We start from the raw sequence: 112642 nt of genomic DNA, 5'->3' as shown, positions 1-112642 counted from the left end.
CGGGCCGTGACCGGAGGCCTGCCCGTCGAACTGATCGGCGACGGCGTGGCGATCACGGCGGCCGAGCACTGGCAGGGCGCCGCCCGCGGCCACGACAACGCGCTGTGCATGGTCGTCTCGACCGGTGTCGGCGGCGGCCTGGTCCTCAACGGCCGGCTGCACCCCGGACCCACGGGCAACGCCGGCCACATCGGGCACATCAGCGTAGAACTCGACGGTGAGCCCTGTGCCTGCGGCTCCCGCGGCTGTGTGGAGCGCATCGCCAGCGGTCCCAACATCGCTCGCCGCGCCCTGGCGAACGGCTGGCAGCCGGGCCCCGACGGCGATATCTCCGCCGCCGCGGTCGCCGAGGCGGCAAGGGCCGGCGACCCGGTCGCCCTTGCCTCCTTCGAGCGTGCCGCCCAGGCGCTCGCGGCGGGCATCGCCGCCACGGCGACCCTCGTGGAGATCGACGTCGCCGTGATCGGCGGCGGCGTGGGGAAGGCGGGCGACGTCCTGTTCGCGCCCCTGCGCGCGGCCCTGAAGACCTACGCGACGCTGTCGTTTGTCCAGCGTCTGGAGATCGTCCCGGCGCAGATGGGCACGGACGCGGGCCTCGTCGGCGCGGCAGCGGCGGCGCTGACGCGCAGGGCGGACCACACGGCCGAGGCGAGCGTCTGAGGCAGGTGGCCGAGGGCCGGCTGATCGCCGGGTCCGGGCGGGAACCGGTGAAGTGACGCCGACGAGAGACCTCCTGGCGGCAACCGCCCGTTGAGAACCGGCCGTGCCAGGAGGTGCCGTCGTCCCGGGCCGCGTCAGGCAGGGAGGGCGCCCAGCTGGCGCAGTTGCGTGAGGACGTCGACGACGCCCCGGATCTCGGCGATCTGCCCGCCGGCGAACCGGCAGATGAAGATCTCGCTGTAGGTGACGGTTCTTCCGGTGGGCGCCAGCCCCTGGTACTCGCCCCGGTGGGTCCCGGTCACCGTGTTCCTGGAGGCGACCTTGTCGCCTTCCGCGACCGTCTCCTCGACGGAGACGTGGATGTCGGGGAACGCGCGCAGAAGCACCTCCCACACGCGTTTGAGGGCTTCGGGGCCCGTCGCGCCCATCGGTACCGGCGCGTGGAAGAGCACGTCCGGTGCGACGAGCTCGTCGATGGCCTTCGAGATGACGTCCGGGTCGCCGCTGTTCACGGCGGAGTGGAGGCGGTCGAGGGTAGCTGTGTTGCTGGTTGCCCCGGTTGCCGGCATGCGGTCGCTCCTCTGGTCCGTGGATGGTGCCTCGGCAGTAGGACGGCGCGGCCACCGGGAATGTGACACGGCGCGCGAACCCCGTGACCCCCACCCCGGTTCGGCAGTTGAGCCGGGCATGAAGAAGCGCAGCATGCTCGCCATCGCCTCCCTCGCCACCGGGTTCGTCGTCGCGGCGATCACCCCTTCCCACGGCCTCGGGGCCGACGCCCTCGGTGATCTGAACGTGGACGACACGCTCAGCGCCCTCGACCACACCGTCGCGAGCGACAGCATGGCCGTGGACGAGAACGCGCTGGGAGGCGACAGCGCCAACGGCTGACGAGCCGGAAGTGATCCAAGTGGCGCCGGTGGTCCGTGTGACGGGGCACCGGCGCCGCCGTGTGTGCGCCCTCATCCGAATCTGGTTTCCGTGGCAGGGTGGAGCGGGCAAACCTCAGGGGTCCAACAGAAGAGGGGGAAATGTGATCGTCGTCTGGGTCAACGGCGCGTTCGGTGCGGGAAAGACCACCACCGCACGGGAACTGAACGAACTGATCCCGAACAGCACGCTCTTCGACCCCGAGGTCATCGGCGGGGCACTCGCGCATCTGCTGCCTCCCAAGCGACTCGCGGAGGTCGGCGACTTCCAGGACCTGCCGATCTGGCGGCGGCTCGTCGTGGACACCGCGGCAGCCATGCTCGCCGAGCTCGGCGGCACCCTCGTGGTCCCCATGACGCTCCTCCGCCAGGAGTACCGCGACGAGATCTTCGGTGGCCTCGCCGCCCGCCGGATCACGGTCCGGCATGTGCTCCTCGCCCCGGCGGAAACGATCCTGCGCGAGCGAATAGCCACCCGGGAGATCCCACCGGACCTCCCGGACGGAGAGATACGCGTACGGCAATGGTCGTACGACCAGATCGAGTCGTACCGGACGGCGCTCGCCTCCTGGCTCACCGCCGACGCCCATCCGGTCGACACCAGCGCCCTCACCCCGTACGAGACGGCCGTACGGATCGCGGAGGCCGTCAGCACCGGGACCGCGCCCACGTGCGACATCGTCCAGACCCCGGAACCCACCGGCGAAACGGTGGCCGCCGGGGTCCTGCTGTTCGACGACGAGGACCGGGTCCTGCTCGTCGACCCCACCTACAAGGCGGGCTGGGAGTTCCCCGGCGGCGTCGTCGAGCGGGGCGAGGCGCCCGCGCGCGCGGGCATCCGCGAGGTCGCCGAGGAGACGGGCATCCACCTCACCGACGTACCCCGGCTCCTCGTCATCGACTGGGAGCCGCCCGAGCCGCCCGGCTACGGCGGACTGCGCCTCCTCTTCGACGGCGGACGGCTCGACAGCGCCCGGGCCGGGCGGGTGCTGCTGCCCGGCCCCGAACTGCGTGACTGGCGCTTCGTCACCGAGGAGGAGGCCGCCGACCTGCTCCCGCCCGTCCGCTACGAGCGCCTGCGCGGGGCCCTGCGGGCGCGCGAACGGGGCGCCGCCCTCTATCTGGAGGCGGGGGTGGCGGTGGGAGAGGCCGAGGCGGAGTAGGGGGCGGGCTGCCGGGGAGGCTCAGGACGCGGCGTAGTTCCGGAGGAACAGGGCCTCTGTCACCGACAGGCGTTCCAGCTCCTCCGGGGACACGCTCTCGTTCACCGCGTGGATCTGGGCCTCCGGCTCGCTCAGACCGATCAGCAGGATCTCGGCGCGCGGGTAGAGCGACGCGAGCGTGTTGCAGAGGGGGATCGAGCCGCCCTGGCCCGCGTACTGCATCTCCTGGCCCGGGTACGCGACCGCCATGGCCTCGGCCATCGCCGTGTACGCCGGGCTGGAGGTGTCGGCGCGGAACGGCTGGCCCTGTCCGGTCTGCTCCATGGACACTCGCGCGCCCCACGGCGTGTGCGCGGTCAGATGCGCCTGCAGGAGCTTGGTCGCCGCCGCCGCGTCCACACCCGGCGGCACCCGCAGGCTGACCAGCGCGCGGGCGCTCGCCTGCACGGACGGGGTGGCGCCGACCACCGGCGGGCAGTCGATGCCGAGGACCGTGACCGCAGGGCGCGCCCAGATCCGGTCGGCGACCGGGCCGGAGCCGATCAGCTCCACGCCGTCCAGCACCTTGGCGTCCGCGCGGAACTGCTTCTCGTCGTACTGGAGCCCGTCCCACGACGCGTCGTCCGTGAGTCCGTCGACTGTCGTCGAACCGTCCTCGGCACGCAGCGAGTCGAGGACGCGGATCAGCGCGCCCAGCGCGTCGGGCGCGGCCCCGCCGAACTGGCCCGAGTGGAGGTTGCCCTCGAGGGTGTCGATCCTGATCCGCAGCATGGTCATGCCGCGCAGAGTCGAGGTGACCGTCGGCAGCCCGACCCGGAAGTTGCCCGCGTCGCCGATGACGATGGTGTCGGCGGCGAGCAACTCCGGGTGTTCCTCGGCGTACCGCTCCAGACCGCCCGTGCCCATCTCCTCCGAACCCTCGGCGATCACCTTGACGTTGACCGGGACGCCGCCGTTCGCCTTGAGGGCACGCAGGGCGAGCAGGTGCATGATGAGGCCGCCCTTGCAGTCGGCGGCACCGCGTCCGTACCAGCGGCCGTCGCGCTCGGTCAGCTCGAAGGGCGGGGTCACCCAGCCGGCCTCGTCGAGCGGCGGCTGCACGTCGTAGTGGGCGTAGAGCAGGACGGTCTTCGCGCCCTCGGGGCCGGGCAGGAAGCCGTACACCGACTGCGTGCCGTCCGGGGTGTCGAGCAGGGCCACGTCCTGGAACCCGTCGGCGCGCAGCGCGTCGGCGACCCAGTTCGCGGCGGCCTCGCTCTCGCTCCTCGGGAACTGTTCGAAGTCCGCCACCGACTTGAACGCCACCAGTTCGGTGAGCTCCGCCCGTGCCCTCGGCATGAGGGAGGCGACGGTCTCGGCGACCGGATTCGAGGACATGGGCACGCTCCTTGTGGGTGCGACGTTGTACCAGAGAAGTCCTGTGATCCTCCCACAGCGGACTGTGGCGACTCCCGCCGTAGGATGCGGAGGAACAGGTGCGGCAGGCGGATGACCAGGAGCGACAGACCATCGTGAGCAGCGAGAACTCTTCGGCGGACGACGTGGCACAGGTGTGGGACGTCGTTGTGGTGGGCGCGGGACCGGCGGGGGCCTCGGCCGCGTACGCGGCGGCGGTCGCGGGCCGCAGTGTGCTGTTGCTGGAGAAAGCGGAACTGCCGCGTTACAAGACGTGCGGCGGCGGGATCATCGGCCCCTCGCGCGATTCCTTGCCGCCAGGCTTCGAACTGCCCTTCAGGGACCGGGTGCACGCGGTCACCTTCTCGAACAACGGCCGCTTCACCCGCACGCGTCGCTCCAAGCAGATGCTGTTCGGGTTGATCAACCGGCCCGAGTTCGACCAGCAGCTCGTCGAGCACGCCCAGAAGGCGGGCGCCGAGCTGCGTACAGGCGTCGCGGTGTCGCGGGTAGAGCAGCACGGCTCCGCGGTGCCGGACCGGCGGACGGTCGCACTCGTCCTGCAGGGCGGCGAGACGGTGCTGGCCCGCGCGGTCGTCGGCGCGGACGGCAGCGCCAGCCGCATAGGAGCACACGTCGGGGTGAAGCTCGACCAGGTGGATCTCGGCCTGGAGGCGGAGATCCCGGTGCCGCAGACCGTCGCCGAGGACTGGCAGGGGCGGGTACTCATCGACTGGGGTCCGATGCCCGGCAGTTACGGCTGGGTGTTCCCCAAGGGCGACACGCTGACGGTGGGTGTGATCTCCGCGCGCGGTGAGGGCGCGGCCACCAAGCGGTATCTGGAGGACTTCATCGCCCGGCTGGGGCTGGCCGGCTTCGAACCGAGCATCTCCTCCGGCCACCTGACGCGCTGCCGTGCCGACGACTCGCCGCTGTCCCGCGGCCGGGTGCTGGTCTGCGGGGACGCGGCGGGCCTGCTCGAGCCGTGGACCCGAGAGGGCATCTCGTTCGCGCTGCGCTCGGGACGGCTCGCGGGGGAGTGGGCGGTACGCATCGCGGAGGCCAACGACGCCGTGGACACGCGCCGCCAGGCACTGAACTACGCGTTCGCGATCAAGGCGGGACTCGGTGTCGAGATGGCCGTCGGCCGGAGCATGCTCAAGGCGTTCGAGCGGCGCCCCGGTCTCTTCCACGCCGCCCTGACCGGTTTCCGCCCCGCGTGGAACGCCTTCCGGGACATCACCCGGGGCACCACCTCGCTGGGCGAGCTGGTGCGCACCCACCCCATGGCCGGGCGCGCCCTGACCGTGCTCGACAAGCCCTGAGACCTCGCCCGGCCTCGTCCGGGTGTCGAGGGGCGTTCACGAGGTGACGGTGATCCGGAAGACGGGGTGCTTGGGAGCGGCGGCGAGCAGCTCCTCGTCGGTGGAGTTGGCGTCGACGTCGCCGAAGAAGCGCCCCACTTCCCAGCCCCACTTCTTGAGGTAGGTGCGCAGCACGACCGGCTTCTCGGCGTCCGGCAGCTCGACCGCGGTGAACTCCTGGACGCGGCGGCCGACCTTGAGCCGTCCGCCGCCGGCGGCGCGCATGTTCCGCACCCACTCGGAGTGGCCGCGCGCCGAGACGAGGTAGGGGCCGCCCTCGTACGGCAGCGGGTTGACGGGCACCCGGCGCCACTCTCCGCTCTTGCGGCCGAGCACGGAGAGTTCGGCGGTGCCCATGACGCTCAAGCCGTGGCGGGTGAGCCAGCCGATGAATCCGTTCATGGCCCGGTCGAACGCCTTGGGCTTCATGTAGTGGGCTGACGACGACGGCATGGTGTCCTCCTGGGTTTGCGGTCAGGGCGTGTGCGAATCCTGGTTGCGAGAGCACTGCTCTCGCTTGAGAGCAGTCTGCCGGAGATCGGTGATCCAAAGCAAGAGCACTGCTCTCTTTTTGGTTCGGCGCTCTTGTTTGTGTGCACTGCTCCGAAAACGTGGAACACTCGCACCCATGAGCACCGCAAAAGGAGCCCGCGCCCGTGCCCGGATCGAGGTCACCTCGGCGATCAAGGACGAGGCGCGCAGACAGCTCGCGGCCGAAGGGGCCGCCAAACTCTCGCTGCGGGCCGTCGCCCGTGAACTCGGCATGGTCTCCTCCGCGCTCTACCGCTACTTCCCGAGCCGTGACGACCTGCTGACCGCCCTCATCATCGACGCCTACGACTCCCTGGGCGAGGCCGCCGAGACCGCCCACGCCGCCGTCGCGGACACCGGCCCGCTGCGGCGCTGGGTCGCGGTGTGCGAAGCGGTGCGCGGCTGGGCGCTGGACAGTCCCCACGAGTACGCGCTGATCTACGGCTCCCCGGTCCCCGGGTACAAGGCGCCCCCCACCACCGTGCCGGCCGCCTCGCGGGTCGGACTGCTGCTGATGGACATCGTGCGTGACGCCCACCGGGGCCGAGGGGTGGCGCTCACCCCGATCCCCGCCGAACTGCGCCCCGAGGGCGAGCGGTTGGCCGCCGACATCGCCCCCGACCTGCCACCGGAGGTGGCGCTGGCGCTCGCCGCGGCCTGGGCGCAGGTGTACGGGCTGGTCGGGTTCGAGCTGTTCGGTCAGTTCAACCGGGTGGTGGAGGACCGGGAGAGGTTCTACCGGTACGCCGTCAGCCGTATCGGCCACGGGGTGGGGCTGGTGTTCCCCGAGAAGGAGAAGGAGAAGTAGCAAAGGGAAGCCGAGGGAGCGGACGGAGCAGGGGGGTGGTGGGGCGGGCGCCGCGGACAGGGCGCCCCCGGACCCGTACTCCCCGGGGAGTACGGGTGATCACCTCGTCCGGCGGACGCCGTGGCGGGGCGGTGCCGTCTAGCGTGGCGGGCATGGACGAGCAGCGCGTACGCGGACGCGGGGGAGGTTCGCCCCGGCGGTGGGGGTCCCGGGACGGGGAAGGCCCGGCGGTCGCGGACCGGGGTGTCGGCCGGTGGCCCTGGCGTTCCGTCCTCCTGCTGACCGCCTTCGTGCTCGTCGGCTCGAAGCTCGCAGCCGGCCGACAGGAAGGGGACCGCGCCCACCTGGACCTCTTCGCCGTTCTCCTGCTCGTTGCCGGTTCGGCGCTGCTGCTGTGGCGGCAGCGGTATCCGGTGCTCGTCGTCTTCGGCACCGCCGCTGCCGCCATGGTGTACCTCGGCGCCGGATATCCCTACGGGCCGGTCTTCCTGACCGTGGTACTGGGCTGCTTCAGCGCGGTGGTCGCCGGGCACCGCGGGGCCGCGTGGGCGGCTGTCGGGATGCTCTGGGCCGGGCACGTGCTGATCGCGCACTGGCTGTACCGGTGGCTGCCGCCCTCCGGCGACAAGGCCGCTCCCTGGAGTCAGGAGCTCGTGGTCGCCGCCTGGGTGGTGGCCGTCGTGGCGGTCGCCGAGCTGGTCAGGGTGCGACGGGAGCAGTGGGACCGGGAACGCGCCGAGCGCGCCCAGGCCGTCCGGCGGCGCGCCGACGAGGAGCGGTTGCGGATCGCGCGCGAACTGCACGACGTACTCGCGCACAGTATTTCGGTCATCAACGTGCAGGCCGGGGTCGGTCTCGCGCTGCTCGACTCCGACCCCGAGCAGGCCCGCACCGCGCTCACCACCATCAAGGCGGCGAGCAAAGAGGCGCTCGGCGAGGTGCGTCAGGTGCTCGACACGCTGCGTACGCCGGGGGACGCGCCGCGCGCTCCGGCGCCCGGGTTGGAGCGGCTGTCCGAGCTGGTGGAGCAGGCGGCGGCGGCCGGACTGACCGTAGAGGTGCGGGGCGCGGCCCCGAAGCTGCCGCCGGGTGCCGATCTCGCCGCCTTCCGGATCGTCCAGGAGGCCCTCACCAACGTCGTACGGCACTCCGGTTCACGGCACGCGCGCGTGCGGGTCGAGGCGGACGAAGCGGACGGCGTCCTGCGGCTGCGCGTCGACGACGACGGGCCCGCGACCGGCGCCGACGCGGGTGGCAGCGGGAACGGGCTGGCCGGGATGCGGGAGCGGGCCGCCGCCCTCGGTGGCACGATCGAGGCGGGGCCGCGAGCGGACGGCGGTTTCCGGGTGCTGGCAGTGCTGCCGCTCAGGGTGAAGGAGGACCGGTGATCCGTGTACTGCTCGCCGACGACCAGTCGTTGGTGCGCGCGGGGTTCAGGGCACTGCTCGACGCACAGCCCGACATCGAGGTGGCCGGGGAGGCCGCCGACGGAGAGGAAGCGCTGCGTGCCGTACGCGAACTGCGCCCCGATGTCGTCCTGATGGACATCCGCATGCCGGTGCTGGACGGGCTCGCCGCGACCCGACGGATCACCGGCGACACCGCGCTGAACGACGTCAGGGTGGTCATGCTGACCACCTTCGAACTCGACGAGTACGTCTTCGAGGCGATCCGCAGCGGTGCCTCCGGCTTTCTGGTGAAGGACACCGAGCCGGACGAACTCCTGCGCGCCGTACGGGCGGTGGTCGCCGGTGACGCGCTGCTCTCGCCGGGAGTCACGCGACGGCTGATCGGCGAGTTCGCCGCCCGCTCGAAGGAACCGGCCACAGTCGACGCCCTCACCGGGCTCACCGAACGGGAACGGGAGGTGATGGCCCTGGTCGGAATGGGCCTGTCCAACGCGGAGATCGCCCGCCGCCTGGTCGTCAGTCCGCTCACCGCGAAGACCCACGTGAGCCGCACGATGGTGAAGCTGGGCGCCCGCGACCGGGCCCAACTGGTGGTGCTGGCCTACGAGTCGGGGTTGGTGCGGCCGGGCTGGCTCGGCTGAGACCCATCGGTGGTGTCGCCTGCGCGACCGAAACGGTTCAGTACGCTCACCACGCGCACCATGAACAGGACGGCGCCCAGCGTCGCGCCCGCCGCGACGAGCGTGCGCTGCGCGGTGTCGGACAGGTCGAAGACCCACGCCGGACCGGTCACCACCGCGAAGACGACGGCCGCCAGGAAGACGGCGCTGCACAGGGCGTATCCGATCTCCACGGTGACCGCGTCCCGCCGCGCCTGGGAGTTTCTCGCGCGGCCCTGCCCCATGTGGTCCCCGTAGTTGTCCATCCGGCGAGTCAAACAGGCGGTGCCCGGCCGGGCAAGCCACCCCGGCCGGGCTCGGACGCCGGACAGACCCGGTCAGTCGCGGGCCGCCACGGGTTCGGGTGCCGTCTCCTCCTGCTGCTGAACGGACTTCGCGACGACGACGGACCGGCCCGGACGCCGGGTGCGCAGTCCGGGGAGCGTGGCGAGCAGGCCGACGAGCGCGATGCCCGTCACCACGATCAGTCCGGGCCGGTAGGCGTCGAGGACGGCCTGCGGCGAGGGGTTCGCGGGGGTGCCCGCGGTGACCACCGCCGTCACGACGGCCAGGAAGATCGCGCCGCCCACCTGGACCGAGGTGTTCAACAGGCCGGAGACCATGCCCTGTTCATGGTCGTCGACGCCGTTCGTGGCCTGGATGTTGAGCGAGGGGAAGACCAGGGCGAAGGCGCCGCCGATCAGTACCATCGACGGCAGGATCAGGGTGGCGTAGTCCGGGTCGAGGCTGACCCGGAGGAACAGGGCGTACCCGGTGATCATCAGCACGAAGCCCGCCACGATCAGCCGCTGGGTGCCGAACCGGTCGACGATCGCGCCCATCTTCGTCGCCGACAGCGCGACGATCGCACCGGCCGGGAGGAAGGCGAGCGCCGTGTGCAGCGCCGACCAGCCGAGCAGTGACTGCATGTAGATGGTCACCAGGAACTGGAATCCGACGTACGAGCCGAACAGCGTCAACGCGCCGAGCTGGGCGCGAATCTGGGGGCCGGAGCGCAGCACACCCAGCCGGATGAGCGGTCCGGCGGAGCGCCGCTCGACGCGGACGAAGACGGTGAGCAGCACGGCCACGGCGAGGAAGGACAGCAGGGTCCGGGCGGATGCCCAGCCGACCTGCGGGGCCTGCACGACGGTGAAGACCAGCAGCAGCATCGAGGCGGTGCCGAGAATCGCGCCGGGGACGTCGTAGCCGTTGTGGTCCTTCTCGCGTTCGCTGCGCGGCAGCAGCTTCAGGCCGGCGACCAGGGCGAGCACGGCGACCGGGGCCGGCAGCAGCATGGTCAGGCGCCAACTCGCCTCGGTGAGCAGGCCGGAGAGGACCAGGCCCATCGAGAAGCCGGTGGCCGCGCAGGTGGTGTAGATGGACAGGGCCCGGTTGCGCAGCGGGCCCTCCGCGAAGGTCGTGGTGATGATGGACAGGCCGGCCGGAGCGGTGAAGGCGGCGCTGAGTCCCTTGACGAAGCGGCTGGCGATCAGCAGGGGGCCGGAGTCGACGAGTCCGCCGAGCAGCGAGGCGAGGGCGAAGACGCCGAGTGCCACGAGGAACACCTGACGGCGGCCGAGCAGGTCGGCGGTCCTCCCGCCGAGGAGCAGGAGGCCGCCGTATCCCAGGATGTAGCCGCTGACGATCCATTGCAGCGTCGAGGTGGAGAGGTCGAGTTCGGAGCCGATGGACGGCAGTGCGACACCGACCATCGACACGTCCAGCGCGTCCAGGAACATCGCGGCGCAGAGCACCAGAAGGGTGCCCCACAGACGGGGAGTCCAGCGGCCGTCGGTCGCCGGGGTGGTGAGCGGAGAGGTCATGCCGAAGACAGTACATGCGCATGCATTGAATGCAAGTGCAGTTAATGTGGATGCAACAAACTGGTCGGTGGTACGGAACGCGGGCCGGCGTCAGACGGCGGACTTCTCCTGCCACAGGGCGGCGAGCGCGGGATCGCCGGTCACGCCGGTGAAGGGCTGTCGGTTCCACAGCGCCAGGTAGAGAGCGGCGGCCGGGCCGCTCACCTCGCAGTCGGCCTCCTGATCCGTCGACACCGCCTGGGGGGCGGCTCGTTCGGCCGCCGGCGGCTCCGACGACAGGCGTACGGTCCACACCGCGTCGGCCCGGTCGGTCGCCCGGACCCGGAGCACACGGGGCTCGTCCGTGCGGACCTGGCTCTTGGCGCGGGCGTGGAAACCGAGCAGCAGTTCGTCGATGCCGTCCACGGCGAACTCCGGGGCGAGCGGCGTGCGCGTGGCACCGACCGCGGACTCGGCGTCCACCCGGTGGACAGCGGTCTCATGGGCCTGCCGACGGGCCCAGAAGGCGAGGGGTGAGGGGGCGGTCATGAAGCTCCAGCACTCGACGTCGGGCGGCGCCGAGGCGAGGGTGTCGACGAGGGTGCGGTGGCCCTCCCGGAACCAGGTGAGCAGCGCGCCGCCGTCGAGGTCGGGCGGGCCGCCGGGGCGCTGGGGGGACATGATCCGCTCTGCGACGTACCAGGCGGCCCAGCGGTGTACCACGCCCGTGTGCAGCACCAGGTCGCGTACCTGCCAGCCCGGGCAGGTCGGCACCTTGGCGTCGGTACCTGCCCGCTCGGCGGCGTCGGCCATCAACTGGCCCTGCGCGTCCAGGATTTCCACGAAGCGCACGATTTCCATCAGGCGTTCTCCAGTTGGGAGTCGAGGGGCTTTGGCGGCGTCCGAGGGACTGTTTCTCGTCCCGGGAAGGGTTGGGTGGTCGCCACGAACCGGTCCGCGTCGTCGAGCCACGGGAAGTGGCCGGCGCCGGGCTGGACGACGAGTTCGGCGTGCGGGAACAGTCCCGCGAGCTCGGCCATCGCGGGCGGCGGGGAGTTCAGGTCGACCTCCCCGGCCAGGACGAGGACCGGTGAGGCGAGAGAAGCGAGCGCCGCCCGGGTGGCTGCCGGGTCGAAGGCGCCCTCGGCGGCGAAGACGGCCGCGGCCTCGTCGTGGCGCTGTTCGTCCTCGGCCGCCCGGTGGGCGCGCGCGGTCTCGTCCCAACGGCCGTACCAGAAGGGGGCGATGGCCTGGAAGGTGTCGGCATCGGGCCGGCCGGCGACGAGGGACTCCAGGGCCGCGAACGCCTCCGGGAACCACGGCTCGTCCCGGCGCAGCCGTGCCGTCCGGATCCGGACGTCTCCGGTGACGGTGACGCCGAGGGCCAGGACGCTCGGGGTGATCAGCGCGAGGCTGGCGACGCGCTCGGGGTACCGGGCCGCGTACAGCACGGCCAGGTTCGTGCCGGCGGAGTGGCCGAGCAGGTCGAGCCGGTCGAGGCCGAGGTGTTCGCGCAGGGCCTCGACGTCCTCGACAAGACGGTCGCAGCGGTAGGACGCGGGGTCCTCCGGTACCGCGGACCGGCCGGTGCCCCGGGGGTCGAGCATGATCAGGCGCCGGTGCGCGGACAGGCCGCCGAGGTCTCCGAGGTAGTCGGAGTCCCGCATCGGGCCGCCGGGAAGACAGACCAGTGGCGGCCCCTCCCCGAGTTCGCGACAGGCCAGCTTGGTTCCGTCGTACGCGGAGAAGACAGACATGGCCACGACTCTCGCAGCGCCGTTCCGGCCGGGCAACCGGATTTCGCGTGGTCCTGGACTGCCCGCGGCCGACCCGTGGACGGCGTCCGGGGGCGGTGGCGGGGGAGACGGCGAGGAACGGACGGCCGGGCTGCCGACGGCGAAGGACGGGCTGCGGGCGGGTTGCGGACGGCGAAGGGCGTGCTGCGGTCCGGCTGCGGACGGGGCGTTGCTTGCGAACGTGTTCGACACTACGGTCCCTCTTGATCATCCGATCATCGGCCCGCCGCTTCGAGGGGCTGTCAGACGTGGGCCGTGGGCCAGGGAGAGTGGGCGTTCATGCCGGAGCCGACCCCGCGGATCATCCGCAATCCCGTACTGGCCGGCTCGCACCCCGATCCGTCCATCGTCCGGGTGGGGGCGGACTTCTACGTGGCGACCTCGACGTTCGAGTGGTATCCGGGCGTACGTCTGCACCACTCCAGGGACCTGGTCCGCTGGCGCTCCCTGGGCGGGGCTCTCGACAGCACGCGGCTCCTGGAGCTGACCGGACGGCCGGACTCCGGCGGCGTGTGGGCGCCGAGCCTGAGCCACGTGGACGGCCTCTTCCACCTCGTCTACAGCAACGTGTCGACCTACGCGGGCGGCTTCACCGACAGCCCCAACTACCTGACGACCGCCCCGTCGATCGACGGGCCGTGGTCCGACCCGGTGTTGCTGCACGCGCGTGGCTTCGACGCGTCGCTGTTCCATGACGGCGACCGGAGTTGGCTGGTGAACCTGGTTCACGACTGGCGCCCGGGCCACGGCGGTTCGGCGGGCCTGGAAGCGACCGAGTTCGACCGTGCCACACGCCGTACGACCGGCGAGCCGGTCAGGATCGTGCTGCCGCCGCAGGCCGGCTGGATCGAGGGCCCCAACCTCTACCGTCGCGGCGCCTGGTACTACCTGCTGACCGCCGACGGCGGCACCGGCTACGGCCACCAGGTCACCGTGGCCCGCTCGGCCACCCTGACCGGCCCCTATGAGCGCGACCCCTTCGGCCCGCTGATCACTGCTCGCGACCACCCCGACCTGCCGCTGCAGAAAGCCGGGCACGGAAGCCTGGTGCACACGCCCGGCGACGAGTGGTACATGGCGTATCTCGTCGCCCGGCCCCACGGCCGACACGGACCGTGCGTGCTGGGGCGCGAAACCGCGCTCACCCCCGTCACCTGGACTGCCGACGGCTGGCCACGTACCCCGACCGGCCTGCCCGCCGTAGAGGTAACCGCCCCGGACCTGCAACTCGCCGATGCCGAGGAGGAGCCCGCCGGCCCCGGCCACACGCGCCCCAGGGAGTATGACGGCTTCGACCGGCCGGCCCTCGGCCCCGCCTGGTCCACCCTGCGCCGCCCCGCCGCCCCCGACTGGCTCTCGCTCACCGAGCGCCTCTCCCACCTGCGGCTGCGCGGCGGACGCTCACCGCAGAGCCTCACCGGTGCGAGTCTGGTCGCCCGCCGGGTGACCGCCGCACGCTGTGCCTTCGAGGCGACGGTGGAGTACCGGCCTTACGGGGTGCAGCAGTTGGCGGGCATCACCGCGTACTACAACTCCCGCGCCTGGTACTACCTCCACCTCACCGCCGACGACCGGGGCGAGACGGTGCTGCGCGTGGCGAGCTGCGACCGGGGCGTGGTGAGCGTCGACGAAGCGGGCGAGGTACGCCTCGGCGACACCGCCCGGCTTCGGCTCGGCCTCGACCTCGACGGCGCCACGCTCCGCTTCCGCTACGACACCGGCCCCGGCTGGTGCCCCCTCGGCCCGTCCCTCGACGCCACCGTGCTGTCGGACGAGCATGCCGAGGACATCGTGGACGGACAGATCCGGTCCCTGGGATTCACCGGCGCGTTCGTCGGCCTGTGGGCGTGGGACCTGGCAGGCGGGGGCCTGCACGCCGACTTCGACGAGACCACGTACCGCGTCTCCGGCTGATCGGCACCCCTTCGGCTTCGGCGTGACGAACTGGTACGACCGCAAGGGGCTGCACCGCATCCCTGCCGAGGCGAGGCTCGACGAGTCCGGCGTGCCGGAGTAGCGCACGCGCTCGCCAGTCCCCAAGCCGCTTCGCGAAGTGTCGCCAAGTGGTTCGGGGGTGTGCGGAGACGTGCGAGAGGTCACATCATCGGTGCGCCGCAAATACGAAACGAAAAACTTCCGTTTTGTTTAAGCTTGCCGCTATGAACCTGGACACGCGTACCGACGCCGGCGGTCGGTCTGACATCGCCTTGGTTGCAGACCGCGCGGCGGAGGCCGTCACCCGCCTTCGTGCCACCTTCAACACCGGCCGTACCAGGCCCGTGGCCTGGCGGAAGCAGCAGCTGCGGGCGCTGCGCACCCTGCTGACCGAGCATCAGGACGTCTTCGAGGAGGCGCTGCACACGGACCTCGGCAAGAGCCCGACCGAGTCGCACATGATGGAGATCGGCTTCCTTGTCAGGGAGATCGACCACACCCTGCGTCATCTCGACCGGTGGCTGCGTCCGTCCAGGGTCTCCGTGCCGCTGTCACTCATGCCGGGCCGCGCCTGGACGGTGCGTGAGCCGCTGGGCACGGTGCTGGTCATCGCTCCCTGGAACTACCCGCTGAACCTGGCTCTGGCACCCGTCATCGGTGCCCTGGCTGCCGGGAACTGCGTGGTCCTCAAGCCGAGTGAGGTGGCTCCGGCGACGTCGGCCGTGCTCGCCCACTGGCTGCCCCGGGTCCTGGACCCGCGGGCCGTGGCCGTCGTCGAGGGAGGCGTGCCGGAGACGACCGCGCTGCTGGAGCAGCGGTTCGACCACATCTTCTACACCGGCAACGGCACGGTCGGACGTATCGTCATGGCGGCGGCGGCCCGTCATCTCACCCCGGTCGCTCTGGAGTTGGGCGGCAAGAGCCCGGCCGTCGTCGAACCGGGCGCCGACCTCGCGACGGCCGCCCGCCGTATCGCCTGGGGCAAGTTCATGAACGCGGGCCAGACCTGCGTCGCTCCCGACTACGTCCTCGCGATAGGCGAGGCGGGTACCGGGATCGAGGCGCACCTGCGCGATGCGATCCGTGAGATGTACGGCACCGATCCGGCCCGCAGCCACGACTACGGCAACATCATCAACGAGCGCCACTTCGACCGGCTGACCGGCCTGCTGGGCGACGGCCGGACCGTCGTCGGCGGCGACCACGACCGTGACGCCCGCTACATCGCCCCCACCGTCCTGGCCGATGTCGACCCCGGCTCGGCCGTGATGCGCGACGAGATCTTCGGTCCCATCCTGCCCATCGTCCGAGTCCCCGACCTGGACGCCGCCATCGCCTTCATCACCGGGCGGGACAAGCCGCTGGCCCTGTACGCCTTCACCGCGTCCAAGCGTTCCAAGCGGCGGCTGATCGCGGAAACTTCCTCCGGGGGCCTGGCCTTCGGCGTTCCGACCGCCCAACTGGCCGTGCCAGGGCTGCCGTTCGGAGGCGTCGGCGAGAGCGGCATGGGCCGCTACCACGGCTTGTACTCCCTGGACACCTTCAGCCACACCAAGTCCGTCCTCGACAAGCCGCTGAAGCCCGACACCCTGCGCGTGTCCTACCCGCCCTTCACCCGCCGCAAGGACCGCATACTGCGACGGCTCACCTGAGCGGGGCGAGCGGCCGAGGGAAACGGGCGTAGGAGAGGAACCTGCGTACCGGACCAGCCGCCCGGACGCCTACAGGCCGAAGGCGCCGCCCTCGATGAGGATGGGCAGGCCGAGTGTGATCAGCACCAGTGGGAGCAGAACGTGTCCCCACCGGCTGAGTGCCTTGGCGATGGCGGGCCGGGTGGCGAAGAACCGGCCCGCGACACACCAGACCGCGACCAGGATCAGGAAGACGGCGACGTACACGCTCATTCCGCCGGTCCCGGCGGTGGCGAACACGGGAACGTAGACGCCGACGTTGTCGCCCCCGTTGGCCAGGGTGACCGCGGCGACTTCCAGCATCCCCGGGCCGGTACCGGAGGTCCTCTCGCCTTCCTCGTCGCTGTCGCTGTGCCGCCATGTCTGCCAGGCCGCCTTCGCGCCGAGCGCGAGCGGCAGCAGTCCGAGGTAGGGGATGGCGGACTCGGGCAGGAAGGTCGCGCCGAACGCGGCTGCCACGGCGACGGCGAGGATGGCCACGAACCCGAGGTACTGGCCCAGCACGATCCGGCGGGCCGAGCCGCGGTCCTCCGACCCCTGGGCGAAGAACAGGGACAGGATCAGGATGTCGTCGACGTTGGTGACCGCGAACAGGCCGACCGCCTGACTGACGATGCCCAGGTTCACGGCACGACGCCCCCTCGCTCGGATGCCCCGAGACGGTACACGGAGCCGTTCCGCACCACAGCGGGAGGGGAGTTCGCCCGCCCGTGTTGACCCGGCCCTTCGCTCAACCCTGGCTGTTGTGTCCGAGGGCGCGCAGCAGGAAGGGCAGGAAGCGCTCGGCGGTCTCCAGGGCGGTTGCCGCGTCGATCTGGTCCGGCAGCAGGGGAGTGAGGAAGAACCTGCTCATCATGGGGCCGATGACCAGGTCGCCGAGCAGGTCGGCGCCGACCTCCGACGCCGGGATCTCGCCTCGTTCCACGGCACGCCGGGTGATCTCCTCCATGCGCCGGCGGACGGGCAGTACGAACGCGTCGACGAGGGCCTCGGCGAGCGGGGCGTTGTACGCGGCCTCGCCGACCAGGGTCCGCAGTACGCCACCCTCTCCGCCGGTCAGCGATGCCGCCTTGTCCCGGAGCAGGGCGCGCAGGTCGCCTTCGAGCGTGCCGGTGTCCGGTTGCTCGGTGAGTTGCCTGGCGTAGGCAGCGGCGGCGTCGACGACCAGGACCTCCTTCGACGGCCAGCGCCGGTAGAGGGTGGCGGTCGACACCTTGGCGCGGGCCGCGACGGCGGCGGTGGTGAGCGTGCCGTAACCGCTCTCGCTCAGCACGGCCAGAGTCGCATCCAGCAACGCACGGTCCCGCGAGGCATCGCGGGGCCGCCCTCGACGGGCCGCGGTCGGGGAGGGCGCGGGCCGGTCGTGGGAGTCCTGGGAGGTTTCAGGAGGCGTGGGAGGAGTCACTCCCACATCGTATCGTTCCTACGAAACGAAATGCTTTCGTTTCATATTGGTCTGACGGTGGCGCCCCGTGTCATATCGCGACCCTCCGGGCAGGGTCGAGCTCAGGGCGAGACGCCCGCAGCGGCGCCGGGAACGGCCGCGCCGTGGGTGCCCGAGAAGATGACGCCGGGGTCAGACGGGGCGTGGTTGAGGACCCACAGGCCGATCAGTGTGGCGAGGGTGAAGACGACGGTGACCAGCACGGTGAGGACGAGCCGGCGGCGTCTCTCCCGTCGCAACCAGTCGCCGCGTGCCGTGCGGTAGGCGTCGGGGGAGGGGGCGGCGCTCACCGCACCGGCCAGTGTCTCCAGGGCGGCGCGCAACTCCTGTTCCGTGCGGTCCTGTTCCGCGTATTCCTTGTCGGCCCGGTCCGGGCTGGTGTCGTTCATCGCCGTGTCTCCATCGCCTGGGTCAGAGCGGCGATGCCGCGTGCGGTGTGCGTCTTGACCGATCCGCCGGAGATGCCCATCGCCGCGGCGATCTCGCTCTCCTTGAGGCCCAGCCAGTGGCGCAGGACGAGCGCCTCGCGCTGCCGGGCGGGCAACTGCTGCAGGGCGACGACCAGTACGCGCTGGTCGTCGTGGAGCAGAGCGGTGCTCTCGGCGGAAGCGACGGCGTCGTCCGGCAGGGGCGGGTTCTCCACATGTCTGCGGGCGACCTGGAGGTGGCGTATACGCATCCGGGTCAGATTGCACACGGTGGAGCGCAGATACGCCTCCGCCGCCCCGGTCTCCCGCAGCCGCCGCCACTTCCGGTAGAGCTGGTAGTAGGCCTCGGCCACCACGTTCTCCGGGTCGTCGGCGCCGAGCAGGACGGCCAGTCGCAGCATCGAGGCGTAGTGCAGCTCGAACAGGCCGGCGAGCGCGGCCTCCCGTTCGGCCTCCGCCGGATCGCCCGCCACAGGGGCGAGCACCTCGCCCGGGACGGTGGGTCGCGGAAGGGGCGGCGCGGTGACGGCCGGTTCGGCCAGGGCCGCGACCGCCGGTGGCATCACCGGCAGATGCGTGTGCTGTCTGCGTCTCACGGGTTGTTCACTCCCGTCTCGGGGCGTCGCCTGACGGTCAGGCGGGACGGCAGGTCGGTCGTGTCGGCGCCGCGCGGGACGCCGAGACGTGTCAGGACCGCGGTGCCGAGCACGGCGACGGCCAGGTTGAGCACCAGGGCGGCGAGCCCCGCGTAGATCTGCAGGGGCTGGTCGGCGGGACCGAAGGGCACGATGGACGAGAAGCCCTCGCGCACCACCATGACCGTCCCGGCCACCATGCCGGTGGCCCACCCGGCGAGCAGCGCACGCGGATGCAGCCGGGCCGTGAACAGTCCGACGGCGACGGCCGGGAAGACCTGCAGGATCCAGACCCCGCCGAGCAGTTGGAGGTTGACGGCGTCCTGGTCGCGCAGCCCGAACACGAACGCGACCGCGCCCACCTTCGCGGTCAGCGACACGGCCTTGGCGATGCGTACCTGCCGCTTGGGCGTGGCCGTCGGATGCACGTACTCGACGTACACGTTGCGTACGAAGCTGGTGGCGGCGGCGATCGACATCACGGCGGCCGGGACCAGCGCGCCCACGGTGATCGCGCCGAACACCAGGCCTGCCAGCGGCCCCGGCATCAACCGGTCGACCAGCATCGGCACGGCCGCCTCGGCCCCGCCCTCCGGTGCCCGTACCCCCGCCGCCAGGGCCGCGATGCCGAGGAAACCGAAGAGCGCCAGCAGCCCCGTCCACGCGGGCAGCGCCACGGCGACCTTGCGGACGGTCCGGGTGCCGTCGGCCGCGAAACCGGCGGTGAGTACGTGCGGGTACATCAGCAGCGCCAGTGCCGAGCCCAGGGCGAGCGTGGCGTACGCCGGCTGCTGGGCGGGGGAGAGGAGCAGCGGTGAGTGGGCGGCGTCCGTTCCGCCGAGGCGGCGCGCCGCCCCGTCGAAGACCGGCCCCGGCCCGCCGAACCGGTCGAGGACCAGCCAGCAGACGACGCCCAGCGAGACGAACACGGCCACCGCCTTGAGCGCCGAGATGACGGCCGGCGCGCGCAGCCCGTGCCGGTACGTCGCCACCGCGAGCCCCGCGAACAGCGCCACCATCACCAGGTCCCCGGCAGCGCCCCGAGGATAGAGGCCCCCGGCGGTCAGCACGGCACGTATGCCCAGGAGTTGAAGCGCCAGATAGGGCATCGTCGCGAGGATCCCGGTCAGTGCGACCACCAGCGCCAGCGGCGGCGAACCGTACCGCCCGCGCACGAAGTCGGCGGCGGTGATGTAGCCGTGCCGCCGGGCCACCGCCCACAGCCGGGTCAGAAGAACGAAGGCGAGCGGGCAGACGATGACCGTGTACGGCACCGCGAAGAACGCGGGCGCCCCGTTGCCGTACGCCAGTCCGGGCACGGCGGTGAAGGTGTACGCGGTGAAGATCGTGCCGCCCAGCAGCAGCCAGGTCCACACCGGGCCGAGGCTTCGGTCGGCCAGTGCCCAGCCCTCCAGCGAGGGCAGCCGGTCGCTGGGGCGCAGACGGCGCGCGGTCACGGCGAGCAGCGACGCCCCGCCGATCACGGCGAGGAACGTCGTGGTCATGGCGCTGTCCGCCATGGGTCACCGTCCTTGGTGTGCCTGAAACCCCTCGCCGGAGAGTTGCGCGGCCGGCCGGTTCGGAGGACAGGGAACCGACGGGAAATCTTCTGGAATTTCGGTGTCAACCGTTTCCGGCGGGTGGGCAACTCTTGCACAGACCCTCAGCGAGCGGGAGAGGAGCGCAGGTCATGGCACGGACCGGACATCCACACCCACACCCACGGCCACCGCGACGGCTACGGCACCTCGCCGTCGCCGTGCTGCTCCTCGCGCCCGCGGCAGGGCTGCTGTGGGTCCCCTGGTACGCCGGTGCGAACCCGGATCTCGCCGGGACACCGTTCTTCTACTGGTACCAGCTCGTCTGGGTACCGGGCAGCGGGCTCTGCCTGCTCGCCGCCTACGCGCTGACCAGGGAAGAAGACCGCGACCCCTGACCCGGTCGGCCACCACCGACGTCACTCCTGACGTCATCACCGCCGAGCCGCACGCACCCGATGCGCGCTCGGCATCACCCACCACCGTCAAGGTGAGGAGCCGCCATGCCCGCATCAGCCATGCCCGAATCCGCTCTCCCGGCGCCGGAAGGCCCGCCGTCCACCCCCTCGGATCACTCCGGCCCCTCCGGATCCTCCCGGATGACACCGCGCTCGATCCTGCTCTGGGCCGCCGTCGCCCTGGTCGGCGCCGTCGGCTGGGGCGTCCTCGCGCTGGCCCGGGGGGAGGAGATCTCCGCGGTCTGGTTGGTGATGGCCGCCCTCGGCTCGTACGCCATCGCCTACCGCTTCTACTCCCGCTTCGTCGTCCGCCGCGTCCTGAAACCGGACGACAGCCGGGCCACCCCCGCCGAACGCCTCGACGACGGCGTCGACTTCCAGCCGACCGACCGCCGGGTGCTCCTCGGCCACCACTTCGCCGCGATCGCCGGTGCCGGGCCGCTGGTGGGGCCGGTACTCGCGGCCCAGATGGGATACCTGCCCGGCACCCTGTGGATCGTCGCCGGAGTGATCTTCGCCGGGGCGGTGCAGGACATGGTGGTGCTGTTCCTGTCCATGCGGCGGGACGGGAAGTCGCTCGGGCAGATGGCCCGGGACGAGATCGGCAGGGCGGGCGGCGCGGCAGCCCTGATCGCGGTCTTCGCCATCATGATCATCCTGCTGGGTGTGCTGGCCCTCGTCGTGGTCAACGCCCTCGCCCACTCCCCGTGGGGCACCTTCTCGGTCGCGATGACCATCCCCATCGCCCTGTTCATGGGCTTCTGGATGCACGTCATCCGGCCCGGCCGGGTCGTCGAGACCAGTCTCATCGGGGTCGCCCTGCTGCTGCTCGCGATCGTCGGCGGCAGCTGGGTCCAGAACTCCTCGCTCGCCGACACCTTCACCCTCAGCCCGACCACGCTGGTCTTCTGCCTGGTGGGATACGGCTTCGTCGCCTCCGTCCTGCCCGTGTGGATGCTCCTCGCGCCGCGCGACTACCTCTCCACCTTCATGAAGATCGGCACCATCGCGCTGCTCGCGGTCGGCGTCGTCGCCGCCGCGCCGGTCATGCGGGCGGACGCGGTGAGCGACTTCGCCTCCTCGGGCACGGGACCGGTCTTCGCCGGATCGCTCTTCCCGTTCCTCTTCATCACCATCGCCTGCGGCGCGCTGTCGGGCTTCCACGCACTGGTCGCCTCCGGAACCACTCCGAAGCTGATCCAGAAGGAGTCCCAGGTCCGGCTGATCGGCTACGGCGCCATGCTGATGGAGTCGTTCGTCGCGATCATGGCGCTGATCGCCGCGGCCACTCTCGAACCCGGCCTCTACTACGCGATGAACGCCCCGGCCGGCCTGCTCGGCACCACCGCCGAGTCCGCGTCCCACGCGGTGGCGGGCCTCGGCTTCACCATCACCCCCGACCAGCTGACGCAGGCGGCGAAGGCCGTCGAGGAGCAGACGCTGATCGCCCGCTCCGGCGGGGCGCCGACCCTCGCGGTCGGCATGTCGGAGATCTTCTCCGGGATCTTCGGCGGGGCGGCCCTGAAGGCCTTCTGGTACCACTTCGCGATCATGTTCGAGGCGCTGTTCATCCTGACGACGGTCGACGCCGGTACCCGGGTCGGACGCTTCATGCTCCAGGACATGCTCGGCAACGTCTGGAAGCCCATCGGCCGGGTCAACTGGAAGCCCGGCATCTGGCTGTGCAGCGGACTCGTCGTGGCCGCCTGGGGCTACTTCCTCTACACCGGCGCCACCGACCCGCTCGGCGGAATCAACCAGCTCTTCCCGCTGTTCGGCATCGCCAACCAGCTGCTGGCCGCCGTCGCCCTCACCGTCTGCACGACGGTACTGATCAAGTCCGGCCGGCTGCGCTGGGCCTGGGTCACCGGCGTCCCGCTGGCCTGGGTGGTCGCGATCACCTTCACCGCGGGCTGGCAGAAGATCTTCTCCGACGACCCCCGGGTCGGCTTCTTCGCCCAGCGCGCCAAGTACGCCGACGGCATCGACGCCGGTCAGGTCCTGGCGCCCGCCAAGACCCTCGACGACATGCACACCGTGGTCACCAACTCCACGGTCGACGGCGTCCTGATCGCCCTGTTCCTGCTGCTGGTCGCGGTGGTCATCGCCAACGCGGCCGTGGTGTGCGTACGAGCGGTACGCTCGCCCGCCCCGCTCCCGACGACCGAGACGCCGTACGTCGCATCCGGCATCGACCTGCGGAAGGACACCGCCGCCGAGCCGCTGGTGGGGGCCCGCTCATGATGGCCCGGCGCCGGGCCCGGGACGCGTTCCGGCACCTGCGCTGGTATCTGCGCGAGCTGACCGGAGAGGCCGAGTACGACCGCTACTGCGAGCGTCACCTCGGCCGCCACCCCCAGGCCCCCGTGCCGACCCGGCGCGAGTACGAGGTACTGCGCACCCTGCACCGGGAGACCCACCCCCAGAGCCGCTGCTGCTGAACCCGCCACCTGCCCCCGGCTCGTCGAAGCCGGGGGCAGGCAGGGCTCAGTCGCGGGTCGGCGGTGTGTAGAAGTCGCCGACGGACGTCCAGACGCCGTTCTTCACCTCGACCCGCTGCACACTGCGCGTGCCGAGGTGGTCGCTCGCACTGAACTTCATCACCGGCGACACCCCCGGGTCCACGGCGGAGGCCTTCTCGTACGCCGCGCTGATGGCCTGGGACGTGACGGACCCCTTGATGGTCCCGGCGATCTCGGCGAACACCTTCGCGTTGCTCCAGCCCCACAGCGCGAGGAATCCGGCGTCCTGACCGGGCTCGTACTTGGCCATGGCCGTGCGGAACTCCTTCACCGCGGGGTCCGGGTCCGAGGGCGCCTTGACCAGCTGGACCGCCTTGACACCTTCGGCGGCGTCCTTGGCCAGGGAGATCGTCGACTCGGCAGCCACCGGCGCGTAGGCGTAGGTGGGCAGGGAGAGCCCCTGGAGCTTGGCCTCCTTCATGAAGGCCGCCGCTTCGGGGGAGGTGAGGATCAGGATCACCGCCTGGGTCTTCGCGGCCTTGACCTTGCTGATCACCGGTGTGTAGTCGGTGGTCTGGTACTTGACCGCCAGCCGGTCGACCTCGACCGACGGGTTCACCTTCTTCGCGACGGGCTCGACCTGCTCGGCCACGTTCACGAACGCGGCGGGATCACTGTGCACGACGAGGATCTTCTTCGCCCCGTCCTGCACCGCCCACGCGGCGACCGCGGCGGCCTGGTCCTCGTAGAGGGTCTGCGTTCCGAACAGGCCCGGGCGCGGCGGCTTGTACCAGGACTCGCTGCCGCCGACCTCGTTGAGGACCGGGACCTTGGACTGGGTGAGCACGAACGGGAAGGCGGCCTCGGCCTGGGAGGTGCCGTTCGCGTTGACGATGGCCACGACCTTGTCCTGGCCGACGAGTTCGCGCGCGATCTGTACGGTCTGCTGCGGGTCGGCCGCGTTGTCCTTGACGGTCCACCGGATCTTGCGTCCGTTGACACCGCCCTGCGTGTTGATCATCTTGAAGTACGCGTCGGCGCCCGCCTTCTCGGGCACCCCGTACGAGGCGGTGGCACCGGTGAGGGGGAGCCACGCCCCGATGTGGATCTCCGACGAGTTGCCTCCGCCGGCTCCCACGGAGTCCTGGTCGGCGCATGCGTTGGCCGTCAGCGCCACCACGGCCAGGACGGCTGTGGTTCCTGCGGCGCGACGGAATCTTCTCATTGTCCGGAACACGTTCCACCTCGTTCACAACGGGATTTCACACAACTGGGGAGGTCCGGGCGTCGTCCGCCGCGGTCGGGGCGGCCGTTTCCAGGCCGCCGCTGAAGTACGCCGCTTCCGCCGAGGCCGCGAACCCGGGGTCGCCCGGCCGCCCGTGGGCCGCGACGACGCCCTCGTGCAGCACGGCCACCTCGTGGCAGACGGACATGGCACGGCTGAGGAGCTGTTCGAGCAGTACGACGGTCAGGCCGTCGTGGGCCAGCCGCACCAGCCGGTCGTAGACCTCGTCGACCAGCGCCGGGGCGAGCCCGAGCGCCGGTTCGTCGACGATCAGGACGTCCGGCCGGACGATGAGCGCCCGGGCGATGGCGAGCATCTGCTGCTCGCCGCCGGACAGTCCGGCGGCGGAGACGTGCATCCGGTCGCGCAGCCGCGGCGGCAGCCACTCGACCGTCTCCTCCATCCGCTCGCGCAGGGGTGCGCCGGTGATCCCCGCCGCGTACGCCGCCACTTCGAGGTTCTCTCGCAGGGACAGCGTCTTGAACAGGGCCCGCCCCTCGGGCGCCAGGCTGGTACGGACGGCGTCGCCCGTCTCCCGCTCGCCGTGGGCGGGCTTCAGGGAGCCGTGCAGGATGCCGGCCAGGGTGCTCTTGCCCGCGCCGTTGGCGCCCGCGATCCCGAGCACGACGCCCTTGCGCACGTCGAGGTCGACGCTCCGCAGCGCGGCCACCCCGCCGTAGGAGTGACCGACGCCCCGCAGACGGAGCATGCTCGACTCGCCTACCTGATCGGGTAGTTCAACCCGGCTGCCGACCGTACCCAGATACGACGAGCGCACCTTCGGATCCTGGAGGACGGTGTCCGGGGTGCCTCCGCCGATCGTGCGTCCGAAGTCGAACGCGATCACCCGGTGAGCGACGGAGAAGAGGTCGTCGAGGACGTGGTCGATGATCACCACGGCGGTGCCCGAGGCGTGCAGCCGCCTGATGTGCCCGGCCAGCAGCGCCCGTTCACCCGCGTCGAGGCCGCCGAACGGCTCGTCCAGCACCAGCAGCCGAGGTTCCTCGGCCATCGCGCGGGCGAGGTCCAGCCGCTTCTGGAGGCCGAACGGCAGCTCTGTGGGGCGGCGTTCCGCCACCTCCGCGAGACCCACGGAGTCCAGCAGCCGCATGACGTCGGCCCGGTCCCGGGCCGTGACCCGGCGGCGGGTGCACAACACGTTCTCGGCGACGGTGAGTTCGGAGAAGACCTCCGCGTGCTGGAACGTACGGCCGATGCCCAGCCGGCGCCGCGCGGTCGCCCGCGCCGTCAGCAACGGCCGCCCGGCGAACTCGGCGGTCCCACTCACCCGGCCGTTGCCGGTCAGCCCCGACAGGGCGTTCAACAGGGTTGTCTTCCCTGCCCCGTTGGGGCCGATCACGGCCAGGATCTCGTCCTGCCGCAGCGAAAGGGAGGCGTCCTCCAGAGCTTTGAGCCCGCCGTACGCGACGGACAGGTGCTCCAGCCGGAGAAGGACGGTGCCGTCGGCCGTGGGCCGGAGCGGTACGAGGTCCGCCGACGGCTCGGGGGCCGACGGGCGCCCGACCGCCGGCCGCCACGGAACGCGCCGCAGGAGACCGCGCGCGGGCCTGGCGAGGAACGGCACGACTCCACCGGGCAGGAAGAGAAGCACCGCGATCAGTACGGCGCCCTGCACCACCGGCTGGGGCAGACCGACCGCCGACGAGAGGGAGGGATTCCAGGTCAGATAGATGCCGCCGGCCACCGCGCCGACGACCGTGCCCACCCCGCCGAGCACACACGCCGCGATCAGCGAGATGCCGAAGGTCAGCGAGAACGGGTCCGGGCTGACGAACCCGGTGAGCAGACCGAGAAGCACGCCCGCGAAGCTCGTGCACGCACCGCTCACCGCGAACGACAGCGCCGACTGCGCCTCGGGCGCGATGCCGATCGTACGGGCGGCCAGGGGGTGCGACTTGGCGGCGACCAGCCGCATCCGCAGGCCCGAGGCGGCGGTCGGCACGGCCAGCCCGAGTACCACGGCGGCGGCCCCCACCGCGAGGTACTGAGCGTCGGTGCCCCCGCCCAGGACGGTGCCCAGGCCGAGCGCGCTGCGCAGTCGCAGTACCGGAACTCCCTGGTCGCCGCCGGTCACACTGCTCCAGCGGTTGATGAGTTCCAGGGTCACCGTGGTGAAGGCGAGGGTCAGCAGGGCGATGTAGAGCACCGAGAACCTGGCACCCGCGTACCCGATGAAGGCGCCCAGGACGGCACCGGTGGCGACGGCACCGAGGACCACCGCCTCCAGGGGCCAGTCGTGGCCGCTGCCGTACGCGGCGAAGTAGGCGCCGATGGCGAAGAACGCGGGGTGGCCCACCGACCAGATGCCGGACCAGCCGGCCAGCAGACCGACCGACAGCACGACGACGGTGTACACGGCCGCAAGCCCCACCGAGTACATCTGGTAGGCCGGGATGGCGCCGGACGCCATGAACGCCATGAGCACCGCCCCGGCGGCCGGTCCCAGGGCGGCTTTCGCCAGGAGGGAACGGTTGAAGACCATGGATGCGACCCCTCAGACCCGTTGGAACGTGCGGGTGCCGAACATGCCCTGCGGGCGGATCAGCAGGACCAGCACGGTGAACGTGAACACGAACGTGTCCCGGAAACTGGCGGAGACGTAGTTCGCCGCCAGGTTGTCCAGGACGCCGATGGTCAGCCCGCCGATGACAGCGCCGTACATGCTGGTCAGGCCGCCCAGGAAGATCCCGGCGAAGGCCCGGAACAGCGGGGCGACGAGGGCGGTGGGCACCAGCCCGGAGCGGGGCGCGTAGAGACAGGCGGCGAGCGCGGCGAGACCCAGGCCGAGCGCCCAGGAGAGCCGGGCGATGCGCTGTGCGCCGAGGCCGACGACCCGGGCCGTCTCCGCCGACTCGGCGACCGCCCGCATGGCTGAGCCGAGTGTGGTGCGGGCGAACAGATATCCCACCAGCGCCATGGCGACGGCGGCGACGGCGATGGTCACCAGGCTCTGGACGGGTACCGCGGCACCGGACCAGCGCACCGTCCCGTCGACCAGGCTGGGGAAGGACTTGGGCTGGTCGCCCCAGATCGAACCGGCGAGGCTCTCCACGACGAGGGACACACCCATCGTCACGACGAGCGCGGAGAACAGCTGGCCCTGCCCCAGCGGCCTGATCACCGTCTCCCGTACCAGGAGACCGGCCGCCACGGTGATCGCGACGGCGGCGAGGATGCCGACGACCGTCGCCACGCCCCGGTCGTGGAGCGAGACGGCCACGTACAGGCCCAGGGTCGCGAGGGACGCCATCGCGAAGTTCACGACGTCCGTGGCCCGGTAGATGATGACCAGCCCCAGACCCATGAGGCCGTACACGGCTCCACTGGCCACACCGCTGACCAGGACGAGCAGGAACTGACTCACAGCCACTCCCTTGGAGGAACTTGGGAACTTGCGGAACTCGGGGAATCGGGGACCTTGCGACTCGGGTGGCGCGCGTTTCGCGCCACATGCGAGGAAGCGTGCTCACCCTGCGGACCATGGAGCGGATCCATAAGTCAAAGTGAACTCAATTCAGTACGCTAGGCACTCCTGCGCCGGACGGGCAAGACTCGTGCACGACATTTTGTGCGTGTGGCATACCGGTATTCAGGGCCGGGCGGGCGCGGGCGCCTCGTTGAGCGCGGTGTGCGCCGCCGCGAGGCCGAACACCAGGGCGGGGGCGAGGCCGCCGGCGTACGCGTGCCGGTACAGTCCGCCCGCGTCCGCCCCGGCCGCCAGCAGGCCTGGGATCGGGTGATGCCCGCCCGCGTCGGCCGACAGCGCATGCGCTCCGGTGTCGATCAGCAGGCCCCCGAAGGCGAAGGTGATCGCCGGGGCGGCTTCGACGACGTAGAACGGCGGTTCGTCGAGCGGCCGGCCGTCGAGCAGCCGCCCCGGGGCCGGTGCGCTGTCGCCGCTGGTGGTGGCGTTGAACTCCTTGATCCGGTCACGGATCACGGCGCCCGGGTAGCCCCACTCCTCGGGCATCGACGCGAAGTCGTCCAGGCTCTCGGCCACCGCGCTGCGGGCCCCGGCGCGATGGCAGAGCTGGAACTTGTCGACGCCGGGGATGCCCTCCACGTACGAGGCGCTGATCCATTCGCGGTGCACCCGCGCGTCGGCGACCAGCAGGCCACGGGCTCCCGGCCGGTCCAGCAGCGCCATGGTGGTCAGATGGTCGCCGACCGTCTCGTCGACGAAGCGTTCGCCCGTGGTGTCGAACAGCAGGGCGTGCTCGCTGTAGTAGAGCGCCAGGTCGACGAAGCGCGCGGGGTCGGCCAGGGGGACGCCGGCCGGCATCAGATGTCCGTAGAACCCCGCGTCCTTCTTGCCGAACGCCGCGCCGGCCGCCCGGCCGAGCGCGAGACCGTCGCCCACGCTGTGCGGGTTGGCCCGCAGCCCGATGTCCGCGGCCCGGGGGTGGAGGTGCTCGGCGCGCAGGGCCGGGTCGCCCTGGAAGCCGCCGGTGGCGAGCAGGGTCCAGGTGGCCTCGATCCGGCGTACGGATCCGTCCGGCAGAAGGCACTCCGCGCCCCTGACCGCGCCGTTCTCCGTCAGGAGCGCGTGTGTCCGGGTGGCGGTCAGTACCTCGTGGCCCCCGTCGCGGATCAACCGCTCACAGGTGTCGAGGTAGTGGTTGGTGTCGACCTGATGGCCGCGCCCGAACCCGAGCACGGGTACCGGCGGCCGACACTCCACACCCAGCGACCGTATCCACGCGATGCCGTCGGCGAACCCGTCGATCAGGGCCTCGGCCAGCTCCGGGTCGCCGTCGGGATTGACCCGGTGCAACTCCTCGACGGTGGGGGCCGTCCACACGAAGCCCGCGAAGCGGGCGGATCCGCCGGTGCGTTCCGCCTTCTCCACCAGGACCACCGAGCCGCCCTCGGCGGCCACCCGGGCGGCCGCCGAGAGGCCGGCCATCCCGCCGCCCAGCACCAGAAGATCCACTGTTTCCGCGTCCATAGCGGGCCCCACCGCCTTCATGTCATCTCCATGTTCCATGTCACCGATCGGGGACAAGACGTTAATTGAACTCACTTCTGGAGTCGAGAGGTCGGCCGGGAGTGTGGTGGGACTGTACGAGTTCCGGCCGGGCCGGTGGGGTCGGCCGGGTACGGCGAATGACGTCAGTCGGGTACGAGAACCGCGCGTCCACGCACCTCGCTGGAACGCAGCGCCTCGATCGCCTCCAGCGCGCGCGACAGTGCGAACCGCTCGACCTCCACCTTCAGGGCGCCCTCGCGTGCCAGGGCGACGACCTGTTCCAGTTCGGGCAGGGTTCCCCAGAAGGGCAGGGAGATCCGCGTCCCGGGAGGGAGCGCGCCGGGCTTGCGGACGGTGACCTCCCCGCCGCCGCTGCCCACCACCGCCAGCTCTCCGCCCGCCCGCAGCACGCCGGTCGCGAGGTCCAGGCTGGAGCGGCTGCCGACGAAGTCGAGCACGGCGACCGCCCCGACCCCGCCCGTGCGGCTTCGCAGGGCCGCCGCGCTGTCGGGGCGCAGGAGCGTGCCGAAGTGCGCGCCGCACTCCTCGGCCAGGGCGAGCGCCTCCGCCCGTACGTCCACGGCCAGCACCTGCGCCGTCGTCGTGGCGCGCAGGATCTGGACGGCCAGATGACCCAGCCCGCCGACACCGAGCACGACCACGCTCGTGCCGTCATCGATCGCACGCCGGACCGTGGCCACGGCGTGGAACGCGGTGAGCCCGGCGTCCGACAGCGGGGCGGCCTGTACGGCGGCCAGCCCGCCGACCGGAACCAGCAGCCGTCCGGACGGCACGAGCAGCCAGTCGGCCATCCCGCCGTCGCGTCCCAGCCCCGCCCCGGTGCCGACGCGGTCCGTGTCCAGTGCCGCGCGCCGGTCGCAGTAGTTCTCCGCCCCGAAGGCGCAGCGTGCGCAGTTCCCGCAGCCCCAGGGCCCGTATACGACGACCCGCTCGCCGACCGCCGGGCCCGTCGCGAGAGGGCCTCGTTCCGTCACCCGGCCGGCGACCTCGTGGCCAAGGGTGAACGGGGTTCGGTAGGGGAGATCGCCCGGCCGCGCGTCGATGACATGGAGGTCCGAACGGCACAGGCCGGCCGCCTCCACCTCGATCAGGACCTCCGCGCCCGTGGGGACGGGCCGTGCCACCTCGCTGATGACCGGCGGGCCGCCCCACCGGGTCAGCCTGACCGCTCTTGTCCCGCCTGTTGACATACCTGGGACGCTAGCAAAAATGAAGTCAGTTCAGGAAGCAGGGAGAGGAAAGTGGAGGGAGGCGTGATCGCGCATGGGTGCTGAACAGGCGGAACGGCCGGGGCGGTCGGGCGGTGAGCGCGTGGGACGGTTCGACGGAAGGACCGCGCTCGTCACCGGCGCCGGATCCGGCATCGGCGCCGCGGTCGTGCGGGGGCTCGCCGCACAGGGCGCCGAGGTCTTCGCCGCGGACATCGACGGCCTCGCGGCCGAGGCTGTGGCGAAGGAACTGCCGCGAACGCACCCGCTGACCGTCGACGTGGCCGAGTCCGCAGCGGTGGACCTGGCCTTCGACGAGGTCGTACGACGGCACGGACGGCTCGACGTCGTGGTGCACGCGGCCGGAATCGACGACCCCACGGCCAAGGAGTGGATCGCCGAAGCAGTGGTCGGCAACCGGCCCCCGGAGGTGACCGGGCGGCTCGACGACGACGCCTGGCGGCGCGTCATGCGCGTCAACCTGGACGGCACCTTCCACGTCCTGCGCGCCGCCCTGCGGGTCATGGCGCCTCGCCGGTCCGGAGCCGTCGTCACCGTCGGCTCCTCCTCGGCCTTCGACACCCTGGCCGGCTATCCGCACTACGCGGCCTCGAAGGCCGGCGCACACGCGCTGAGCCAGTCCGTCGCGAAGGAGGCGATCGCGTTCGGCGTCCGCGTCAACACCGTGGCCCCGGGGCCGACCGACACCGGCATGGCCGCCAGGACCCCCGCCGCACTGCGCCACGGCTTCGCCGATCCGCGCGTACGCCCCTACGCCACACCGGACGAGATCGCCGACATCGCCCTGTTCCTCGCGGGCGACGAGGCCACGAACCTCGTCGGCGCGGTCCTCCTCGCCAACGGCGGACGCTTCACGGTCTGACTGTGCGGCGGGCCGACCGTGTGTGGGTCTGACGGTTCGGCGATCTGGTGGTTCGGCGGTCCATGAAACGCTTTACGGCTGAAGGAGACTCGGATGTTCCGGCTCGACCCCGATCCGGCGCTGCTGCTGGAGAGTGACGAACGACGTCAACTGCGCGACATCCTGCGCCAGTTGCTGGCCGACACCTGCGGGCCCGAAGAGGTGCGCGCCCAGACGCGGAGCCCGCGCGGACACGACCAGGTGCTGTGGGAACGGCTAGCCGTCGAGGTCGGCGTGCACGGGCTCGCCGTGCCCGAGGAGTACGGCGGCGCCGGTTACACCTTCGCCGAACTCGCCGTCGCCCTGGACGAGACGGGGCGGGTGCTGTGCCCCGCGCCGCTGCTGTCCACCGTCGTCCTCGCCGGGCACGCCCTGCTGGACAGCGGCGACCGGCAGGCCTGCGCGCGCTGGCTGCCGGGCATCGCCTCCGGCGCGCTCACGGCCACGGTCGCCGGACTACCGCACCGGGCCGACGTGATCGCCGAGTGTGGCCCCGGCGGATGGGTGCTGCGGGGGGAGGCCGATTTCGTGCTCGACGGCGAGGGTGCCGACCTGCTGCTGGTCGCGGCCCGGGCGCCGGGCGGGGAGCGGCTGTTCGCCTGCGAACCGGACACCGCGACCGTCGACCGGGTCGCCCGCCGCGTCCTCGATCCCACTCGACGCCAGGCGCTGATCCGTTTCCGGGGAGCGCCCTGTGAACCGGTCGGCGAGGCCGGGCAGGCGCCGGGGACCGTCGGCGCCGTCCTCGACTCCGGGCGGGTGGCGCTGGCCGCCGAGCACGTCGGTGGCAGTGCGCACGCCCTCGACGCCGTCCTCGCGTACATATCCAGCCGAACCCAGTTCGGCCGCGTGATCGGCTCGTTCCAGGCGGTCAAACACCGGCTGGCGGACCTGCTCGTCGAGGTCGAGGGCGCGCGGTCGGCTTCGGCGTACGCGAGCGCCTGCCTCGCCGGGCGGACGGAGGAGGCGCCGGTGGCGGCGAGCGTGGCAGCGGTGGCCTGCACGGGAGCGTACCGTCTGGCGGCCGCCGAATACGTGCAGCTCAACGGAGGTATCGGCTTCACCTGGGAGCATCCGGCCCACCTGTACGTACGCCGGGCGCGGGCCGACGAGGCCCTGTTCGGCACCGCCGACGACCACAGGCTGCGGCTGGCCGGGCTGCTCGACCTCGTCGGCCGTTCCGGCTGATCGTCGGTCCCGGTCCATTGACAGGGCCGACCACCGCACGCAGAATCGTACTGAATTCAGTTCAGGTTGGAGGAGCTCATGGCAGTCGAAGACGAGATCCAGTTCGAGCGGGACGGGCACGTGGCACGGGTCTGGCTGAACCGGCCGCACAAGAAGAACTGTGTGACGGTGCCGATCCTCGAACGGCTCGACGAGATCATCACCGAGGTCGACGCGGACCCGGAACTGCGCGTGCTGATCCTGCGAGGGCGCGGCAACACCTTCTGTTCCGGGTTCGACCTGGACAGCCTCCAGGCCGACTTCGTCGGCCGGTCCAACGCCATCGACGTCGCCGTACTGTCGGCGAAGGTCTGCGACCGGCTCTACTCGATGAGGACGCCGTCGATCGCCGTCCTCGAAGGCCATGTCACCGCGGGTGGCTTCGAGTTGATGATCTCCTGCGACTTCGCGATCGCCGCGGACGACGCACTGATCGGCGACTTCCACATCCGCCGGGCGCTGTTCGGCGGCGCGGGCCCCATCTACCGCGTGCCGCGGATGATCGGCGTCCGCAAGACCAAGGAGCTCATGCTCACCGGCAAGCTGCTCACCGGTGTCGAGGCCGCACAGTTCGACCTCATCAATTCCTCGGCGCCGGCGGACAAGCTGGACGCGACGGTCGAGGAGTTCGCCGACCAGCTCATCGACAAGAGCCCGTTCACCATGTGGATCACCAAGATGACCATCGACCGGAGCCTCGACGCCGACATCCAGTCCCTGATGGTCATGGAGCACCTCGCGGTCGGTGTGATGCTCAACTCCGAGGACGCGGCGGAGGGCGTCTCGGCCTTCCTGGAGAAGCGGGAGCCGCAGTGGAAGGGCCGCTGAGCGGGGCGGTGCGCGCGAGCACCCTCGGCCGGCTGCACGGCTCACGGTGTGCCGGATGCGCGGTGGCCGTGTACCCGGCCGACCCGGCGTGCCCGCGCTGCGGGGGTCCGGCCGACCCGGTCGTCCTCTCGGACACGGGCACGCTGTGGACCTGGACCGTACAGCGGTACGCGCCCAAGTCGCCGCCGTACGCCGCACCGGACGCCGGGTTCGAGCCGTTCGCGGTCGGATACGTCGAACTCGCCGAGGGGGTAAGGGTGTTGGCGGTCCTCGACGTATCGCCGGACGATGTCACCATCGGCATGGCGGTGCGGGTCGGGGCAGCGGACGGCGTCCCCAGGGCTGTTGCCGCGGGAGCCGTCCCATGAGTGCCGACGACGTCATGATCTGCGGCGCGGGGATCACCTCCTTCGCCCGTACGGAGGCCACCGGCAGGCAACTCGCCGTGCGGGCCGTACGGGCGGCCCTCGCCGATGCCGGGCTCCCGTGGCCGCGTGTCCAAGCTGCCTACGGCGGCAGCGACGCGGCCGGGAACGCCGACACCCTCGTGGCCGAACTCGGCCTGACAGGCGTGCCGTTCGTCAACGTACGCAACGGCTGCGCGACCGGCGGCAGTGCGCTCGTCTCGGCCGTCAACGCCATTCGCGCCGGCGCGGCGGACGTCGCCCTCGCCGTCGGCTTCGACAAGCACCCACGCGGTGCCTTCGACCCCCGGCCGGCCGACTGGGGGCTCGACGAGGCCTACGGCCGTGACGGACTCATGGTCACCACCCAGTTCTTCGCCATGAAGATCCAGCGTTACATGCACGACCACGCGATCAGCGCACGCACGCTCGCGCTGGTCGCCGAGAAGGCGTACGCGAACGGGGTGCGCAACCCCCACGCCTGGCGCCGTGAACCGCTCGACGCGGCCGAGATCCTGGCGTCGGGAATGGTCAACGACCCGCTGACCCGCTACATGTTCTGCTCGCCGGGCCAGGGCGCGGTCGCCCTGGTCCTGTGCAGCCGGGCGGTCGCCCGCGAACTGGACGCAACCCCGGTCGCGTTGCGGGCGGCCGTCGTGCGGACCCGCAGGTTCGGTTCGTTCGAGGTGTTCAGCCCCTGGGCGCCGGCCGGTACACCGAGCAGCGTCACCACGGATGCCGCCCGACTGGCTTTCGAGCAGGCCGGGTTGGGGCCCGGTGACATCGACGTGTGTCAGCTCCAGGACACCGAGAGCGGTGCCGAGGTGATGCATCTGGCGGAGTGCGGCTTCTGCGAGCACGGCGAGCAGGAGCGGCTCATCGCCTCCGGCGCGACCGCGATCGACGGAACGCTGCCGGTCAACACCGACGGCGGCTGCATCGCCAACGGCGAGCCCATCGGTGCCTCCGGACTGCGTCAAGTCCACGAGATCGTCCAGCAGTTGCGGGGGAGAGGGGGCGAACGGCAGGTGCCCGGCGGCCCGTCGAGCGGCTTCACCCAGGTGTACGGCGCACCGGGCGTCAGCGCCTGCACCGTACTGACCCGTTGACCCGCCGGGTCGCCCCGCAGCAGCAACCGAAGGGAGGAGAACCATGAGCGACATCCCCGGCCCCGAGGAGTTCCGGGCCGCGGCCCGACGCTGGCTGACCGGCGTGGCGAAGACCCGCGCCGCCCGTCAGGAGTGGGGCCGCGGCGACGACTCGGTGGCCGTGTTCGAAAACCGCACCGAGGCCGAGGAACACGAGCACACCGACCGGACACGGGAGTGGGAACGCACCCGGTACGACCAGGGTTGGGGCGCGCTCCACTGGCCGAAGGAGTACGGCGGACGTGAACTGCCATCCCACTACGAGCAGTTGTACCGTGCGGAGGAGGCAGCCTTCGACGTCCCCCGGCGCACCGAGATCTTCCCGGTCACCCAGCAGCTCGTCGCCCCCGCGATCCGGATCTGGGGGACGGAGCAGCAGAAACAGCGCTGGCTGCGGCCCATGCTGCGCACCGACGAACTCGCCTGCCAGCTCTTCTCCGAGACGGAGGCGGGCTCGGACCTGGCCGCCGTCCGCACCCGGGCCGTGCCGGACGGTGACGGCTGGGTGCTGCGCGGCCACAAGGTCTGGACGTCCGGCGCGCGGGTCGCCACCTGGGGCGTCGCGGTGTGCCGCACCGACCCGGATGTGCCCAGACACACGGGCATCACGGTCTTCCTGGTCCGGATGGACGCGCCGGGGGTGACCGTACGGCCCATCCGTCAGATGACCGGCGGCTCCAGCTTCAACGAGGTCTACCTGGACGACGTGTCCGTCCCCGACACCGACCGGCTCGGCCCCGTAGGCGAGGGCTGGCGGGTCACCCTCACCGTGCTCGCCGCCGAACGCCTCGACTCCGGCGGCCTCGGCCTGGACAACGCCGACCGCGCCCTCGAACTCGCCCGGCACCTGCCCCGGCCGCTGACCGGCGGCGAACGGGAGCAGGCGGCCGACCTGTTCGTCCGTGCCCTGGTCCAGCGGCTCATCGGCCTGCGCGTCTCGGCTGCCCTGGTCGCCGGACGCGAACCGGGCGCCGAGGCCTCGGTCGGCAAACTCCACGCCACCGCGACCATGCGCGCCACCACCGACCTCGTCCAGCAACTCCTCGGACCGCGGCTCGCCGCCGACACGGGGGAGTGGGGCACCTTCGCCTGGACGGAACACCTGCTCGGCGCCCCCGGCTACCGCATCGCCGGCGGCAGCGACGAGATCCAGCGCACCATTCTGGCCGAACGCGTACTGGGGCTGCCGAAAGAGCCGAAAGGAGCGGGGAGTTGAGTACCACGACCGAGGTGACGGAACTCGCCGCACGGGTCCGCGCACATCTCGCCGACCGCCACCCGGGCGGACCGTTCGGGGACCTGCGCACCCTGCCCGGCGGGCACTCCGGGCTCACGTACGCCATCACGGCGGGGACCACCTCGTACGTGGTGAAGGCGGTACCGCCCGGGCAGCGTCCCGTCGGCCGCAACGACGTGCTCCGGCAGGCCCGGATCCTGCGCGTTCTCGCCGGATCGCCGGTGCCTGTGCCGGGGGTGGCCGCCGTCGACGAACGCGAACCCGCCTGGTTCGCCATGGAGTTCGTCGCGGGCGAGGCCGTCGAGCCGGTCCTCGACGAGCACCGGACCCCTTCCCGGCTGTGCCGCACACGGATGCTGGCGCTGGCCGGCGTACTGCGAGACCTGCACGGCATGGAAGCGGAGGCGGCAGAGGCGCAGGCGTCCGAACCACCACTGGATCCGGACGGCGAGCTGGCCCGCTGGGCCCGCACCATGGAGGCCGTGCCCATCGAACTCCGGCCCGGAGCCGAGGAGTTGATCGACCTGCTGGCCACCCGCATCCCGACGGCCATACCGCCCGTGCTGACCCACGGCGACTTCCGGCTCGGCAACGTCCTGTGCCGGGGCGAGCGGCCGGCGGCCGTCATCGACTGGGAGATCTGGGCCCACGGGGATCCTCGCGTCGACCTCGCCTGGTTCCTGCTCTTCGCCGACCACCGCAACTTCCCCCGGCTCGGCCGCCCGGTGCCGGGCCTGCCGGGCGAGGGGGAACTGCTCGCCGCGTACCTCGACGGCCGCCCCGAACCTCCCGACCTCGACTGGTTCCGTGCCCTGGCCCGCACCAAGATGGCCGCGATCATGGGCCACAACCTGCGCAGACACCGCGAGGGCAAGCACCACGACCCCGACCAGGAGCGACTGCCGCCGACGATCGCGGCCATGATCCGCACGGCGTGCGACATCGTCACCACCCGGCCCTGAAGGAGCGCCACCCATGGATTTCGGACTCGCCCCGAAGGCCGAAGAACTCCGCACCCGCATGGCCGCGTTCATGGAGGAGTACGTCCTGCCCGCCGAAGCCGTGTACGACCGGCAACTGACCGAGGCTGACGACCCTCATGAACTTCCGCCGATCATGCGCGAGTTGAAGGAGAAGGCACGCGCCGAAGGACTGTGGAACCTCTTCCTCGCGCACGGCGACCGAGGCGCCGGCCTCACCAACCTCGAATACGCGCCCCTCGCCGAACTGGCCGGACGCTCCGTGATCGGCCCCGAGGTGTTCAACTGCTCCGCTCCTGACACCGGCAACATGGAACTGCTCACGCTCTTCGGCACTCCCGAGCAGCAGGACCGCTGGCTACGGCCCCTGCTGGCCGCCGAGATCCGCTCCTGCTTCGCGATGACCGAACCGGAGGTCGCCAGCTCCGACGCGCGCAACATCCGCACCCGGATCACCCGGGACGGCGACGAGTACGTCGTGAGCGGTCACAAGTGGTACACCTCCGGCATCCTCGACCCCGACTGCCGGCTGATCATCCTGATGGGCGTCACCGACCCGGACGCCCCCACCTACCGGCAGCAGAGCATGTTGCTGATCCCCCGGGACACCCCCGGCATCACCGTCCTGCGCGACCTGCCGATGTTCGGCTACACCGACCGCTGCGGCCACGGTGACGTGCTCTTCGAGGACGTCACCGTGCCGGTGTCCGCCATGCTGGGCGGCGAAGGGGACGGATTCGCCCTGGCCCAGGGACGGTTGGGCCCCGGGCGTATGCACTACGCCATGCGGGCCGTCGGATTCGCCGAGCGGGCACTGGAGTTGATGTGCCGCCGCACCCTCACCCGCACCGCCTTCGGGGGCGCGCTCGCGGAGCAGGGGGTCGTGCGGGAGTGGATCGCACGCAGCCGTATCGAGATCGAGCAACTGCGGCTGCTCGTCCTCAAGTCGGCCTGGCTGATGGACACCCAGGGCAACTCGGCCGCCCGCACCGAGGTCGCCGCCATCAAGGTGGCCGCGCTGGAGGTCGCCCACCGGGCGGTCGACCGCGCGGTCCAGGCGCACGGCGCGGCCGGGGTCAGCGACGACACCGTACTGGCGCGGCTGTACGCCATCACCCGGGCACTGCGGATCGCGGACGGCCCCGACGAGGTCCACCTACGGACGGTCGCGCGGCGCGAACTGGCCAAGTATCCGGAGGAGTCGGCGTGAGCGCACAGGTACTGAGCGGCCGGGTAGCCGTGATCACCGGCGGCTCCCGGGGCATCGGCCTCGGGATCGCCAAGGCGTACCGCGAAGCGGGCGCCCATGTGGTGATCGCCGCCCGCAAACCCGACGGACTCGCCTCGGCACGTGCGGAGTTGCTGCGCGTCAAGGGCGACGGCGAGGTCCACGAAACGGTCGCCAACGCGGGCGAGCCGTCCGACGCCGAACGGTGCGTCGAGGAGACCATGGCCCGACTCGGACGCCTCGACATCATGGTCAACAACGCGGCCACCAACCCCTACATGGGCGACCTCATCGACCTCGACCTGCCCCGCGCGGAGAAGACGGTACGGGTCAACCAGTACGGGATGCTCGCCTGGACCCGCTGCGCATGGCGGGCCTGGATGGCGGAGCACGGGGGAGCCGTCGTCAACATCGCCTCCGTCGGCGGACTGATCGTCGACCCCCACATCGGCTGGTACAACGCGACCAAGGCGGCCATGCTGCACATGACCAGGCAACTCGCATACGAACTCGGTCCGAAGGCACGGGTGAACGCCATCGCGCCCGGACTGATCAAGACCGAACTGGCCCGGGCCGTCTGGGAGCCGCGAGAGCCGATCCTGACCGCGAAACTGCCCCTGCGCAGGCTCGGGACGGTTGAGGACGTGGCGCACGCGGCCCTGTTCCTGGCGTCCGACGCCTCGTCCTGGATGACGGGGCAGACGCTCGTCCTGGACGGTGGCGCGACAGCGCTCCCGATCGGGGTGGACGGATGAGCCCGGCGGCGGATCCGGCGGCGCACCCGGTGGCGGAGCTGTTCTCGTTGCGGGGCCGGACGGCCGTCGTCACCGGGGCCTCCTCCGGTCTCGGAGCCCGGTTCGCCGTGGTGCTCGCCTCGGCCGGTGCCACCGTGTTCGCCGCCGCCCGGAGGCCGGCGAAGCTGAAGGAACTCGCGGACACCGACCCACGTATCCACCCCGTGGTCTGTGATGTGTCGCGGGAGGAGGACAGGCTGCGGCTGATCGCGGCCGCGCTCGACGAGAGCGGCCGGATCGACGTGCTCGTCAACAACGCCGGCGCGCCCGGAGCCGTACGCGCCGAGGACGAGAGCGCCCGGGACTTCGCCGACGTACTGGCCGTGAACCTGGTCGCCCCCTTCCACCTCGCCCGGCTCATGGCAGAGGCGCCGACGCCGGCTCCGGAGTCCTCGTCCGGCCGTACGAGATCGGTCGTGAACGTGTCGTCCGTCCTCGGGCTGGTCTCCGGCGCCCCGCTGGGCGGCGCGGCCTACGCCGCGTCCAAGGCCGGACTCATCGGTCTGACTCGTGAACTGGCCGGACAGTGGGGGTCGTTGGGGGTGCGGGTCAACGCGCTCGCCCCCGGCTGGTTCCACTCGGAGATGACCGACGGGCTCTTCTCCGACGAGCGCTCCCGGCGCTGGGTCGAACGCGGCACGATGCTGGCGCGCGGCGGAGCGCGGGGAGAGCTGGACGGGGCGCTGCTCTTCCTGGCCTCGGACGCGTCCTCGTACTGCACCGGACACGTGCTCACGGTGGACGGTGGGTGGACCGCGCGATGAGGGTCACGGTCGAGGTCGACGGCGACGGGCTGGCACGGGTCGAGATGTGCCGGGGCGCGGGCAACGCGATCGATCTGGCGATGGCCCGGGGGCTCCTGGACGCCGCCCGGGAGTGCGAGAAGGCGCGGGCGCGGGCGGTGCTGCTGACCGGGCGGGGGCGGTCCTTCTGCGTCGGCGGCGACCTCAAGGAGTTCGCCACGCTGTCCGGGGAGCGGCTGGCAGCGCATCTCACCGACGTCACCGACGCACTCCACGGAGCGCTGCGGATCCTCGCCGGGCTGGACGCCCCGCTGGTGGCCGCCGTACAGGGGGCGGTCGCGGGAGCGGGCCTGGGGCTCGCGACGGCGGCGGACGTGAGCCTCGCGGCGAGCGACGCCCGCTTCACGGCCGCGTACACCGCGATCGGTTACACGCCGGACGCCGGGACCAGCTGGTCGCTGCCCCGGCTCGTCGGACCCCGGCGGGCCATGGACCTGCTGCTGACCAACCGGCGGGTACCGGCCCCGGAGGCGCTGGAGATGGGGCTGGTGAGCCGGGTCGTCGAGCCGGAACGGTTGTACGAGGAGGCCGTGGAGGTGGCCGGCGCGCTGGCGCGCGGTGCCACGAGGGCGTACGGCGTGAGCAGGCGCCTCGTCGACGGGGCGCTGTCGGTGGGCCTCGGCGAACACCTCGACGCGGAGGCCCGTCAGCTGGCCGCCGCCGCGGTGTCCGCGGAAGGCCGGGAGGGCGTGGCAGCGTTCCTCGCCGGGCGCCGGCCCCACTTCGCACACCCCGACCACGCACGGCCGGAGTCCGCTCGGGCGGACGGCGAACACGGGACCCGGTCGGTCGTCGATTCGAAACCGACTTGAACTTGGGTCTACTCTCGGACGACCGGGCGGTGATCCGTACCGTCGGTGGAGCAGAGGGAGAGACGATGGCAAGGGCGCGGATCGTGGATCCGGAGGAGGGGCCCAGGTCGAAGCGCGGCGCGATCCTCGTGGCCGCCGTGGAGCGGTTCGGGGAGGACGGCTACGAGAACACCAAGTGGTCGGAGGTGGCCGACCGGGTCGGCATCGGGCAGACCGCCCTCTACCACTACTTCGAGTCCAAGGCCCACTGTCTGCTCACCATCATGCGCCTGGAGCTCCAGCGCTCCCACGACATGTTCGTCGAGGTGACGTCCGGTGAGACGGAACCCGTGGAGGAACTGCGCGCGGCAGTGCGCTCCGCCTTCGCGGTGACCGACCACGAGATCCGCCAGATGCGCATCCTGCAGGCCAACATGTCCCTGCTCGCCACCCCGCGGAAGTCCAAGCGCGAGGAGACCGAGCGCGTCGCGGCCCGCCAGCTGGTCCAGATGGTCGAGCGGGACTGGACGAGCCTGCTCATGCGCGGCATGGCCAAGGGTTCCTTCCCGGTCCGGGACGCGCACACCCTCGGTCTCGGTGTCCTCGGCATGATCGTGAGTGTCTGGCGCTGGTACCGCCCGACCGGCGCGATTCCTTTGCCGGAGATCAGCGAGATGATCGAGGGGTGTGTGGTGCGGATGGTCGCGGAATAGCCCGTCGGTCCTGTCGGCGCCCGCCTCTTGTCGGAGGCGGGCCGCTGCCTTACAGTCAAACTGAACTGAACTCAGGTTGTTTCACGGTGCTGAGGGAGAGCGATCAGCGATGGTGCTTCGCGAATACATGGCCAGAATGGACGGCCAGGACCCGGACAAAGCCCTCGAACTACTGGAGCCGGACTTCGGGTTCCTCATCGCTCTTCCCAGCGGCCAACGGTCCGGCGCTTCCCGCGCGGACTTCGCCGACTACATCGCGGGCCGCGCCGCCGTGGACCGCACGCACGAGATCACGCGGTACGCGGTCGACGGCGACGTCGAGACGGCGTACGGCTTCGTCGTCGAGAAGGGCGCGGCCGTCGGCGCGTTCCTGTCCGCCGTCCGCGTCTCGCCGGCCGGGCTGATGGCCCGCTACCAGTCGTTCTTCACCACCGACTTCGACCTCGTGGACCGGCCGTGACCGCCCCGTCCACGCCCGCCGCGCCGTTCCTGACCACCTGGTTCGGCATCCTGGACAGCGACGACGCCGACCGGATCCTCGATCTGATCGGCGAGGACTTCGCCTTCTCCATCCTGTTCTCCACCGGCGGCGACGCGGGCACCGACTTCCACGGCGGCCGGGCCGAGATGGAGGGCTATCTGGCCCAGCGCGAGGTGGGCGTCCGCACCCACCACCTGCTCACCGCGTCCGCCGTCGGCCGCGACGAGCTGTACCTCGGCGAGGTACGCAGGTCGGGAGTGCCGGAGGCGACCTTCGTGGCCTCGGCACGGCTCGACGAGGACGGCAGAGTGCGGCGCCTGATGATCGGACGCTCACCCGCGGTCCTGTTCACCTGATCCACCCGAGGAGGACGCATGTACAACCTCGTACTGCTGGCGGCCCGGCCGCCCGAGTGGACCCATGAGCGGTTCATCGACTGGTGGCGCGGCGAACACGCCGAACTCACCTACCGGCTGCCCGGACTCAGATTCTGGCGGCACACCGACATCGACGCGGCCCTGGAACCGCGCTCGGATGGCTGGGACGGTGTCTCCGTCCTGAGCTTCGACACCGCCGACGACCTGCGCAAGGCGCTCCGGAGCCCGGAGTGGGCGGAGGCCGTCGCACAGGTCGGCGACATGAGCGGACGCCGGATCGCCGTCATGGGCGGCGAGACGGAGATGTACCCGGGCTGAGCACGGACGGGGCGGACGCGGACGCGTCGGCCCTTGTGCACGGCGGCCCGAAACGGTGCTTCACCCCTTCGCGAAGAGGCGAGGAAGCGGATGCGACAGACAGTGCGGGAGTTCTACGACCGGGCCCAGCGGGCCGACTTCACGGCGGTCGTCGACGACGAGGGCCGGCATGGCGCCCGCGACCTGCTCCAGCGTGCGGCCGACCTGGCCGAGACGATCACCCCGGACTGGACGCCGGGCGGCACGGTGCTCCTCCAGGCCGACAACTCCTGGCGCACCGTCGCCGCGACCCTGGCCGTCGGACTGACCGGCGGCGTCCTGGCGCTGGTCAACCGGCACACGACCCCTGCCGAGTTCGAGGCCGCCATGGAGGACATCCGGCCGGACGTCGTGATCGCCGAACCGTCGGCGATGTCGGAATGGGACGTCGGCCGGGCCATGCCGGAGGCGCGGACGACCGAGGGCCTCGACGGCTGGACGGTACGAGCCGGCCACGGTCCGCACGATGTCGCGCGCTGGTCCGGCGGCGCCCTCATCGGACTCACGTCCGGCTCCACCGGACGGCCCAAGGGCGTCGTCCAGTCCGAGGAAGCCCTGCGGTACGCGTGCTCCCGCACGATCGACGTCAACGGTCTGCGCGACGGCGACGCGGTGGCCGCGTGGTCCCGCTCTCCTCGACCGCCGCCTACTGCTTCGGGGTGTGCCTCGCGCTCATGCTGGGCGGACCTCTCGTCCTGACCGGCCGATGGGACCGCGAGGAGGCACTCGCGCGGATGGCCGCCCATGACGTCCGGTGGACCATGTGCGTACCGACCATGGCCCTCCAGATGGGCGCGGCGGCCGCCGGCTCGAAGGTCCTCGGCGGGGTCCGCTCGATCACCGTCGGCGGCGGCCCCATGGACCGCGGTGCCCTCGCCCGAGCCGAACGCTCCCTGGGGACCAGAATCCTGCGCGTCTTCGGCATGTCCGAGTGCCTCGGGCACACCTCGCCCCGGCCCGACGACTCCGAGGAGATCCGCCTCGGTCGCGACGGACGGCCGTTCCCCGGCACCGAACTCAGGGCGGTCGCAGCCGACGGCACCGTCCTCGGACCGGGCGTGACCGGGCGCGCCCAGGTCCGCGGCCCGTCCCTCTTCCTCGGCTACGCCCGCGACGGCAGGACCGAGCCGCCGGTCCTCACCCCGGACGGGTTCTTCCCGACCGGTGACCTGCTGACGACCGGCGAGGACAGCACGGTCACCGTCATGGGCCGGGAGAAGGACGTCATCATCCGTGGCGGGCGCAACCTCGACATCACCGAGATCGAACGCGCCGTCGCCACCCACCCGGCGGTGGCCCGCGTCTGTGTCACCCCCGTCCCGGATCCCCTCCTCGGCGAACGCGCCGCCGTACTCCTCGTGCCCGAGGACGGCAGCGACGGACTCGGCCTCGACGAGCTACGTGAACACCTCGCCCGCACCGGCCTGTCCAAGGCCAAGTGGCCCGAATTCGCCTTCACCGTGAGCGAGTTGCCCCAGACCACCGTGGGCAAGCTCGACCGTTCGGCAGCCCGTGGCCTCGCTCGCCGACTGCACGCGCGGATCCCCGCGGCCCATGACCAGCACCGCCAAGGAGACGCATGACCACCCCCACGCCTCCCAGCGCCACCCCAAGCAGCCCCCGCTTCGACCGCGGACGGTGGGCGGACAGCGGACCCGAGACCGTGCGGCCCGGTGTCCACCGCATTCCCCTCCCGTTGCCGGACGACGGACTGCGAGCCGTCAATGTCTACGCTCTGGAGGGGCTGACGGAAGGGCTGGTCCTGATCGACGGAGGATGGTCGATCCCCGAGTCCCGCAAGGCGCTTGAGGACGCCCTGACCAGCCTGGGTCACGACCTCGGCGAGATCAGCCACATCCTGGTCACCCACATCCACCGTGACCACTACACCCAGGCCGTCGAACTGCGCAGGCTGCTCGGCTCCCGCGTCTACCTCGGCGCGGGCGAACGGCGCGGGCTGGAGCTGCTGGGGGAACTGCGCTCGGACCAGCCGTACGGTTCGCTACGGACCCTGCGCCGGGCCGGGGCCCACGAACTCGCCGAGCGGATCGAGGCGATGGACCACGGAGGCTTCGACCCGAGCGTGTGGGAAGCCCCGGACCGCTGGCTGCGGGAAGAGGAACTCACCTTCGGCGATGCGGCGTTGACGGTGATTCCGACGCCGGGCCACACCCGGGGCCATGTCGTCTACCTGGACCGGGCCCGGGGGCTGCTGTTCTCCGGCGACCACGTCCTGCCGCACATCACCCCGTCCATCGGATTCGAACTCGGCGACTCCGACCTGCCGTTGGGCGACTACCTGGACTCGCTGCGCCGGATGACCACGCTCACCGACGCCCGACTGATGCCCGCGCACGGCCCGGTCGGCGCCGGCGTGCACGCCCGCACCGAAGAACTGCTGGCCCACCACGACGACCGGCTCACCGAGACGCTGACCGTTCTCGGCGACCGGACGCGCAACGCCTTTGAGGTGGCGGGGGAGTTGGGCTGGACCCGGCGCAGGCTGCCCTTCGCCGACCTGAACGCCTTCAACCAGATGCTCGCCGTCAACGAGACCGCGGCGCACCTGGACGTGCTGGTGGCCCGTGGACAGGCCGGATGCACACGGACCGACGACGTCGACCGGTACACGGCTACGGCTGTTTGAGGCGTACGGGACAGCGGACAGCTGGGCGGCCGCCGGAACCGCTGTACGGGTCCGGCCGGCTCAACGCGCCGTCCAGCCGCCGTCGACGTACAGCTCGGACCCGGTCATGAAACTCGCGTCGTCGGAGGCGAGGAAAACGACGGCCCCGGCCACTTCCCCGGGCGTACCGAGCCGGCCCAGCGGTGTCCCCTCGACCATCGCGGTCAACCGGGGCGTGTCACGCCACAGTTCACGTGAGCGGGGCGTCTCGATGAACCCGGGATGCAGGGAGTTCACCCGGACCCCGCGCTTCGCCCAGTGCAACGCGGCGTTCTTCGTCATCAGACGTACCGCTCCTTTGGCCGCGTGGTACGAGAACTGGGCGCCGAAGCCGCCGACCGTACCGAAGATCGACGCGACGTTGACGATCGAGCCGCCGCCGGAGCGCTCGATCGCCGCGCCGCCGTACTTCATGCCGAGCCAGACCCCGGTCTGGGTCACGCCGAGAACCTGTTCCCAGGACTCCATGGTCTCCGTCTCGACCGTGTGCATCGCGGCGATGCCGGCGTTGTTCACCAGCACGGACAGGCCGCCCAGCGCGGCGGTCGCCGCGTCGACGACCTCGCGCCACGCCGTCTCGTCCGAGACGTCCAGTGCCAGTCCGAGGGCGCCTCCGCCGACCTCCTCGGCGAGCTTCTCGCAGCGATCGGCGTCGAGGTCGGTCACCACGACCGCCGCGCCCTCCGCCGCGAGCCGCCGTACGACGGCGTCACCGATGCCTCCCGTGGCGCCGGTCACCAGCGCCGTCCTCCCGGCCAGTCTCGACTGCATCGCGTCCCCTCTCAGGTGGTGGGCCCCGCGGCCCATGACTCGGTCGTCCTCAGTCCCGTACACCGAGCCAGGCGAGGGCGCCGCCGTCGATCACGTACGACGCGCCCGTGATGAACGCCGCGTCGTCCGAGGCCAGGAAGCACGCCAGCTTGGCTGCCTCCTCGGGGCGCCCGAGCCGCTCGACCAACTGCGGTGCGGTCAGCTCGCGTTCCATGGCCGCACGGTCCTGCGCCGCGGCGAAGTAGTCCTGGGCGAGCGGGGTGTCGATGACGCCGGGGCAGAAGCAGTTGCAGCGCACCGGGGCCAGATCGACGGCGGTCACCTTGGTCAGATGGATGACACCGGCCTTGGTGACACCGTAGGCGGGCGCGTTGGGGAAGCCGGTGAGGCCGGAGACGGAGGCGGTGTTGACGATGGCCGGCCCCCGCCGTGAGCGGCGCAGATGGGGTGCGGCGAACTTGGTGGTCAGCCACACCGCCTTGAGATTGACCTCGTAGACGGCGTCCCAGACCTCCTCCGAGAGGGTGTCGACGCCACGGGCCTGGTCCGCCGTGAACGCGGTCTCGATCACTCCCGCGTTGTTGACGAGGACGTCGAGACCGTCGAAACACTCCGCCGCACGCGCCACCATCTCGTGGACGCTGTCCCGGACGCGCAGATCGCAGACGATCACCTCGGCCCGCGCGCCCTCGGCGCGGACGAGGTCCGCGGTCTCGGCGGCGGTCTCCTTGTTCCGGTCGGCGACCGCCACGGCGGACGCGCCCTCCCGGGCCATCCGCACCGCGATCGCCCGCCCGATGCCCTGCCCCGCGCCGGTGACGAGCGCGGCCTTTCCGTCGAGAGAACCCAGCATGAGTCTGCTCCCTGGTCCAGGACTCGCATCCCGAACCTGATCATAAGACCTGAACTGAACTAGCTTCATTTTCTCTGAGTCTAGATTTGCGGGTCGGTGCGGGACAAGGCCCACGGCAGAGTGAAGTTCGGCCGAGAAACGCCGGGCGGGGTCCCCTGAAGGGCGCTTCGCGTCTTACGTTCTCCTCAGCGATCTCCCCGTCCGACCGGTCCGACACGCCAACTCCGCTCACTGGGAGCCCCCTTGGACGCCGAAGGCACCCCCACCAGTACCCCGGACGACACCTGGTTCGGCCCTCTCTCCCGCCGCGGATTCCTCCAGGCGACCGCCACCGCCACGGTCACGGCCACAGTGCTCGCCTCCGCCGGTACTCCTGCCGCGTCCGCCGAGCCCCGCTCGGCGGCCAGCCTCACCTTCACCGCCGCCACGGGCGGGTCCGCGACGCTCGCCCCCGCCGGTGACAGGCTGGTCGCCGAGATCCAGAACGTGCTGTGGTCCGTGCCGCGCGACGGGGGCGTCGCCGTCGCGCTGACCGCGCCCGGCCTGGAACCCACGCGCCCCCAGTTCTCGCCCGACGGCAGCCGCCTCGTCGTCTGCGCCTACCGGGGCGGAGGCTTCCACCTCTGGACACTCCGGCCCGACGGCACCGGGCTGCGGCAGCTCACCGACGGCCCGTGGGACGACCGGGGGCCGGCCTGGTCGCCGGACGGCACCCGGATCGCGTTCGCCTCCGAGCGCGGGGGCGACACCGTGACCGGCGCCCCGTACCGCGTCTGGGTCGTCGACGTACGCACCGGCGCGCTGACCCGGCTCACCGGCCGCCCCGGACAGCAGGGCCCGGGACAGGACGCCGCCTGGGAGGACTTCGACCCGACCTGGTCGCCCGACGGTGAGCGGGTCCTCTTCGTACGGGCGACCGTGCCCGCGCCGGGCACCCTCCGCGCGTCCACCGTGGCGTCGGTGGCCGCCGACGGCTCGGGCCCGGTCACCACGGAGCACACCGACGACTCCGGTGCCCAGCTCATGACCCCCGCCGTCTCACTCGCCGGACGCCTCGCCCACCTGCGCACCACGGCCGCACCCGCCGCCTCCTGCACCCTCGTCGTGGACGGCTCCCCGGTCGCTGTCGAGGGCGACCTCCTCCCGGCGCCGCCCCGCTGGACGCCCGACGGCGAACGGCTGCTGCTGAACGTCGACGGCCACTTCCGCCTGGTCGACCCGGCCTCGCCGGACGCCGGCGAGGAGATCCCGTTCACGGCCACGCTGCCCGTGAAACGGCCCGACTACCGCGTCAAGGCCTACGATTTCGAGGCCACCGGTGCCCGTCCTGTGCGCGCCCTCCACCTGCCCGCCCTCTCCCCGGACGGCCGGACCGTCGCCTTCGCCGCGCTCAACGCGCTGTGGACCGCCGGCACCAGGGGCGGACGTCCACCCCGCAGAGTGCTCCAAGTCCCCACCACCCGCTATGTGTTGGCGCCGACCTGGACACCCGACGGCACGGGACTCGTGTACGCCGACGACCGCGACGGTCTGTTCACCGTGCGGCGCCGCGACCTCGACTCCGGCGCGGAGACCGTGCTCGCCGGGGGCGGCCGGGTCTTTCCCGCCCTCTCGCCCGACGGGACACGGCTGGCCTGCCTGGACATGTCGGGCAACCTCGTGGTGCGCGACCTGCCCGACGGCCCCGAGCGGGTCCTGGCCGCCGCACTCGGAGCGGGTGGCCTGCCCGGCCGTCCCAGCTGGTCGCCGGACGGCCGGTACGTCGCCCTGTGCGACCGGAACCGGGTCAACCAGCGCTTCCGCGAGGGCTACAACCTCATCCGAATCGTCGACACCACCACCGGCACCGCCGCCCTGCACGCCGTGGCCCCGCACACCTCGATCGCCGACCGTTACGACTCCGGCCCCGTCTGGTCCCCCGACGGGCGGTGGATGGCGGTCGTGGCCGAGTCGGCGCTGTGGCTGCTCCCGGTCCGCGCAGACGGCACCCCGCACGGGAGACCCCGCAGGCTCACCACCGAGCCGGCCGACCATCCGTCCTGGTCCGCCGATGCGCGCACCCTCCTCTACCTCTCCGCGGGCACCCTGCGCCTGATCGACATCGCCGACGGCAGCACCCGTACCGTCCGCGTCCCGCTGGACTACCGCAAGCCCCGGCCGGCCGACACGGTCGTGCACGCGGGCCGCTTCTGGGACGGCACCGGGCCGGACGTCCGCGAGGACATCGACGTCGTCGTCCGCGACGGGCGTATCGCGCAGGTCGCCCCGCACCGGGCCGGCCGCCCGGCCACGCGCCGGATCGACGCGAGCGAGCGGACGGTGATCCCCGGCCTGTGGGACGCGCACACCCACCCCTGGCAGTCCACCTACGGCGGCCGCCAGACCGCGCTGCAGGTCGCCTACGGCATCACGACGGCCGTCTCCCTCGGCGGCTTCGCCTACGAGCAGGCTCGCATCCGGGAGGCGGTCGCCGCGGGCGCCCTCGCCGGACCCCGGCTGCTGTCCACCGGCGAACTGCTCGACGGAGATCGCGTCGCGTACAGCATGGCCCGCGCCCACCGCACCCCCGAGGGCCTACGCCGTTCACTGGCCCGCGCGCGGGCGCTGGACTGGGACTTCGTGAAGACGTACGTACGGGCCCCCGGCTGGGTGATGAAGGAGGCCGCCGACTTCGCCCACGACCGGCTCGGAGTACGCAGCGGAAGCCATCTGTGCAGCCCCGGCGTACAACTGGGCCAGGATCTGACGACCCATCTGCAGGCCACCCAGCGACTGGAGTTCGGCCATGCGACCACGGCCACCGGGCGCGCCTACCAGGACGTGGAGGAGATCTACACCCGTACCGACTTCCACCTGATCGCCACCCCGTTCACCGCGTTTCCCCTGCTCGGCGCCGACCCCGCTCTCGCGGACGACCCACGCGTGACCACGCTCATGCCGCCGTGGGACACGGCGCTCGTCAGGCAACAGGCGGCGGCGCCGCCCACCGAGGCACAACTGACCACGCTGGACAGGGAGTTGGACGTCTACCGACGGATCCTCACGGCGGGCGGCCTGGTGGCGCTCGGCACGGACCAGCCGCTCGTCCCGGTGGGCCTGCACCTGCACCTGTCCCTGCGCGCGCTGCACCGCGCCGGCCTGTCACCGGCGGAGGCCCTGCGCACCGCCACCCTGCTGCCCGCGCGGGTCTTCGGCGCTGACGCCGACCTGGGAACGCTGGAGGAGGGCAAACTCGCCGATCTGACGATCGTGGACGGCGACCCGTTCACCGACTTCGCCAGCCTGATCCGCACTGTGGGGGTCCTGCGCGGCGGCATCCCCTTCGAGCAGGCGGACCTGGTCGACGCCTTCGAGCCGACCACCGCCCGGCGCCACGCCCCACCGTCGTCGGCCTCGGAGGAGGACTGGCTGGAGGTCAGTCGCCAGATGCGACGGGAGGGCTGCTGCTCCCCGGAGAGCGGAGGCTGACCGCCGACAGGGCTGCTCGCGACGTGACGTGCGTCTTTTCCACGGCTGGGTAGTCTCGGGCCATGCGGATCTCCGTTTCCTCGGACATGGACGAACCCGTGGCCCGCGCCCTCCTCAAGCAGTTGCGCGACCGCGGCCACGATGTGGTGACCCACGGGGCCCTGAGCCCCGGCGACGACCCGCAGTGGGCCGCCTGCTCGGAGGCGGCGGCCCAAGAGGTCGCCGCAGGGACCGCCGACCAGGCCGTCGTGTGCTGCTGGACCGGCACGGGCGCGTCGATCGCCGCGAACAAGGTGCCCGGCGTCCGTGCCGCCCTGTGTACGGACGCCTACACGGCTGACGGCGCCCGCCGCTGGAACGACGCCAACGTGCTCGCGCTCAGCCTGCGCCTGACGTCGGAACCGCTGCTCCAGGAGATCCTCGACGCCTGGTTCGCCGCCGAGGCGAGCACGGACACCGAGGACCGGGCGAACGTGGCCCGGGTCGAGCGGCTCGACGACGGCAGAAACTCCCTGTGAATCGGTGAAGTTGAAGGGGAGTAGCCCTCGGGCGCCCCCTTCTCGTCGTGCGCCGCCCTGCGCAGGACTGTCCACCCCTCAACGCCGGGTGCTTGATTCTGCTTGAAAATGGACTGTATCTTGCAGGAACGAGCATTCCGTAGGTTCTCTCGGGGAAGGCGCACGACATGACCCATGTAGAGGACGAGCTGAAAAGTCAGCCCGAGTGCTGGACCCGCGCCGCCGCGGAGGCAGCCGGCCACGCCGGCGTGCTGCCGGGGGCGGGGGAGCGGGTCGCGGTCGTCGGCTGCGGCACCTCGTACTTCATGGCGCAGGCCGTCGCGGCCCTGCGGGAAGGGGCGGGCCAGGGTGAGACGGACGCCTTCGCCGCCTCCGAGTTCCCCTACGGCCGCCGGTACGACCGCGTCGTCGCCCTCACCCGTTCCGGCACCACCACCGAGGTGCTCGAACTGCTCCGGCGCCTGAAGAGCACCACGCCCGAGGGCGCGCGGACGACCGCCATCACTGCCGACCCCCGAACTCCCGTGCGGGAAGCCGCAGATGACCTCGTCGTGCTCGACCACGCGGACGAACAGTCCGTCGTGCAGACACGGTTCGCCACCACAGCCCTCACACTTCTCCGCGCTCACCTCGGACTGCACGACAAGACCGTGGTCGACGACTGCCGTAGGGCGCTGGCGACTCCGCTGCCCGAAGGGCTCGTCGAGTGCACGCAGTTCACGTTCCTCGGCAGGGGCTGGACGGTGGGGCTCGCCAACGAGGCCGCACTGAAGATGCGCGAGGCGTCCCTGTCCTGGACCGAGTCGTACCCGGCGATGGAGTACCGGCACGGTCCCATCAGCGTCACCACCCGGTCCACGGCGACCTGGATGTTCGGTGAGGCACCGGAAGGCCTTGCCGAACAGGTGCGGGCCACAGGGGCGTTGTGGGTGCCCGGTGCTCTCGACCCGCTTGCCGAGCTCGTGCGTGCCCAGCGTCTCGCGGTCGCGGTGGCGGCGGCGCGGGGTCTCGACCCGGACCGCCCGCGTCACCTCACCCGCTCGGTGATCCTCGAGCCCTGAGGCTCGTCGGCAGCCAGTCGCCGCGCACTCGTTGACCGAAGTCGACCGAAGGGGAAGTGGCCGTGCCGATCGTCACCACCGGTGAGCTCATCACCCGGGCCGCCGCCGCGCGTACGGCGGTCGCCGCGTTCAACATCATCACCCTGGAGCATGTGGAGGCCGTCATCGCCGGTGCCGAGGAGGCGGGTTCGCCCGTCGTCCTCCAAGTCAGCGAGAACGCGGTCAGGTTCCGCTACGGACGGCTCCTCCCGCTGGCCCGCGCCGCGGCCTCGGCCGCAGAACGCGCCGCCGTCCCCGTCGCGTTGCACCTCGACCACGTACAGAGCGACGGCCTGCTGCGCCAGGCGTCCGGCGCCGGATTCAGCTCCGTGATGTACGACGCGGCCCGGCTCCCCTATGCCGAGAACCTCGCCGCGACCCGGGCCGCCGCCCACTGGGCGCACACCCAAGGGATGTGGATCGAGGCCGAGTTGGGCCAGGTGGGCGGCAAGGACGGCCGGGCCCCGCTGGACGCGCACGAACCCGGTGCCCGGACGGACCCCGCCGAGGCGCAGGCCTTTGTCGCCGAGTCGGGGGTGGACGCCCTGGCGGTGGCCGTCGGCAGCTCGCACGCCATGACGACCCGGACGGCAGCCCTCGACCAGGACCTCCTCAAGCGGCTGTCCGCCGCTCTGGACGTCCCTCTCGTCCTGCACGGCTCGTCCGGTGTGCCGGACGACCAACTCGTGGCCGCCGTCGCGGCAGGCATCACCAAGGTCAACATCGGCACTGCCCTGAACATCGCGATGACCGGCGCCATCAGGGAGTTCCTCGCCGCCCACCCCGAGGCGGTCGACTCGCGCACGTATCTGAGCGTGGGACGTGAGGCGATGGCGCGGGCGGTGACCCGGATCATCGGCGTGCTCCGCTGACAGTCACCGTCGCTGGTAGTTTTTCACCATGCGCGAAACGGAGCTGCACCTCGGCGAACCACCCCATGTGGCGAACGCGGGCGTCGGCGTGCACGGCGTGGCGAGCCGCACCGACGTCTTCCGGCTGCCGGAGCTGTGGCAGCTGCACCTCTACCAGTACGAGGCCGAGCTCACCGTCGACGGCACGGCGCACGTGATCCGCCCCGGCCGCGTCAGCCTCGTACCGCCCGGCAGCACGGTCCGCTTCCGCTACCAGGGCCGCTCCGAACACCTCTACGCACACCTGCGCCTCCAACCCGTCGGTCCGTCGCGCACTGTGCCCGTAGTACAGGACGCTGGCCCCGAACTCCCCACTCTCACCGGCCTGTTGCTCGCGGCGATCGCCGCCGTACCGCGCGCACCGGAGCACACGAGAGCCGAGATCTGGACCGCGTTGTGGCGTATCGCCCACCTCACCCCGGACACCGAACGCCCCGGCCCCGGCCCGCACCCGGCGGTCGGCGCCGCCATCGCGCACATCGAGGGCCGGCTCGCCGCCCCGCTCACCGTGCCCGCCGTCGCCCAGGCGGCGGGAGTCTCGCACAACCACCTGACCAGGCTGTTCAAGGCCACCACCGGCGACACGGTGGTCGGCTACATCCGCCGCCGCAGACTCGACCGCGCCCGCCACCTGCTGCGCGCCTCGACCCTGTCCATCCCCGCCGTGGCCGCCTTGGTCGGCATCCCCGACCTTCAGGCGTTCAACAAGGCCTGCCGACGCGAACTCGGCGCATCACCCCGCGCATTGCGGGGAGAGACGACCACTGCCGTGATGTGAAGTGGTCTGAATTCACTACCCACATCACCCCTGCACAACATCACGACATGGCCGCTCCACTGCACCGCTACGTCGGTGCTCACTGCTTCACGGCCTTCAGGACGACGAACTTGGCGTCGCTCGCGACGAGTTGGCTGTTGCCGAAAAGCTTCCGCAGCTTGAGGTGATAGCCGAGGTGACGGTTGCCGATCACATACAGCTCGCCGCCCGGCCGCAGAGCCCGCCGCGCGCCCGTGAACATCCGCCAGGCCGTCGCGTCCGTCGTCGCCTGGTGGGTGTGGAACGGCGGATTGGTGAGCACGACGTCGACACTCCCGTCCGCGGTCCCGGCCAGTCCGTCGCCGACCCGGAACTCGGCACGCCCGTCCGGCAGGTCGTTGGCCCGGTATGTCGCCTCCGCCGAGGCCACCGCCTGGAACGACTCGTCGACGAACAGCAGCTCGGCCTCCGGCGCGGTCAATGCCACCGTCGTACCGACCACACCGTTCCCGCAGCCCAGGTCCACCACCCGGGCGGCGCCCGACGGCTCCGGCAGATGCCGGAGGAAGAACCGGGTGCCGATGTCGAGACGCTCGGCGCAGAAGACGCCCGCGTGGTTGACCACCGGGTGTCCCGACGCCGGGCCGATGCCGTCGGGCAGCTCGTAGCGGTACGGCCAGGGACTGGCACCCCGGTCCGCGGACGGAGCGACGGCGGAGTGGATCAGCCGGGCCTTCTTCTCCGCGAGGGAGGTCCGGGTCGGTCCGACGATCCGCTCGAACAGTTTAAGCGTCGAGGTGTGGATCTCCTTGACCATGCCGGTACCGACGACGACCGAGCCCTCGTGCAGGGCCGGCGCCAGCCGCAGCAGCTGGTCCTCAAGAAGGGCAAGGCTCTTCGGCACCCGCACGAGCAGCACGTCGATGCGCTCGGGCGGCGGCTCCTGGGTGGTGAGCAGCCGCACGGAATCCTCGTCCGCGCCGGCCCGCCGCAGGTTAGCCCGGGTCGCCTCCTGGGCCAGGAACGAGTCGGAGATCTGCGTCGGCCGGTGCGGAGCGAGCGCCGTGGTGAGCGCGCCCCAGCGGTCGCCGACGACCACGACCGCGCCGGACAGCTCGGTCCCGGACTCCGCGAGGTGCCCGAGGAGGTACTCGTCCGAGGCGTCCCAGGCGCGCAGCCGCTCACGCGGGTCGGCGGGGAAACGGGTCAGGGTCAGCTCGGACCAGGGAGTCGCCATACGGTCGTTCATCGTGGCCCCAGGCTAACCGAGCCGCAGCTCACGCCCGGCGGCCCCCTCGGCCCCTCCGCCCCTTGGGCCCCCTCGGGCAGGATGGACACCATGGATGCCGAGCTGTTCCCCAGAGCCCGTGCGGAGATCGCGCCGGGCGCGGTGCACGTGCCGGACTGGCTGGACGCGGGGCGTCAGCGCGAGCTGCTGGACGCCTGCCGCGACTGGGCGCGTCCGCCCGCCGGCCTGCGCACGGTCCGGACGCCCGGCGGCGGCACGATGACCGCCCGCCAGGTGTGCCTCGGCCGCCACTGGTACCCGTACGGCTATGCGAACACGGTCGTCGACGGCGACGGCTCGCCCGTGAAACCGTTCCCCGAGTGGCTGGGCGCGCTGGGCAGGGAGGCGGCAGCGGCAGCGGGGTTCGACAGTGACCTCGACTACGACATCGCGCTGATCAACTTCTACGACGCCGACGCCCGCATGGGCATGCACCGCGACAGCGACGAGAAGTCGGACGCGCCCGTGGTGTCCCTGAGCCTCGGCGACACCTGCCTCTTCCGTTTCGGGAACACGGCGACACGGACCCGGCCGTACACCGACGTAGAGCTGCGCAGCGGTGACCTGTTCGTCTTCGGTGGCGCCTCCCGGCTCGCCCACCACGGGGTGCCACGGGTGTACCAGAGCACGGCGCCAACCGAGTTGGGACTGACCGGTCGGCTGAACATCACGCTCCGGGTCAGCGGTCTCTAGCCCTACGGTGCGGTCACCGGTCGTAGGGATCATGGGAGACTCGCCCTCATGAGCGGCAAGGCTGACCCCCGGACGGCGGGGGAGGGGACCACCTCGAGGACGCGGTTGGACCGGGGGCGCGGCGCACTCGGGCCCGCCTTGGAGCTCGTGCACACCGGCAGGGCGCCCACCCGGGCCGTGCTCACCGCCGAGCTGGGAGTCACCCGGGCGACGGCCGGCGCGGTGGCGTCCGAGCTGGAGGCGCTCGGGCTGATCAGAGTGGACGCCCGGCCGGGCGCGGCGGCCGGTTCACAGGGTCGCCCCTCACACCGGCTCGACGTCGCAGAGGACGGGCCGGTCGTTCTGGCCGCACAGGTGCACGCCGACGGCTTTCGGGCCGCGCTGGTCGGGCTCGGCGGGCGGATCGTCGCCACCGCGCCCGGTTGCGAGACCGTCGACGCCGACCCGGCGAAGGTGCTCGGCTCGGTCGTCGACGCGGGTGCCGAGCTGCTGAGGGACACCGGCCGGCGGTGTGTGGGCGCCGGTCTCGCCGTGCCGTCCGCCGTCGCCGAACCCGAAGGCCTGGCCCTGAACCCGCTGCACCTCGCCTGGCCGGCCGGTTCGGCGGTACGGGAGATCTTCGCCGAGTGCGTACGGGAGGCGGGCATCGCGGGCCCGGCCTTCGCGGGCAACGACGTCAACCTCGCCGCGCTCGCCGAACACCGGCACGGCGCCGGACGCGGCGCCCGCGACCTGCTGTGCGTGGCCACCGGGCACCGGGGGGTCGGCGGGGCGCTGGTCCTCGACGGGCGCCTGCACACGGGCAGTTCGGGCCTCGCACTCGAAGTCGGTCACCTCACCGTCAACCCCGAGGGACGCCCCTGCTACTGCGGCAGCCGGGGTTGCCTGGACGTCGAGGCCGACCCGCTCGCCTTCCTCACCGCTGCGGGCCGCGACCCCGGCCCCGAGGTGTCCCTGCTCCAGCAGTCCAACGACCTGATCCGCGACCAGTACACGGACCCGACGGTCCGCACGGCCGCCGAGACTTTGATCGACCGCCTGGGCCTCGGCCTGGCGGGCCTCGTGAACATCCTCAACCCGGACCGCATCATCCTCGGCGGCCTGCACCGGACCCTCCTCGACGCCGACGCGGACCGTCTGCGCGCGGTGGTCGCCGACCGCAGCCTGTGGGGCCGCAGCGGCGGTGTGCCCATCCTGGCGTGCACGCTGGACCACAACAGCCTGGTGGGAGCGGCCGAACTGGCGTGGCAACCGGTACTGGACGACCCGCTGGGGGCGCTGGCCCAGCCCTAGGACGGGTCGTCCTGTCCCGTGGGCTCCACAGCGCCGCCACGTGCGGTCGCCGGCCGATCGCGGGGACGGCGCCGCGCCGCGCGGGAAGCAGATGGGAAGCAGCCGGAAGGGCCCCGTGTACTCCCGGGGAGGTACACGTACTGCCGTCGGCCGTACGACGACCCGGACCCCCTCCCGGCGCGAACCTCGAGGCATCAACGAAAAACCCCGACCCGGGAGATGACTCGACATGAACACCCTCGCGAACTGGAACGGCGGCCCCGGCCCGTGGATCCTGTTCTTCCCGCTGATCTGGGCGGCCGTCGTGATCGGCGTCGTCACCGTCCTGCGCCGCACGGCCTGGCGCGGTCGCCGAGGCCCGTGGCGTCCCATGGGCGGCCGTGACGACACGCAGGACCGTCTCTCCGGCGACGCGCCACTCGCCGTACTGGGCCGGCGCTTCGCCTCCGGCGAGATCGACGAGGACGAGTACTGGCGCCGGCTCTCCGTCCTGGACGAGCAGTTCGGCGCCGCGAGCGGGCGCCCGGGCAAGGGCGGCGCGGTATGACCATCGCCACCACCACGGCCCGTACGGCGGCCGGTGCCGTCGACGCGGTGAAGGCGTACGGCGGTGGTGACACCGCCGTACGGGCCCTCGACGGGCTGAGCGCCGTCGTTCCGGCCGGGTGCTGGTGAAGGCCTCGGACGGCGTGAGCGGCAGTGTCTTCGCCTTCGCGCCGCCGTCCGGACAGCTCGCGGTCGTGCCTGGTGGGCGTCACGGCGTCACGGCCGGCGCACTCGCGGGGCTGCGCCCGGCCCGGCGGGCGGCACGCCTGGACGTACTGCGGGCCATCGTCACCGAGTGACGTACGGGCACGGCGGGGGAGGGGGAGGGATTCCGGCGGTCACCGCCCGGTCAGCCGGCAACGGCCGACCGGGCGGGAGCGTGTTCCGGCCTGCGCCGGAGTGCCCCCGGCTTGTGTCCCTTGTCGTACGGCGGCTCGTCGAATCCGGGCCCGTCACGCAGCTGCTCCTCGAAGGGCAGCTGTGCGGGTGCCGCGGTCGCCGGCCGGGTCTCCGGAGCCGCCACCGCCGGTGCGACCGTCGGCAGGGTGAACCACACGACCTTTCCGGACTCGCCGTCCGGCCGCACACCCCAGCTCTCGCTGACCGCGGCGACCATCGCGAGGCCGCGTCCGCAGGTGGCGGTGGGATCCGCGTCCCGCAGTTCGGGAATGCGCGGGTCGTGATCGTGGACCGAGACGGTGAGCCGGTCGAGCAGGACCTCGATCTCCACGGTGCACAGCTTGTCGGGCTGGGCGTGCCGGTGGACGTTGGTCAGCAGTTCGGTCACACCGAGCGACGCTCGGTCTATCAAGGGATCAAGATGCCAGTAACGCAAATGTGCAGAGACGATTCTGCGGACCTGGCCGATCCGCGACGGCAGGGCTTGGAGCTCCACCGTGCAGTGCCTGCTTGGGTGACTGATCACGGCTTGCGACTCCCCGAATTGAGGTCCGGAAGAAGACACGAGAGCGGATCCAGCAGAGTGGCTGTGTGTGATGGCCGCCTGCTGTCTATGGCCGGCGGGCTGGTTCGCAGCGTTATCGCCGGTAAACCCAGAGTGATGTGTGACAAGCGTGACTCAGGGGGCGGAAACCCGCAACTCGCGGCATGGTTCCGGGCGTACTCGTGCCCACGCGAGGTGTGGCCGCCGGTCCCTGGCGTCCTAGTGCCCGCGCCCGGCCGCCTTGCGTACGGCCTCGATGAAGCGGCGCGCCGCGGGCGGTCCGGGCCGCCCCGGTGCGGGGTCGTGTTCCCCCAGCGTCAGCAGGTATCGCTTGCCGTTGAGGTCTGCCAGCGCCCGGTCGTCCGCCGCGAACCAGGGCTTCGACGCGCGCACCGCCTGCACGGGAGCGCTGTCGATCTCGCTGCCGTAACTGGTGAGCAACTCCAGCCTGCCCCCGCTGATCCGGACCTGTCCGGCTCGGGTGAGGGAGCGCAGCCTCTTCCCGATCCGCACGCCCGTGGCCGTGAACTCCGGCTCCGCCATGATGCTCCGCCCCCTAGTCGGCCTGTGCCGAGATGCGTGGTCGTCCCGCGTGGAACGTGATCCAGTGTGCGCCCCCGTGCCGTGCAGTCTGCCTGCCCCCGGCGAGGAGCACCAGTGCGTACGACGCTCCACGCCAACCGGTGGAAGCACTCACCGGGATGCGCCCCGGGCGCCCCCGCCCCCCGTCCCCTCTTTTCCCACCCCTTGTGCCAAGGCCTGCCTTTGGGCCGCCCAAAGAGGTGTTTATGCAGGTGAGGAGCGTGTGCAAGGTGTCTATGATCGAGGTGTCCGGCTGCCCGACGAGAGCTGTCGGCGTACGCAGCACAAGGAGCCTGACGTGAGCATCCCCGACCCCACCGGGACCGCCGAAACCCTGGACACCCTCGACGTGGACCGCAGCGACGCCGACTACCGGGACTGGCTCAAAGAGGCCGTCCGTAAGGTCCAGGCCGACGCCAACCGCTCGGCCGACACCCACCTGCTGCGCTTTCCGCTGCCCGAGAGGTGGGGCATCGACCTGTATCTGAAGGACGAGTCCACTCACCCCACCGGAAGCCTCAAGCACCGCCTCGCCCGCTCCCTCTTCCTCTACGGGCTGTGCAACGGCTGGATCCGCCCCGGCCGCCCGGTGATCGAGGCGTCCAGCGGCTCCACCGCCGTCTCGGAGGCGTACTTCGCGAAGCTGATCGGCGTGCCCTTCATCGCGGTGATGCCCCGCACGACCAGCGCCGAGAAGTGCCGCCTCATCGAGTTCCACGGCGGCCAGTGCCACTTCGTGGACGACTCCCGCAAAATGTACGAGGCCTCGGCAGCCCTCGCGGCGGAGACGGGCGGCCACTACATGGACCAGTTCACCTACGCGGAACGGGCCACGGACTGGCGCGGGAACAACAACATCGCCGAATCCATCTTCCGGCAACTGGAGTTGGAGCGTTTTCCGGAGCCCGCGTGGATCGTCGCCACGGCCGGCACCGGCGGCACGTCGGCGACGCTCGCCCGCTACGTCCACTACACGCAGCGCGACACCCGCATCTGTGTCGCCGACCCGGAGAACTCCTGCTTCTTCGAGGGCTGGACCACCGGCGATCCGGACGTCACCTGCGACTGCGGCTCCCGCATCGAGGGCATCGGCCGCCCCCGGATGGAGCCCAGCTTCGTACCCGGAGCGGTGGACCGCATGATGAAGGTCCCGGACGCGGCGAGCATCGCAGCGGTGAGAGCCCTGGAACAAGCCATCGGCCGCAAGGCGGGAGCCTCCACGGGAACGGGCCTGTGGAGCGCCCTCAAGATCGTGGCGGAAATGGTCGCGCAGAACCAGCAGGGCAGCGTGGTAACCCTCCTGTGCGACCACGGCGACCGCTACCTGGACAAGTACTACTCGGACACCTGGCTGAAGGAACAGTCCCTGAACATCGAGCCGTACGGCGGAACGATCGAGGTGTTCCTAGAAACAGGCCTGTGGCCCAACTGACCCCAGGGGCGCGGGGAACTGCGCGACAAGCCACGGCGAACGCCGCACCCGCGACCACACTCATAAGGCCACCCCCTTGGGCGCCCCCCTCAACTCCCCCCTTCACCGGCGACAACCAGCCGCCGCAAATGCTCCGCAACCTCAGCCCGAGCCTCAGGCACCAACCCGGAGTCCGTCACCAACGTATCCACCTGCTCCAACGCCGCGAACGAACTGAGCCCCACCGTCCCCCACTTGGTGTGGTCGGCAACCACGACAACGCGCCGAGCGGACTGCACCAGCCGCCGATTCGTCTCCGCCTCGGCGAGGTTCGGCGTGGACAGCCCGGCCTCTACCGATATCCCGTGCACGCCGAGGAACAGCACGTCGAAGTGGAGCGACGCGATCGCCTGGTCGGCCACCGGCCCCACCAGTGAGTCGGACGGAGTCCGCACCCCACCGGTCAGCACCACCGTCGCCGCCCCCTGCCGCTGCCCCGACACGCGCTGCGCGGTGTGGAAGACGTCGGCCACGCGCACCGAGTTGGTCACCACGGTCAGATCCGGCACGTCCAGCAGATGATGCGCCAGCGCGTACGTCGTCGTACCGCCCGACAGGGCGATCGCCGAGCCCGGCGCGACCAGCTCCGCCGCGGCCCGGGCGATGTCCTCCTTGGCCGTCAGTTCCAGGCCGGACTTGGCCTCGAACCCCGGCTCGTGGGTGCTCGCCTCGACGATCGGCACCGCGCCGCCGTGCACCTTCTCCAGGACGCCCTGGCGGGCCAGCGCGTCGAGGTCACGGCGGACCGTCATGTCCGACACGCCGAGCTTGCGGGTCAGCTCGTTGACGCGAACGCCCCCGCGACGCCGTACCTCGTCGAGGATCAGGGCGCGGCGCTGCTCCGCGAGGAGGTTCTGGTTGTCATTCACGGCCGCTCCACGTCCTTCCGGGGTTCATCCGGGCCTGCCGGTCCACTCGCCCCCACCAACTCCGACACGTCCCGCACACCCGCTGCGCACCTGCTGCGAACCCGCTCCGACAAGGACATTCCTCCTGCTAGCGGCCCGGTGGACGTCCCATACTCGCATGGGCCGGTACTCGTCGCGCCACTGCCCGTCACGACGCGGACATGCCACTCTGGCAACACCGGCTCCTCGCCTGTCACACAGATCGGGGAGATTCCGTGACGAGAGGTGTACGGAGCCCACCTGGCGGAGATCCTCCAGTCCCGCCCGGCATCGTCGTTCACAGGACGAGGGCCGTCGGCGAGGCACGGGGGAAGCACGAGCAACGGGGGAGTGCGAACAGTGGAGCACGCACAGGAACGGGCCTCGACGCCCGGAGCGAACGACGCGGCCGAGCCGCCCGAAAGAACCGTGAGAACCGAAAGAACCGAACGGACCGGAGCGGGGGCGACCACCGGCATCGCCCTGGAGTTACTGGTCCACGGCGTCGGCGGCGCCACGCCCGACAAGATGCTCAATGATCCGCGGACCGTCCGCATCACCGGCGACGACACGGCCGCCGTCTTCCGGCGCGCGGACGACGTCGGGGCCGAGGACCGGCCCGCCGACCCGCACGGCGCACCGGTGCGCGAGGCGTACGTGTGGTGCAACCTCACCTCCGGCAACGGCACGCGCGCCCTGTGGCTGTTGCTGCTGCCGTTCATGGTGGTCAACCTCGCCCACTGGATGCGCCCCACCGCCCGCGACCGGCAGGGCACGGTCCGCCTCTACGGCCTCCTGGTGCGCCTCGCCGGCCTTACCCTCACCGTCCTCCTGGTCGCCGCCGCCTGCGAGGTCGCCCTCGACCTCACGGCCTGGCAGTGCGCCGGCACGCGCGCGTGCGCCGAAGCGCACTCCTGGCTCGGTTTCCTCTCGCCGACCGAGTCGGGCGGCGGCTGGTGGAGCGCGCCGGGCCGCCGGCTGGCCCTGGCCGCCGTGGTGCCCGCCGCACTCACCGGCCTCCTGTGGTTTCTGTCCCGCCGCACGTGGAGGGCGTACGAGTCCCAGCGGCCGATGGCCCACGCCCCCGAGCCCGCCGACGAGAACAGCCGTACGGCGCTCGGGCGCCCCGGGTTCTGGTACGGCCGACGGCTGGTCGCCCGGCTGCGTGCCGCGCACACCGCGGCAGGCCTGCTGACGGTCGCCGCCGCCCTCGGCTCGGCCGCCGCCCGGCACGACCGCGAACCCGGCGGTCCGGCGATCCTGGCGACCCTGGCCGGGCTGCTGTACGTGTCGCTGGCCGCCGGGGCCGTCGCCGTGGTGTGGGTGGTCTGCCGCCGGGGCCGCAGCGAGAAGCGCCTCGACAAGGAACTCGACGCCCGCCTCGTCCGCCTCCTGCCGGGCGGTGCGCTCGCCCTGCTGCTCGTGACGGCCGTGTACGCGGGCTGGTCGCGCCCCGGGTGGCGGTCGGCGGGGCGGCTGCCGGGCGACACGACCTTCGGCACCCTCGCACTGCTCCAGGGCCTCATCGTCGTCGTCCTGGCCGTCGTCGCCCACCTGCTGTACCGCGCTCACCCCGACCCGCGAGCCGCCATGCGCGGCCTCGGCGGACCGGCCGTCGCGACGCTCGCCTGCGCGCTGGGCGGCGTGATGTCCGGCGGCGTGTCCCAGCGCGTCGCCGACTGGCTGGACGGCACCGGGGCCACCATCGAAGGCCCGCCCGTGCTGCTGACCTGGCAGGCGTCCGTGATCCCCGCCGTGCTCCTGGTGGTCCTGGGCCTGATCGGCTGGCTGGCCCGGCGCACCCTGCAACTGCGCCGCGCCGAGCTGGACGCCGTGGAGCGGGACTACGACGACGGCTCAGGGGAGCCCATGGACGCCGTGCACACCCGCCGGATCGCGAGCATGCGCGCGATGGCCGCGCTCACCGACCGGGCGCCCCGCATCGTCGGGATCACCTCCGCGGTCACGCTGCTCCTGGGCGCCACCGCGCTGATCGGAGCCCGGATCACGGACGACACGCCAGGAGACGCCTCGCACGGCGCCTACGGGGTCGTCCAGGGCGCCGCCGAGACAGCCCAGGCCCTCGGGTCCTGGCTGATCGGAGTCGGCTTCCTGCTGTTCGTCACCTGGGGGCGGCGCGCCTACAAGGACCCGGCGGCGCGGCGCACCATCGGCATCCTCTGGGACGTCGGCACCTTCTGGCCGCGCGCCTCCCACCCCTTCGCACCGCCCTGCTACGCGGAGCGCGCGGTGCCCGACCTGACCTGGCGGATGGCCACCTGGACCGAGGCCACCGGCGGACGCCTGGTCATCTCCGGACACTCCCAGGGCAGCGTCCTCGCGGCGGCCGCCGCCTGGCAGCTGAAGCCGTCCGTGCGGCGGCGCGTCGCGCTGCTGACGTACGGCTCACCGCTGGAGCGCCTGTACGGCCGCTGGTTCCCGGCCCACTTCGGCCCCGCCGCGCTCGCCTCGCTGCACCACGACGTGGCCTGCTGGCGCAACCTGTACCGGCTCACCGACCCGATCGGCGGCCCCGTACACCTGCCGGGAGACTGCGGCCCCGAAGTGGACCGGGCACCGCTCAGGGATCCGCTCGCCTACGGCCGCAGCAGGGAGAATCCGCTGCCCTCGCCGATCCTCGGCCACTCCGACTACCAGGCCGACCCGGCCTTCGCCGACGAGCGCGAGGAACTGCTGGGGCGCCTGACGCCGAGCGAGGCGCTGCCCGGGCCGCGGCCCGGGGCCGGGGTTCAGGGCAGCTCGGGCAGGTCCTCGGGGTAGAGCAGGGTCAGGTCGTCCGTGCTCGGCTCGGTGTGCTGGGCGACGCGGCCCGCGTGCCGCTCGACCATCGCCTCGAACGTCTGCCGCGCCGTGCGGCCGTTGCCGAACGTCGCACCCTTGGGGATCGCCTCGAAGTACTTCAGCAGGGACTCGGAGGCGCCCGGGCCGAGCCGGTACTCGTGCTCCTCCGACTGCTGCTCCACGATCCGCAGCAGTTCCTCGGGGCCGTAGTCACCGAAGGTGATGGTCCGCGAGAAACGGGAGGCGACCCCGGGGTTGACCGACAGGAAGCGCTCCATCTCGGCCGTGTAGCCCGCGACGATCACCACCACGGCCTCCCGGTGGTCCTCCATCAGCTTCACCAGCGTGTCGATGGCCTCCTTGCCGAAGTCACGGCCGGAGTCCTCCGGGGACAGCGCGTAGGCCTCGTCGATGAACAGCACACCGCCGCGCGCCCGGTCGAAGGCCTCCTGGGTGCGGATCGCCGTCGAACCGATGTGCTCGCCGACCAGGTCCACCCGGGACACCTCGACGAGATGGCCCTTCTCCAGGACGCCGAGCGCGGCCAGGATCTCGCCGTAGAGCCGGGCGACCGTCGTCTTGCCGGTACCGGGGGAGCCCGTGAAGACCAGATGGCGGCGGGCGGAGGCCGCCTTGAGGCCCGCCTGCTGCCGGCGCCGGCCGACCTCGATCATGTCGGTGAGGGCCCGCACCTCGCGCTTGACGCTCTCCAGGCCCACCAGCGCGTCGAGTTCACCGAGGACGTCCTTCGAGGACCGCGCTGCCTGCTCCGGCCCCTGGGCGCCGGCCGCCGACTCCGGCTCCGCGACGCGCTGGTCCGGGACCCCGCCCAGCAGCCCCGTCGACTGGACCGCTGTCAGCACGGCCGTCTCCGGCACCAGGGGCGCGCGCAGGGCCGCGCTCTCGTCGCTGGTGCAGTCCTCGACGACCGGCCCGCCGCCGGTGGCCGCGCCGGAACCGCCGTCGGCGAACTCGTAACCACCGCGCGCGCACCGTTCCGTACGGCACTTCGTCAGCGTCGAACGGCAACCGTCTATGACATGGAAGCCGTAGCCCTCGCTGCCCGTCACCCGGCAGTGCAGGAAGCTGCCCCGGCCGCCCGCCGACACGTAGAAGCCCGCCTCGGCGGGGGAGTCGACCGTGCAGCGCTCGATGGTGGGGTCGGCGCCCTTGGTGACGATCACGCCCGTCTGGGTGCCGACCACGGTGCAGCCGTTCAGTGTGCCGCCGCTGCCGTGGTCGCGGAACCAGGCGCCCGTCGCCGCGTCCCGGATCCGGCAGTCGTCGAGCTGAGCGGTCGCGCCGTCACTGACCGACACGGCGGTGTTGCGCACCTGCGAGAGGTCGCTGTCGACGACGTCCGCGCGCGAGCCCCGGTCGAGCACGAACAGCGCGTCCGGCACGTCGTGCACCCGGCAGGACTCGAGAACGGCCGTGGCACCGTCGCTGATCCACACCGCCGGGTAGTCGCCGGTACTGTCGAAGATCTCGCACTGGTTGGCGTCAACCCGGGTGCCCGGGTCCCACACCGACAGCCCGTTGCGCCCGAACTGACGCACCGTCGTGCGGGTCAGGGTGAGAACCGAGCGGGACCGCAGGTCGACCGCGTTCTCCGGGATGTCGTGGATACGGCAGTCGGCGAGCGTCAGGACGGCGTCGGTGTCGAGGGTCACGCCGTCCGCGGACGTACGGTGCACACCGCAGTCGGTCAGGTGGGCGGTGGCCCGGCCGGTGATGTGGACGCCGCTGCCCTTGACCTCGTAGACCTCACAACCGACCGCTTCCAGCGCCGAGTTCTCGCCCGAGACCGACAGACCGACGCCCGAGGCGTGGTGCACGCGGCAGCGCTCCAGACGCGGATGGCCGCCGTCGCGCACGGTCACGCCCGCCTGGCCGGCCGCCACGACCTCGCACTCCTCGAACACCCCGCCCGCGTCGTCCAGTACGGCGATGCCGGCGCCCGCCGGGTTGTCGACCGTGCAGCGCCGCACGGTCGGGCGCGCGCCTCCGCGCACCTCGATGCCCGCGGCGGACCGGGTGACGATCCGCAGGTCCATCAGCTCGGGTGTGCCCTCCTCGACGAGCACGGCGGCCGAGGTCGGGTCCTGGCCCTCCACATGCAGGTCCTGGACCACCGCCGAGGCACGCACGGTGAGCGGTACACCGTCCACGGGCGCGATGCGCACCGAGCCGGGGGATCCTTCCGGCCCGCGCAGCGTCACCGCCCGCTCGACGACGAGGTTCTCCCGGTAGGTGCCGGGCGCGACGATGAGGACGTCGCCGTCCGCCGCGGCCTCCAGGGCTGCGGCGAGCGATGCGTACTCACCCGTGCGGCGCCGCCACCTCGAAGTGCCGGTGTGCGTCACCTGGACCGTGCCCTGTGCCATGGCGCTGCTGTGCCCCCACCTCGTGGAACGCGGTATGTCGCGGAAGGTGCCGAACGATGTCGGCCGGTCCACCGTAGCGTGCGCGGGCACGGTGGGTTGACCAGAGCCGAAAGGCGGTCAACTACCGGTCCCGGTCCGGCCCCAGTCGGGTCCGGCACGGTCCCATGCCTGGTCCCAGCGGGCGAACCGGCGACGGACCATGCGCCAGAGGATCAGCCGCCGGACGCCCTCGAAGAACCCGGCCGACAGGACGGTCGCACCGAATCCGGCGAGGACCGCGTGCGTCGTCGCGGTGGCGGTGTCCAGTGGCTGGGCGGCTATTCGCCCCTCTTCGTCCGTCCACAGCGTGAAGTGGTCGCCGGGATGCGGGGACTTGAGGCTCGCCATGACCTTGCCGTGCTGTTCCGTACCGTCGGGTCCCTTCCAGTCGGCCTCCACGCGGCTTCTCGCCTCCCGAGGGGCGGCCGACTCGGGGTCGGGCTCCAGGGGGGAGCGGGGCAGCTTCCTGACCACGGTGGCCGTCACGAGATGACGGGCCTCTCGCTGGTCCCGTACGGCCTGTTGCAGCGCGCCCTGGGCGGCACCGCCGACGAGGACGCCGATCAGGGGCGCCGCCAGCAGGATGAGCAGCAGGGCGGCGAGCGCCACCCAGGCCTCCGCGAGGTCTGTCGCGCGGCGCAGCGGATTGTGCCGCCAGCGCCAGAGTCCGCCGATCGCCCGCACAGCCGCACCCCCTTCCCGCTCCGTGATAACCCGGTTGAGGCAGTTCACGCACGACGCAGGTCGAAGAGAGAGCCAAATCACTGCTCACCGGCTCTCGTCCCGGCAGTCTCATGAACTTCTCACAGAGGCCAACGGCCGGGCCCGGTGCCGGTGTTCCCGCGTCCGGGACCCATCGGGAGATCACGCCCGCCTATTCGACGACCGTGAACGGATCGCCGACGCGGATGGTGCCGGGATTCTCCGGAACCAGGTTCTGTCCGAAGATCAACTGGTTGCCGAAGCGGCGATGGCGTCCGAGGGCGCGCAGCGGTTCCCGCCCGCGTTCGGAGGTGTCCTGGTCGGTGGTGGTCACCACGCACCGCCCGCACATCTTGGCGACCCGGAAGGAGACCTCGCCGATGGCGATCCGGGACCAGTCGTCCTCGGCCCAGGCGGCCGTCCCGGACACGACCACGTTGGGCCGGAAGCGGTTCATGGGCAGGGGGCCCTCCTGGGGGCGATCCCCCCGCGCGATCAGCGAGTTGAGGGCGTCGAGCGACGCGAGCGTGGTCACGAGCAGCGGATAGCCGTCGGCGAAGCTCACTGTCTCGCCGGGCAGCGCGAACTCCGGGTCGACCGCGCGGCGGGTGGCCGGGTCGTCCATGTGCAGAAGGCGTACGTCCTCGCCGAGATACCCACCGCACCAGGCATGCGCGTCGTCGGCCGCGAGCACCGCCTGCACCTTGGTACCGAAGATGTCCACCGTCGTCGTGCCCGTCACCTCCGGGACGGACACGGTCAGGGATGTGCGGCCGGGTGCCGACAGGCGAATTCCGCCGTCGGGCAGCAGCTCCGCCGCCGCCTGCGCCAGGCGCGGCTGCTGGCGTTGTGTGACGACCTTCCCCTCGGCGTCAACGAGGACCCAGCGCCGGTCTCCGGCCAGCCCCCAGGGCTCCACCACGGCCTGCCGGGGCGCCTGGCCCCGGAGCGCCTTGACCGGATGGATGTGAATCGAATGCAGCTCCGCGTTCCCCATGCAGCCATCGTGCCAGCAGGCACGGACACTCCGGGGGGCAGATCAGTACCCGCGGTACTGCTGATTGTTGTACGGGTCCTGGTACGGCGTCGGAGCGGGCCGCGGGGCCGCGGGGCGCATCGCCTCGTAACCGGTGGCCGCAGCCGGACGCTGCTGCTGCATCGGCTGGCCGGCGGGATAACCGCGCGGTGGCGCCTGCTGCGGGATGTACGCCGCCGGCGCCTGCTGCAGCGGTGACGGCTGCTGCGCCTGCGGGTAGCCGTAGGACTGGGCCTGCTGGGACGGGCCGGCAGGCAGTGCGGGAAGCGAGGACGCCAGCGCGGGCAAGTTGTTGTGGCCCGTGTCGTACGCGGCAGGGACCCGGATCGGAGCGATCTGCGGGGCCCCCCGCTCGGCGACGAGCGAGTCGTAGATCGGGGTTTCCGGGAAGGCGGAGTAGTAGCCGCCGCCGTAGGTGGAGCGGGGGGAGGTCATGGCACATAAGTTAAACCCACGATGAGGTGGTTGGGGAGACCGATAAGAGGGTTGTTTTCCGTGTCGGCGGTGATGTGGGACCCCCAATGGGAGCGAACTCGGCAAAAGGGGCACCGGATCGTGCTGTGATCGGGTAAAGGCCAGGTTCCGGGCGGGTTACCGACGGGTCGCCCCGCGTTCTCCCCGCGTTCGGCAGGAGAGTTCAACGGGAGTTCACAGGCTCGGGAGAATAGGTTGTCTCGCGAGGCCGGCAGAGAGTGGGGGCAGACATGTCAATGTCCAAGGGATCCAACGCACCGGTGCCCACGGCGGCACTCCGGGTCGAACTGGGCTGGCGCTCCGGTGCGGGGGTGCCCGACGCGGACGCCTCGGCGCTGCTTCTGGTGGCCGGAAAGGTCCGTTCCGACGGCGACTTCGTCTTCTACAACCAGCCCGTGCACTCCTCCGTCGCGGTTCGGCACGAGGGCAAGCGGGACGAGGGCGGCCGGGTGACGGACACCCTTCTCGTCGATCTCGCGCGCGTGGAGCCGGCCGTCGAGACCGTCGTCCTCGCCGCCTCCGCCGACGGAGGAACGTTCGGGCAGGTTCCCGATCTGTACATCGAGGTCCGTGACGCGGCGCAGGGCACAGTGGTGGCCCGCTTCGACAACGCGGGCGCCAGTGTCGAAACCGCGTTCGTGCTCGGCGAGTTCTACCGTCGGCAGGGCGCCTGGAAGTTCCGCGCGGTCGGACAGGGCTACAGCAGCGGACTGGCAGGCCTGGCCACGGACTTCGGCATCACCGTGGACGAGCCCTCACCCGCGCCCGCCCCGCAGGCCCCCGCGCCCGTGGCTCCGCCTGTCGCGTTTCCGGTCACCGTGCCCCCGCCGCCCGCACCGCCCGTGACCATGCCCCCGTCCGCGCCTCCCGCCGCGCCGGTACGTCTGACCAAGGTGACGCTCACCAAGGAAACCCCGTCCGTATCGCTCACCAAGCAGGGCGGAACCTCGGGCGCCCTGCGCGTCAACCTCAACTGGCAGGTCCACAAGCAGTTCTCCGGGTGGGGCAGCAAACTCGGCCGTGCCGTCGCCCAGCACTCCGACCTCGACCTCGACCTGTGCGCCCTCTTCGAGCTCTCCGACGGCAGAAAGGGCGTCGTCCAGTCCCTCGGCAACGCCTTCGGGGCGCTGCACCAGCCCCCGTACATCCACCTCGACGGCGACGACCGCACCGGGGCCGTGTCGAGCGGCGAGAACCTCACCGTCAACCTGGACCACAAGCAGGACTTCCGGCGCATCCTCATCTTCGTGACCATCTACGCGGGCGCCCGTTCCTTCGCCGACCTGCACGCCACGGTCACCCTGACCCCGGCGAACGGAGCGGCGGTCGACTTCTCGCTCGACGAGTGCACGGTGCCCTCCACGGTGTGCGCGCTCGCCCTGATCACCAACAACGGCGGCGACCTGATCGTCCAGCGCGAGGCCCGCTATCTCGTGCCCGAGCGTGGCGTGAGCCCGCAGCGGACCGTCGACCACGTCTACGGCTGGGGCATGAACTGGACCCCCGGCCGCAAGTGACGCACGCGGCTCAGCTCTCCTCGGCGGCGGTTTCCGGGCGGGCGTACGTCCGGCCCTTCCAGGCGGCGCCGCGTCCCCGGTAGTGCTGCACCGCCGAGTCGACCGTCATCAGGAGGTACAGGAAAGCGGTGAACGGCAGCAGGGGAGCGAGCCACAGCGGCTGCCCGTAGTAGCGCAGCATCGGGATGTACGTCCCCGCCATCACCAGCCACGCGAGGCCGCCGCACACCGCCGCGGGCGTCGTCCCGGTGCCGAGCCCGGCGAACAGGGCGAACGGCGGCACCAGATACACCAGCGCGAGGCCGAGCACCGTGCCGAGCAGGAGCGGCGGACTGTGGCGCAACTGCGTGTACGCGCTGCGCGAGACCATCCGCCACAGGTCGTGCAGCCGCGGGTAGGGCCGCACGCTGTCCACCCGCTCGGCGAGCCCCAGCCAGATGTGGCCCCCGCCGCCCTTGACGGCCCGTGCGAGTGCCACGTCGTCGATGACGGCGTGGCGGATGGCGTCCGGGATCCGGGCCCGCTCGGCCGTCTCCGTACGCAGCAGCACGCACCCGCCCGCGGCGGCCGCCGTCCGGGATCCCTTCCGGCCGATCCGGCGGAAGGGATAGAGCTGCGCGAAGAAGTACACGAAAGCCGGAACGACGAGCCGCTCCCAGGCGCTCTCCACCCGCAGCCTGGCCATCAGCGACACGGCGTCGAAGCCGCCGCCCCGCGCCGCCGCCACCAGCTCCCTCAGACTGTCCGGCGCGTGGGCGATGTCCGCGTCCGTCAGCAGCAGGAACTCGGGTCCACGCGCGCGTGCCAGGCCGATGCCGTGGCGCACGGCCCACAGCTTGCCCGTCCAGCCCGCGGGCGGCGCACCGGGCGAGTCCACGGTCAGCGGCAGCCCGCCATGGCGACGCGACAGTTCCCGGGCCAGCTCCCCGGTGCCGTCCGAACTGCCGTCGTCGACCAGGAAGACCTCGGCCCGCCCCGGATAGTCCTGGGCGAGCAGCGACGGCAGACTCGCGGGCAGTACGGCGGCCTCGTCGCGTGCGGGGACGACGACGCAGACGGCGGGCCAGGGTTCCGGCTCCCGGTCGTACGACGGCAGTCTGACGTCCGTACGCCAGAAGAAGCCCTGACACAGCAGCAGCCACAGCCAGGCGGCGAGTGATCCGACGGCGATCCACACAACGGCGCTCACCCGCCGCAGTCTGCCCCACCCCGAAGGCCCGTAAGGGCAGGCCGTTTATAGTGACCGGGTGAAGATCGCGCTGATGGACTCCGGAATCGGACTTCTGCCGGCAGCCGCGGCGGTACGGCGGCTGCGGCCCGACGCGGATCTCGTGCTCTCCCTGGACCCCGCGGGCATGCCCTGGGGCCCGCGCACCACGCAGGACCTCACCGGGCGCGCACTGGCCGTCGCCGAGGCCGCCGCCGCGCAGCGGCCCGACGCCTTGATCGTCGGCTGCAACACCGCGACCGTGCACGCCCTGACCGCCCTGCGCGCCCGCTTCGAACCGGAGCTGCCCGTCATCGGAACGGTCCCGGCGATCAAGCCCGCCGCCTCGGGAGGCGGGCCCTTCGCGATCTGGGCCACCCCCGCCACCACCGGCAGCCCCTACCAGCGCGGCCTCATCCGGGACTTCGCCGAGGGCGTGGCGGTCACCGAGGTGCCCTGCTGGGGACTGGCCGAAGCCGTCGAACACGCGGACGAGGCGGCGATCGACGCCGCCATCGCCGCCGCTGCCGCCCTCACCCCCGACGAGGTAATGACCGTCGTCCTGGGCTGCACCCATTACGAACTTGTCGCCGAGCGCATCCGCGCGGCCGTCCAGCAGCCCGGCCTCCCTCCGCTCGTCCTGCATGGCTCGGCCGGCGCGGTGGCCGCCCAGACGCTCCGCAGGCTCGGCGCGCATCCCGCCCCGGAAGCGGCGGCGAACGGCACCCTCACCGCGCTGCTGAACGGCAACGCGGGCCCGCTGCCCGCAGCCGCGCTGTCCTACGAGGAAGGCCGGCTCCTGCAGGCGGCCACCCCCGTCCGCTGACCGGCTTCCGTACGGCGGCCGGGCGGAGCAGTCACCCTCCGCAAGCCGGTGCCCGCAGAGCGGAATCTGAGTAGTCTCGGAAGCATGAGGGACCTCCCCCGCGAAGAGACCGTGCCGACCGAGATCTGGACCGGCCGGGCGACCAACCGCGCGCAGTGGCTGCTGGCACTCGGCGGCTGCGCCTTCATGGCACTCGGTATCGAACTGGCCGTCGACTCGGCGTGGACGTCCGGTGTCGCACCGCTCGCCATGTCCGTCGTGGGCTGTATCGCGGCCGGGCTGCTCGTCCTCTTCGGCACCCTCGCGTTCGTGCACGTCGCCGTGAAGGTCGACAAGGACGCCCTCGAAGTGCGCTGCGGTCACATCGGCCTGCCGCGCCGCCGTATCCCGCTGTCACAGATCGTCGGCGCCGAGTTCGTGGCCAGGGTCACCCCGCGCCAGTGGGGCGGCTGGGGCTACCGCTGGCGGCCCCAGCAGGGCACCGCGGTCGTCGTACGCCGGGGCGAGGGCGTCGTGCTGCGCCTCGGGGACGGGCATACGTTCACGATCACGGTGGACAACGCGGAGGCGGCCGTACGGGTCATCAAGGACCGGCTGCGGGGCACGGCGGGAACCGCGCTCTGACCGTCGGCTCGCTCCCGTGACGGGTCACCGGTGTTCGCGCTGCTCCCGCGCGCGGGTCGGCGCCGGGTCCGGGGTCTCGTAGCCGAGTGGCCGGGCCGTCGCCAGGCCCGCCAGGAGGCCCGCGCCCACGGTCACCGTGGTGAAGCTCAGCACGTTGCCGACCGCCGCGAGGGCGGCCAGAGCGGTCAGGGCCGCGCCCGCGGTCAGCGCGACGGAGGTCGGGCGCGGGGTGCGCCACAGCGTGTACAGCACCCAGCAGAAGACCGCCGCCAGCAGCGCCGCACCGACCACGCCCTGCTCGGCCGCCTGCTGGAGGGGCGCGGAGTGCGGCCGGGCCTCGGCGGGCAGCGAGCGGGAAGCCGTCTCGCCGAGTTCCGCGAACCTGCCCGGCCCCGCGCCCAGCGCCGGGTCCCGGTGCGCCAGCGTCAGGGCGTCTCGCCACAACTGGAGCCGATGCTCGCCCAGTTGTCCCTCCATCGAGTCGGACAGCCCGCCCGGCAGTACGTCCTCGGCGGCGGCCCACACCGTCCCGGTCACCAGAGCCGCCGTCAGTGCCAGCCCCGCGAGGCCCACGCCCCGGCGAGGCATGTGGTCGGCGGCGAGCGAGCAGAGCAGGACGACGGCACAGAGGACGAATCCGGCGACCGGACAGAGCACCGCCGACGCCACCGTGATCCCGCCGGCCAGGGCGTGCAGCGCCAGTCGCAGCAGCGGCGGGCGGGCCGCCCAGGCGGCGCAGCAGACGGCGCCGGTGGTCAGGACCAGCAGCGCGGCCACAGCGCCGAGGTGTCCGGGCGGAGCGGCGGTCTGCGGCCCCGGCAGCGTGTGCGGCGCGGCCACCGCCAGCCCGAACCCGGCCAGTGCCGCCGTACAAGGGGCGGCGACCGGCAGCAGCGCCCCGCAGATCCGTCCCGCCGCGTAACCGGCGGCGACCGCGAGCACCGCCAGGAGCATGCCCTCGGGCCGGCCGTCGTGCGTGGCCGCCGTGATCAGGGACCAGGTGGCACACGCGCCCAGTACGACGACGCCCGCCGCGTCGGAAACGTTGCGTCTCTCACTGTCCGACGGCGCGTCCGCCGCCGACGTCATCCCCGTGGACCCCAACCCGTCGCCCCCCGACCTGTGACGGGCCCCGACCGTACGGGCCGTCACAGGCGCGCACGTCAGAGGCTCCGGCACACCGTAACGGCTGGTGCGTCATTTGTGGACGAGTTGCGCAGAAACGATGCGGCAGACGGGCCGGAGCGGGCCCACCGCTACGGGCCGGACCGTGCTGTCGGCGGCCCCGGCAGGCGCCGTACACTCCCGGAGTGACCGCCACCGCTCCCTCCATAGACGAGCCCGACCAGCTCGAACCGCAGCTCGCGCCCGCTTCGCGCCGCGCCCGGCTGCTGCGCCTCTGGCCGGCCGCCACCGCCGCGCTCGCCGGCGTGCTGCTGTACGTCAGCTTCCCGCCCCGCACCCTGTGGTGGCTCGCGCTGCCCGCGTTCGGGCTCTTCGCCTGGGTGCTGCGCGGCCGGTCCTGGAAGGCGGGGCTCGGCCTCGGCTATCTGTTCGGCCTGGGTTTCCTGCTTCCGCTGCTGGTGTGGACCGGTGTGGAGGTCGGCTCGGGGCCCTGGCTGGCGCTGGTCGTCGTCGAGGCCGTCTTCGTCGCGCTGGTCGGCGCGGGTATCGCGGCCGTGTCGAAGCTGCCCGGGTGGCCGCTGTGGGCGGCGGCCGTGTGGATCGCGGGGGAGGCGGCACGCGCGCGCGTGCCGTTCCGCGGTTTCCCCTGGGGCAAGATCGCCTTCGGCCAGGCGGACGGTGTCTTCCTGCCGCTCGCCGCGCTGGGTGGCACCCCGGTGCTCGGTTTCGGGGTCGTCCTGTGCGGGTTCGGGCTGTACGAGGTAGTGCGCCTGGTGATCGAGCGGCGCCGTAGCGGTGCCGTGGCTTCCGTCCCGCGTGCCGCTGCCGTCGTCGCCGCGCTGAGTGTGGCCGTCCCCGTGGTGGGCGCCCTCGCCGCGCGGACCCTGGTGAGCGACAAGGCCGAGGACGGCACCGCGACCGTCGCCCTCATCCAGGGCAACGTGCCCCGCGCGGGCCTCGACTTCAACGCCCAGCGGCGTGCAGTGCTCGACTACCACGCGCGGGAGACCCTGCGGCTGGCCGCCGAGGTCAAGGCCGGGAAGGTGGCGCGGCCCGACTTCGTGCTGTGGCCGGAGAACTCCTCCGACGTCGACCCGTTCGCCAACCCCGACGCCGCCGCGGTCATCGAGAACGCGGCCAGGACGATCGGGGCACCCATCTCGGTCGGCGGTGTCGTCGAACGGGACGGCAAGCTCTACAACGAGCAGATCCTGTGGGACCCGGTGAAGGGTCCGACCGAGACCTACGACAAGCGGCAGGTCCAGCCCTTCGGCGAGTACCTCCCGCTGCGCTCGATGCTGGCGCACATCAACAAGAACTGGACCACCATGGTCCACCAGGACTTCAGCCGGGGTAGCAAGCCGGGCGTGTTCACCATGGACGGCGCCAAGGTCGGCCTGGCCACCTGCTACGAGGCCGCCTTCGACTGGGCGGTGCGCGACACCGTCACCCACGGCGCCCAGATGATCTCCGTGCCGAGCAACAACGCCACCTTCGACCGCAGCGAGATGACCTACCAGCAGCTCGCGATGTCCCGTATCCGCGCCGTCGAGCACAGCCGGACCGTCACGGTCCCGGTGACCAGCGGCGTGAGCGCGATCATCATGCCGGACGGGAAGATCACCCAGAGGACCGGCATGTTCGTGGCCGACTCCCTCGTCCAGAAGGTGCCACTGCGCTCCTCGGAGACCCCGGCCACCAAGCTCGGCATCCTGCCCGAGATGCTCCTCGTCCTGGTCGCCGTCGGCGGTCTCGGCTGGGCGATCGGCGCAGGTGTGCGCGGGCGGCGCGCCGGTGGCGTGTAGTCGTACGCCGGACGCACGCCCCCGTGATCAACAGGAGTGACCGGGACGCCCGGTTAGGGTCGGGGCATGGCTACTCCTGACTTCATCAGTGCTCTTCGTGCCTCGGCCGGTCACCAGTTGCTCTGGCTCCCCGGTGTCACCGCCCTAGTCTTCGACGACGAGGGACGAGTGCTTCTGGGCCGGCGCACCGACACCCGCAAGTGGTCGGTGATCGGCGGCATCCCGGACCCGGGCGAGCAGCCGGCGGCCTGCGCGGTGCGTGAGGTCTACGAGGAGACCGCGGTCCGGTGCGTGCCCGAACGGGTCGTGCTGGTCCAGGCTCTGGAGCCGGTGACGTACGAGAACGGGGATGTCTGCCAGTACATGGACATCACTTTCCGCTGCCGGGCCGTCGGCGGGGAGGCGCGGGTCAATGACGACGAGTCCCTGGAAGTCGCCTGGTTCACGGTGGACGCGCTGCCGGAACTGAACGAGTTCGCGCTGTTCCGCATCAAGCAGGCGATGTCCGACACCGAGGCGCCCACCTGGTTCGACACCGCCGGCTTCGCCGGTTCCGAATGACCCGGGCCGTGCATTGCGGTGAACAACGGCCCGCCGGACATTCCGGCGGGCCGTCCCGTACCACGGTCCAGCGGCAGCTCGGTCTGGAGGCGTGGGCCGGTCAGTCGCGGCCCGCGCCCCGGTAGAGGTCCAGCTCACCGTCGAGTTCCACGGCCAGGACGGTCGCGTACTCGTCCAGGTCGGCCGCCCCCGGTGCGTCGATCCAGGTCACGCCGGGCACCTTGTCCAGGCCGCCGGTGACATGGTGGCCCAGTTCGGTACCCGTGCCGACGAGCGTGACGCGCCGGACCTCGTTGCGCAGGCCCCGGATCGACACGGCCTCGCGGGGCGCGTCGAAGCAGACCAGATACAGGGTGCGTCGGTCGGCGGAGAGGGTGCTCGGACCGTAGTGGTGCCCGGCGGGCAGCCCCGCGACCGTGCCGTACACCGCGTCGGCGTGCTTCCGCACCCAGGCGCCGAGCCCCTCCAGCCGCTCGACCTGCTCGGCGGGAATCGTGCCGTCCTCCATGGGGCCGGCCCCGAGCAGCAGGTTGCCGCCCATGCCGATCGTCTCCGTGAAGTAACGCACCAGCTGGCGCACCGACTTGAAGTCGCGGTCCTTCGCCCGGTAGCTCCACGAGTCGTTGATCGTCAGGCACAGCTCCCACGGGCCGTCCGGGGCGATCAGCGGAACGCCCTGCTCGGGGGTGGCGTAGTCGCCGTAGCTGAGCATGCGGGCGTTGAGGATGGTGTCCGGGTTGCCCGCGAGGATCTGCTCGGACAGCTCCCGCATCCGCCACTGTTCCTCGGTGCGCTCCCACTCACCGTCGAACCAGAGGACATCGGGGCGGAAGCGCTCCACCAGCTCGCCCACCTGGCCGTCGCGGTAGGCGAGATAGCGCGCCCAGGCCTCCGGGTCCTCCTCGCCGGGCCGGGCCTCGGAGTAGTGGTTGGGTTCGACGATGTGCGGGCCGGGGTGGCGCTCGCTCGCGTAGTCGGGGTGGTTCCAGTCGGAGTGCGAGTAGTAGAGGCCGACCTTGAGGTTCCGCTCGCGCAGGGCGTCGACGAAGCCGGTCACCAGGTCCCGGCCGGCCGGGGTGTCCCGGACCACGTCCAGACCGCGGTGGTCGGTGTCCCACAGGGCGACGCCGTCGTGGTGCTTGGCGGTGAGGACCGCGTACTGGGCGCCGACGCGGGCGAACAACTCGGCCCAGGCCTGCGGGTCGTAGCGCGAGGCGGTGAAACGGTCGAGCTGTTCCATGTACTCCTCGTGCGTGACCTCACCCGTGTAGAAGGACCACGACTCGGCCCAGCCGTCCACGGCGTAGACGCCGTAGTGGATGAAGATGCCCAGCTTGGCATCGGAGAACCAGGGTTGCATCGGCATGCGCCCACGCTAGGCACGGGCTCCCGGCGCGCGCGTGGGCGCCGGTCACCACTACTGGTCTGTTTTCACCATCGGCGACGATCGACGTGAGACCTCTTTACGTACCTGTCATGCACCTGTAGCTTCCGCGCTGCAAGAGATTTCAGGAACTTTCCGGTTCCTCTTGCAGTCCAGAACCCCGCATTTCAGGCCGTATAGGAGTCACGCATGAGGCGTACAGCCATGAGACGGGCCCGCCCACACCCCCTGCTGGCGCTCGTGACGGCGACCGTGCTGATGGGCTCGCTCCCGCCGGACACGGGCTCCGCGCCCATGGCGGAGACGGCTGCCGCAGGCTCGAACACCGCGACCGTCTTCTACTACACGAAGACCAAGAACTGGCCCACCACCTATCTCCACTACGCCCCCGACGGCGGCTCCTGGACCACCGTCCCCGGCACGGCGATGGAGCAGGCCTGTACGAACTGGGTCAAGAAGACCGTGGATCTGGGCTCGGCCGCCGGTCTCCAGGCCACCTTCAACAACGGCAGCGGCACCTGGGACAACAACGGCGGCGGCAACTACGCGCTCGGCACCGGCACCCTCACCGTCAAGGACGGCGTGATCGCCCACAGCGACCCGTGCGCCGACACCGGCACGGGAACCGGGAACCAGGCCACCGTCTACTACTCCACGGCCACCTCGGGCTGGACCACCGCCAACATCCACTACGCGCCCACCGGCGGCTCCTGGACCACGGCCCCCGGCGTGGGCATGACCGCGGCCTGCACGGGCTGGTGGAAAAAGACCCTCGACCTTGCCACCGCGACCTCGCTCAAGGCGGCCTTCAACAACGGCAACGGTGTCTGGGACAACAACAACAGCGCCGACTACACGATCCCGGCCGGCACCTCGACGGTGAAGGACCGGACGGTCACCGCGAACGCCGCCGACCCGTGCGCCGCCGAAGCACCGGACACGGAGGCACCCACCGCGCCCGCCAAGGTCACCGCGAGCGCGACCAACACCTCGGTCGTGGTGAGCTGGGACGCGTCGACCGACAACAAGGGCGTCACCAAGTACCAGGTGACGCGCACCGGCGGCACCAAGGGCACCTTCGTGACGGACATCGGCTCAACGGTGTTCTCCGACACGGGACTTGAGGAGCGGACCGCCTACACCTACACCGTGAAGGCCGTCGACGCGGCCGGCAACACCTCGCCCGCCTCCGCCTCCGCGACCACCACGACCGGCGACAGGGCCCCCACGCCGTCCTCCGGCACCCCGCTCGGCACCGACCCGCGCAAGGACCCCATCTACTTCGTCCTCACCGCCCGCTTCTACGACGGCGACACGGGCAACGACCGCGGCGGCAGCCAGCACACCAAGTCCGGCAACGCGGCGAACAACGACCCCATGTTCCGCGGCGACTTCAAGGGACTGGTCGAAAAACTCGACTACGTGAAGGCGCTCGGCTTCTCGGCGGTCTGGATCACCCCGGTCGTCCTGAACCGCTCCGACTACGACTACCACGGCTATCACGGCTACGACTTCTACAAGGTCGACCCCCGCCTGGAGTCGGCCGGCGCCTCCTACCAGGACCTCATCAACGCGGCCCACGCCAAGGGCATGAAGATCTACCAGGACGTCGTCTACAACCACAGTTCCCGTTGGGGTGCCAAGGGCCTGTTCACCCCCACGGTGTACGGCGTCCGGGACACACAGTGGAGCTGGTACTACGACGAGAAGGCCGAGGGCTTCGACTACGACGGTCTGACCGTCGAGCCCAAGTCCGGGAAGTCCTACTACAACGGCGACCTGTGGTCGACGGCCGAACCGACCGGCAACACCTGTCTCAACTGGGGCAAGCCGACCGGCGGTAAGAGCGCCGAGGGCTACACGCTCTACAACTGCCAGTGGCCGAGCCCCACTTCGGGCATGTTCCCGAAGGCCTACTACCACCAGTGCTGGATCGGCAACTGGGAGGGGGAGGACTCCCGTTCCTGCTGGCTGCACGAGGACCTGGCCGACTTCGACACCGAGAACACCACGGTCCAGAACTATCTGATCGGCGCCTACGACAAGTACATCGACATGGGCGTGGACGGCTTCCGGATCGACACGGCCGTCCACATTCCGCGCGTGACCTGGAACCGCCGCTTCCTGCCCGCCATCTACGACCGGGTGACACAGAAGTTCGGCACGGAGGCGGCGAAGAACTTCTTCGTCTTCGGTGAGGTCGCGGCCTTCGTCAACGACAAGTGGAACCGCGGCTCGGTCAACCACTCGGCGCAGTTCTACACCTGGAAGGAACGCAAGGAGTACAGCGCCGACGACGAGACGGCCGCCATCGAACAGTTCGCCTACGAGAACAACCTGGGTACCGGGAACCAGCCGACGTCCACCAACGCCTTCCTGAGCGGCAACAGCTACCACACGCCCGACCGCAGCCGGTTCTCCGGCATGAACATCATCGACATGCGCATGCACATGAACTTCGGTGACGCGCCCAACGCCTACGGCAACGGCAAGGACTCCGACGACTCCGTCAACGACGCCACGTACAACGTCGTGTACGTCGACAGTCACGACTACGGACCCAACAAGTCGAGCACCCGCTACAGCGGCGGTACCGACGCCTGGGCCGAGAACATGTCGCTGATGTGGACCTTCCGAGGTATCCCGACTCTCTATTACGGCTCCGAGATCGAGTTCCAGAAGGGCAGGCAGATCGACTGCGGACCGACCTGCCCACTGGCGAACACCGGACGCGCGTACTACGGCGACCACCTCGCCGGATCGGTCACCGCGAGCGACTTCGGCACGGTCGGCTCGGCGAGCGGCGAGGTCGCGAACACCCTGGCGCAGCCGCTGGTCAAGCACCTGCAGCGGCTGAACCAGATCCGCCGGGCGGTACCGGCTCTGCAGATGGGCCAGTACTCCACGGAGGGCATCAGTGGCCAGATGGCCTTCAAGCGCCGGTACACCAGCGGCTCGACGGACAGCTTCGCGCTGGTCACGGTCACCGGCGACGCCACCTACACCGGCATCCCGAACGGCACGTACACCGACGCCGTCACCGGTGACGTACGGACCGTCTCGAACGGCACGCTGAGCGTGGCGGCGCCGGGCAGGGGCAACCTGCGGGTGTACGTCCTGGGCGGGCCCGGGAAGATCGGCACCGCCGGGCCGTACCTGAAGTAGTGGACACCGGTCCCGGGGACTCCATGGCCCCGGGACCGGCTCCGCACCCGCACGCGGCGCGTCCCCGGCATCCTCTCTCCAGGTCACGCATGCCCGCGCACCCCTCGGGTAGGCGACCTCCACTGTGCCCGGGGCCGGCTGTGTCCCGGGCGGCCCGTACGACCGCCGCTACCAGGGGACCCACCATGGAGACACCCGCCAACCAGGACACCGCCACACCGGCCCGACTGGCGCTCGACGCCCTGGCCGACAACACCCAGGACCCGGCCGCGCTGGACGTCCTCGCCATGAGTGACGTGCTGGTGCCCGTACCGGACGACGTCAGTGACGTGGACGCCCGCAACCCCTCGACCGTCGCGCTGCCCGTCCTGGAGGAACCGGACGGGCGGGAGGCGGTGCCGGTGTTCACCTCGGAGCCCGAACTGGCCGAGCTGCTGCCGGCCGTCTCCCGCTACCGTCTGATCCCGCTGGGCGCCCTCGCCGACCAGTGGCCCACCGGCGACCTCTCCCTCACCATCGACGCGGCCTCCCCGCACGGGATGACGGTCACCTCCGAGGGCGTACGAACCCTGCTGGCCAGGCCCTTCGAGTACTGAACGCATCCCACGAGGCGGGCGCCCCGAATTCCGGGGCCCCGCCAGGGGCGCGGGGAGCTGCGCCGACTGGCCACGGTGGACCTGCGGACGGCGAACCGGCCTTGGAGCCTCCAGGGGCGCGGGGAGCTGCGCGACCGGCCACGGTGGACCTGCGGACGGCGAACCGGCCTTGGAGCCTCCAGGGGCGCGGGGAACTGCGCGACCGGCCACGGTGGACCTGCGGACGGCGAACCGGCCTTGGAGCCTCCAGGGGCGCGGGGAACTGCGCCGACTGGCCACGGTGGACCTGCGGACGGCGAACCGGCCTTGGAGCCTCCAGGGGCGCGGGGAACTGCGCCGACTGGCCACGGTGGACCTGCGGACGGCGAACCGGCCTTGGAGCCTCCAGGGGCGCGGGGAACTGCGCCGACTGGCCACGGTGGACCTGCGGACGGCGAACCGGCCTTGGAGCCTCCAGGGGCGCGGGGAACTGCGCGACCAGCCACGGTGGACCCGCGCACGACGAACCGGCCCCGCAGCGGAGCGCCTACTCGCCCAACGTCCGTGCCAGCGCAGCCCGTTGCAGCGGCAGCACCTCGCTGTGCAGCTCGCGCCCCCGAGCCGTCAGCGCGACCCGCACTCCGCGCCGGTCCTCCACGCACATGCTGCGCTCCACCAGCCCGTCCTTCTCCAGCCGCCCGATGAGCCGGGAGAGCGCGCTCTGGCTGAGGTGGACCCGGCCGGCGATGTCCTGCACCCGGCACTGCTCGCCCGGGCCGGCGGATTCCCTCGCGGTGGCCGCCTCGGCGACGAGGACGTCGAGGACCTCGAAGTCGCTCGCGCCCAGGCCGTGCGGATGCAGCACACGGTCGATCTCGCACATCGTGCGCGCGTGCGCCGCCAGGATGTCCCGCCACTGGTCCGCCAGACCCGCCCCGGCGTTGTTCGCTGCCATGCACCCCATGTTAATGCGTATGCATAAAAAACGGCGTGGCCGAGGTGGTGATCGCCGACTCAGGCGGAACCCAGGCGGAACTCAGGCGGATCCCCGCTTGATCAGCTCGGTGGGCAGGATCACCGCCGCCGGATCCTCGCCGCCGATCTGCGCGAGCAGCACCCGGACCATCTCGGCGCTGATCCGGTCGTAGGGCTGCCGGATGGTCGTCAGCTGGGGGCGGGCGGCTAGGGCGGCCGAGGAGTCGTCGAAGCCGCCCACCGACACGTCCCCGGGGACACTGCGCCCCGCCCGGTCCAGTGCCGTGAGCACGCCCTGTGCCATCAGGTCGGACGCGACGAACACGGCGTCCAGGTCCGGGCACCGGTCCAGCAGCCGCCGAGCGCCCGCCTCGCCGCTGGCCCGGCTGTAGTCGCCGGAGACGACGAGGCGCTCGTCGTACTCGATGCCCTCCTCGGCCAGTACCTCGCGATAGCCGGCGAGGCGCTCCACACCGCCCGGGGTGTCGAGCGGGCCCGTGACCACCCCGATGCGGCGACGGCCCAGCGACAGGAGATGGCGCACCATGTCCCGGGCGCCGTCGCGGTCGTCCGCCGCCACGTAGCTCACCTTGGAGCCGAGGCCGATCGGCTTGCCGCACGCGACCAGCGGTACGCCCGCCTCGCACAGCTCCTGCGCGACCGGGTCGCCGGAGTGGCTGGAGACCAGCAGCACCCCGTCGACGTGACCCGCGGTGATGTACCGCGTGAGGCGGCGCCGCTCGTCCTCCGTGCCCGCCAGCATCAGCAGCAGCGGGATGTCGTGCGCCGCCAGTGCCTGGGTACAACCCCGCAGCAGGACATTGAAGTTGGGGTCCTCGAAGAACCGCTCCTGAGGCTCCGTCAGCAGAAAGCCGATCGAGTCGGAACGGCCGGTGATGAGTGAGCGGGCGTGGCGGTTCACCACGTAACCCGTCTTGCGGATCGCGGCGTTCACCGCCTCCTGGGCGCTCGGGCTGACGTAGTGCCCGCCGTTGAGCACGCGCGAGACGGTGCCTCGGGACACTCCCGCCTCGCGGGCCACGTCGTGGATCGTCGGCGGTTTGCGCCGGCCCCCGGTATTGCTCATGGTCATGACTTTACGGCTCCGGAAAGCAGGTCGAGGCTCCAGAACCGCTGGATGACCAGGAACAGCGCGATCAGCGGGACGACCGCCAGGAACGCGCCCGTCACCACCAGCGTGTAGAGGGCCGGGGTGGCCGATCCCTGTTCGAGAAGCGTGAACAGGCCCAGCGTGATCGGGAACTTCTCGTCGTCACTGAGCATGATGTAGGGGAGCAGGAAGTTGTTCCACACCGCCACGAACTGGAACAGGAACACCGTCACCAGGCCCGGGATCATCATCGGGAGCGCGACCCTGGTGAAGATGCGCCACTCGCCCGCCCCGTCCATCCGCCCGGCCTCGACCACATCGGCCGGTACCGCCGCCGCCGCGTAGATCCGCGCGAGGTAGATGCCGTACGGGGAGAGGACCAGCGGCAGCAGCACGGACGCGTAGGAGTCCGTGATGTCGGCCTTCGCCAGCAGCAGGTACTGGGGGATCGCGAGGATCACCGGCGGCATCAGCACGCCCGCCATCAGGACGCTGAACACCGTCTCCCGGCCGCGGAAGCGGTATACCGCCAGCGCGTAGCCGCTGACCGCGGAGACGGCTGTCGAGAGGAGGGCGCCGAGCCCGGCGTAGAGGGCCGAGTTGCCCATCCACTTCCAGTAGACGCCGTCGCGGTAGGCGCTCAGCTCCTTCACGTTGTCGGTGAAGCCGCTGCCGGGCAGGAACGTGAACGTGGAGAACAGCTCGCTGCCCGACTTCGTCGCCGCGATCACCACCCACGCGACCGGCAGCAGGCAGTACAGGGCGCCCAGGAGCAGGGTGATCGTCGGGACCAGGGCGATCCGGCCGCGCAGCGGCGGGCGCCGCACGGTGCCGGGCCTGGTGCCCGTCGCCGCTTCCGTCTTGCCCACGGCAAGAGAACTCATCGTGCTGCCTCCTGCTTGTTACGGGAGTTCGCGGCCCGCAGGAAGCCGAACGAGAGGACGAGTGTGACGATCGCGATGATCGTCGCCTCGGCCGCCGCCGAGTAGATGTCGCCCTTGCCGAAGGCGTCCTGGTACACCTTCATCAGCGGACTCCACGTCGTGGACACGGAGTTGGTGAGGGGCTTGAGGGTGGTCGGCTCGCTGAACACCTGGAGTGTCGCGATGATCGAGAAGAAGAAGGTCAGCACCAGCGAGGGCGCCACCATCGGGATCTTGATCCTGAGGGCGATCTGCAGCGGGGTCGCGCCGTCCAGCTTCGCCGCCTCGTACACCTCGGCCGGGATGGACCGCAGCGAGGTGTAGATGACGATCATGTTGAAGCCGGTGCCGCCCCACACCGCGATGTTGGAGAGGGCGAGATAGAGCGGACCGCCGTCCAGCAGGTCCGGCTGCGGCATCCCCAGCCTGTCGAGGACGAAGTAGAACGGGCTGACGTCCGGCAGGTACAGGAACCCCCAGAGCAGCGCGGCGACGACGCCCGGAACGGCGTACGGCAGGAAGATCGCGAGCCGGGTGAAGGGGGTGAACCGTACCTTGTCCGCGTCGAGCATCAGCGCGAAGACGAGGGCGAGCCCCAGCATCACCGGGACGACGATCGCGCCGTAACCGACCACGCGCAGCGCGCCGCTCAGCAGCTCGCTGTCGGTGAGGGCGTCGGTGTAGTTCCCGATGCCCGCCCAGACCTCTTTCCGTGCCCCGGCGCCGAGGCCCAGGCCGGACACCTTCACCTTGTGCAGGCTCAGCCAGAGCGCGTAACCGATGGGCAGCGCGAAGAAGAGGGCGAACAGGATCACCGCGGGGAGGAGAAAGGCGTACGGGGCCGACCTGACCCCGTACGACCTCCGGCGTGCGCTGGTCACTCCGCGACTCCGAAGCCCTGCTTCTTGAGGTCGGCGACCGTGTCGTCCTGCATCGTCTTCAGGGCGGCACCGAAGTCCGACTTGTTCTTCGCGGCCGAGGCGAACGCGTCCTTGAACGAGGTGTACGCCACGTTCACGTTCGGGCCCCACGCGGACGGGGCCGTGGTCTTCGCGATCTCGGCGGCCTTGGGGTAGAAGTCCGCCTGGTTGGAGAAGAAGTCGGGCGACTTGAGGAACGCGCCGCTGAGCTGGGCGCCCGAGGCGGCCGGGTAGATCCCGCCCTCCTTGGCGAGCGCGGCCAGCGCGTCACGGTCGGTGTTCAGCCAGGCGGCGAACTTCGCGGCGGCCGACTTGTGGTTCGAGTCGGTGGTGACCGCGGTCGAGGAGCCGCCCCAGCTGCCCGTCACGTCCTCGCTCACGGACCACTGGGGGAGCGGGGCCATGGCCCACTTGCCCTTGGTGTCCGGCGCGGCCGTGGTCAGGGTGCCCGGCGCCCACACCGCGCTGACCCACGCGATCTGCTTGCCGGTGTCGAGTGCCTTGTTCCAGGCCGGGGTGTACATCGGCTGGTTGTCGATGGCGTCGGCCTTGACGAGGTCGCCCCAGAACTTGGCGACCTTCTGGGTCGCCGCGTCGTCGATACCGACCTTCCACTTCTCGCCGGAGGTCGTCCACCACTTGGCGCCGGCCTGCTGGGCGAGGCCCGCGAAGAGACCGGAGTCGTTGGCGGAGAAGGTGGTGAGGTCCTTGTCCGGGGCCTTCTTCTTCAGGTCCTTGGCGGTCTGGGCGAACTCGGCCCACGTGGTCGGGACCTTCAGGCCGTACTGCTTGAAGAGGTCCTCGCGGTAGTAGAACATCATCGGCCCGATGTCCTGCGGCACCGCGTACACCGCGTCCGTGCCCAGCGTCGTCTGCTGCCAGACACCGTCGGCGAAGTCCTTCTTCGCGTCGCCGACCTCGCCGGAGATGTCCGCGAGGGCGTCGTTGCTGACCAGCGTCGGCAGCGCCTGGTACTCGGCCTGCACCAGGTCCGGCGCCTTCTTGGCCTTGTGCGCGGTGAGGATCTTGGTGACCAGGGTGTCGCCGGACGCCTGCTTCTTCACCGTGACGGTGATCTGCTGCTCCTTGCCCGGCCCCTTGTTCCACAGGTCCACGACCTTGTCCATGCCGGGCGTCCAGGTCCAGTACGTCAGCGACACCGGGCCCGACTGGGCGTCGCTGTCGTCGTCGGACCCGCAGGCGGCGAGTGTGGTGGCGCCGAGCGTGACGGCGACCGCGGTTGCCACGAGGCGCCACTGCTTCGTGTTCGGCATGGAACTTCTCCCCTGACCTTGGGGTCCTCGCCTGCTGCGAAGACCCGTCATGCTTCTGTGAGCGTTCACAGTAGAGAAACACACTGGACACTTGTCAATGGTTGTTGCCATGCGGTTATCTAGGCCACGCGCCGCCAACCGCTGTGTGTGCACGTTCCCAAGATACGTTCCAAAGCGACTGACCGATCGGGAGACATTCCATGCCGGAGACCACCCCCACGGGCCTCACCAGGCTTGCCTTCGGCGGTGACTACAACCCCGAGCAGTGGCCGGAAAGCGTCTGGCAGGAAGACGTCCGGCTGATGCGCGAGGCCGGTGTCACCATGGTCAGCGTCGGGATTTTCTCGTGGGCCCTGCTGGAGACCGCGCCCGGGGTGTACGACTTCGGCTGGCTGAGCCGCCTGCTCGACCTCCTCCACGAGAACGGCATCCGCGCCGACCTCGGCACCCCCACCGTGGCCCCGCCGGCCTGGTTCTACCGCGAGCACCCGGACGCGCTGCCGGTCACGCCCGAGGGCGTGCGCTACGAGTTCGGCTCCCGCGCCGCGATCTGCCACAGCAACGCCGACTACCGCGCCGCCGCCGCGAACATCACCACGAAGCTCGCCGAGCGCTTCGGCGCCCACCCCGCGCTCGCCATGTGGCACGTGCACAACGAGTACGGCGTCCCCGTCTCGGCCTGCTACTGCGACTCCTGCGCCGCCCACTTCCGCCGCTGGCTGCAGACGGCGTACGAGACCGCCGACGGGGTCAACGAGGCCTGGGGGACGGCCTTCTGGGGCCAGCGCTACACCGCCTTCGAGCAGATCAACCCGCCGCGCGCGGCGCCCACGGTCGGCAACCCGGGCCAGGCACTCGACTACAAGCGGTTCGCCGACGCCACCATGCGCGAGAACTTCGTGATGGAGCGGGACATCCTGCACCGTCTCGCGCCCGGCATCCCGGTCACCACGAACTTCATGACCGCGCTCAGCCAGTGCGACTCCGTCGACTACTGGGCCTGGGGCCGCGAGGTCGACATCGTCACCAACGACCACTACCTGATCACCGACGGCCGCCGCACCCACGTCAACCTGGCGATGGCCGCCGACCTCACCCGCTCCGTCGGCGGCGGCGCCCCCTGGATCCTGCTGGAGCACTCCACCTCGGGCGTCAACTGGCAGGCCCGCAACCCCGCGAAGGCACCGGGCCAGATGGCCCGCAACTCCCTCGCCCACGTGGCCCGGGGCTCCGAGGGCGCGATGTTCTTCCAGTGGCGCCAGTCCCGGCGCGGCGCCGAGAAGTTCCACTCGGCGATGCTCCCGCACGGCGGCACGGAGACCCGTGTCTGGCGCGAGGTCGTCGAACTCGGGGCGTCCCTCGACTCGTTGGCCTCGATCCGCGCCACCCGCACGGTCGCGGACGTCGCCGTCCTGTGGGACTGGCACTCCTGGTGGGCGCAGAACCTCCAGTGGCGCCCCAGCGAGGACCACGACCCGCGCGAGCGCGCCGACGCCTTCTACGAGGCCCTCTACGACCGCCACCTCACGGTCGACTTCGCCCACCCGGAAGCCGACTTGTCGGCCTATCCCCTTGTCGTCGTACCCGCCCTGTACCTGATGACGGAGGCCGCCGGGAACAACCTCAGGGAGTACGTCGAGAACGGCGGCACCCTCGTCGTCTCCTACTTCTCCGGCATCGTCGACGAGCACGACGCCGTCCACGAGGGCCCCTACCCGGGCCCCCTGCGCGACGTACTAGGCCTGACCGTCGAGGAGTTCTCACCGCTGCTCCAGGGCGACGCGGTACGCATCACCGGCCCCGACGGCTCCGAGCTGACCGGCGACGTGTGGACGGAGTTCGTCGTCCCGCGCGGCGCCGAGACCGTGTGGACGTACGCCGACGGACTCACCGCCGACCACCCGGCCGTCACCCGCCACCGCCTCGGCGAGGGCACCGCCTGGTACGTGTCGACCCGCCTCGACGCGCACGGCCTGGACGCCCTGCTCGGCTGGGCCACCGAGGACGCCGACATCGCGCCCCGCGCCGACCTCCCGCACGACGTCGAACTCGTCCGCCGCACCGGCGAGTCGGGCACCTACCTGTTCGCCGTCAACCACACCGCGTCGGACGCCAAGGTGCCCCTGGAGGCGCCCGGCACCGAACTGCTCACGGGCGAACGAGCCGCGGGCCGCCTCGCGCTGCCCGCCGGAGCCGTCCGGGTCGTACGACTCGACGGCTGAGCCGCAAGTTCCCCTCCGCCCGTGCGTGCCACGAGAGCCGCGGGCGGAGGGGCTCCCTCCTTCCCCTCGGGAGGGACACCCCCCAACCCCATCACGTCGAAGGGACGACGGACGACGATGTTCCATCCCAGACGCACACACAGGCGCGCACTCAGGGCCCTGCTGCTTCCGCTCGCCGCGGGCCTCGCCCTCACCGCCCTGCCCGCCACGTCGGCGCAGGCGGCCAGCACCCTCACCAACGGCGGCTTCGAGGCCGACGGTTCGGGTGCCGCCGTCCCCAACGGCTGGTCGGAGTACGGCGACACGGGCGCCTCGTACGTGGAGTCCGGTGGCCACGGCGGCAGTTACCGCCTGTCCCACTACTCCGCCTCCGCCTACAAGGTGGAGACCTACCAGTACCTGTCCGGGCTGACCAACGGCAACTACAAGCTCACCGCGTGGGTGCGCTCGGGCGGCGGCCAGAAGTCGGCCTACATAGCGCTGAAGAACTGCGGCAGCGCCGAGCAGCGCACCGACCTGCCCGTCTCCGCCAGCGGGTGGATCCGGATCGTCGTGCCGATCGCGGTGACGAACAACCAGTGCACGATCAGCGTCAACTCCGACGCCAACGCGGGCAACTGGATCAACGTCGACGACCTGACCTTCGCCTCCGGCACGGGCGGGCTGTCCGTCAAGGGCGCCGACATCTCCTCCCTCCCCAAGAGCGAGGCGCTGGGCGGCACTTACAAGACCAGCTCCGGGACCACGACGGACGCCCTCACCGTCCTCAAGAACTCCGGCATGAACTACGCGCGGGTCAAGGTCTGGGTCAACCCGGCCGACGGCTACAACAACAAGGCACGCGTGCTCGCCCTCGCCAAGCGCATCAAGGCGCAGGGCATGAAGCTGCTGGTCGATTTCCACTACTCGGACACCTGGGCCGACCCGGGCGCCCAGAGCAAGCCGTCCGCGTGGGCCGGACACTCGTACAGCCAGCTGAAGGCGGACGTCTACAACCACACGTACGACGTGCTGGGCGCCCTCAAGTCCCAGGGCACCACCGCCGACATGGTCCAGGTCGGCAACGAGATCAACGGCGGCATGCTGTGGTCCGAGGGCTCGACCGACAACTGGTCGCAGCTCGCCGGCCTGCTCAACTCCGGCTACAACGCGGTCAAGGCGGTCAACTCCGGCACGACCGTGGCGCTGCACCTGGCCAAGGGCGGCGACCTGGCGGGCACCCGCTGGTGGTTCGACAGCGCGGTGTCCAACGGCGTGAAGTTCGACGCCATCGGCCTTTCCTACTACGGCTACTGGCACGGTTCGCTGTCCGACTTCCAGACCACCCTGGACGACGCGGCCTCCCGCTACGGCAAGCCGGTGTTCGTCGCCGAGACGGCTTACCCCTTCCGGCTCGACAGCGAGGACTCGCACGAGAACATCATCGACACGACTGGTGAGCTCGTCTCCGGGTATGCGGCGTCCACGGCGGGTCAGTCGGCCTGGTTCCGTGACATTTTGAACATCGTGGAGGCTGTTCCGAACGGACGGGGACTCGGCGTCTTCTACTGGGAGGCGACCTGGACCGCGGTCACCGGCAACGGCTGGGACCCGACTGACTCGTCCTCGGGCAACGGCTGGGAGAACCAGGCCCTGTTCGGCTACGACGACAAGGCGCTTCCCGCGATGACGTGGTTCAGCCACCGTTGAGCCACGAGTGACCGGGGGTTCGGCCGCCTGAGGGGGGCGGCCGGGCCCCTGCTTGTTGGGCTGCAAGGGCTTACTCGAACGCACGTACGCGATGGAAAGGGTTCGACCTCGGCCAAGAGGTGCGAAGCCCCGGACGCGGTGGCCCCGACTGCGGGACATTGGGAGGCACGGCACGCGGTGAGTGCTCGAGGAGGCGCGATGCTGAAGAGACCGGGAGGCGGGCAACGCCTGGAGATCCTGGAGTGGCTGAAGGACCCGTCCGCGCACTTCCCGCCCCAACGGCACGGTGACCCCGTCGAGGACGGAGTCACGGCCGCCGCCGTCGCCGCGAAACTCGGCGTCCGCCGCTCCGTCGCCCACACCCACCTGGGTCTGCTCGCGGGCATCGGCATGGTCCGGACGAAGAGGATCCGCTGGCGGACCTTCTACCGCCCCGACGAGGTGCGCATCGCCGAGGTGGCGCGGATGTTCGAGAAGGGCTGGTAAACGTCGAGGGCGCCCGCAGTCGGCCGGGCGGGTGGAGCGGTCGGCGCGCTGTCGGAGGCCGGTCGCGCCCCGCGGCGGAGCCGCCGATCGCCACAGCCCCGCGCCCCTTTCGGGATGCTCCGCCGCCCCTCTGACCCGGGTGCGGCCCGCACGTACCCGGCGTTACCCTGTTGACCGGCCGCGATTCCCGCTCGCGGCGCGGCGGTGGGGCCCGCCGTACCCGAACCGCGGCAGCGTCGCCGCCAACGGTCCCTACTTGCTCACACGAGCGCGCCCGCACGGCCGGGCGCCGGCGAGTAGGAGACGTACGGCCATGACAACCCCCGACCTCCGGACCGGGACCGTCGCCGTCCCGCCCCGCCCTTCCGTCCTGCACGGTCAGGCACCCGTCGTCGCGGTGGTCGCGATCGGCGGCGCGATCGGCGCCAGTGCCCGCTACGCGGCCTCGCTGGCCTGGCCCGCGCAGACCGGCGGATTCCCCTGGACCACCTTCTGGATCAACGTCGTCGGCTGCGCCGTGATCGGCGTGTTCATGGTCGTCATCACGGAGACCTGGGCCGCCCACCGCCTCGTACGCCCCTTCTTCGGCACCGGAGTGCTCGGCGGCTTCACCACCTTCTCGACGTACGCCGTCGACATCCGGAAACTGGTCGACCACGGCCACCCCGGCACCGGGCTCGTCTACCTCGCCGCGACCCTGCTCGCGGCCCTCACCGCCGTGACACTCGCGGCGACCGCGACCCGCCGGGTCCTGAAGCGGAGGCGACGATGACCAGACCGACCGGCAGCGCCCTGCGCCTGACCGTCCTCATCGGCGAGCACGACACCTGGCACCACAAACCGCTCTACTCGGAGATCGTCCACCGCGCCCGAGCGGCCGGCCTCGCGGGTGCGAGCGTCTTCCGCGGCATCGAGGGCTTCGGCGCCTCTTCCCTCATCCACACCTCGCGCCTGCTCTCCCTCAGCGAGGACCTGCCGGTCGCGATCGTCATCGTCGACACCGAGGAACACGTACGGTCCTTCCTGCCGCAGATCGACGAACTCGTCACCGAGGGACTGGTCATCCTCGACGACTGCGAGGTCATCCGGTATGTAGGTCGACCAGATGGCAAACCGGGCGAAGCGGACGAGAAGGGTAAGAAGTCGTTGTGAAGTGGCTGCTCGTGATAGCCGGCGGAATGGTCGGCGCGCCCCTCCGCTACCTCACCGACAGGGTGGTGCAGTCCCGCCACGACACCGTCCTCCCCTGGGGCACCTTCGCCGTCAACGTCACCGGCTGCCTGATCCTCGGCCTGCTCACCGGCGCCGCCCCGGGCCCGAACCTCCAGCTGCTCCTGGGTACGGGCCTGTGCGGGGCGCTGACCACGTACTCGACCTTCTCCTACGAGACGCTGCGGTTGGCCGAGGACGGAGCAGGCCTCCTCGCCGCCGCCAACGTCATGGTGAGCGTGCTGGCCGGCCTGGGCGCGGCTTTCGCGGGCGTGTGGGTGGGTGGCGCGCTGTAGACGTGGGGCGTCCGGGACTTGTCGGCGTGTAGTAGGACTGACCCCGCCGCTGCCCGTCCCTCCCCAGCAGAACTGGATTCCATGAGCGCCATCTCCATCGGTCAGGCCGTCATTCTGGGAGCCGTCGAGGGGGTGACCGAGTTCCTGCCGGTCTCCTCCACCGGCCATCTGAAGATCACCGAGGGGCTGATGAACATCCCCGTCGACGACGACGCCGTCGTCGGGTTCTCGGCCGTCATCCAGGTCGGCGCGATCGCCGCCGTGTTCGTGTACTTCTTCAAGGACATCGTCCGGATCGTCTCCGCCTGGGGGAGGGGCCTGAAGAACCGCGACGAGCGTTACCACCACGACTACAAGTTCGCCTGGTGGGTCATCTACGCCACCATCCCGATCGTCGTCGTGGGTCTCGCCGCCAAGCCGCTGATCGAGGGCCCGCTGGCCTCGCTGTGGGTCGTCGCCGCCTCGCTGATCGTCGGGAGCGGGGTGATGTGGGCCGCGGACCAGATGGGCCGGCACAAGCGCGGTGAGGACGACACGTCGTTCAAGGACGCGATGCTGGTGGGCAGTTCACAGATCCTCGCCCTCCTCTTCCCCGGCTTCTCCCGCTCCGGCGCCACCATGTCGACGGCGCTGATCCTCGACCTCGACCGGGTCGCCGCCACCCGCCTCTCCTTCTTCCTCGGCATCCCCGCGCTGACCGGCGCCGGGCTCTACGAGCTGAAGGACGCCCTGGGCGCGGGCGTGGGGGTCGCGCCGCTGGCCGTCGGGACGGTGGTGTCCTTCGTGGTCGCCTACGGCTCCATCGCCTGGCTGCTGAAGTTCGTCGCCAAGCACTCCTTCAACGCCTTCGTGATCTACCGGATCGTCGTGGGCCTCGCGCTGTTCGGGCTGCTGGGCGCGGGTGTACTGAACTGAGCCGGCGCCGGGTGGGGGACCGGCCCCCGGGCTCCCACCCTTGACAGGCCCCTCCCGTCACCCGCAGGATCACCTCCGTGAACCTGTCAGACAGCCAGACAGGTGGCTCGGTGCCGCGGCGCGTCAGCGCTATGGAAGCGGTCCTCGGTCATCTGCGCAGCGCCATCGAGCGCGGAGACTACGCGGTGGGGGACAAGCTCCCTTCCGAGGCCGAACTGTGCCGCCGACTGGAGGTGAGCCGGCCCGTGCTGCGGGAGGCTCTGAGGGCCCTGCAGACCATGGGCCTGACCGTCTCCAAGACCGGCAAGGGCACTTTCGTCGTGTCCAGTACCGTCGAGGACCCCACCTTCGGCGACTACGCGGCGAGCGACCTCCTCGAAGTCCGCCGCCACGTCGAGATCCCGGTCGCCGGTTACGCGGCCCTGCGACGGACGCCCGAGGACCTCGACCACCTCGCGCACCTGCTGGAGCGCATGGAGCACGAGACCGACACCACCGCGTGGGTCGCCATGGACACCCTCTTCCATCTGGCTGTGGCCCAGGCCGCCCAGAACCCGGTGTTCCGCCGGGTGATCGAGGAGATCCGGGACGCGCTGGCCCGGCAGTCGGCGTTCCTGAACGAACTGGGCGGCCGGCGCGAGCAGTCCAACCGCGAACACCGGGCGATCGTCGAGGCCTTGATCGACCGCAGCGAGGACGACGCGGTGGCGGCCATGTCCCACCACCTCGACCGGGTCTCGACGACCCTCACCGACATCGTGCGCGCCGCGCACACGGACACCCCCACAGAACCATCCCCGGAAGGCGGACCCGAGGCGTGAGCGAGCAATCCCTCCAGGACGGACCGGCGAACGGCACGGCGCAGAAGAAGGCCGTGCACGTGGACGCCGGTGACGCGGGCTACAGCAAGTCGCTGAAGTCCCGGCACGTCAACATGATCGCCATCGGCGGAGCCATCGGCACCGGCCTGTTCCTCGGCGCCGGCGGCCGGCTGGCCGACGCCGGCCCGTCGCTCTTCATCGCCTACGCGGTCTGCGGCGTCTTCGCCTTCCTCGTCGTCCGGGCGCTGGGTGAACTCGTCCTGTACCGGCCCTCGTCCGGCGCGTTCGTGTCGTACGCCCGTGAGTTCCTGGGTGAGAAGGGCGCGTACACCGCGGGCTGGATGTACTTCCTGAACTGGGCCACCACCGGTATCGCCGACATCACCGCGGTGGCCCTCTACACCCACTACTGGGGCATGTTCTCCGACATCCCGCAGTGGGTGATCGCGCTGATCGCCCTGGCGGTCGTCCTCACGGTGAACCTGATCTCTGTGCGAATGTTCGGCGAACTGGAGTTCTGGTTCGCCATCATCAAGGTCAGCGCCCTCGTCGTCTTCATGCTGATCGGCATCTACCTGCTGGCCACCCAGCACAAGGTCGACGGCACCACCCCCGGCCTGTCCCTGATCACCGACAACGGCGGCGTCTTCCCCAACGGCCTGCTGCCCATGCTGCTGATCATCCAGGGCGTCGTCTTCGCCTACGCGTCCGTCGAACTCGTCGGTGTCGCGGCGGGCGAGACCGAGAACCCCGAGAAGATCATGCCGAAGGCGATCAACTCGATCATGTGGCGGGTCGGCCTCTTCTACGTCGGCTCGGTCGTCCTCCTCGCGATGCTGCTGCCGTGGAACAAGTACACGTCGGCCGAGAGCCCCTTCGTGACCGTCCTGTCCAACATCGGTATCCCGGCGGCCGGCGGCGTGATGAACCTGGTCGTCCTCACGGCGGCCATGTCGTCCCTCAACTCGGGCCTGTACTCGACCGGCCGCATCCTGCGCTCGATGGCGATGTCCGGCTCCGCGCCGAAGTTCACCGGCAACATGAGCCGCAGCCAGGTCCCCTACGGCGGCATCCTGCTCACCAGCGGCTTCTGCGTCCTCGGCGTCGGCCTCAACTTCGTCGTCCCGGCCGACGCGTTCGAGATCGTGCTGAACTTCGCCGCGATCGGCATCCTCGCCACCTGGGGCATGATCATGGTCTGCCACCTGGTGTTCTGGCGGAAGACCGAGAACGGTGAGCTGACCCGCCCGAGCTACCGCCTCCCCGGCTCCCCGTGGACCGAACTCGTGACGCTGGCCTTCCTCGTCTCCGTCCTCGTCCTGATGTACGCCGACGGCGGCGCCGGCCGCACCACCGTGCTGTGTCTCCCGCTGATCGCCGGGGTCCTGGTCGCGGGCTGGTACGGCGTCCGTGCCCAGGTGGCCCGCAAGGCCGCCGAAGCGCCCGCGGCCTCCGGGTCCCCCGACTCCACCGGGTCGGCCGGAGCCGACGCGTGAACCACGCAGTGATGCAGGACGAAGTGATACAGGAAGCAGTACACGCAGCCATGAACAGCAGTTCACTCGCGGACGCTCCCGCGATCCGCGAACCCCTCCACTCGCCCGTCGCACACCTCGTGCGCGGCGGGGTCGTCGAGGGCGTCCACTACGGTTCCGTCGTCGTCCTCGGACCCGACGGCCAGGTGGAGCTGCAGATCGGCGACATCGAGGCGGCCTTCTATCCGCGCTCCGCCCTGAAGCCCGTCCAGGCGGTGGCCATGCTCAGGGCCGGCCTGCCCCTCGACGGCGAGCTGCTCGCCCTGGCCGCCGCCAGCCACTCCGGCGAGGAACGCCACCTGGCCGGCTCCCGCCGCATCCTGGAGCTGGCCGGCCTCTCCGAGGGCGACCTGCGCAACGTGCCGGACCTGCCGTTCGACCCGGTCGTCCGCGACGTCTGGATTCGCGAGGGCCGCCTGCCCTCCCGCCTCGCCCAGAACTGCTCCGGCAAGCACGCGGCCATGCTCTACACCTGCGAGCTCAACGGCTGGCCCCTCGACAGCTACCTCGACCCCGGCCACCCCCTCCAGCAGGCGATCGCCGAGATCGTCGAGGATCTCACCGGGCAGCGCATCGCCCAGGTGACCGTCGACGGCTGCGGCGCACCCCTCTTCTCCATCTCCCTGCACGGCCTGGCCCGCGCCGCCGCCCGGATCACGACCGCCGCCCCGGACACCCCGGAGGCCCTGGTCGCCGACGCGATACGCGACCACGCCGAGATGGCCTCCGGCTCGGGCCGGGACGTGGCCGCGCTGATGCGGGCCGTGCCCGGGCTGCTCAGCAAGGACGGCTTCGAGGGCGTCCAGGTCGCCGCCCTCCCGGACGGCCGGGCCGTCGCGGTGAAGATCGCCGACGGCGCGAACCGGGCCCGCGTCCCCGTCACGGCGGCGGCACTCGGCCGCGCCGGCGTGGACCCGGAGCTGCTCACCGAGTTCGAGGGCGAGGCGCTGCTGGGCGGCGGCCGGGAGGTCGGGCGGGTCCGGCCGGCCCGCGCGCTCGATCCGGTACCGCGGCGGTAGGGATATCCGCACGGACTTCATCGCCCCCGCCGCCCTTACCCGTCCCATCCCGTTCCTGGGGGCCGCGCCCCCAGACCCCCGCTGTCGGCCCTGAAGGGGCCTCGTCCTCACATGCCGGCCGGCCGAATTGTCAGCCCCCGTCACGAAAGAAGGCCCACCCAGTCATGACCGGCGCAGCCACTCGCAGCGAACACGACCTGCTCGGCGACCGTGACGTTCCCGCCGAGGCGTACTGGGGTGTCCACACCCTGCGCGCCACGGAGAACTTCCCCATCACCGGCATGGCCATCTCCGCCTACCCGCACCTCATCGACGCCCTCGCCGCCGTCAAGGAGGCCGCGGCCCTCGCCAACGAGGAACTCGGCCTCCTCGACCCGAAGAAGGCCGCCGCGATAGTCGAGGCGTGCCGGGAGATCCGCGGTGGCGGGCTGCACGACCAGTTCGTGGTGGACGTGATCCAGGGCGGGGCCGGCACGTCGACGAACATGAACGCCAACGAGGTCGTCGCGAACCGGGCGCTGGAACTGCTGGGCCACGACAGGGGCCGGTACGAGTACCTGCACCCCAACGAGGACGTCAACCTCGGCCAGTCCACCAACGACGTCTACCCGACCGCCGTCAAGGTCGCGACCGTCTTCGCGGTGCGGGAACTGCTCAAGGCGATGGCCGTGCTCCAGGACTCCTTCGCCCGCAAGGCGGTCGAGTTCCACGACGTGCTGAAGATGGGGCGTACACAGCTCCAGGACGCGGTGCCGATGACGCTCGGGCAGGAGTTCTCCGCGTACGCGGTGATGATCGAGGAGGACCGCAGCCGGCTCGCGGAGGCGGTCCTGCTGATCCACGAGATCAACCTCGGCGCCACCGCCATCGGTACGGGCCTCAACGCCCCCGCCGGATATGCCGAGTCGGCCCGCCGCCACCTCTCCGCGATCACCGGCCTGCCCCTCGTCACGGCCACCAACCTGGTCGAAGCCACCCAGGACTGCGGGGCGTTCGTCCAGATGTCCGGCGTCCTCAAGCGGGTCGCCGTCAAGCTCTCCAAGAGCTGCAACGACCTGCGCCTGCTGTCCTCCGGGCCGCGCGCCGGGCTCGGCGAGATCAACCTGCCGCCGGTGCAGGCCGGTTCGTCGATCATGCCCGGCAAGGTCAACCCGGTGATCCCGGAGGTCGTCAACCAGGTCGCCTTCGAGGTGATCGGCAACGACGTCACCATCACCATGGCCGCCGAGGCCGGACAGCTCCAGCTCAACGCCTTCGAGCCGATCATCCTGCACTCCCTCTCGGAGTCCATCACCCACCTGCGCGCCGCCTGCCTCACCCTCGCCGAGCGCTGCGTCGACGGCATCACCGCCAACACCGAGGCGCTGCGCGCGAGTGTGGAGAACTCCATCGGCCTGGTCACCGCCCTCAACCCCTACATCGGGTACACGGCCGCAACCGACATCGCCAAGGAGGCCCTCGTCAGCGGGCGGGGCGTCGCCGAACTCGTCCTGGAGAAAGGCCTGTTGCCCGCCGAGCGACTCGCTGACCTGCTCCGCCCCGAGATCCTCGCGGGCAACGGCTCGGCAACGTAAGTCCACTGCCGGCAGACACGAACGCGCACCAGGACCGGCCCGGAAGGAGAATGGCGATCATGGCATCAGCTCCGTCGCCCGCACCCTCGTCCTCACCGCCGCCCCCGACCTTCCAACCGGTCCTGGAACGCATCGCCGAAGAGATCGGCCGCACCCCCGGCCGAGGGCGCCCCGCCGACTACATCCCGGCGCTCGCCGCCCGCGACCCGCGCAGCTTCGGCATGGCCGTCGCCGAACTCGACGGCACCGTCTACGGGGTGGGGGACTGGCGGCAGCCGTTCTCCGCGCAGTCCGTCACCAAGGTGTTCACGCTCGCCCTCGACCTGGCCCGCGAGGGCGACGAACTCTGGGAGCACGTCGGCCGCGAGCCGTCCGGCAACCCCTTCAACTCCCTGATCCAGCTGGAGTACGAGAACGGCATCCCGCGCAACCCGTTCATCAACGCGGGCGCCCTCGTCGTCACCGACCGCCTGCACACCCGTACCGGCGACGCGGCCGGAGCGCTCCTCGACTTCCTGCGCACGGAGTCCGGCAACCCCGGCCTCACCTTCGACAAGGAGGTGGCCGCCTCCGAGGCCGGACGCGGCCACCGCAACGCCGCCCTCGCCCACTTCATGGCGTCGTACGGCAACATCGACAACCCGGTCCCTGACCTGCTGGACCAGTACTTCCGCCAGTGCTCCGTCGAGGCGTCTGCGCCGACCTCGCCCTCGCCACCGGCTTCCTGGCCCGGCACGGCGTCCGAGCCGACGGCACCCGCCTCCTGACCCGCAGCCAGGCCAAACAGATCAACGCCATCATGCTGACCTGCGGCACCTACGACGCGGCAGGCGAATTCGCCTACCGGGTGGGCCTCCCCGGCAAGAGCGGAGTCGGCGGCGGCATCATCGCCGTCGTCCCCGGCCGCTGCACGCTGTGCGTATGGAGCCCCGGTCTGGACGAGAGAGGCAACTCGGTAGCAGGCGTAGCAGCCTTGGACCGCTTCACGACACTGACGGGAGTGTCGGTCTTCTGAGCCGCGCGTGTCCTGACGGGACGCCTCAACCCCCTGTTGGGGGGCGCCCCCGTAGGGGCGCGGGGAACTGCGCGACCAGCCCCCACCGGCCGGCAGCCGACCACCCACCGGTAACAAACAGGCCCCCGCCAGGAAGGCACCCCGTAGCCCCCCGTCCACCCACCCTTGCCACGCTGCCCACGTGCTCAAGGCTCCCGCGACAAACCTCCCCCGCTGCCAGGCCGTAGGCCTCATCGGCACCGTATGCCTCGCGCTCGGAGGCGAGGGCGCCGGCGCCCTCCCCGTACGAGAACTCATCGCACCCTCCACCGCCCGCGCCGCACTGGGCCTGGTCGGCGTCTACTTCGGCGTCGTCCTCCTGATCGCCGCCTGGACCCTGCTCGGCAGACTGGTCCGCAGCGCGAACCCGCCCACCGTACGTTCCCTGATGCTCGTACTCGCCGTCTGGGCGGCCCCGCTCCTCCTCGCCCCGCCCCTCTTCAGCCGCGACGTCTACAGCTACCTCGCCCAGGGCGCGATGGTCGACGCGCACATGGACGTGTACACGCACGGCCCCGCCCTGCTCGGCGGCCCGCTCGCCGCCGAGGTCGCCCCCGTGTGGCAGCAGACCGGCGCCCCCTACGGCCCGCTGTTCCTCGCCGTGGCGTCCGGGCTTTCCGGACTGACCCGGGGCGAGCTCCCCGCCGGTCTCTTCGGCATGCGCCTGGTCGCGCTGCTCGGCGTGGCGCTGATGGCGGCGGCCCTGCCCCGCCTCGCCCGGCACAGCGGCGCCGACCCGGCCGCCGCGCTCTGGCTCGGCGCCCTCAACCCGCTGGTCCTGCTGCACCTGGTGGCCGGCGCCCACAACGACGCGATCATGCTCGGGCTGCTCGGCGTCGGCCTGGTGGCGGCGCTGGGCCGGTGGCCGATCCTGGGCGCCGTACTCGTGACGCTCGCCGCCCTCGTCAAGGCACCCGCGGTCCTCGGCCTCGCCGCTGTCGTGGCGCTCCAGATCCGCGCGGGTCGCGGCCCGGTGCGGGCGGTGCTCACCACGGCGGTCGCGGCAGCCGCGACCACCGTCGCCGTCACCGCGCTGGCCGGCACCGGCTACGGCTGGATAGGCGCCCTGAAATCCCCGGTGTCACCCGAGAACTGGGCCCTCACCAGCCTCCTCGGCCGCGCCACGGCCGCCGGACTCACGGAGATCGGCAGCGATCTGGCACCGCTCGCCGTCCCGGCCTGGCACCTCCTCGGGATCGCGGTCACCGTCCTCACCATCGCCTTCATCTGGCTGCGCCGCCCACGTCTCAGCCCGCTCTACGCACTCGGCCTCAGCCTCGCCGTCGTGGTCGTCCTCGGCCCGGCGATCCGGCCCTGGTACGCCCTGTGGGCCCTGTTCCTCATCGCCGCCGCCGCGCCCAGCACCAGTCCGGCGATACGCCACCGCCTCGCCGCCGTCACCGGAGTCGTCGCGCTCCTGGCACTGCCGAGCGGCGCGCCCGCCGGGACCGAGGAACTGGTCCTGGCCGTCTCCGGCGGCGCGCTGGCCCTCGTCGTCCTCTGGCAGGCCCACCAGGCGGCCCACGCACCCCTGCGGGAGAGCACCGTATGAGTCCTGTGCGCCCTGTGCGACTGCCCCGCACCGACCGGGAGCGGCTCCTCCTGGTGCTCGCCCTCGCGGTCGCCGTGACCGTGTTCACGGCGACCGTGCCGCTGCTGCGCGGCTGGTTCGACCTGCGCGTCTACTACGGAACCGTCGACACCTGGGTCCACCACGGCGGCCGGATCTACGACTACCGGGTGCCGGGCACGGCGTACGGCTTCACGTATCCGCCGTTCGCGGCCGTCAGCATGCTGCCGATGGCGCTCCTCGGGCTGCGCGGCGCGATCACCGCCGCACTGCTGCTCAACCTGGTGGCGCTCGGCGCGGTGGTGTGGATGGCCGCCGGACCGGTGCTGCGACGCTACGGCTGGGCCCTGACCGGCTGCGCCCTGGCGCTGTTCGAGCCCGTGCGGGACACCGTCAGCTTCGGCCAGGTGAACCTCGTACTGCTGGCCCTGGTCCTCACCGACGCCTGGCTGCTGACGACCGGACGGCCCCGATGGGCGGGCATCGGGATCGGGCTCGCCGCCGCCGTCAAGCTGACGCCCGCCCTCTTCATCGGCCTGCTGCTGCTCGCCGGGCGACGGCGGGCCGCCGGGGTCGCGACGGCCGTCACGGGTGCGGCCACCGCGCTCGCGGTGTGGGTGGCGCCGGACGCCTCGCGCTACTACTGGAGCGAGGCACTGTGGGACACCCGGCGCATCGGGCAGCTGGCGTACGTGTCGAACCAGTCCCTCCAGGGTGTGCTGGCACGGCTGGCCGTACCGGGCGAACCCAGCCGTGCCGTCTGGCTGGTGGTGGTCGTGGCCGTCCTCGGTTTCTGGGCCTGGCGGGCGCGGCGGGCCGTCGCGGTGGGGGACTGGTGGGGCGCTTTCGCGCTCACCGGGCTGACCGCCTGTCTGGTCAGCCCGATCACCTGGGTGCACCATCTCGTCTGGCTGCTCCCGTCGTTCGCCGTCCTGCTGCGCACCGGTCACGCGCGCGTGGCGGGCGCGCTGTACGCGGTGCTGTGTACGAGCGTGGTGTGGCTGTGGTTCGACGACGCGTCCGGCGTCGACGGCTTCGTGGGCGGCAGCGCGTACGTCTGGGTCACGCTCGGGTTGCTGCTGTGGCTGCCGGTGGACGCTGCCGGTCAGGGCCCCTTCGGGCCCGCGACGCGCAGTACGAGCGACACCGCGCCGGCACCGAGCACGGCCGCGCCCAGGATCGTCCAGGTCTCCGGCCAGCCCGGCCCGCTGTCGGACGTCACGGTGGCGGCGGCGGGTGCCTGCACCGGGCCCCCCGCCGGCATCCGCACCTGCACCGGCGCCTGCGGTCCCGGCTGCGACACGGGCCGTGCGGCGTCCAGTGAACCGACGGGATCGACGCGTCCGGCGGCCCCGAAGCCCCAGTCGAGCAGCGAACGGGCCTCCTCGTAGACGGCGTAGCCGTCGCCCTCCTGAGGGTTCATCACGGTGACGACCAGGGTGCGTCCGCCCCGGCGTGCGGCGGCGACCAGCGTGTTGCCGGCCTTGCTGGTGTAGCCGTTCTTGACGCCGATCACCCCCCGGTACCGCTCGACGCCGTTGGCGCCGGTCAGCAGCCGGTTGGTGTTCTGGATCTCGTACGACCAGCCGCCCCCGCCGGGGAACTTCGCGTAGGCCGTGCCGCAGTACGCGGCGAAGTCCGCGTTGCGCAGCCCGGCCCGCCCGAACACCGCGAGGTCGTACGCCGACGACACCTGCCCGGGCGTGTCGTAGCCGTCGGGCGAGCGCACATGGGTGTCGCGGGCGCCCAGGGCGCGGGCCTTGGCCTGCATCCGGACGGCGGTGTCGCGCCAGCCGCCGCTCAGGGCGGCCAGGACGTGCACGGCGTCGTTCCCGGAGTTGAGGAACACACCTCGCCACAGGTCGGAGACCCGGTACGTACGCCCGGCCGCGACCCCGACCAGACTGCTGCCGGCGCCGATGCCCTCCAGGTCGGCCTCGGTGACCTTGTGCCGGAGGCCCGCGGGCAGCGTGGGGAGCACGGTGAGGGCGAAGAGCGTCTTGAGCGTGCTGGCCGGCGGCAGGTCGCGGTGCGCGTTGCGCGCGGCGAGGACCTCACCGGTGGAGGCGTCGGCCACCAGCCACGACAGCGCGGACATGTCCCGGGGGAGGCGGGGCGCCCCGGGGCGGAGCCGGGCGTGGGTGCCGGACCGGTACAGCAGCCGTGCGTCCGCCGCCGCTGTCGTCGGCTCAGGCGTCGGCGTGACCGGGGCGCCGCCGGTGCGGGCGGCTGCCGGGACGGGCGCGAGCGCGAGCACGCCCGTCACGCACAGAGCACAGCAGGAGGCGGCGATCCGGGATGCCGCCGACGAGGACGACGAGGACCCGGCATTACGAGCAGAGAATCCGATGGTCATATCGCAAACGTAGGAATGGGTGCGCCGTATGCCGTGGTGCCGTGGCCGAGGAGCGGGCCCGAACACCCGGATGCCACACGCGGGAGCCCATGGGCACCCGCCGGGCCGGGTCAGCCGGAGGGCAGCGTCGGCTGGATCCGCCGCAGGAAGGTCGCGTTGTCGGGCGTGCCGCGAAGCCGGTCGAGGAGGGTCTCCAGGTTTGTCTGGCCGTCCCGTGTCTGCAGGGCCCGCCGCAGTCCCTGTACGGTCGTCAACTCGGCCGGGGGCAGCAGGAGTTCCTCGCGGCGGGTGCCCGACGGGTTGATGTCGACGGCCGGGTAGACGCGCCGGGAGGCCAGCTCGCGGCTCAGTCGGAGCTCCATGTTGCCGGTGCTCTTCAGCTCCTCGAAGAAGTAGTCGTCGGCGCGTGAGCCGGTCTCCACCAGGGCCGTGGCGAGGATCGTGAGCGAACCGCCCTCCTCGGCCAGGCGCGCGGCGCCGAACAGCCGCTTCGGCCCGAGCAGCGCGGCGGCGTCGACCCCGCCGCTGAGGGTGCGGCCACCGGAGGCCGCCGCGTTGTTGTGGGCCCTGCACAGCCGGGTGAGGGAGTCCAGGAGGATGACGACGTCCTCGCCCGCCTCTACGAGCCGCTTGGCCCGCTCGATGACGAGTTCGGCGAGCGCGATGTGCTGCTTGGGCGCCTTGTCGAAGGTCGAGGCGTACACCTCGCCGCGCACGGAGCGCCGCATGTCGGTCACCTCCTCGGGCCGTTCGTCGAGCAGCACCACCATCAGGCGGCACTCGGGGTGGTTGCCGGCGACGGCCGCCGCGATCTGCTGAAGCAGCACGGTCTTGCCGGTCTTGGGCGGGGCCACGATCAGCCCGCGCTGGCCCTTGCCGACGGGTGCGATCAGGTCGGTGACGCGCCCGGTGAGTCCGGCCGCCGGGTGTTCGAGGCGGAGCCGGTCGCGGGGGTGGAGCGGGGTGAGGTCGCGGAAGTGGGGGCGGCCGCGCAGCTCGTCGGGCGTACGGCCGTTGACCAGCCCGATCTCGGTCAGCGCGCGCTGGGTGCCTTGTGCGCCGACGACGAGGTCGCCCTTGCGCAGGCCGTGACGGCGGATCAGCGCCGGGGAGACCTGGAGGTCGGTGGGTGCGGGCAGGCAGCTGTCGGCTGCCCGCAGATACCCCTTCCCGTTGCCGTCGATGTCGAGGACACCGGTCGCGATCCGGGCCGGGGGCAGTTGTTCTACCGGGGGGTGTTCGAGTGTGGTGGTCATGGTCGGAGAGTCCTTTCACGGACGGAGACGCATGCCGCATGAGGCACGCGGAAGACAGAGCAAGGGGAGGGCCGCGAGAACTGGGCGCGCCGGGCGCGCCGCGGGCGGCGGAAGACAGCGACACCTCGGGTACGGCAGAAACACGTCGCCGCTGGTGAGGTGGTACTGGGAGGAGCTGATGCGCCGGTCGGACACCGACGGGCGGGTCAGCGAACTGAGGTTGAACAGCACCGGCGCCCGAGAAGGGGCGTACACAAGTGCTGTCAGTACGGTACCACGCCATGCGCGAGAACGGCTGTGAGTCGCGACTCAACGGCTCGCGAGGAGCCCGTAGAGGAGTGGGATGCGCGGCTCGGGCAACCGCCACCAGCCCGACGCCGTACGTTCCATACGGGGCCAGCGGGGCCAGGGCAGTTCGTCGCTCTCGCGCAGCCGCCGGATGGTCAGTCCCGCCCCGATCAACGCGTTGACGACCTCGTCCATTCCATGCGGCCACTCGAAGCTCTCGGTGGCCCCGGTCACGGCCGGCCCGTCGGTGTACGTGAACGTCGCGTCCCGGTGCACGGCTCCCCGCGCGCCCAAGTAGTCATGCCGCAGAAGGAGTTCACCGGTGTCGTCCGAAGAGGGCTTGGGGCTCAGCGAGTTGAGCAGCGGATGGAACTCCGCGATGTACAACAGGCCGCCGGGGCGCAAAAGTTGGACGATCACCTCCGCCCAGCGGTCCAGGTCGGGCAGATAGCACAGGGCGCCCTTCCCGGTGTACACGACGTCGAACCGCCGCTGCTCCAGTGCCTCCACGGCGTCGTAGACGTTCGCCCGTACGTACGTCACGTCGAGGTCCGCCTTCGCCGCGATGCCGCGCGCCGCGGTCACCGACGCCTCGGAGAAGTCGAGGCCGACGGCCCGCGCCCCGCGCTCGGCGAAGGCGAGGGTCTCCGTGCCGAGGTGGCACTGGAGGTGGAGCACATCGCGGCCGGCGAGTTCGCCGAGGTCCGCCCACTCCCAGGAGGCGAACCAGCGCGAGGGGTCGGGGTTCTCGCCCAGGCCGTAGAAACGGCTGGCGAGATGGACGGGGGTACGGGCGTCCCAGTTGGCCTCGTTGGCCCGCATCATGCGCGCGTGCTCGTCGGTGGTCACGGGGGTCATCCAATCAAAACACCGCCGCTCAGGCGGGCCCGGCGGCCTGCGCCTCCCGCGCGATGCGCTCGAACTGGGCGCCCATGGCCGCCGACAGCTCCTGCGCGGCCGACAGCGGACGCACCATGACGGTCAGTTCGTCGATCAGACCGTCCTCGTCGAGGTGCAGGAAGTCGCAGCCCTGGATCTCGCGCCCGCCCACCCGCGCCGTGAACACCAGCGCCTGGTCGCGACTCTCGGGCGCGCCGATCTCCCGCTCGTACCGGAAGTCCTCGAAAACCCTGGACACCCCGCGCAGGATGGCCGCGGTGATCGCCTTCCCCGGGTAGGGCCGGAACGCGACCGGACTGGTGAACACGACGTTCTCCGCCAGCAGCTTCTCGACGGCGTCGAGATCCCCGGCCTCTGCTGCCTCACGAAATGCGCGCATTCGTTCACCCTAAAGGGTGAACCGTGCGAGCGGGCGTCCATGAGGCCTACCCGCGCGCTCGCCTTAAGCTGAGCCGATGTTCAGCCCCGAAGGCCCCACACTCCGCGAACTCGCCGTGCAGGCGCTGTCGTCCGTCGAGCACGGCTACGACCTGCTCGCACCGAAGTTCGACCACACCCCGTTCCGCACCTCGGCCCCGATCCTCGAGGCGGTGGCGTCGGCGCTCGGCACCCTCGGGCCCTTCGACGACGGCCTCGACCTGTGCTGCGGTACGGGCGCCGGTCTGGAGGTGCTGGACCGGGTGTGCGGGGAGAGCGTCACAGGAATCGACATCAGCGCGGGCATGTTGGAGGTGGCCCGGCGCCGGGTGGGGGAGGGCGGGCGCGCCGGCGGCCCACGTGTCGCCCTGGTTCGCGGCGACGCCCGGGCCCTGCCTTTCGGCTCAGTCCCTTCCGTCGCCTCCGCCTTCGATCTGGTCGTCAGCTTCGGGGCGTTCGGGCACTTCCTGCCGGACGAGTTGCCGGGGCTGTTCGCCCAGGTCCACTCCGTACTGCGGCCGGGCGGGCGCTTCGCGTTCCCCGTCGGGGCCCCGCCCCGCCCGGGAACGCGCGCCTACTGGGCGCTGCTCGGCTTCGACGCGGTGATGAAGGTGCGCAACGCCGTGTGGAAGCCGGCGTTCGTCATGTACTACCGGGACTTCCGACTGTCCGACGTACGGCGGGAGTTGACGCGCGCCGGCTTCGACGTGGAGACCCGTGCCCTGCCAGAGTTCGGACAGCGGCCCGACGGCAGTCCGCGCTGCCGGATGGTGGTGGCGACGCGGACACCCGCCGGGTGAGCGGTCAGCTCTTGATGAACGCCAGCAGGTCGGCGTTGAACGCCTTCTCGAACTCGCCCACCAGGCCGTGCGGGGCACCCGGGTAGACCTTCAGTGTCGAGTCCTTGACCAGCTGAGCCGTCTTCTCCGCCGAAGCGGCGATCGGCACGATCTGGTCGTCGGCGCCGTGCGCGATCAGCGTCGGTACGTCGATGCGGCCCAGGTCCTCGGTGAAGTCGGACTCCGAGAACTGCTTGACGCAGTCGTAGGCCGCCTTGAGGCCGACCTGCATGCTCCACATCCAGAACGCGCGGCGCATGCCCTCGGACGGGGTCGCGTCCGGCCGGTTGAAGCCGAAGAAGGCCTCGCTGAGGTCCCAGTAGAACTGCGAACGGTCCGCCTCGACACCCGCCCGGATACCGTCGAAGGCATCGAGGGGCGTGCCCTCGGGGTTGGCCTCGGTCTGCAGCATCAGCGGCGGCACCGCGCCCAGCAGCACGACCTTGGCGACCCGTGCCGTCCCGTGCCGGCCGATGTAGCGGGTCACCTCGCCGCCGCCGGTCGAGTGACCGACGAGGATAACGTTGTCGAGGTCGAGCGACTCGATCAGTTCGGCCAGGTCGTCCGCGTACTGGTCCATGTGGTTGCCCTGCCACGGCTGCGCGGAACGGCCGTGCCCGCGCCGGTCGTGCGCGATGGCCCGGAAGCCGTGCTCGGCGACGAGACGGGACTGACCGTCCCAGGTGTCCGCGTTCAGCGGCCAGCCGTGGCTGAACACCACCGGCTGGCCCGTGCCCCAGTCCTTGAAGAAGATCTCGGTGCCGTCGGACGTGGTGAACGTACTCATGGAGGTGTGCCTCTCGGAAAGTAGGACGTAGTCGGACAGTCGCACGATCCGCTGTGCGCCGCCCGAGGTCTTACCCCGACGCTATGCGCCCCCGGCCGACAGGGAATCTGTCATCTGACTACACCTGCCATGCACCCTGTACGACTCATTGCCGTCCATTGGTCCTTACCTGGGTCACAGTGCGCTGTACAGGGCGTCGATCAGCGCCATCTTGCGTGGGTCGTTCACGATATGCGGACCCATGCGGTTCATGACGTACCCCAAGGACACGCCGGCATCCGGGTCGGCCAGCCCGCAGGAACCACCGAAGCCGTCATGGCCGTACGCCCTCCGGTTGGGCCCGTACCAGCCGTGGTCGCCGCTCAGCCACAGGCCGAGCCCGATCTCCGTCTCGTAGTCGAAACCCGCGCCGAGCACCAGGTCGCGGCAGCTGCCCTGGCCCTCGCGCACCCGCTCGACCGTCTCGGCGGAGAGGACGCGCTGCCCGCCGTACGAGCCCTGGCCCGCGAACACGCCGTACAGCGCGGCGATCGCGCGCGCCGTGCCGTGGCCGTTGGCCGCCGGTATCTCGGCGGCCCGCCACTCGGGGCTGTTCGCCTCGGCGGCCCCCGTGACCGGGTTGGCCACGGCGGCGATCGTGACGGGCGTCAACTGGGCGAAGAGCGCGGCCTGTTCACTGGGCGAGGCGGCCGGTGGCGGCACCAGCTCGGCGGCCCGCCCGGCCTCCTTCTCCGGCAGTCCGAGGCGGAAGTCGATGCCCAGCGGCCCGGTCACCTCCCGCTCCAGGAAGGCGCCCGGCAGCAGCCCCGACACCCGGCGGACCACCTCGCCGACCAGGAAGCCGTAGGTCAGCGCGTGGTATCCGGACCCCGTCCCCGGCTCCCACCAGGGCTCGGTCGCCGCCAGTCGGCGGGTCGTCAGCTCCCAGTCGTAGAGGTCGGCGAGCGAGTGCGGCTCCCGCAGGCCGGACAGGCCCGAGCGGTGCGACAGCAGATGCCGTACGAGCACGCCCTCCTTGCCGGCCGCCGCGAACTCCGGCCAGTACGCGGCCACCGGGGCGTCGAGGTCGAGCAGCCCCCGGTCGGCGAGGATGTGCGCGCACAGCGCCGTCGGCCCCTTCGACGTCGACCACACGTTGACGAGCGTGTCGCGTTCCCACGCACGCGTGTGCCCCGCGTCGGCCCAGCCGCCCCACAGGTCGACCACCGTCTCGCCGCCGACCGTGACGCTCACCGCCGCGCCGAGCTCCCCGCGGTCGCGGAAGTTCTCCTCGAACGCCGTACGCACCGCCGCGAAGCGTGCGTCGCAGTCGCCGTGAACGTGTGACTCGAGCTCGGACATGGGCCCTCCGCGGTTCGCCGGAACTCCGGGCCACAACGCTGTGACCCGGGCACCGTCGAACATACCGACCGGTCGGATCGCGCGGAAGGTGTAGGGATCGGTCAGTTCCTCTTACGGAACCGGCCGATCCGTCAGGCGTACGAGCGCAGCCAGCTCAGCTTCGTCGCCTCCTGGAAGGGGCCGCCGCCCTCGTGGTCGTTGAAGTCGTAGACCTCGACCTGCTTGTCGTCGTGCGCCCAGGCGTTGAAGGCCGCGAAGACCGTGGACGGCGGGCAGGTCTGGTCCTCCAGAGCCGTCGAGAAGAGCGCCGGAGCCCGGCCACGTGCCGCGAAGTGCACGCCGTCGAAGTAGGCGAGCGTGCTGAGCGCGTCGGCGGTGCGGCCCCGGTGGGTCTTGAGATAGCTGCCGATCTCGCGGTAGGGGTGACGGTCCGTGAGAGTCGCCGCACGCGGGAAGTCGCACAGGAACGGCACGTCCGGGGCGACCGCGACGAGGTCCGGGACCAGCCCGCCGACCGCGATCGTGATCCCGCCGCCCTGACTCGAACCTAGGGCCACCGTGCGCGCCGCGTCGACCAGGGGATGCGAGCGGGCCGCCTCCACCGCGCGCACCGCGTCCGTGTACACCCGCCGGTAGTAGTAGTTCTCGGGAGCGTCGATGCCCCGGGTCATGAATCCGGGGTAGGAGGGCGCGTTGCCCACCGGGTCCGCCGTACCGCCACCGCCGCCCCACGCGCTGCCCTGACCGCGTGTGTCCATGGCGAAGTGGGCGCGGCCGGTGGACGCCCACAGCAGGTTCTCGTGCGGCAGGCCGCGCCCGCCGCCGTACCCGATGAACTCCACGACCACCGGCAGCGGCCCGGACGCACCGGCGGGCACCCGCAGCCAGCCCTTCACCGGGTGGCCGCCGAATCCGGCGAACGTCACGTCGTACACGTCGACCGTGGTCAGTCCCGTCTCCACCGGCTCGAAACGGGCGTCCAAGTCGTGTTCCCGGGTCTCCTGCAGGGTCTTGGACCAGAACGCGTCGAAGTCGTCGGGCTCGGCGGAGGCGCTGCGGTACTCGCGCAGTTCGTCGAGGGGGAGGTCGAACTGGGCCATGTAGGACCGCCTTTATGAGGTAGTGGCAAGCGCTTGCGGATGATCACACCGTACGTGGGAGGGCCGACGACCCGCCAGGCCTCCACGGCCCGGACAGGCCCCGCGCGACGATCGCGCGCCCCTACGATGACGCCCATGCCGACTGCTGTGGAACTGCTGGTCAGGGACGCCGAACTGCTCGTCGTGGACGGCGCGCACGAGATTCCCGGCGGGTGGGTGGCTGTCGACGCCGGGCGCGTCACCGCCGTCGGCACCGCCGGGACCGAGCCCGAGGCCCGGACCACCGTGTCGGCGGCCGGGCGGCTCGTCACCCCGGGCCTGATCAACACGCACCACCACATCTACCAGAACCTCACCCGCTCCTACGCGCCGGCCGTGGGCGGCACCCTCTTCGACTGGCTGACCACGCTCTACCCGCTGTGGGCCGCGCTCGACGAGGAGGCGGCGTACGTCTCGGCGTACGTCGGCATGGCCGAACTCCTCATGGGCGGCTGCACCACCTCCTCCGACCATCTGTACGTCCATCCGCGCCCCGGACTCGTCGACGCCGAGATCCGCGCCGCCCGTGACATCGGCTTCCGTTTCCACGCCACCCGCGGGTCGATGACCCGGTCGGTGGAGGACGGCGGTCTGCCGCCCCGGAGCGTCACACAGACCGACGACGAGGTTCTCGCCGACAGCGAGCGGCTCATCAGGACCCACCACGACCCGCGCCCCGGCGCGCTGATCCGGGTCGCCCTCGCGCCCTGCTCACCCTTCTCGGTGACCAGGGAGCTGATGACGGCCACCGCCGAACTCGCCGAGCGGTACGACGTACGCCTCCACACGCACCTCGCGGAGGACCGCGACGAGGACACGTACTGCCTGGAGACCTACGGCTGCCGGCCCGTCGAGTACTTCGAGGAGGCCGGATGGATGAGCGACCGCACCTGGGTCGCGCACTGCATCCATCCGAACGACGCCGAACTGCGCCGCCTGGCCGCCGCGGGCGTCGGGGTCGCGCACTGTCCCAGCTCCAACATGCTCATCGGAGGCGGCACCGCCCGTGTGAAGGAGATGCGCGAACTGGGGCTGCCCGTCGGTATCGGCTGCGACGGCTCCGCCTCCACCGACCACGCCTCGCTCTGGATGGAGACACGCGGCGCCCTCCTCCTCGGCCGCTACCGGGGCGGCCCAGGTGCGATGACCGTGCGCGACGCCCTCGACATCGCCACCCGGGGCTCGGCGCGCTGTCTGGGCCGCGACGACGAGCTCGGACAGCTGCGCCCCGGCGCCTGCGCCGACCTCGTCGTCTGGGACCTGCACGAGGTCGCGCTCGCCGGTGCGCTCAGCGACCCCGTGGAGGCGTGGCTGCGCTGCGGACCGGCCCGCGCGTGGACGACGGTCGTCGCCGGGCGCGTCCTGGTCGACCGGGGCGAACCGGTACTGCCGGGCCTGCGGGACGCACTCACCGACCACCGCCGGATCGCCCGCCGCATGCAGGAGAGGGTGTGACGACCCACCCCGCCCGTCACGCCCGCCGTCCCGTCCACTCCGGTTCCGTACGCGCCCAGGCGCGCTCCCATTCCCCGAGCCGACGCTGAACGGCCGTACGGTGTAGGGCGGTTCGGGCCAGGAGGACGAGTCCGGCGGTGACTCCCGAGGCCCAGATCCCGACCGCCACCGTGTACTGCCGGACCGCGGCGGCACCGGGCGGCGGTGCGACGGCCCGCCCGTGCGCGTCGAGCCACAGGTCGACGGCGTCCCCGCGCCGGGTTCCCGCCGGCACCTGCGCCGTCGCCGTACGCGCCCCCGCGCCGGGCTCCGTCCACAGCACCCGCACGCGGTACAGGTACTGTCTGCCGGCCGGCGCAGGGGGAGCCCCG

The 112642-nt window shown here is 71.4% G+C and carries 106 protein-coding genes and 2 pseudogenes (1 of these 108 cut by a window edge); 65 read left to right on the top strand and 43 right to left on the bottom strand.

Annotation, left to right across the window (positions count from 1 at the left end; all coding sequences use genetic code 11):
- A protein-coding gene (locus STRTUCAR8_RS37450; protein ID WP_006381524.1) for an ROK family protein crosses the window boundary here: on the top strand, positions 1–660 show its 3' portion. Its footprint begins 297 nt before the window's first position; 660 of the gene's 957 nt are visible here — the last part of the coding sequence; its start codon lies off the left edge, out of view; it ends in the stop codon at positions 658–660.
- Positions 661–794: 134 nt separating this feature from the next.
- Here STRTUCAR8_RS37450 and STRTUCAR8_RS37445 read toward each other — a convergent pair whose 3' ends face one another.
- Positions 795–1229 carry an ester cyclase gene (locus tag STRTUCAR8_RS37445; protein WP_006381560.1) on the bottom strand — a complete coding sequence of 145 codons (435 nt, stop codon included), beginning with the start codon at positions 1227–1229 and terminating at the stop codon, positions 795–797.
- 118 nt (positions 1230–1347) lie between these two features.
- Here STRTUCAR8_RS37445 and STRTUCAR8_RS37440 point away from each other — a divergent pair, with 118 nt between their 5' ends.
- Positions 1348–1551 (top strand): hypothetical protein, encoded by a 204-nt coding sequence (locus STRTUCAR8_RS37440; RefSeq protein WP_006381451.1) that lies wholly within the window; start codon positions 1348–1350, stop codon positions 1549–1551.
- 142 nt (positions 1552–1693) lie between these two features.
- Positions 1694–2752: an NUDIX hydrolase gene (locus tag STRTUCAR8_RS37435; protein WP_006381555.1), complete on the top strand. Its 1059-nt coding sequence runs from the start codon at positions 1694–1696 to the stop codon at positions 2750–2752.
- Between the two features lie 21 nt (positions 2753–2773).
- Here STRTUCAR8_RS37435 and STRTUCAR8_RS37430 read toward each other — a convergent pair whose 3' ends face one another.
- On the bottom strand, positions 2774–4129 hold the full coding sequence (locus tag STRTUCAR8_RS37430) for a dipeptidase (RefSeq protein ID WP_006381437.1): 1356 nt from the start codon (positions 4127–4129) through the stop codon (positions 2774–2776).
- 134 nt (positions 4130–4263) lie between these two features.
- Here STRTUCAR8_RS37430 and STRTUCAR8_RS37425 point away from each other — a divergent pair, with 134 nt between their 5' ends.
- On the top strand, positions 4264–5472 hold the full coding sequence (locus tag STRTUCAR8_RS37425; RefSeq protein ID WP_044473558.1) for a geranylgeranyl reductase family protein: 1209 nt from the start codon (positions 4264–4266) through the stop codon (positions 5470–5472).
- Between the two features lie 36 nt (positions 5473–5508).
- On the opposite strand, the gene STRTUCAR8_RS37420 is transcribed toward STRTUCAR8_RS37425, so the two are convergent.
- A complete protein-coding gene (locus STRTUCAR8_RS37420; protein WP_006381423.1) occupies positions 5509–5964 on the bottom strand; it encodes a nitroreductase family deazaflavin-dependent oxidoreductase in 456 nt (151 codons plus the stop codon).
- A 175-nt stretch (positions 5965–6139) separates the two neighbouring features.
- Between STRTUCAR8_RS37420 and STRTUCAR8_RS37415 the strand changes: the two genes are divergently transcribed.
- From STRTUCAR8_RS37415 to STRTUCAR8_RS37405, 3 genes are all read left to right on the top strand, one after another.
- Positions 6140–6850 (top strand): TetR/AcrR family transcriptional regulator, encoded by a 711-nt coding sequence (locus STRTUCAR8_RS37415; protein ID WP_006381558.1) that lies wholly within the window; start codon positions 6140–6142, stop codon positions 6848–6850.
- Between the two features lie 152 nt (positions 6851–7002).
- The gene (locus STRTUCAR8_RS37410) at positions 7003–8238 is read left to right on the top strand and encodes a sensor histidine kinase (RefSeq protein ID WP_044473557.1); all 1236 of its coding nucleotides are present in this window, start codon (positions 7003–7005) and stop codon (positions 8236–8238) included.
- Positions 8235–8900 carry a response regulator transcription factor gene (locus STRTUCAR8_RS37405; RefSeq protein ID WP_006381471.1) on the top strand — a complete coding sequence of 222 codons (666 nt, stop codon included), beginning with the start codon at positions 8235–8237 and terminating at the stop codon, positions 8898–8900. Before STRTUCAR8_RS37410 ends, STRTUCAR8_RS37405 begins: the two co-directional genes overlap by 4 nt.
- On the opposite strand, the gene STRTUCAR8_RS37400 is transcribed toward STRTUCAR8_RS37405, so the two are convergent.
- The 4 genes from STRTUCAR8_RS37400 to STRTUCAR8_RS37385 form a co-directional block, all read right to left on the bottom strand.
- On the bottom strand, positions 8861–9184 hold the full coding sequence (locus tag STRTUCAR8_RS37400; RefSeq protein ID WP_006381426.1) for a DUF6332 family protein: 324 nt from the start codon (positions 9182–9184) through the stop codon (positions 8861–8863). The two genes, STRTUCAR8_RS37405 and STRTUCAR8_RS37400, sit on opposite strands and share 40 nt — an antisense overlap.
- A gap of 72 nt (positions 9185–9256) precedes the next feature.
- A complete protein-coding gene (locus tag STRTUCAR8_RS37395) occupies positions 9257–10744 on the bottom strand; it encodes an MFS transporter (protein WP_006381534.1) in 1488 nt (495 codons plus the stop codon).
- Between the two features lie 90 nt (positions 10745–10834).
- On the bottom strand, positions 10835–11584 hold the full coding sequence (locus STRTUCAR8_RS37390) for a maleylpyruvate isomerase family mycothiol-dependent enzyme (protein WP_006381407.1): 750 nt from the start codon (positions 11582–11584) through the stop codon (positions 10835–10837).
- Positions 11584–12480 carry an alpha/beta fold hydrolase gene (locus STRTUCAR8_RS37385; RefSeq protein WP_044473543.1) on the bottom strand — a complete coding sequence of 299 codons (897 nt, stop codon included), beginning with the start codon at positions 12478–12480 and terminating at the stop codon, positions 11584–11586. Before STRTUCAR8_RS37385 ends, STRTUCAR8_RS37390 begins: the two co-directional genes overlap by 1 nt.
- A gap of 318 nt (positions 12481–12798) precedes the next feature.
- On the opposite strand from STRTUCAR8_RS37385, the gene STRTUCAR8_RS37380 reads away from it, so the two are divergent.
- Complete coding sequence (locus STRTUCAR8_RS37380) at positions 12799–14433, top strand: glycoside hydrolase family 43 protein (protein WP_006381522.1); 1635 nt, start codon at positions 12799–12801, stop codon at positions 14431–14433.
- Between the two features lie 245 nt (positions 14434–14678).
- Entirely contained in the window at positions 14679–16106 is a 1428-nt protein-coding gene (locus STRTUCAR8_RS37375) for an aldehyde dehydrogenase family protein (RefSeq protein WP_006381433.1), read from the top strand.
- Between the two features lie 69 nt (positions 16107–16175).
- Here the strand turns inward: STRTUCAR8_RS37375 and STRTUCAR8_RS37370 are convergent, their stop codons facing one another.
- The 5 genes from STRTUCAR8_RS37370 to STRTUCAR8_RS37350 form a co-directional block, all read right to left on the bottom strand.
- A complete protein-coding gene (locus STRTUCAR8_RS37370; RefSeq protein ID WP_006381457.1) occupies positions 16176–16772 on the bottom strand; it encodes a cadmium resistance transporter in 597 nt (198 codons plus the stop codon).
- Positions 16773–16875: 103 nt separating this feature from the next.
- Entirely contained in the window at positions 16876–17439 is a 564-nt protein-coding gene (locus tag STRTUCAR8_RS37365; protein ID WP_234372696.1) for a TetR/AcrR family transcriptional regulator, read from the bottom strand.
- 212 nt (positions 17440–17651) lie between these two features.
- Positions 17652–17978 carry a hypothetical protein gene (locus STRTUCAR8_RS37360; RefSeq protein WP_006381418.1) on the bottom strand — a complete coding sequence of 109 codons (327 nt, stop codon included), beginning with the start codon at positions 17976–17978 and terminating at the stop codon, positions 17652–17654.
- Complete coding sequence (locus tag STRTUCAR8_RS37355; RefSeq protein WP_006381499.1) at positions 17975–18613, bottom strand: sigma-70 family RNA polymerase sigma factor; 639 nt, start codon at positions 18611–18613, stop codon at positions 17975–17977. Before STRTUCAR8_RS37355 ends, STRTUCAR8_RS37360 begins: the two co-directional genes overlap by 4 nt.
- Entirely contained in the window at positions 18610–20172 is a 1563-nt protein-coding gene (locus STRTUCAR8_RS37350) for a sodium:solute symporter family protein (RefSeq protein ID WP_006381439.1), read from the bottom strand. Before STRTUCAR8_RS37350 ends, STRTUCAR8_RS37355 begins: the two co-directional genes overlap by 4 nt.
- Positions 20173–20342: 170 nt before the next feature.
- Between STRTUCAR8_RS37350 and STRTUCAR8_RS37345 the strand changes: the two genes are divergently transcribed.
- The 3 genes from STRTUCAR8_RS37345 (at position 20343) to STRTUCAR8_RS37335 (ending at position 23089) form a co-directional block, all read left to right on the top strand.
- Positions 20343–20588: a DUF3311 domain-containing protein gene (locus STRTUCAR8_RS37345; RefSeq protein WP_006381515.1), complete on the top strand. Its 246-nt coding sequence runs from the start codon at positions 20343–20345 to the stop codon at positions 20586–20588.
- Between the two features lie 105 nt (positions 20589–20693).
- On the top strand, positions 20694–22892 hold the full coding sequence (locus STRTUCAR8_RS37340) for a carbon starvation CstA family protein (protein WP_006381557.1): 2199 nt from the start codon (positions 20694–20696) through the stop codon (positions 22890–22892).
- Positions 22889–23089 (top strand): YbdD/YjiX family protein, encoded by a 201-nt coding sequence (locus tag STRTUCAR8_RS37335; protein ID WP_006381480.1) that lies wholly within the window; start codon positions 22889–22891, stop codon positions 23087–23089. The genes STRTUCAR8_RS37340 and STRTUCAR8_RS37335 overlap by 4 nt, the downstream gene beginning before the upstream one ends.
- A 46-nt stretch (positions 23090–23135) precedes the next feature.
- On the opposite strand, the gene STRTUCAR8_RS37330 is transcribed toward STRTUCAR8_RS37335, so the two are convergent.
- The 5 genes from STRTUCAR8_RS37330 to STRTUCAR8_RS37310 form a co-directional block, all read right to left on the bottom strand.
- Complete coding sequence (locus STRTUCAR8_RS37330; protein ID WP_044473542.1) at positions 23136–24335, bottom strand: ABC transporter substrate-binding protein; 1200 nt, start codon at positions 24333–24335, stop codon at positions 23136–23138.
- Positions 24336–24372: 37 nt separating this feature from the next.
- Positions 24373–26898: a branched-chain amino acid ABC transporter ATP-binding protein/permease gene (locus STRTUCAR8_RS37325; protein ID WP_006381548.1), complete on the bottom strand. Its 2526-nt coding sequence runs from the start codon at positions 26896–26898 to the stop codon at positions 24373–24375.
- A 12-nt stretch (positions 26899–26910) separates the two neighbouring features.
- The gene (locus tag STRTUCAR8_RS37320; RefSeq protein WP_006381432.1) at positions 26911–27780 is read right to left on the bottom strand and encodes a branched-chain amino acid ABC transporter permease; all 870 of its coding nucleotides are present in this window, start codon (positions 27778–27780) and stop codon (positions 26911–26913) included.
- A 225-nt stretch (positions 27781–28005) separates the two neighbouring features.
- Positions 28006–29403 (bottom strand): FAD-dependent oxidoreductase, encoded by a 1398-nt coding sequence (locus tag STRTUCAR8_RS37315; protein ID WP_267889074.1) that lies wholly within the window; start codon positions 29401–29403, stop codon positions 28006–28008.
- 125 nt (positions 29404–29528) lie between these two features.
- Positions 29529–30596, bottom strand: a complete 1068-nt coding sequence (locus STRTUCAR8_RS37310; RefSeq protein WP_006381441.1) for an NAD(P)-dependent alcohol dehydrogenase — start codon at positions 30594–30596, stop codon at positions 29529–29531.
- A gap of 73 nt (positions 30597–30669) precedes the next feature.
- Here STRTUCAR8_RS37310 and STRTUCAR8_RS37305 point away from each other — a divergent pair, with 73 nt between their 5' ends.
- The 18 genes from STRTUCAR8_RS37305 (at position 30670) to STRTUCAR8_RS37225 (ending at position 45551) form a co-directional block, all read left to right on the top strand.
- Positions 30670–31497 (top strand): SDR family NAD(P)-dependent oxidoreductase, encoded by an 828-nt coding sequence (locus tag STRTUCAR8_RS37305; protein ID WP_006381556.1) that lies wholly within the window; start codon positions 30670–30672, stop codon positions 31495–31497.
- 93 nt (positions 31498–31590) lie between these two features.
- Entirely contained in the window at positions 31591–32724 is a 1134-nt protein-coding gene (locus STRTUCAR8_RS37300; protein WP_006381419.1) for an acyl-CoA dehydrogenase family protein, read from the top strand.
- A 78-nt stretch (positions 32725–32802) separates the two neighbouring features.
- A complete protein-coding gene (locus STRTUCAR8_RS37295) occupies positions 32803–33591 on the top strand; it encodes an enoyl-CoA hydratase/isomerase family protein (RefSeq protein WP_006381506.1) in 789 nt (262 codons plus the stop codon).
- Positions 33576–33959, top strand: a complete 384-nt coding sequence (locus STRTUCAR8_RS37290; protein WP_006381424.1) for a Zn-ribbon domain-containing OB-fold protein — start codon at positions 33576–33578, stop codon at positions 33957–33959. The genes STRTUCAR8_RS37295 and STRTUCAR8_RS37290 overlap by 16 nt, the downstream gene beginning before the upstream one ends.
- Complete coding sequence (locus STRTUCAR8_RS37285) at positions 33956–35104, top strand: thiolase family protein (RefSeq protein ID WP_006381486.1); 1149 nt, start codon at positions 33956–33958, stop codon at positions 35102–35104. Before STRTUCAR8_RS37290 ends, STRTUCAR8_RS37285 begins: the two co-directional genes overlap by 4 nt.
- A gap of 43 nt (positions 35105–35147) precedes the next feature.
- Positions 35148–36359 (top strand): acyl-CoA dehydrogenase family protein, encoded by a 1212-nt coding sequence (locus tag STRTUCAR8_RS37280; protein ID WP_006381421.1) that lies wholly within the window; start codon positions 35148–35150, stop codon positions 36357–36359.
- A complete protein-coding gene (locus tag STRTUCAR8_RS37275) occupies positions 36356–37342 on the top strand; it encodes a phosphotransferase family protein (RefSeq protein WP_006381514.1) in 987 nt (328 codons plus the stop codon). Before STRTUCAR8_RS37280 ends, STRTUCAR8_RS37275 begins: the two co-directional genes overlap by 4 nt.
- Positions 37343–37355: 13 nt before the next feature.
- Positions 37356–38570, top strand: coding sequence for an acyl-CoA dehydrogenase family protein (locus tag STRTUCAR8_RS37270; RefSeq protein WP_006381468.1), 1215 nt, complete (start codon positions 37356–37358; stop codon positions 38568–38570).
- The gene (locus STRTUCAR8_RS37265; protein WP_006381562.1) at positions 38567–39343 is read left to right on the top strand and encodes an SDR family oxidoreductase; all 777 of its coding nucleotides are present in this window, start codon (positions 38567–38569) and stop codon (positions 39341–39343) included. The genes STRTUCAR8_RS37270 and STRTUCAR8_RS37265 overlap by 4 nt, the downstream gene beginning before the upstream one ends.
- Positions 39340–40146, top strand: coding sequence for an SDR family NAD(P)-dependent oxidoreductase (locus STRTUCAR8_RS37260; protein WP_006381425.1), 807 nt, complete (start codon positions 39340–39342; stop codon positions 40144–40146). The genes STRTUCAR8_RS37265 and STRTUCAR8_RS37260 overlap by 4 nt, the downstream gene beginning before the upstream one ends.
- Positions 40143–40997, top strand: coding sequence for an enoyl-CoA hydratase/isomerase family protein (locus tag STRTUCAR8_RS37255; protein WP_006381446.1), 855 nt, complete (start codon positions 40143–40145; stop codon positions 40995–40997). Before STRTUCAR8_RS37260 ends, STRTUCAR8_RS37255 begins: the two co-directional genes overlap by 4 nt.
- A 65-nt stretch (positions 40998–41062) precedes the next feature.
- Positions 41063–41689 (top strand): TetR/AcrR family transcriptional regulator, encoded by a 627-nt coding sequence (locus STRTUCAR8_RS37250; protein WP_006381532.1) that lies wholly within the window; start codon positions 41063–41065, stop codon positions 41687–41689.
- A gap of 109 nt (positions 41690–41798) precedes the next feature.
- Positions 41799–42149 (top strand): nuclear transport factor 2-like protein, encoded by a 351-nt coding sequence (locus STRTUCAR8_RS37245; RefSeq protein ID WP_006381448.1) that lies wholly within the window; start codon positions 41799–41801, stop codon positions 42147–42149.
- A complete protein-coding gene (locus STRTUCAR8_RS37240; protein WP_006381427.1) occupies positions 42146–42526 on the top strand; it encodes a hypothetical protein in 381 nt (126 codons plus the stop codon). The genes STRTUCAR8_RS37245 and STRTUCAR8_RS37240 overlap by 4 nt, the downstream gene beginning before the upstream one ends.
- A gap of 18 nt (positions 42527–42544) precedes the next feature.
- Positions 42545–42865 (top strand): EthD family reductase, encoded by a 321-nt coding sequence (locus STRTUCAR8_RS37235; RefSeq protein ID WP_006381508.1) that lies wholly within the window; start codon positions 42545–42547, stop codon positions 42863–42865.
- 90 nt (positions 42866–42955) lie between these two features.
- Positions 42956–43603 (top strand): AMP-binding protein, encoded by a 648-nt coding sequence (locus STRTUCAR8_RS55260; RefSeq protein WP_277814666.1) that lies wholly within the window; start codon positions 42956–42958, stop codon positions 43601–43603.
- Positions 43525–44487, top strand: coding sequence for a class I adenylate-forming enzyme family protein (locus STRTUCAR8_RS55255; RefSeq protein WP_277814665.1), 963 nt, complete (start codon positions 43525–43527; stop codon positions 44485–44487). Before STRTUCAR8_RS55260 ends, STRTUCAR8_RS55255 begins: the two co-directional genes overlap by 79 nt.
- A complete protein-coding gene (locus tag STRTUCAR8_RS37225; RefSeq protein WP_006381420.1) occupies positions 44484–45551 on the top strand; it encodes an MBL fold metallo-hydrolase in 1068 nt (355 codons plus the stop codon). Before STRTUCAR8_RS55255 ends, STRTUCAR8_RS37225 begins: the two co-directional genes overlap by 4 nt.
- A 60-nt stretch (positions 45552–45611) precedes the next feature.
- Here STRTUCAR8_RS37225 and STRTUCAR8_RS37220 read toward each other — a convergent pair whose 3' ends face one another.
- Together STRTUCAR8_RS37220 and STRTUCAR8_RS37215 are read right to left on the bottom strand one after the other, a co-directional pair.
- Positions 45612–46361, bottom strand: coding sequence for an SDR family NAD(P)-dependent oxidoreductase (locus STRTUCAR8_RS37220; RefSeq protein ID WP_044473549.1), 750 nt, complete (start codon positions 46359–46361; stop codon positions 45612–45614).
- A gap of 49 nt (positions 46362–46410) precedes the next feature.
- On the bottom strand, positions 46411–47214 hold the full coding sequence (locus STRTUCAR8_RS37215; RefSeq protein ID WP_006381416.1) for an SDR family NAD(P)-dependent oxidoreductase: 804 nt from the start codon (positions 47212–47214) through the stop codon (positions 46411–46413).
- A gap of 243 nt (positions 47215–47457) precedes the next feature.
- Here STRTUCAR8_RS37215 and STRTUCAR8_RS37210 point away from each other — a divergent pair, with 243 nt between their 5' ends.
- From STRTUCAR8_RS37210 to STRTUCAR8_RS37190, 5 genes are all read left to right on the top strand, one after another.
- On the top strand, positions 47458–50682 hold the full coding sequence (locus STRTUCAR8_RS37210) for an amidohydrolase family protein (RefSeq protein ID WP_006381563.1): 3225 nt from the start codon (positions 47458–47460) through the stop codon (positions 50680–50682).
- A 62-nt stretch (positions 50683–50744) separates the two neighbouring features.
- Entirely contained in the window at positions 50745–51200 is a 456-nt protein-coding gene (locus tag STRTUCAR8_RS37205; RefSeq protein ID WP_006381533.1) for an RpiB/LacA/LacB family sugar-phosphate isomerase, read from the top strand.
- Positions 51201–51367: 167 nt separating this feature from the next.
- A complete protein-coding gene (locus STRTUCAR8_RS37200; protein ID WP_006381453.1) occupies positions 51368–52261 on the top strand; it encodes an SIS domain-containing protein in 894 nt (297 codons plus the stop codon).
- A gap of 62 nt (positions 52262–52323) precedes the next feature.
- Positions 52324–53172 carry a class II fructose-bisphosphate aldolase gene (locus STRTUCAR8_RS37195; protein WP_006381436.1) on the top strand — a complete coding sequence of 283 codons (849 nt, stop codon included), beginning with the start codon at positions 52324–52326 and terminating at the stop codon, positions 53170–53172.
- 28 nt (positions 53173–53200) lie between these two features.
- On the top strand, positions 53201–53989 hold the full coding sequence (locus tag STRTUCAR8_RS37190; RefSeq protein ID WP_044473540.1) for a helix-turn-helix domain-containing protein: 789 nt from the start codon (positions 53201–53203) through the stop codon (positions 53987–53989).
- Between the two features lie 79 nt (positions 53990–54068).
- On the opposite strand, the gene STRTUCAR8_RS37185 is transcribed toward STRTUCAR8_RS37190, so the two are convergent.
- Positions 54069–55217: a methyltransferase gene (locus STRTUCAR8_RS37185; RefSeq protein ID WP_086025837.1), complete on the bottom strand. Its 1149-nt coding sequence runs from the start codon at positions 55215–55217 to the stop codon at positions 54069–54071.
- Positions 55218–55307: 90 nt separating this feature from the next.
- Between STRTUCAR8_RS37185 and STRTUCAR8_RS37180 the strand changes: the two genes are divergently transcribed.
- From STRTUCAR8_RS37180 to STRTUCAR8_RS37165, 5 genes are all read left to right on the top strand, one after another.
- Positions 55308–55949: an alpha-ketoglutarate-dependent dioxygenase AlkB family protein gene (locus STRTUCAR8_RS37180; RefSeq protein ID WP_044473539.1), complete on the top strand. Its 642-nt coding sequence runs from the start codon at positions 55308–55310 to the stop codon at positions 55947–55949.
- A gap of 48 nt (positions 55950–55997) precedes the next feature.
- On the top strand, positions 55998–57242 hold the full coding sequence (locus tag STRTUCAR8_RS37175) for an ROK family protein (protein WP_006381411.1): 1245 nt from the start codon (positions 55998–56000) through the stop codon (positions 57240–57242).
- 229 nt (positions 57243–57471) lie between these two features.
- The gene (locus STRTUCAR8_RS37170; RefSeq protein WP_006381510.1) at positions 57472–57789 is read left to right on the top strand and encodes an SHOCT domain-containing protein; all 318 of its coding nucleotides are present in this window, start codon (positions 57472–57474) and stop codon (positions 57787–57789) included.
- Complete coding sequence (locus STRTUCAR8_RS51980) at positions 57786–57917, top strand: hypothetical protein (RefSeq protein ID WP_006381516.1); 132 nt, start codon at positions 57786–57788, stop codon at positions 57915–57917. Before STRTUCAR8_RS37170 ends, STRTUCAR8_RS51980 begins: the two co-directional genes overlap by 4 nt.
- A gap of 14 nt (positions 57918–57931) precedes the next feature.
- Complete coding sequence (locus tag STRTUCAR8_RS37165) at positions 57932–58087, top strand: hypothetical protein (protein ID WP_267889075.1); 156 nt, start codon at positions 57932–57934, stop codon at positions 58085–58087.
- A gap of 50 nt (positions 58088–58137) precedes the next feature.
- Here the strand turns inward: STRTUCAR8_RS37165 and STRTUCAR8_RS37160 are convergent, their stop codons facing one another.
- Complete coding sequence (locus tag STRTUCAR8_RS37160; RefSeq protein ID WP_006381530.1) at positions 58138–58713, bottom strand: ATP-binding protein; 576 nt, start codon at positions 58711–58713, stop codon at positions 58138–58140.
- 237 nt (positions 58714–58950) lie between these two features.
- Positions 58951–59274 (bottom strand): hypothetical protein, encoded by a 324-nt coding sequence (locus STRTUCAR8_RS37155; RefSeq protein WP_006381496.1) that lies wholly within the window; start codon positions 59272–59274, stop codon positions 58951–58953.
- A gap of 337 nt (positions 59275–59611) precedes the next feature.
- Here STRTUCAR8_RS37155 and STRTUCAR8_RS37150 point away from each other — a divergent pair, with 337 nt between their 5' ends.
- Positions 59612–60745, top strand: coding sequence for a PLP-dependent cysteine synthase family protein (locus STRTUCAR8_RS37150; RefSeq protein WP_179200649.1), 1134 nt, complete (start codon positions 59612–59614; stop codon positions 60743–60745).
- A gap of 89 nt (positions 60746–60834) precedes the next feature.
- Here STRTUCAR8_RS37150 and STRTUCAR8_RS37145 read toward each other — a convergent pair whose 3' ends face one another.
- Positions 60835–61653 carry a DeoR/GlpR family DNA-binding transcription regulator gene (locus tag STRTUCAR8_RS37145; protein WP_006381523.1) on the bottom strand — a complete coding sequence of 273 codons (819 nt, stop codon included), beginning with the start codon at positions 61651–61653 and terminating at the stop codon, positions 60835–60837.
- 378 nt (positions 61654–62031) lie between these two features.
- On the opposite strand from STRTUCAR8_RS37145, the gene STRTUCAR8_RS37140 reads away from it, so the two are divergent.
- A complete protein-coding gene (locus STRTUCAR8_RS37140) occupies positions 62032–64452 on the top strand; it encodes a hypothetical protein (RefSeq protein ID WP_006381491.1) in 2421 nt (806 codons plus the stop codon).
- Here STRTUCAR8_RS37140 and STRTUCAR8_RS37135 read toward each other — a convergent pair.
- The 4 genes from STRTUCAR8_RS37135 to STRTUCAR8_RS37120 all read right to left on the bottom strand — a co-directional run bounded on the left by STRTUCAR8_RS37135 (position 64422) and on the right by STRTUCAR8_RS37120 (position 69072).
- Positions 64422–66860: a right-handed parallel beta-helix repeat-containing protein gene (locus STRTUCAR8_RS37135; RefSeq protein ID WP_044473536.1), complete on the bottom strand. Its 2439-nt coding sequence runs from the start codon at positions 66858–66860 to the stop codon at positions 64422–64424. The genes STRTUCAR8_RS37140 and STRTUCAR8_RS37135 overlap by 31 nt on opposite strands.
- A gap of 117 nt (positions 66861–66977) precedes the next feature.
- Positions 66978–67583, bottom strand: coding sequence for an Rv1733c family protein (locus tag STRTUCAR8_RS37130; RefSeq protein WP_044473535.1), 606 nt, complete (start codon positions 67581–67583; stop codon positions 66978–66980).
- A 190-nt stretch (positions 67584–67773) separates the two neighbouring features.
- Positions 67774–68598, bottom strand: coding sequence for an MOSC domain-containing protein (locus tag STRTUCAR8_RS37125; protein WP_006381475.1), 825 nt, complete (start codon positions 68596–68598; stop codon positions 67774–67776).
- A 42-nt stretch (positions 68599–68640) separates the two neighbouring features.
- A complete protein-coding gene (locus STRTUCAR8_RS37120) occupies positions 68641–69072 on the bottom strand; it encodes a DUF6643 family protein (RefSeq protein WP_006381505.1) in 432 nt (143 codons plus the stop codon).
- Between the two features lie 275 nt (positions 69073–69347).
- On the opposite strand from STRTUCAR8_RS37120, the gene STRTUCAR8_RS37115 reads away from it, so the two are divergent.
- A complete protein-coding gene (locus tag STRTUCAR8_RS37115; RefSeq protein ID WP_044473534.1) occupies positions 69348–70628 on the top strand; it encodes a TerD family protein in 1281 nt (426 codons plus the stop codon).
- 10 nt (positions 70629–70638) lie between these two features.
- On the opposite strand, the gene STRTUCAR8_RS37110 is transcribed toward STRTUCAR8_RS37115, so the two are convergent.
- Positions 70639–71817, bottom strand: a complete 1179-nt coding sequence (locus STRTUCAR8_RS37110; RefSeq protein WP_179200653.1) for a glycosyltransferase — start codon at positions 71815–71817, stop codon at positions 70639–70641.
- 58 nt (positions 71818–71875) lie between these two features.
- Here STRTUCAR8_RS37110 and STRTUCAR8_RS37105 point away from each other — a divergent pair, with 58 nt between their 5' ends.
- Together STRTUCAR8_RS37105 and STRTUCAR8_RS37100 are read left to right on the top strand one after the other, a co-directional pair.
- Positions 71876–72661 (top strand): glutamate racemase, encoded by a 786-nt coding sequence (locus STRTUCAR8_RS37105; RefSeq protein ID WP_006381440.1) that lies wholly within the window; start codon positions 71876–71878, stop codon positions 72659–72661.
- A gap of 84 nt (positions 72662–72745) precedes the next feature.
- Positions 72746–73285 (top strand): hypothetical protein, encoded by a 540-nt coding sequence (locus tag STRTUCAR8_RS37100; RefSeq protein WP_006381492.1) that lies wholly within the window; start codon positions 72746–72748, stop codon positions 73283–73285.
- 24 nt (positions 73286–73309) lie between these two features.
- On the opposite strand, the gene STRTUCAR8_RS37095 is transcribed toward STRTUCAR8_RS37100, so the two are convergent.
- Complete coding sequence (locus STRTUCAR8_RS37095) at positions 73310–74374, bottom strand: O-antigen ligase family protein (protein WP_006381455.1); 1065 nt, start codon at positions 74372–74374, stop codon at positions 73310–73312.
- A 221-nt stretch (positions 74375–74595) separates the two neighbouring features.
- Between STRTUCAR8_RS37095 and lnt the strand changes: the two genes are divergently transcribed.
- Entirely contained in the window at positions 74596–76215 is a 1620-nt protein-coding gene (lnt, locus tag STRTUCAR8_RS37090; protein WP_006381518.1) for an apolipoprotein N-acyltransferase, read from the top strand.
- 66 nt (positions 76216–76281) lie between these two features.
- Positions 76282–76776, top strand: a complete 495-nt coding sequence (locus tag STRTUCAR8_RS37085) for an NUDIX hydrolase (protein WP_006381435.1) — start codon at positions 76282–76284, stop codon at positions 76774–76776.
- Between the two features lie 100 nt (positions 76777–76876).
- Here STRTUCAR8_RS37085 and STRTUCAR8_RS37080 read toward each other — a convergent pair whose 3' ends face one another.
- Positions 76877–78142, bottom strand: a complete 1266-nt coding sequence (locus STRTUCAR8_RS37080; RefSeq protein ID WP_006381502.1) for an alpha-L-fucosidase — start codon at positions 78140–78142, stop codon at positions 76877–76879.
- Between the two features lie 207 nt (positions 78143–78349).
- Here STRTUCAR8_RS37080 and STRTUCAR8_RS37075 point away from each other — a divergent pair, with 207 nt between their 5' ends.
- Both STRTUCAR8_RS37075 and STRTUCAR8_RS37070 read left to right on the top strand, forming a co-directional pair.
- Positions 78350–81325, top strand: a complete 2976-nt coding sequence (locus tag STRTUCAR8_RS37075) for a carbohydrate binding domain-containing protein (RefSeq protein ID WP_044473532.1) — start codon at positions 78350–78352, stop codon at positions 81323–81325.
- A gap of 185 nt (positions 81326–81510) precedes the next feature.
- Positions 81511–81921 carry an SseB family protein gene (locus tag STRTUCAR8_RS37070; protein WP_006381483.1) on the top strand — a complete coding sequence of 137 codons (411 nt, stop codon included), beginning with the start codon at positions 81511–81513 and terminating at the stop codon, positions 81919–81921.
- A gap of 526 nt (positions 81922–82447) precedes the next feature.
- Here STRTUCAR8_RS37070 and STRTUCAR8_RS37065 read toward each other — a convergent pair.
- From STRTUCAR8_RS37065 to STRTUCAR8_RS37045, 5 genes are all read right to left on the bottom strand, one after another.
- Entirely contained in the window at positions 82448–82855 is a 408-nt protein-coding gene (locus STRTUCAR8_RS37065; RefSeq protein WP_006381410.1) for a MarR family winged helix-turn-helix transcriptional regulator, read from the bottom strand.
- Positions 82856–82936: 81 nt separating this feature from the next.
- Complete coding sequence (locus STRTUCAR8_RS37060; protein WP_006381460.1) at positions 82937–83968, bottom strand: LacI family DNA-binding transcriptional regulator; 1032 nt, start codon at positions 83966–83968, stop codon at positions 82937–82939.
- A complete protein-coding gene (locus STRTUCAR8_RS37055) occupies positions 83965–84870 on the bottom strand; it encodes a carbohydrate ABC transporter permease (protein WP_044473531.1) in 906 nt (301 codons plus the stop codon). Before STRTUCAR8_RS37055 ends, STRTUCAR8_RS37060 begins: the two co-directional genes overlap by 4 nt.
- Positions 84867–85790: a carbohydrate ABC transporter permease gene (locus STRTUCAR8_RS37050; RefSeq protein WP_006381550.1), complete on the bottom strand. Its 924-nt coding sequence runs from the start codon at positions 85788–85790 to the stop codon at positions 84867–84869. Before STRTUCAR8_RS37050 ends, STRTUCAR8_RS37055 begins: the two co-directional genes overlap by 4 nt.
- Positions 85787–87103 carry an ABC transporter substrate-binding protein gene (locus tag STRTUCAR8_RS37045; RefSeq protein WP_006381443.1) on the bottom strand — a complete coding sequence of 439 codons (1317 nt, stop codon included), beginning with the start codon at positions 87101–87103 and terminating at the stop codon, positions 85787–85789. The genes STRTUCAR8_RS37050 and STRTUCAR8_RS37045 overlap by 4 nt, the downstream gene beginning before the upstream one ends.
- 200 nt (positions 87104–87303) lie before the next feature.
- Between STRTUCAR8_RS37045 and STRTUCAR8_RS37040 the strand changes: the two genes are divergently transcribed.
- From STRTUCAR8_RS37040 to STRTUCAR8_RS55460, 14 genes and pseudogenes are all read left to right on the top strand, one after another.
- Positions 87304–89325, top strand: a complete 2022-nt coding sequence (locus STRTUCAR8_RS37040; protein ID WP_006381565.1) for a beta-galactosidase — start codon at positions 87304–87306, stop codon at positions 89323–89325.
- A gap of 117 nt (positions 89326–89442) precedes the next feature.
- A complete protein-coding gene (locus tag STRTUCAR8_RS37035; protein WP_006381489.1) occupies positions 89443–91014 on the top strand; it encodes a glycosyl hydrolase 53 family protein in 1572 nt (523 codons plus the stop codon).
- Between the two features lie 198 nt (positions 91015–91212).
- Positions 91213–91500 (top strand): helix-turn-helix domain-containing protein, encoded by a 288-nt coding sequence (locus STRTUCAR8_RS37030; RefSeq protein ID WP_006381538.1) that lies wholly within the window; start codon positions 91213–91215, stop codon positions 91498–91500.
- A gap of 313 nt (positions 91501–91813) precedes the next feature.
- Entirely contained in the window at positions 91814–92272 is a 459-nt protein-coding gene (gene crcB / locus STRTUCAR8_RS37025) for a fluoride efflux transporter CrcB (protein ID WP_006381438.1), read from the top strand.
- Positions 92269–92652, top strand: coding sequence for a DUF190 domain-containing protein (locus STRTUCAR8_RS37020; protein ID WP_006381431.1), 384 nt, complete (start codon positions 92269–92271; stop codon positions 92650–92652). Before crcB (STRTUCAR8_RS37025) ends, STRTUCAR8_RS37020 begins: the two co-directional genes overlap by 4 nt.
- A complete protein-coding gene (gene crcB / locus STRTUCAR8_RS37015) occupies positions 92649–93005 on the top strand; it encodes a fluoride efflux transporter CrcB (RefSeq protein WP_006381517.1) in 357 nt (118 codons plus the stop codon). Before STRTUCAR8_RS37020 ends, crcB (STRTUCAR8_RS37015) begins: the two co-directional genes overlap by 4 nt.
- A gap of 81 nt (positions 93006–93086) precedes the next feature.
- Positions 93087–93920: an undecaprenyl-diphosphate phosphatase gene (locus tag STRTUCAR8_RS37010; protein WP_006381417.1), complete on the top strand. Its 834-nt coding sequence runs from the start codon at positions 93087–93089 to the stop codon at positions 93918–93920.
- A gap of 131 nt (positions 93921–94051) precedes the next feature.
- Positions 94052–94741, top strand: coding sequence for a FadR/GntR family transcriptional regulator (locus tag STRTUCAR8_RS37005; protein WP_044473530.1), 690 nt, complete (start codon positions 94052–94054; stop codon positions 94739–94741).
- Positions 94738–96237 carry an amino acid permease gene (locus STRTUCAR8_RS37000; RefSeq protein WP_006381503.1) on the top strand — a complete coding sequence of 500 codons (1500 nt, stop codon included), beginning with the start codon at positions 94738–94740 and terminating at the stop codon, positions 96235–96237. The genes STRTUCAR8_RS37005 and STRTUCAR8_RS37000 overlap by 4 nt, the downstream gene beginning before the upstream one ends.
- Before the next feature lie 50 nt (positions 96238–96287).
- Positions 96288–97295, top strand: coding sequence for an asparaginase (locus STRTUCAR8_RS36995; protein ID WP_078507429.1), 1008 nt, complete (start codon positions 96288–96290; stop codon positions 97293–97295).
- 164 nt (positions 97296–97459) lie between these two features.
- Positions 97460–98869 carry an aspartate ammonia-lyase gene (gene aspA / locus STRTUCAR8_RS36990; protein ID WP_006381520.1) on the top strand — a complete coding sequence of 470 codons (1410 nt, stop codon included), beginning with the start codon at positions 97460–97462 and terminating at the stop codon, positions 98867–98869.
- Positions 98870–98928: 59 nt separating this feature from the next.
- Positions 98929–99884, top strand: a pseudogene (locus STRTUCAR8_RS36985) (glutaminase).
- Between the two features lie 181 nt (positions 99885–100065).
- Positions 100066–101475 carry a polyprenol phosphomannose-dependent alpha 1,6 mannosyltransferase MptB gene (gene mptB / locus STRTUCAR8_RS36980; RefSeq protein ID WP_006381546.1) on the top strand — a complete coding sequence of 470 codons (1410 nt, stop codon included), beginning with the start codon at positions 100066–100068 and terminating at the stop codon, positions 101473–101475.
- Between the two features lie 14 nt (positions 101476–101489).
- On the top strand, positions 101490–102884 hold the full coding sequence (locus tag STRTUCAR8_RS55460) for a glycosyltransferase family 87 protein (RefSeq protein ID WP_006381413.1): 1395 nt from the start codon (positions 101490–101492) through the stop codon (positions 102882–102884).
- A 35-nt stretch (positions 102885–102919) separates the two neighbouring features.
- On the opposite strand, the pseudogene STRTUCAR8_RS55455 reads toward STRTUCAR8_RS55460, so the two are convergent.
- From STRTUCAR8_RS55455 to STRTUCAR8_RS36960, 4 genes and pseudogenes are all read right to left on the bottom strand, one after another.
- Positions 102920–103591, bottom strand: a pseudogene (locus tag STRTUCAR8_RS55455) (D-alanyl-D-alanine carboxypeptidase family protein); the annotation flags it as partial.
- Between the two features lie 368 nt (positions 103592–103959).
- Positions 103960–105105, bottom strand: coding sequence for a transcription termination factor Rho (rho, locus tag STRTUCAR8_RS36970; RefSeq protein WP_006381459.1), 1146 nt, complete (start codon positions 105103–105105; stop codon positions 103960–103962).
- A gap of 309 nt (positions 105106–105414) precedes the next feature.
- A complete protein-coding gene (locus STRTUCAR8_RS36965) occupies positions 105415–106242 on the bottom strand; it encodes a class I SAM-dependent methyltransferase (protein ID WP_006381501.1) in 828 nt (275 codons plus the stop codon).
- Between the two features lie 28 nt (positions 106243–106270).
- Entirely contained in the window at positions 106271–106672 is a 402-nt protein-coding gene (locus STRTUCAR8_RS36960; RefSeq protein ID WP_006381545.1) for a nuclear transport factor 2 family protein, read from the bottom strand.
- 76 nt (positions 106673–106748) lie between these two features.
- Here STRTUCAR8_RS36960 and STRTUCAR8_RS36955 point away from each other — a divergent pair, with 76 nt between their 5' ends.
- Positions 106749–107510: a class I SAM-dependent methyltransferase gene (locus tag STRTUCAR8_RS36955; RefSeq protein ID WP_006381442.1), complete on the top strand. Its 762-nt coding sequence runs from the start codon at positions 106749–106751 to the stop codon at positions 107508–107510.
- 4 nt (positions 107511–107514) lie between these two features.
- On the opposite strand, the gene STRTUCAR8_RS36950 is transcribed toward STRTUCAR8_RS36955, so the two are convergent.
- From STRTUCAR8_RS36950 to STRTUCAR8_RS36940, 3 genes are all read right to left on the bottom strand, one after another.
- The gene (locus STRTUCAR8_RS36950) at positions 107515–108336 is read right to left on the bottom strand and encodes an alpha/beta fold hydrolase (RefSeq protein ID WP_006381513.1); all 822 of its coding nucleotides are present in this window, start codon (positions 108334–108336) and stop codon (positions 107515–107517) included.
- A 174-nt stretch (positions 108337–108510) separates the two neighbouring features.
- Positions 108511–109677 (bottom strand): EstA family serine hydrolase, encoded by a 1167-nt coding sequence (locus STRTUCAR8_RS36945; protein WP_006381512.1) that lies wholly within the window; start codon positions 109675–109677, stop codon positions 108511–108513.
- Between the two features lie 131 nt (positions 109678–109808).
- Positions 109809–110777: an acetylxylan esterase gene (locus STRTUCAR8_RS36940; protein WP_006381525.1), complete on the bottom strand. Its 969-nt coding sequence runs from the start codon at positions 110775–110777 to the stop codon at positions 109809–109811.
- Positions 110778–110912: 135 nt separating this feature from the next.
- Here STRTUCAR8_RS36940 and STRTUCAR8_RS36935 point away from each other — a divergent pair, with 135 nt between their 5' ends.
- Positions 110913–112271, top strand: coding sequence for an 8-oxoguanine deaminase (locus STRTUCAR8_RS36935; RefSeq protein WP_006381463.1), 1359 nt, complete (start codon positions 110913–110915; stop codon positions 112269–112271).
- Positions 112272–112287: 16 nt separating this feature from the next.
- Here the strand turns inward: STRTUCAR8_RS36935 and STRTUCAR8_RS36930 are convergent.
- A partial coding sequence (locus STRTUCAR8_RS36930) for an Rv1733c family protein (RefSeq protein WP_006381500.1) occupies positions 112288–112642 on the bottom strand: 355 nt, incomplete at its 5' end.

The sequence above is a fragment of the Streptomyces turgidiscabies Car8 genome (genome assembly GCF_000331005.1).
Taxonomy (GTDB): domain Bacteria; phylum Actinomycetota; class Actinomycetes; order Streptomycetales; family Streptomycetaceae; genus Streptomyces; species Streptomyces turgidiscabies.
Note: the sequence above shows the minus strand (reverse complement) of the source record. Positions and strands in the feature narration are given on the sequence as shown.

Coding starts and splice junctions, on each gene's coding strand:
- STRTUCAR8_RS37445 (WP_006381560.1), bottom strand. CDS start 1,229: ATGCCGGCAACCGGGGCAACCAGCAACACAGCTACCCTCGACCGCCTC.
- STRTUCAR8_RS37440 (WP_006381451.1), top strand. CDS start 1,348: ATGAAGAAGCGCAGCATGCTCGCCATCGCCTCCCTCGCCACCGGGTTC.
- STRTUCAR8_RS37430 (WP_006381437.1), bottom strand. CDS start 4,129: ATGTCCTCGAATCCGGTCGCCGAGACCGTCGCCTCCCTCATGCCGAGG.
- STRTUCAR8_RS37420 (WP_006381423.1), bottom strand. CDS start 5,964: ATGCCGTCGTCGTCAGCCCACTACATGAAGCCCAAGGCGTTCGACCGG.
- STRTUCAR8_RS37415 (WP_006381558.1), top strand. CDS start 6,140: ATGAGCACCGCAAAAGGAGCCCGCGCCCGTGCCCGGATCGAGGTCACC.
- STRTUCAR8_RS37410 (WP_044473557.1), top strand. CDS start 7,003: ATGGACGAGCAGCGCGTACGCGGACGCGGGGGAGGTTCGCCCCGGCGG.
- STRTUCAR8_RS37400 (WP_006381426.1), bottom strand. CDS start 9,184: ATGGACAACTACGGGGACCACATGGGGCAGGGCCGCGCGAGAAACTCC.
- STRTUCAR8_RS37395 (WP_006381534.1), bottom strand. CDS start 10,744: ATGACCTCTCCGCTCACCACCCCGGCGACCGACGGCCGCTGGACTCCC.
- STRTUCAR8_RS37390 (WP_006381407.1), bottom strand. CDS start 11,584: ATGGAAATCGTGCGCTTCGTGGAAATCCTGGACGCGCAGGGCCAGTTG.
- STRTUCAR8_RS37385 (WP_044473543.1), bottom strand. CDS start 12,480: ATGTCTGTCTTCTCCGCGTACGACGGAACCAAGCTGGCCTGTCGCGAA.
- STRTUCAR8_RS37380 (WP_006381522.1), top strand. CDS start 12,799: ATGCCGGAGCCGACCCCGCGGATCATCCGCAATCCCGTACTGGCCGGC.
- STRTUCAR8_RS37375 (WP_006381433.1), top strand. CDS start 14,679: ATGAACCTGGACACGCGTACCGACGCCGGCGGTCGGTCTGACATCGCC.
- STRTUCAR8_RS37360 (WP_006381418.1), bottom strand. CDS start 17,978: ATGAACGACACCAGCCCGGACCGGGCCGACAAGGAATACGCGGAACAG.
- STRTUCAR8_RS37350 (WP_006381439.1), bottom strand. CDS start 20,172: ATGGCGGACAGCGCCATGACCACGACGTTCCTCGCCGTGATCGGCGGG.
- STRTUCAR8_RS37345 (WP_006381515.1), top strand. CDS start 20,343: ATGGCACGGACCGGACATCCACACCCACACCCACGGCCACCGCGACGG.
- STRTUCAR8_RS37340 (WP_006381557.1), top strand. CDS start 20,694: ATGCCCGCATCAGCCATGCCCGAATCCGCTCTCCCGGCGCCGGAAGGC.
- STRTUCAR8_RS37335 (WP_006381480.1), top strand. CDS start 22,889: ATGATGGCCCGGCGCCGGGCCCGGGACGCGTTCCGGCACCTGCGCTGG.
- STRTUCAR8_RS37330 (WP_044473542.1), bottom strand. CDS start 24,335: ATGAGAAGATTCCGTCGCGCCGCAGGAACCACAGCCGTCCTGGCCGTG.
- STRTUCAR8_RS37325 (WP_006381548.1), bottom strand. CDS start 26,898: ATGGTCTTCAACCGTTCCCTCCTGGCGAAAGCCGCCCTGGGACCGGCC.
- STRTUCAR8_RS37315 (WP_267889074.1), bottom strand. CDS start 29,403: ATGGAACATGGAGATGACATGAAGGCGGTGGGGCCCGCTATGGACGCG.
- STRTUCAR8_RS37310 (WP_006381441.1), bottom strand. CDS start 30,596: ATGTCAACAGGCGGGACAAGAGCGGTCAGGCTGACCCGGTGGGGCGGC.
- STRTUCAR8_RS37305 (WP_006381556.1), top strand. CDS start 30,670: ATGGGTGCTGAACAGGCGGAACGGCCGGGGCGGTCGGGCGGTGAGCGC.
- STRTUCAR8_RS37300 (WP_006381419.1), top strand. CDS start 31,591: ATGTTCCGGCTCGACCCCGATCCGGCGCTGCTGCTGGAGAGTGACGAA.
- STRTUCAR8_RS37295 (WP_006381506.1), top strand. CDS start 32,803: ATGGCAGTCGAAGACGAGATCCAGTTCGAGCGGGACGGGCACGTGGCA.
- STRTUCAR8_RS37285 (WP_006381486.1), top strand. CDS start 33,956: ATGAGTGCCGACGACGTCATGATCTGCGGCGCGGGGATCACCTCCTTC.
- STRTUCAR8_RS37280 (WP_006381421.1), top strand. CDS start 35,148: ATGAGCGACATCCCCGGCCCCGAGGAGTTCCGGGCCGCGGCCCGACGC.
- STRTUCAR8_RS37270 (WP_006381468.1), top strand. CDS start 37,356: ATGGATTTCGGACTCGCCCCGAAGGCCGAAGAACTCCGCACCCGCATG.
- STRTUCAR8_RS37260 (WP_006381425.1), top strand. CDS start 39,340: ATGAGCCCGGCGGCGGATCCGGCGGCGCACCCGGTGGCGGAGCTGTTC.
- STRTUCAR8_RS37255 (WP_006381446.1), top strand. CDS start 40,143: ATGAGGGTCACGGTCGAGGTCGACGGCGACGGGCTGGCACGGGTCGAG.
- STRTUCAR8_RS37250 (WP_006381532.1), top strand. CDS start 41,063: ATGGCAAGGGCGCGGATCGTGGATCCGGAGGAGGGGCCCAGGTCGAAG.
- STRTUCAR8_RS37245 (WP_006381448.1), top strand. CDS start 41,799: ATGGTGCTTCGCGAATACATGGCCAGAATGGACGGCCAGGACCCGGAC.
- STRTUCAR8_RS37235 (WP_006381508.1), top strand. CDS start 42,545: ATGTACAACCTCGTACTGCTGGCGGCCCGGCCGCCCGAGTGGACCCAT.
- STRTUCAR8_RS55260 (WP_277814666.1), top strand. CDS start 42,956: ATGCGACAGACAGTGCGGGAGTTCTACGACCGGGCCCAGCGGGCCGAC.
- STRTUCAR8_RS37225 (WP_006381420.1), top strand. CDS start 44,484: ATGACCACCCCCACGCCTCCCAGCGCCACCCCAAGCAGCCCCCGCTTC.
- STRTUCAR8_RS37220 (WP_044473549.1), bottom strand. CDS start 46,361: ATGCAGTCGAGACTGGCCGGGAGGACGGCGCTGGTGACCGGCGCCACG.
- STRTUCAR8_RS37215 (WP_006381416.1), bottom strand. CDS start 47,214: ATGCTGGGTTCTCTCGACGGAAAGGCCGCGCTCGTCACCGGCGCGGGG.
- STRTUCAR8_RS37205 (WP_006381533.1), top strand. CDS start 50,745: ATGCGGATCTCCGTTTCCTCGGACATGGACGAACCCGTGGCCCGCGCC.
- STRTUCAR8_RS37200 (WP_006381453.1), top strand. CDS start 51,368: ATGACCCATGTAGAGGACGAGCTGAAAAGTCAGCCCGAGTGCTGGACC.
- STRTUCAR8_RS37190 (WP_044473540.1), top strand. CDS start 53,201: ATGCGCGAAACGGAGCTGCACCTCGGCGAACCACCCCATGTGGCGAAC.
- STRTUCAR8_RS37185 (WP_086025837.1), bottom strand. CDS start 55,217: ATGAACGACCGTATGGCGACTCCCTGGTCCGAGCTGACCCTGACCCGT.
- STRTUCAR8_RS37180 (WP_044473539.1), top strand. CDS start 55,308: ATGGATGCCGAGCTGTTCCCCAGAGCCCGTGCGGAGATCGCGCCGGGC.
- STRTUCAR8_RS37175 (WP_006381411.1), top strand. CDS start 55,998: ATGAGCGGCAAGGCTGACCCCCGGACGGCGGGGGAGGGGACCACCTCG.
- STRTUCAR8_RS37170 (WP_006381510.1), top strand. CDS start 57,472: ATGAACACCCTCGCGAACTGGAACGGCGGCCCCGGCCCGTGGATCCTG.
- STRTUCAR8_RS51980 (WP_006381516.1), top strand. CDS start 57,786: ATGACCATCGCCACCACCACGGCCCGTACGGCGGCCGGTGCCGTCGAC.
- STRTUCAR8_RS37155 (WP_006381496.1), bottom strand. CDS start 59,274: ATGGCGGAGCCGGAGTTCACGGCCACGGGCGTGCGGATCGGGAAGAGG.
- STRTUCAR8_RS37135 (WP_044473536.1), bottom strand. CDS start 66,860: ATGGCACAGGGCACGGTCCAGGTGACGCACACCGGCACTTCGAGGTGG.
- STRTUCAR8_RS37125 (WP_006381475.1), bottom strand. CDS start 68,598: ATGGGGAACGCGGAGCTGCATTCGATTCACATCCATCCGGTCAAGGCG.
- STRTUCAR8_RS37120 (WP_006381505.1), bottom strand. CDS start 69,072: ATGACCTCCCCCCGCTCCACCTACGGCGGCGGCTACTACTCCGCCTTC.
- STRTUCAR8_RS37115 (WP_044473534.1), top strand. CDS start 69,348: ATGTCCAAGGGATCCAACGCACCGGTGCCCACGGCGGCACTCCGGGTC.
- STRTUCAR8_RS37100 (WP_006381492.1), top strand. CDS start 72,746: ATGAGGGACCTCCCCCGCGAAGAGACCGTGCCGACCGAGATCTGGACC.
- STRTUCAR8_RS37095 (WP_006381455.1), bottom strand. CDS start 74,374: ATGACGTCGGCGGCGGACGCGCCGTCGGACAGTGAGAGACGCAACGTT.
- STRTUCAR8_RS37085 (WP_006381435.1), top strand. CDS start 76,282: ATGGCTACTCCTGACTTCATCAGTGCTCTTCGTGCCTCGGCCGGTCAC.
- STRTUCAR8_RS37080 (WP_006381502.1), bottom strand. CDS start 78,142: ATGCCGATGCAACCCTGGTTCTCCGATGCCAAGCTGGGCATCTTCATC.
- STRTUCAR8_RS37075 (WP_044473532.1), top strand. CDS start 78,350: ATGAGGCGTACAGCCATGAGACGGGCCCGCCCACACCCCCTGCTGGCG.
- STRTUCAR8_RS37070 (WP_006381483.1), top strand. CDS start 81,511: ATGGAGACACCCGCCAACCAGGACACCGCCACACCGGCCCGACTGGCG.
- STRTUCAR8_RS37065 (WP_006381410.1), bottom strand. CDS start 82,855: ATGGCAGCGAACAACGCCGGGGCGGGTCTGGCGGACCAGTGGCGGGAC.
- STRTUCAR8_RS37060 (WP_006381460.1), bottom strand. CDS start 83,968: ATGACCATGAGCAATACCGGGGGCCGGCGCAAACCGCCGACGATCCAC.
- STRTUCAR8_RS37055 (WP_044473531.1), bottom strand. CDS start 84,870: ATGAGTTCTCTTGCCGTGGGCAAGACGGAAGCGGCGACGGGCACCAGG.
- STRTUCAR8_RS37045 (WP_006381443.1), bottom strand. CDS start 87,103: ATGCCGAACACGAAGCAGTGGCGCCTCGTGGCAACCGCGGTCGCCGTC.
- STRTUCAR8_RS37040 (WP_006381565.1), top strand. CDS start 87,304: ATGCCGGAGACCACCCCCACGGGCCTCACCAGGCTTGCCTTCGGCGGT.
- STRTUCAR8_RS37035 (WP_006381489.1), top strand. CDS start 89,443: ATGTTCCATCCCAGACGCACACACAGGCGCGCACTCAGGGCCCTGCTG.
- STRTUCAR8_RS37030 (WP_006381538.1), top strand. CDS start 91,213: ATGCTGAAGAGACCGGGAGGCGGGCAACGCCTGGAGATCCTGGAGTGG.
- crcB (WP_006381438.1), top strand. CDS start 91,814: ATGACAACCCCCGACCTCCGGACCGGGACCGTCGCCGTCCCGCCCCGC.
- STRTUCAR8_RS37020 (WP_006381431.1), top strand. CDS start 92,269: ATGACCAGACCGACCGGCAGCGCCCTGCGCCTGACCGTCCTCATCGGC.
- STRTUCAR8_RS37010 (WP_006381417.1), top strand. CDS start 93,087: ATGAGCGCCATCTCCATCGGTCAGGCCGTCATTCTGGGAGCCGTCGAG.
- STRTUCAR8_RS37005 (WP_044473530.1), top strand. CDS start 94,052: ATGGAAGCGGTCCTCGGTCATCTGCGCAGCGCCATCGAGCGCGGAGAC.
- STRTUCAR8_RS36995 (WP_078507429.1), top strand. CDS start 96,288: ATGAACAGCAGTTCACTCGCGGACGCTCCCGCGATCCGCGAACCCCTC.
- aspA (WP_006381520.1), top strand. CDS start 97,460: ATGACCGGCGCAGCCACTCGCAGCGAACACGACCTGCTCGGCGACCGT.
- rho (WP_006381459.1), bottom strand. CDS start 105,105: ATGACCACCACACTCGAACACCCCCCGGTAGAACAACTGCCCCCGGCC.
- STRTUCAR8_RS36960 (WP_006381545.1), bottom strand. CDS start 106,672: ATGCGCGCATTTCGTGAGGCAGCAGAGGCCGGGGATCTCGACGCCGTC.
- STRTUCAR8_RS36955 (WP_006381442.1), top strand. CDS start 106,749: ATGTTCAGCCCCGAAGGCCCCACACTCCGCGAACTCGCCGTGCAGGCG.
- STRTUCAR8_RS36950 (WP_006381513.1), bottom strand. CDS start 108,336: ATGAGTACGTTCACCACGTCCGACGGCACCGAGATCTTCTTCAAGGAC.
- STRTUCAR8_RS36945 (WP_006381512.1), bottom strand. CDS start 109,677: ATGTCCGAGCTCGAGTCACACGTTCACGGCGACTGCGACGCACGCTTC.
- STRTUCAR8_RS36940 (WP_006381525.1), bottom strand. CDS start 110,777: ATGGCCCAGTTCGACCTCCCCCTCGACGAACTGCGCGAGTACCGCAGC.
- STRTUCAR8_RS36935 (WP_006381463.1), top strand. CDS start 110,913: ATGCCGACTGCTGTGGAACTGCTGGTCAGGGACGCCGAACTGCTCGTC.